A 115,343-nucleotide genomic window follows, 5' to 3' on the forward strand; every position below is an offset into this window, starting at 1 on the left:
ATTAATTAGTTCTGATAATTTAATTTCTCCTAGTTCTACGCGATTATATTGTTTTAAAAGATAATTAATAGCTTCTGGATATTCAGCAACAGAACATTGTACTTGATTAATTCCTTCTTCAATTCTTTTAGCAATATCTATTTCTCCTTCACGTGTTAATAATTCTACTGTACCCATCTCACGCATATACATTCTTACTGGATCGGTTGTTCGTCCTAATTCTGATTCTACGTGAGAGAGTACTTGTGCTGCTGCTTCTACTATATCTTCATCAGTTTCATTGTTTCTTATTTCATGTAATATAAGATCATCAGCATCTGGTGCTTTTTCTACTACTTGTATCCCCATATCACTAATCATTTGGATTATGTCTTCTATTTGATCTGAGTTTATTATATCATCTGGTAAATGATCGTTAATTTCAGAATAGGTTAAATAACCTTGTTCTTTACCATAGGTAACTAGTAGTTTGAGTTTTAACTGTGGATTTTGCTCCATAAGACGATTATCCATATTGAATAATTAGATTAAGATTTTAATTATATTAAATCTAGTTATAGCATGAGCATTTAAAAATAATTGAATATAGACTTAATTTTGTTTTCTTAAATATTTTGTAAAATTATAAAATAGTTTTATTTAATTTTATAAAATATTTATATTTTTAATGTTAGAGTGGTTTATATAGTTTATGTTTAAATTTATAGTTTAATATGAAATGAAGAAATATATTTATATTTTTGATAATTTTTTACTAATAGACCATAATTGTAATTTTTCTTCTTTATTTAATCCTATTTTTCGTTCTTGATGTATAAGTTGATTTAACTTGTTTTTTAAAGTTTCTTTATGTATTTTAGTACACAGTTCTAAAAAAAATTCTTTAATTTGTTGTTTTTTAATCATGTGATCCCATGTTGAAAATTCTTTTAAATATTTAAGTATAGTGTGTTTTCTATAATTTTCTAATATTTGAGCGGTATTACAATTTGGTATTGTAAGGCATTGTTGTACTAATTTTAAGAAAAAAGATAATCCCGGTATATGATGAGTGTTTTCTAAATATTTAAATGAAGGTAATATTGATGATAACCATGGATTTTGTATTAATAACGAAATTAATATACGTATAGTGTTTTTTTTTATTTTTTGTGGAGTGTTAATTTTTTTATTTGTATTTTGTTTGGTATGTAATATTTTTAAAATATTGTAATCATATATTCCTATTTTTTTACTAATCAATTGAAAAAGATAGAGTTTAGTGATTTTTCCTGGAATTTTATTAATTAAAGTAATAATTATTTTACTTGTATATGATGTTTCTCTAATTGAATTTATATTTATATTTTTAAATAAATTATGAATTAACATATCTGAAAAATTTATTGAGTTTTTTATTCTATTTTTAAAATTTTTATATCCTTCTTTTTTAATAATTGAATCTGGATCTTCATTATTTGGTAGAAATATGAATTTTATATTTTTTCCATCATGAATGTATGGTAGGGATTTATTTAACGCTTTCCAAGCAGCGTTTTTACCTGATTCATCACCATCAAAACAAAATATAATAGTATTTGAAAGTTGAAATAGAAGTTTTATTTGGAAGGTAGATAGTGTTAATCCTAGAGTTGATACGGAATAATTTATTTTAAATTGAAATAATGTAATAACATCAATATATCCTTCTACTACTAGTATTTCTTTTGGATTTGGATTTGTTTTATTCATTTCATATAGTCCATATAATTGACGACTTTTATGAAATATTTTTGTTTCTGGAGAATTGAGATATTTTGGAAGCATGTTATTGCATGATCTTCCTCCAAAACCTAAAATTTTTCCATGTTTATTTCTTATAGGAAAAATTATTCTGTTTTTAAAACGATCATATTGTATTCCTTCTTTATTTTTTATTAAAATGCCAATATCTATCATTTCTTTTTGATCGTAGTATTTTTTTTTAATTTGTTGTTTTAATACAGACCAATCTATGGTAGAAAATCCAATTTTAAAAAATTGAATCATACTTTTTGTAATCCCTCTATTTTGAATATACTTATATGCATAATTGCACTTTAATAAATTATTGTGATAAATATTTGCAATATTATTTAGAAGTAAGTATAGATTGTTTCTTTTTTGGAAATCAAATAGTGATACATGATTTTTTTGTGATTTATAGGGTACATTTATTCCATTTATAGTAGCTAATTCTTCGATACTTTCTATAAACGTTAGTTTTTCATAGTTCATTAAGAAATCAATTACATTTCCGTGAGAATTACATCCAAAACAAAAATAAAATTGTTTTTCGAAATTTACAGTAAACGAGGGTGTTTTTTCTTGGTGAAAAGGACAGTGTGATATATAGTTTTTTCCACTTTTTTTTAGAGATATATGTTTATTTATAATATCTATAATATTACTTTGATAAATTAATTCGTGAATAAATTTTTTAGAAACTAGTTTTGCCATATTATTTGATAAAGTGAATTTAAGTGTTTTGACCGTATTAGATACACGGTCAAGTGAATAGTCCAAATAAAATTTTATTTTATTTTTTAAATTTTAGTACAAACGAGTTCTTTTTAAATTTTCTCTGGATAATTTTTTTGCTAAACGTTTTATAGCTGAAGATTTTGCTCTTTTTCGTTCTGTAGCAGGTTTTTCATAAAATTCTCTTTTGCGTATTTCTGATAAAATTCCTGATTTTTCGCATGATCTTTTAAATCTACGTAAAGCTACATCAAAAGGTTCATTATCTCGTACTTTAATTATTGGCATAATAGTATTTATCCTTTATCTTTTTTAAAGATTATTATAATATATATATGATATTGGATTATCAATCTATATTGATTATTAATTTGATATAGATTGAAAATTATTAGTGATAATTGTATTTTTATTATAGTAATGAATTTTTATGCGCATATTAGGAATTGAAACTTCTTGTGATGACACTGCTATTGCTGTTTATGACAGTGAATTTGGAATAATATTTAACCAAGTTTATAATCAAGCTGATTTAAATGATACTTATGGTGGTATAGTTCCTGAATTAGCAGCTAGAAAACATTCAGAAACATTAGTCGTTTTACTTAAAAATTTATTTTTTATTGGGAAAATTTCTAAATACTCTATTGATGCCGTTGCATATACATCTGGTCCTGGTTTAGCAGGGTCATTATTAATAGGTGCGTCTGTTGGAACAGCATTGGCGTTTTCTTTAAATATACCAGTGGTATTAGTAAACCATATGGAAGCTCATCTTTTAACTCCTATGTTATCTAAACGTAAGCCTAAATTTCCATTTGTTACATTATTAGTTTCTGGAGGACATACTCAGTTAATTAATGCTTTGGGAATTGGGAATTATAAATTATTGGGTTCAACTCGTGATGATGCAGCAGGTGAGGCTTTTGATAAGATAGCTCAGTTGTTAGGGTTAAAATATCCTGGAGGTGCTAATTTATCTAAATTAGCTAGATTAGGTATATCAGGAAAATTTAATTTTCCTAGGCCAATGATTAGTTGTTCTGGATTGGATTTTAGTTTTTCAGGATTAAAAACATATGTAACTAATATTATAAAAAAAAATAATGATGATTTTCAAACTAAAGCTGATATTGCTAAAGAATTTGAAAGCGCAGTAGTTGATTCATTAGTATTTAAGTGTATAAGAGCTATGAAAAAATTAAATTATAATACCTTGGTAGTTTCTGGTGGTGTCAGTAAAAATAAAATTTTACGTAAAAGTTTAAATAAAATTATTAATAAATATAGTTATAAAGTTTTTTATCCTATGTCGGAATATTGTACAGATAATGCTGCTATGGTAGCGTATGTTGGTTATGTTCGTTTTGATAAGTTTAAGAGTTTTAATGTTAATATTAAAATAAATCCTTCTTGGTCTATTGAAGATTTAAAAAAAATTTAGTATTCAAATGTAAAGTATTATTTTAGTATTTAACTTGTAATTGTAAATTTTAAATTAATTTTTTGATATTTTCAATAATATCTTGAATAGTTACTATATTCATATTTTTAGATTTTGCAAATTTGATTATTTCTGGTAATTTTGACATAGTACCATCATCATTAGTTAGTTCACATATAACTCCTATAGGCTTTAATCCTGATAATTTCATTAGTTCTATAGCAGCTTCAGTATGTCCTTTTCTTGCTTTAATTCCTTTTTTGTTTGCTTGTAATGGAAATATATGTCCTGGTCTGTTTAAGTCACTAGGTTTGGCATTATCGTTTATAATTGCACGAATTGTTGTTATTCTATCTTGTGCAGATACTCCAGTAGATATACCATGAGCAGCTTCTACTGTGATTGTAAAATTTGTTCCGAATTTACTTGTATTTTTTTTTACCATTATGGGTAATTTTAGTTGTTTTCTTTTAAATTCTGTTATACATACACAAATTATGCCGCTTCCATGTCTTATTGTTAATGCCATTTGTTCAATAGTCATTTTTTCTCCTGAAAAAATTAGATCTCCTTCATTTTCTCTTTTTTCATTATCTAAAACAATAATTCCATTTCCTGATTTTAGTGAATTAATAGCATTTATTAAACGTTCTTTTGAAGATCCAAATTGAGAAAGTAAAGATTTTTTCATAATTTAAATACCTATGAAAAATAATTTATTATATTAATATTTAGTAAAATATTTAGTAATAATGATAATTGTATTTTTTAAATTTTTATTTTAATGTTATCATAATTGCTTAATAAATAGTAATTTTATTTATTTTTGTATAAATTAAATCAATACATATTCATAAATTTATGTAGTGGAGTATTGAGTATTATGAAAATATATTTAGTAGGAGGGGCTATTAGAGATAAATTATTAAATTTGTCTGTAAAAGATAGAGATTGGGTAGTAGTAGGAGGTACTCCAAAAATGTTGCTAGAATTAGATTTTAAGCAAGTAGGAAAGGATTTTCCAGTATTTTTACATCCGAATAATAAAGAAGAATATTCCTTGGCTAGAGTTGATAGAAAAATAGGTTTAGGATATACTGGATTTGAATTTGATTATTCATTAAATATTACTTTAAAAGATGATTTAATGAGAAGAGATTTAACTATAAACGCGATAGCTCAAGATGATAATGGAAATTATATTGATCCATTTCATGGTATACAAGATATTAAAAATCGTATTTTAAGGCATATTTCTCCTGCTTTTAGTGAAGATCCTTTAAGAGTTTTACGAATAGCAAGATTTTGTTCTTTATTTTATCATTTAGGATTTAAAATAGCTGAAGAAACAGTTATTTTTATATCTTCAATGGTGAAAAAAAAAGAATTATTGAATTTAACTAGAGATAGAATATGGAAAGAGACTGAAAAAGCTCTTAATACTAATAATCCTCATATTTATTTTAGAGTATTATATTACTTTAATGTACTATCAGTGTTATTTCCTGAAATAAATATAATTTTTAACAATTCTATTTATTATCGATTGAGTGATCAAAATAGTTTTTTTAGTTATAAAAAATTTGATATGTTTATAGAATTAGCTAAAATTTCTAAAGTAAGTAAAAATATAGATATTAGATTTTCTGTTTTGTTTTTTTGTATAATTAGAGTATTATTATTTGATATTAATTCTTATACATCATTAATTTATAAAAAAGAATTAATGCAATACCTAAATATGTTATGTAAAAGATTTTGTATTCCTATACATATAAAAAATTTATCTATTATTTTTGCTCGATTTTTTAAATTTTTAAATGTAATTCATTTTCAATCTTCTAAAAAAATTGTTATGTTTTTTTATTCTATTGATGCATGGAGAAAACCTTATATAATAAAAAAATTGTCTATTTTGAACAATTTTTATTTAAAAAATTTTTTAGATATTGAGAATTATAAAAATTATCCAAAAAATTTTTTATTATCATCATTTGATATTGTAAACAAAGTGTCCATTAAGTCAATTTTATGTAAAGATCTTTGTGGTTCAGATATAAAATCTGAAATAATTAATTTAAGAACGAACATTTTGGAAAAATGGAGATATAAGTAATTTATTTTAATATATGTGTTTTATTTATTGAGATAAAGTATAATTATTGATAATATTGTTCGATAAATTATAAACGGCATAAAAGAACAACTTTTAATTATATTTAAGGATTTTTTTATAGTAATATTTGAAGTAATGAATGCAGATAAAAATCCTATAATTAATTCTTGTATATTATTTATAGATATATAAGAAATGTTCTCTATAATATTAATACAACACGCACCAAAAAAAATAGGAACAGAAAGCATAAAAGAAAATTTTATTGCGGTTGATTGTTTTAGTCCAGATAATATTCCTCCAGAAATTGTTGCACAAGATCTTGAGAATCCTGGCCATAACGCTAGGCATTGAAATAAACCAATTATTAAAGTTTTTAATATGCATATTTTTTTTTTTAGATGAAGTTTAGGTTTGATTATTTCGGTAATTAGTAATAGAATTGTTCCGCATGTTAGCGCATATATTATACTAGTATGATTAAAGGTATATATGATATATTTGTGTATGATTAATCCTAGTATTATAATAGGAGTATTTCCTAAAATTATATGGTAATATGATAGATTATTGTTAATATTTTTTGTTTTGTTAGTAATTTGTAATAACATTTCAATAAATTTTTTTTTAAAATGTAATAATATTGATAAAGATGCTCCAGTTTGGATAATAGTATTCAAAATTTGAATATTATGATTGGGGATTTTAAAAAAGTTTGAGAATATAATAATATGTCCAGAAGATGAGACAGGAAAAAATTCTGAAACGCCTTCAATAACACCAAGAATGGCAGGAAAAATTATGTTTTTAATGATTATCATGCTTGTAACTCATTATTTTTAGGTGATGTGGTTGTTTAATTTTGTTAATAAGTTTTAAGTGCAAAATATAGGCAAAACGGAGATATTAATATGCCGTTTTACCTATTAAAATACTATTTTTTTATAGAAAAAATAATTGTTTTTCCTGCTTTAGCTATTCCTGAATTTTTAATTATTTTTTTAAATTTTTCTATGTTAGATATTATTACAGGAGTTAATATAGATTTTGCTGTTTTTTTTAGAAATGGTAAGTCTATAGAAATAATTGGGTCTCCTATATTTACAGAAAAATTTTCTTGAGATATTTTTTTAAAACCTGATCCTTTTAGTGTAATTGTATCTATTCCGAAATGTACAAATAGTTCTATTCCATCTTTTGATTTTATAGAAAACGCATGTAATGTTTCGAATATTTTTCCGATTTTTCCATTAATCGGTGCTAATAGTATATTACTAGTTGGCATTATTGCAACTCCATCTCCAACTATTTTTTTTGAAAAAACTTCATCAGGTACATCTTCAATATTAGTGATAGTTCCAGATATTGGAGAGAAAACGTCTATTTTATCATAAGATTTATTTTTAAAAAAATTAGAAAAAAAGTTCATTTATTCCTCTATTTTTTTGTTATTACTAATATTATTAAATTTATTAATTACATTTAATATTTCGTGTGTGGTGCCTTTTGATAATACAGATTTTGCTAATTTTTGAGTATCTATAAATTTTGATGCTCTAATTATTTTTTTTATTTTTGGTATATTAGCTGGATTCATACTAAATTCATCTAACCCCATTCCTAATAATAATAATGTAGCATATTCATTTCCTGCTAATTCTCCACACATACCTGTCCATTTTCCTGCTTTATGAGCAGAATCTATTATTTGTTTAATAAGATTTAATACCGCTGGATGCATGGGGTTATACAAATTTGCAATTAAATCATTTCCTCTATCTACTGCTAAAGTATATTGTGTTAAATCATTACTACCAATACTAAAAAAATCTACTTCTTTTGCTAAATGATTAGCGATTATAGCTGATGCAGGAGTTTCAATCATAATTCCTATTTCTATATTTGGATCAAATTGTATTTTTTTTGTATATAATATTTTTTTTAATTTTTCTAATTCAGTTTGTAATATTTTCACTTCTTCTACAGAGATGATCATTGGAAACATAATTTTTAATTTTCCAAATATTGATGCTCTTAATATTGCTTTTAATTGTGCGTATAAAATTTCTTTTTGATCTATAGATATACGAATAGCTCGCCAACCTAAAAAAGGATTTTTTTCTTTAGGGATATTCATATATGGAAGGTTTTTATCTCCTCCAATATCCATAGTTCTTATTATTATAGGTTTTCCTTTCATTTTTTGTGCTATGGTTTTATATGAATGAAATTGTTCTTCTTCGGAAGGTAAAGAATTTCTATTCATGAACAAAAATTCTGTACGATATAATCCAATACATTCAGCTCCATATTTTGTTGCGCTTTTAATATCTTGTAATGTGCTTATATTTGCGCCGATTTCTATTTTATGTTGGTCTTTTGTAATTGCTTTTAAATTTTTTAGTTGTGTTAATATTTTTTTTTCTGACTCGTATTTTTTCTTTTTTTGTTGAATATTTTGAATTTCTATTTTAGAAGGGTTTATAAGTATTTTATTTTTGATACCATCTAGTATAACAAAGTCGTTTTTTTTTATTTTTTTAGTTATATTTTTAGTTCCTACTATCGCTGGAAGTTCTAGTGTACGTGCAATTATAGAGGTATGTGATGTTTCTCCTCCTAAATCAGTTATAAATCCCAATACTTTTTTTAGATCAATTTGTGCTGTTTCCGAAGGAGTGAGATCATGTGCAATAAGAATAATTGGATCATTTATATTATTTAAATTATTGACATTAATATTTAGTATATTTTTAAGCAGTCTATTTCCGATGTCTCGGATATCTATTGCTCTGTTTTTTAGGTATTCATCATTTAATTTTTCTAGTGTATTAGCATGTTCTGTAATGATATTATGAGTAGCATGTTCGGCAGACATGTGTTTATTTTTTATAAGTAAAAATATTTTTTTTTCTAATTCTTCATCTTCTAAGAGCATTATATGTCCTTCAAAGATATCAGATTTATCATGTTTTAATGTTTTTTTTGTAGTTTCTTTTATTTTTTTGAGTTGAGTAATTGTTTTATTTTTTCCTTGAATAAATTTTTGAATTTCTTGATTAATTTTGTTAGTTGGGATTTTGTTATAGTTAATAGAAATTTTATTTTTTTGAAGTAATAAAACTTTTCCGAATGCTATACCTGGTGAAGCTAATATACCTGAAATCATAATGTGACCTTTGAATTAGTGTAGTGATAAATTTTTTATTTGATATTAATTGTATATGAGATGATATACTTCTATATTTTTAAAATATTATCCGGAAGTAATAACTTGGATTACCTCCGGTTAAATGATACTATATAAATCTTTAATGTTTTTAAAATACACTTTTTTTATTTTAGTGTTTTTAAAAATTTTATTAAATTTTTAACTGCTTTTTTTTCATCTATACCGTTAGCTGATATTGTAATTAAACTATTTTGTACTAATCCTAATGTTTGTAGTTTAAATAAACTTTTTGCATTTACAGATTTTCCATTAGAAATAATAGTTATATCTGAAGAAAATTTTTTTGCTTCTTTAACTAGTAAGGCTGCAGGGCGAGTGTGTAATCCATTTGGTGTTGTGATTTTAATATCTTCTTGAAACATATTTTTCTCTTTTTTATTTTTTAAAATATTATAATTGGCAGTATTTTTTTATTTTATTATTAGCATATTAGTCAGGTTTTTCTTATTGTTATAAATATATTATAAACGTCAAGGTAAAATAAATTTTTAATTTTTTTGATGTTTTTGAGTTTTTGTCTAATTAGATTTATATTTTTATTAAACGAGTAAATTTAGTTTAAGATTAGTATTTTAACTTATAATAATGGAATACTAACGATAATTTTTATTGTTTTGTATTTATATTATATATAACGTTATTATAGTATTCTTTTTAAAATAAATGCATGTAGGTTTGTAGATGTTTTTTAGTGTAATAATTCATATTATTTTATGACATGAATAATTTGTTGGGAATTATTTTAAATAATGGATATTTTTTGTAGAGAGATTTTTAATTTAGTTAGTGAATTTTATATAAAAAAGTAACAATTTGAATTTTTGTATATTATTTTTATATTATAATTTTTTTAGATTACTATAGATAAAATCTAATTGTTAGTATAATAAATTAAATTGTTTAATTAATTTTTTAGTGAAGTTTTTATTTTTTTTTAATAATGAGTAACAATTTTTATTTAAATTTAAAATGGTATTTTGTTAGTAATAAATATGTATTTTTTTAATAGTAAAATGTATATAATTTTTAATAGCTATATAAAATAGTATATTAGAAGTATATGAAAATTGGATATAATTTTGATTTTTTATTTTATTTTCATATTATGTAAGATATTTAAATGATATTTAGGTATTATTTAATATTATAGAAATATAAAAATATGTATTTAATTATAAATATTGGTTAAGTAATTAATTATTTTATTTATTGAATAGAATTAAAGTGTTTATAATAAAAAATTATTTTAATTAAATATATAACTAAGAGTTTTTTAATGTTTAAAATATTAATTTTCCGTAAAGTTTAAAAGTTTTTTAGAACGTTTTATTTGGAAAGATATGAAGAATATAGAGGATTACATATTAAAATTACAAAATAAAATTCGTCGTCATCAGTATTTATATCATACTTTAAATTTGCCTGATATTTCTGATGAAGAGTATGATTTATTAATGCTTGAATTAAAAAAATTGGAAAACAAATATAAAAATGTTTTTGAATTTAATAATTCTCCTAGTATGTCTATAGGTTTTCTAGGTTTACGTGAGTTTGGAAAGTTTGATCATATTACTCCAATGTTATCTTTAGAAAGTGTTTATACTGTAAAAGATTTTTTTAAGTTTTATAAAAAAATAAAATGTTTTTTGAAATTAAAAAAAATTTTTTTTTGTAGTGAATTAAAAATTGATGGTTTAGCTATTAATTTAATATATAAACATGGTTCTTTATTTAGAGCTATGACTCGTGGTGATGGTTATATTGGTGAAGATGTTACGAATAATGTTCGTATGATTTCATCTATTCCAAATTTTTTACTAGGAACTAATATACCAAGTACTTTAGAAGTTAGGGGTGAAGTTTTTATTTTAAAAAGTGATTTTTTAAGATTAAATCAACAAGCATTTAAATTAGGAAAAAATTTGTTTTCAAATACTAGAAATTTAGCTGCTGGATTTTTACGTCAAAAAAATTGTATGTTTGAAGGACTAAAAAATTTAATGTTTTGTTGTTATGGATTAGGTTATTGTAGTAAAAATAGTATTTCTGATAGTCATTTTTTAAGATTGAAACAGCTAAAAGATTGGGGATTTCCAATTAGTGCTTATAATATTTTATATTCATCTAGTTACGAGATAGTTAATTTTTATAATTGTATTCAGAAAAAACGAAAATTTTTAGATTTTGATATTGATGGTATTGTTGTAAAAGTGGATTCTATTATTTGTCAAAATTTATTAAGTACTACAAGTGTTGCTCCTAAATGGGCAATTGCATGTAAATTTTTGGATGAAATTAAAACAACCCAAGTAGTAAAAGTTTTATATCAAATAGGACGAACTGGTGTTATTACACCTGTAGCAGAATTATTACCAATCAAGATTTCTGGAGTTTGTATAAAAAGGGTATCTTTACATAATTTTAATGAAATAAAAAGGTTAGATTTGCATATTGGAGATTATGTTGCTATTAAAAGAGCTGGTGCTGTAGTTCCTAAAATCGTTAATGTAATTCTTGGTCAAAGATCTTCTATTGTTAAAAAAATTAATTTTCCTAAATATTGTCCTGAATGTAGTTCTATATTAGATTTTTGTAGTTTAAATAGTGTTCAGATACGTTGTATTTCTGGTTTAAAATGCTTAAGTCAATTTAAAAAGCTATTACATCATTTCTGTTCTAACAAAGGATTTAATATATCTGGATTAGGGCCAAAGATCATAGATAAATTAGTAGATTTAGGATATGTAAAAAATTTATTTGATTTATTTAATTTAAATTTAGTTGTACTGGCTAGAATAGATAATATAGGTGATAAAAAAGCTAAAAATATTATTTTATCTATACATAATTCTAAGAATATTTGTTTTGAAAAATTTATATGTTCTTTAGGAATACCAGAAGTAGGACGTGTTTTATCAAAAAAAATTTCTAATTTTTTCTCTACTGTATCAGACTTTATGGATGCTTCTAAAAATGATTTTTTTTCAATTAGTGGTGTAGGTTGGAACATTGCAAATAGTTTATATAATTTTACAAATAGTCAGTTTAATAAAACATTGATTTTTAATTTATTAAAAGTAGTTAACGTTTATTCTAATAAACTTTAATTTGTTTGCAGATTTTTTTATAAGTTTTAAGAATATATCAAATTAAAATAGTCATAGTTTATTACGAAGTATTATTTTTTATGTAGATAATTTATTGTTTTGTAGTAAAAATATAGGGATGATTTTTAAATTAAAAAAATCGGTGTATGTTTAATAAATATTAAACTTGTATATTTTGAAAATAAATTAAGAAAATAAAATAATTTTTTGGGTCGTGCAGGATTTGAACCTGCGACCAATTGATTAAAAGTCAACTGCTCTACCAACTGAGCTAACGACCCTAATTTTATTTGGGTGATGACGGACTCGAACCGCCGACCCTCTCCGTGTAAAGGAGAAGCTCTACCAATTGAGCTAATCACCCTTTTTCTATTGTAAATGTTAGAAATATAGAGTCAATCTTTTTTTTTAAAAATTTATATTTATTTTTTAATGCATGTGATTTTTTTGTTAATTTTATGGTTATAATTTGTTTAATATGGTGAAATATGATAGTTAAAACTAGATTTGCGCCTAGTCCAACTGGGCCTTTGCATATTGGAAGCATACGTACAGCATTATATTCTTGGTTATATGCTAAAAATAAGAATGGAAAATTTGTATTACGTATTGAAGATACAGATTTTAAACGTTCTACTAGTGATTTTGTTGTTGAAATTATTGATAATTTAAAATGGTTAGGATTAAATTGGGATGAGGGTCCATATTTTCAAAGTAAAAAATTAGAATATTATAAAGATATAATAGGTAAAATGTTAAAATGTGGTTTAGCATACAAGTGCTATTGTACTTGTGATCGATTATTAAGATTAAGAAAAAGACAAATATTATTAGGCGAAAAACCAAAATATGATCGCAAGTGTCGTGATTTATTTAAAAATAATATTTCAAATACTGATTATTCGGTGAGGTTTTGTAATCCAGATGTTGGATATGTTTCTTTTAATGATGCTATTCGAGGGAAAATATCTATTAAAAATACTGAATTAGACGATCTTATTATTCAACGAGCTAATGGTCTTCCTACTTATAATTTTTGTGTAACAGTAGATGACCGAGATATGGAGATTACTCATGTGATTAGAGGTGATGATCATATTAGTAATACTCCACGTCAAATTAATATATTAAAAGCATTAGGTGCTCATATTCCTATTTATGCTCACGTATCTATGATTTTATCTGAAAATAAAAAAAAATTATCCAAAAGAAATACAGTAGTAACTAGTATTTCTGAATATCGTTCGAAAGGTTATCTTCCAGAAGCGTTATTGAATTATATAGTTCGTTTAGGTTGGTCTCATGGAAATCAAGAAATTTTTTGTGTTGAAGATATGATAAGAAATTTTTCATTTAAAAGTATAAATAATTCTGCTTGTTGTTTAAATGAAAAAAAATTATTATGGCTTAATAGATTTTATATTAAAAATTTATCTGAAAATGTTATTAAAAAACATTTAGAATCTTTTCTTATAACAAATAAAATAAATTATTCTAATAAATTAAATTTGTTTAAGTTGGTTAAACTAATAGGTTCTAGATGCGACAATTTACAAGATATTGTAGATAATTCTAGTTATTTTTATGAAGACTATATATCTTATGATCAAAAAATTTTTAATAAGTATTTAACTGATTCTTCTAGAATTATTTTGCAGGAAATGTATGATGCGTTTTTGAAAATAAAAATTTGGAATGTAATAGAAATTCGTATTGTTATTGATAATATTATTACAGAGTTAAAAGAAAGTTTTAATAATGTAGCTATGTTTATGCGTGTGGTTATTACTGGAAAAATTGCATCTCCGAATATTATTGATGTTATATATTATATTGGAAAAAGTAAGGTGTTATTGAGATTTAAATTAGCGATAGAATATATAGATAAAAATAAAGGTTAAAGTTTTTATTGAATAACGAATTTTTCTGGGGCTATAGCTTAATCGGTAGAGCGTTTGCATGGCATGCAAAAGGTTATCGGTTCAATTCCGATTAGCTCCATATTGTTATAAGATATAGAAATATCAGTTTTTTAATTATTATATAACTTATTAATGTCTAGATTAAGTTTTAAATTAATCATTATGTATGATATTTTTTATGTTAACTTTTTTGTTTTTAAAAATGTTATATTTTTAGCATATTTCTTTTTGTTGAATGTCATTAATATTTTTTTATTTTTATAGTTTTAATTTGTTTTTATATTTTTTTGCAAAATGTCATTTATAATTATACTTATGGATTTTATTAGCTATATTTGCATATTCATGATTTCTTGATAACCCAACATAATTTTATTTCTAATTTGAATTAATAGTTGTAGAGAAATAGATGATTTTTGTAGATCAATCATAATGTCATTTAGTGAAATATTTGATTTATTAGATTGAAAATCATGAATTTTTTTTTCTGTATTTTTTTCATTTAAACTAACGTCATTTAATGCATCTATTATATAATTAAAAAAACTTTTTTTATTTTGTGTTGTTTCTAAAATAGAATTGGTTTTTATCTTATTAAGATTAGTAAAATTTACGCTATCATTGTATATATTTTTTATAATCATATTTTTTCCTATTAAAATTTATAATTTTATTTCACTAATATAACATAAAATTTTTGATATTAATATTTTTTGTTTTTGTGTATTTTTTTAAGTTTGTTATATTTTGCTAGTTATTTTTATATGGATATTTTTTAAGTATGCATGTTTAATTCAATATAGTTTTTGTTAAGGAATGTTTCATGAATGTTGAATCTAAAATTAGTTTTGATTCTAAGAATAAAAATTTTAATAGTTATTTTTTTTCAAAATTATCGTTAAATATTAAGATATTTCTTTTAGTCTCATTGATGACATTAGTGATTTTTTTTATATTTTTTTTTAAATCACCTAATTATTCTATTTTATATAAAAATTTATCTAATGATGATGAAAAAAACATAATATTACGTTTAATTTATTTAAATACTCCATATAAATTTAGTAAGGATCATTCAGAATTATTAATACCCGATAACGAATTTGAAAAAGTTCGTTATGATTTGTTAGAACAAGGTTTACCTAAGGAAAAGAAAGTAGGATTTGAGTTACTAGATTCAGAAAAATTCGGTTTAAGTCAATTTAATGAACAAGTGAATTATCAAAGAGCATTAGAAGGAGAATTAGCAAGAAGTATTCAAAAGATAAACAGTATAAAAACTGCTAGAGTACATATTGTTTTATCTAAGCCATCATTATTTATGCATGAAAATATATCTCCTTCTGCTTCGATATTGTTAGAAATTAAATCAGGTATGGTTCTTGATTTTCGTCAAATTAATGCGATCGTGCATTTAATTTCGAGAAGTGTTTCTGGTTTATCGACTAGAAATATTACAATTATTGATCAATTTGGAAAATTATTAAATAATGCTAGTGATTTATATGATAATTATATTGATAATAATCAATTGAAATATTCTAATGAAATAGAAAATCGTTATCAGCAGCGAATTAAAAATATTCTTATACCATTTTTAGGTGTGAACAATATTTATGCCCAGGTTACAGCTCAAATAAATTTTGATAAAAAAGAGAGTTCTGAAGAAAAATATGCTCCGAATTATAATAGTCAACATCAGTCTATACGTTCTCGTCAAAATAAAACAAATATAGAATTTAGTAAAAAATATATAGATAATCTTTTTTCATCGATACCTGATGATCATTCTAAAACACTTTCAAATAATGATGTTGGTAAGTTTTCATCTACTAATTCTTCTAATAATTTATCTTCTGTTAAACAGTCGTTATTTAGTAAAGTTAATAAGAACCCTGTAAAAAATTTTTCTATAATTCCAAAGTCTAGTACTGATCGGGATGATATCATTAATTATGAATTAGATCATACCATTTTTCATAATAAATTTTATACAGGAAATGTTAAGCGTTTATCAGTTGCTGTGATTGTTAATTATATTCAAGATAAGAGTGGTAAATTAGTACCGTTAAGTCGAGAACAATTAAAAGGTATTAGAAAGTTAGTTCGTGAATCTATTGGGTTTTCTAAGAAAAGAGGTGATAGTGTCTCTATAGTTAATTTTAAATTTTTAAAACCAATTCCTGTAAAGGAATTATATGATGTTAATTTGAATAGAAATTATTTTTTTGATTCAATATTTAAGTATATATTAGTGTTATTAGGAATAATATTCTTGTTTATTTTAGGTAATAAATTATGTACTAAAAAAATTTTAAACAATAGTAGTGATAAAGATAAAAGAATAGATGAAAAAACAAAAACTAATAATGATTTTGCATCTGTAGAAAACAATAATGATATAAATAAAAATTTTCAGTTACAGCAAAAACTTGATAATGTGCTAAAATTTGATGTAAAAAAAATTGCAATTATTCTTAAAAAATGGATGCATGGTGAAAAATTATGAATTTAAATGGAAAAGAAAAAAGTGCTGTATTTTTAGTTTTAGTAGGTATAGATAAAGCAACAGAAATTTTAAAAGAATTATCTATGAAAGAGATAGAAGATATAATTAAGTATATTTCTAATATAAATTTTATATCTAATGAAGTAGCTATTCAAGTATTATCTGAATTTAATATTAGTTTTAATAAATGTATGTATGATCGAGTAAATTTCATTAGCAAAAAATTTATTATATCTCTTTTAGAAAAAGTATTAGGGGAAAATGACGCTACGTTATTATTAAAAAAAATACAATACAAGAAAAATATTTCGGATAGTTTAAAAAAATTAAACATGATTCCACTTAAAAATATAGTAGACATATTAAAAAATGAACATCCACAAATCATTACAACAATATTATTTTATTTAGATAGAACTTTAGCTGCAAATATTTTATCTTGTTTTGAAGAAAAATTATGTATAGATATAATTACAAGAATAACTAAATTTTCTGGTGTTCATAAGTGTGGAGAAAGTGAATTAGTAGGTATAATAAATAATTTATTACAAAAATGTGAATTTTCTTTTTTAAAAAAAAAAGGTATTTCTGTTGTAATAGAATTATTAAAATTGATAAATAAAAGTCGTGAAAAAAATATTTTAGATAAGATGTTAGTTGTTAATGAAACTTTAGCTAAGACTATCCAAATAGAAATGTTAGAGTTTTCGGATATTTTATATTTAGATGATATATATATCCGATGTATATTAAATGAATTTTCTTTAGAGAAATTATCTATAGTATTTAGAGCTAGCGCACAACAGTTAAAAGAAAAATTTTATAAAAATATGCCTCAAGAAAATATAGATTTTATAAATAATTTGTGTTGTGAAGATTTATCTATGTCTGATGAAGTAATATTAGAACATAAGAATAAATTGTTAGATGTGGTTAAAAATATTTTGCGTAAAAATAGTTCATGTTTTAGCGAATAGGAAATTTAAATTATGTCTAAAGATCTTTTAAATAGTACTTGGAAAAAATGGCATCCTCAAAAGATAGAAAAAATCACAAATAATATTCCTAAAAAATTAGTAAAATTTAAAAATACTGATAATTATGTTAGTAGTTTTAGCAAAAAAAATTATAATAGTGATTACTTAAATAAAAAATTAGTAAAAAATGATGATGGTTATAAAAATGGTTTTAAAAAGGGAGAACAAGAAGGGTTTTTATCTGGATTAAAAAAATTTTCGTTGAAATTTGAAAAAGAACATGTTTTTATTTTAGATAAAATGAAGAAGTCATTATCAGAATTTGAAAAGTCGTTATCTTTATTTGATGAACAAGTGTCTTCTAAAATAGTGGAAATTATTTTAAAAGTTTCAAAAAAAGTGTTAGAAAGTACTTCATGTAGTAATAATTCAGATTTATTAAAAAAAATTAATAAGATTTTTAGGGAACATATGTTTTTTTTAAATAATCCTAAATTGTTTATTAATCCTGACGATAAGATATTTGTTGAAAATTATTTTAGTGATTTATTTAATCAATATAATTGGACGATTCATTGTGATAATGATGTTCCATTAGGAGGATTTGTAATATTATCAGGAGATACTATATTAAATTCTACTACTTCTATTCGTTGGAGAAAATTATGCCAACTAAAGTATTTTGAGGAGAATAAATGAATGATCGTATAAAAAAATGGTTAAATGTATTAGATAAATTTGAAACAATTCTTTTACATTTACCTAATACAGTTTATTATGGTATATTGGTTGGAATAAACGGTATAATTTTAGAAGTTAGTGGACTAAAATTACCTCTTGGTACTATTTGTATTATTGAAAAGGATCATAGTTCTTTAGATTTAAATTTTTTAGAAGCTGAGGTAGTTGGTTTTCGAGATGATTTATTGTTTTTGCTTCCTTTAGAGGATATTAGCGGTATAGTGTGTAATTCTAGAGTAACACCAAAAATTTTTAATGGAAGCAATGTGAGCACTAATAAACTACCAGTATGTGATCAATTATTAGGGAGAGTATTAAATGGTTTAGGACAACCTTTAGATCATTTATCTAAATTAGATGAAAAATATAATGTTTCATTGACTAGTACTTCTATTAATCCTTTAGATAGAATTCCAATTTTTGATGTATTAGATACTGGTGTTCGTTCTATAAACTCGTTATTAACTATTGGAAGAGGACAGAAAATAGGTTTATTTTCTAGTTCTGGTGTAGGTAAGAGTGTATTATTAGGCATGATGGCGAAGTATACTAAAGCAGACATTATTATATTAAGCTTAATAGGAGAGAGAAGTAGGGAAATAAAGGAATTTATTAATTCTGTGTTAACTAAAGATGTTCTTTCTCGTTCAGTAGTTATTTCAGCACCTGCAGAATCGTCAGTGATAATGAAAACTAGAGGTTCAATTTATGCTATGAGGATTGCTGAATATTTTAGAGATAACAATTATCATGTATTGTTAATTATGGATTCTTTAACTCGTTATGCTATGGCACATCGAGAAATTTCTTTATCAATAGGAGAATTACCTGTATTACGAGGTTATCCTGCATCAGTTTTTTCAAAAATTCTTTCTTTAATAGAACGTGTGGGAAATGGAAAAGATGATAGAGGATCTATTACTTCTTTTTTTACTGTATTAACTGACGAAGATGACAAGAATGATCCAATTTCAGAATCAGCTAAATCGATTTTAGATGGTCATTTAATTTTATCTCGAGAATATGCAGAATCAGGTCATTATCCTGCTATTAATATAGAAACGTCTATTAGTCGTGTTATGCCTATTATTGTAGATGATGTACATTATTCTAAAGCTTGTTATTTTAAGAAGGTATTCTCTTGTTATCAGCGTAATAAAGATTTAATTAATGTAGGAGCGTATGTATCTGGTGCTGATAAAGAATTAGATATTTCAATAAGTTTATTCCCAAAATTTAAAAAATTTTTACAGCAAAATATGACTGAAATCAGTAATTTTTTTGATTCTAAACAAGAATTGTATAGTTTATTTAATTGATATAGTGATAATTTATTTATGAATAAAAAAATTAGATGTTTTACGTTATTAAAAAATATTAATTTTAGAAAAAATTATCAAACAAGCATTTTGTTAAAGAAGATATTACATAATTATTCTCAAGCAAAAACACAACTTAATATTTTAATAGGATATCAGAAAGAGTATTCACAATATTTAAATAAACAGTTAACATCTTCTATTTCAGGTATGAAATTAATAAATTTTTATAATTTTATATTTTTTTTAATAAATGGAATAGAACGACAAAAAAATGTTCTTCAAGAATGTATTAAACAATATAACAAAGAAATTTTGAAATGGAAACAAAATAAAATTAATATTCAAGTATGGGACAAGATTATTTCTAATTTATTATTAAATCAATCTAATAAAATTCAGCTATTAAAAGATTATGAAGTAGAGTTATTGTTTGTTAGAAAGTTAATTTTAGAATTTTGATAAGGTGAAATAATTATGTTGAAAATTTATTGTAATACTATTAGAAAAAACATTTATTTTCGTACTAATCATTTTCTTGTAAATACGTTAAAATTTAATAAAGTAATTAATTCTCGATTATCTAATAAGAATAAATTTTTTTTTTAAAAATATAATTTTGAAAGATAGTAATTTGTTAAAACAAAGAAATTATATTAATGACATCTCTTGTTTTTGCTCTGCTAAGAATCGTATTTTTTGTAGTAAAAACTTTTATGATAAAAAGATATTTTTAAAAAATGATTTTATTTTTAGTAGATGTTTGGATATTAAGAAACAAAATATTTTTTTTCTATTAGATGTTTTTACTAAAATTTTAAAAATTTTTTTGAAAAGATGTGATTTTTTTGTGAATTTTAATAATTCATTGTCTAGTAGTTGTGATATTTTTGTTAAAAATAATATTGTAGAAAAATTAAAAAAATACTTAATGTATAATGTGAATACGAATGAGGTAAATTTAAAAAATTTTTTTGATAGAATTAAAAAGGATTTTTTAGATAATTTTTATTTTGATCCTAGTATTTTATTAAAAAATTTATGTAAGACATTTTATGATGTGATTACGGATGTGAGTAGAAACTTTTATATTGGTATGATGAATATTTTAGGTGATTATAAACATTTTAAATTCAAAAAATTTTTTTTAAAAAGTGATAGACAAAAAAATTTAGTAAAATTTTTTTCGGTAAAAAAACTTTGGAAAAATTTTATTTGTCAGAGGAAATTTTTATTTTTTGATAAAACAAGAAATTGTATGGATTTATTATTTCATTCTAAGTATTTGGGAAAAATATCAATTAATTGCAAAATAAATCGTGATCAATCTTCTATTATATTAGATGTTATGACTTATTGTGATAACATAAAAAATATATTAAAATCAAAAATTTCTTTTTTGCGTAATATGTTAGTAAAGAGAAAAATAAAATTTAGTGCTATTAATATTAAAAGTAATACAAATAGTTTATTAAATGGTAATTTTGAGCTTAAAAAAAAATATAGTTTAGATAAAAATGTTTATAATCATTATTTGACTGTATTATTTCATAGAAATAAAGCATTATTTTTGTCTCATTTATTAGATCAGACATTTTATGAAAAAAGCTGTTATAAAATTAGTATGCGTATTTAGTGTATAATTTAATAAGTGAATAATCTTATTTGAGCATTTCTTAATTAATTTATATTATTTTACTATGTAGAATTAGTTTGTATGAAATAAAATTAGTATTTATATAGATAATAAATTAAATAGTTAGTTTAAGAAATAATATTATTTTTTTTGGGGTATTTTATTTATGCAAAGTAATATTATTAAAAAAAATAATAAAGTTAGTATTTATGATAAATTAGATCATTCTATTGGAACTGTATTATATCATGAAATGATAGATTATTATGAACAGAAATGCATGAAAGAAGATATAAAACGAGTAAATAAAAATTTTTGTAAAACTTGTTCTAAATATTTTTTTAAAAATATGGGTATAGATTTTGATATTTCTTTTCATAAGATTACTTTTAAAAAACTTAATGATGATACTGAATATATCAAAAATAATTTTTTTATGAATTTTTTTAAAGTTAATTTATATAAAAATTTAGGTTTTGTATTTATTTCTTACGATATTGTTTTATTTATAATAGAACATTTGTTTGGTGGAGTAACATTATATAATACCTTAAAAACTTTTTCTAAAACATTAAGTTCTTCTGAAATAATTATTATTAGAAAGTTATTTAGTGTTTTTATAACACAATATTTTAGTGTTTGGAATAAAAATATTATTTGTGATAAATTTAAATTACGTTTCCGTAATTGTGATTTATTAGATCAAAAATTAAATATCAATTTAAAAAATAGAAATGATTTTTTTATAACTTGTGTATTTAATGTTAGAAAAAAAAATTTTTGTAGTAATTTTGGCATAAGTTTACCTGTTAGTACGTTTTATAAACTTAGAAATGAATTATATGATAAAGATATTAAAAATAACTTGTATTTTAACAATAATAAGATTTGGAAAAACTTTTTAAAAATTATTGTGTATAATTGTAATTTAACCTTAAGAATTGTATTAGTTAATAGTTATTGTATTTTATCAAAAATTCTAAAATGGCGAGTGGGTGATGTATTGTCTATTAATTTTAAAGATGATGTGATTGCTTATTCTGAAAATAAACCACTTTTAGTAGGAAAATATAAAACTTTTGAAGATAAAAATGCATTTTTTTTTATTAATTTTGTTAATTAAATAATATATAAATATATTTTGGATAATAATTAGTGAATATTAAAGATAATACTATAAATGAAAAAGGTTTAAATATTTTAAATAAAAGTAGTAATTTAGATACGAATAACAGTTCAAATCATGATATTGATGTTAATGTTAATAGTCATAAATTGAATAGTGATGCTGTTGTTTCTGATAATATTAAAATGTCTAATTTTTCTAAGTCCAAAATAGATTTTTTAATGGATATTCCGGTAAATTTAACTATTGAGTTAGGAACAATAAAAATCAAAATTAAGGATTTATTAGATTTACCTGAAAAATCTATCTTGGTTTTGGATAAGCATGTCGGTGAACCTCTTAACATATTAATTAATGGATGTTTAATTGCTATGGGGGAATTAGTTGTTAAAGAAGATAAATATGGAATTAGAATTACAAATGTATTTGAAAATTCTAATGATATACAAAATTCTAATAAATAATGATTAATATAACTTATAAATAATCAGTTTAATTTTTTTATCATTTATGGTAACTTATATGATTAATAATATTTTTTTTTTACGAATTAGTGTAGTTTTTTTTGGATTAATAATGTTAATTATTTTTATTAATGGATTTTTAAAAAAATTTATATTTAGAAGAAATATTATTAATAACTCATTAATTAGCATCGAATCAAAAATTTCATTGGGTCAAAATAGTGCAATTTATATTGTTAATATACAAGAAGAAGTAAGATTAGTTTTAGGAGTTACTGCAAATAGTATTACTCAATTATGTACTTTAAAACCAATAACACATAAAAATAATAAAAATGATGTTATTAATTAAATAATTTTTAAGTGTTGATAATATAAAAACGAGATTTCATTGAAAATATTTGGGGAAAAATATGTTTTTTCGTCGTGTGTTATCATTTTTTATTTTGTTATTATTTTCTCCTTATGTATATGCAAGTATACCTAGCATTATTAGTCATACATCATCAAACGGTGAAACAGTTTGGTCTATTCCTGTTCAAATATTAGTATTGATAACATCGTTAACATTTATTCCTTCTTTATTATTAATGATGACAAGTTTTTCTAGGATTGTTATTGTTTTTGGTTTATTGAGAAGTGCTTTAGGAACTCCATATTCTCCTCCTAATCAAGTTTTAATAGGATTGTCTTTATTATTAACATTTTTTATTATGGCTCCAGTGTTTGATAAAATTTATCAGGATGCTTATTTACCTTTTAGTAGAAATCAGATTAATGTTGATACAGCAATTAAACGAGGAATTATTCCATTACATAAATTTATGGTTAATCAAACTAGAAAGGTAGATTTAGAGTTTTTTTCAAAATTAGCAAATATTTCTAGTTTTTCTAAACGAGAAGACATTCCTATGAGGATATTGTTACCATCTTTTATTACTAGTGAGTTAAAAACAGCTTTTCAAATTGGATTTACTATTTTTATACCTTTTTTAATTATTGATTTAGTTATTTCTAGTGTTTTGATGTCTTTAGGGATGATGATGGTACCGCCTTCTACTATATCATTACCTTTTAAAATCATGTTATTTGTATTAGTTGATGGCTGGCAATTATTAGTTACTTCTTTAACCCATAGTTTTTATTATTAAATTTTTTAAGAGATTTTAAATGACTGTTGAATCTGCTATGAATTTATTATATGATGCAATGAAAGTTATGATGATAGTTTCTTCTCCTTTATTACTATCTGCACTTATTAGTGGTTTGATTATTAGTATTTTTCAGGCTGTAACTCAAATAAATGAACAAACTTTATCTTTTATTCCTAAAATTATTGCAGTATTGATATCTATGATGGTATTTGGTTCTTGGATATTATCAGTATTGGTAGATTATACAAAAATGTTATTTAATAATTTATCTTATATTACTTATTAAATTAATGATTAATTTTAATCTTAACAATTTTATGTTTTTGATTTATGGTGTCTTTTTTCCAGCTTTACGTATTCTTTCTTTATTTTATACTGCACCTTTATTAAATAGTACTTTAATTGATAGAAAAATTAAGTTGGTTATTGCTTTTTCTATAAGTTGGTTATTTTCTTTTTTTTTACCAAAAATAGATATAGTTATATTTTCTATGGATGGATTTTTAATTATTTTAGAACAAATATTCATTGGTATGTCTTTAGGTTTTACTATGCAATTAATTTTCTCATCTATCATTATGTGTGGGGAGTTAATTAGTTTGCAAATGGGATTATCTTTTTCTTCATTATTTGACATTCATAGTCGTTCTAATATGTCACCTGTATCTCGTTTTTTATATGTTTTCTTTGTGTTGTTATTTTTTCAATGGAATGGACATATTTGGATGTTTTCTGTATTATTTGATACTTTTTTGACTTTTCCTATTAAAAAATTAAGTTTTGATATTAATATTTTACTGAGTATAGTAAATTTCTATAAGTATATTTTTTTTGATAGTTTGATGTTATTATATCCTATTCTAATTATTCAATTAATGTTTAGTTTATCTATGGGAATTTTAAATCGTATATCTCCTCAGGTTTCTATTTTTTCTATAGGATTCACGGTTATTCTACTAGTTGGAATGGTTTCTTTGTTTTTATTTATTCCAATTTTCCCTTCTTTTTGTTTTTTTTCTTTTAATCGTTTACAAAGTTTTGTATTAGTATTATTTAATATTAATAGATAGATTTATGTTAAAATAAATTTTGTAAAAATATTTTAAATATTTTTTATACTTTAAATTTTTTGATTGGTTATATTTAAAATATAATTTTAAGATTAGTTTTAATAAAATTTTTAAATAAATAAAATCATTTTTTATTATATCATCTAAATTTAGATGTGATAAGAAATCTAATATTTAGATTTCTTATTAAAAATTTTTAAAAATGTCATTATTATGTTTTTAACATTAATATAAAATATTAAAAATTTTATTTTAATTATATACAATGTTTTATGAATACAAAATTATTATTTTATTTTTGCTTCTTTATATAAAATGTGTTTTCTGATAATTGGATCATATTTTTTTAATTCTAGTTTTTTAGATAATGTTTTTTTATTTTTTGTAGTAGTGTAATAGTGTTTACTTAGAGATGTTGATATTAATTTTATTTTCGTTCTAGAATTTTTAGCCATATTGTGTTGTCTCTATGTTAATTCTTTATTTTTTTTTATGTGTTTTTGTCAGTTTATTGATATTATTGAATCCTAATTTATCTATATTTCGAATTCCTTTTGCAGATATACGTAATGATATAAATTGATTTGTATAAGGATTCCAAAATTTATGAAAGTGTAGATTTGGAAAAAATTTTCTTTTATTTGCATTCATAGCATGAGAACGGCGATTTCCAAACATTGGTTTTTTACCAGTTATTTTACATATTTTTGACATATATTTCCTAAAATATTTTATTGATTATTAGTAAATAATCATTTAGATTTTTTTATATTTTGATATAAATAGATTTTTTTTATGTATACGTTTTAAAACTATGTATATTAACTATTTATGATATGTATGAATTATAATAGGATAATAATTTTAAAAATTTAGGTATTATTTTATCGATTGATGGATTTATTTTAATGATGTTTTTAAAAAGAATTTTTATATTTATAGTTTTATTTATTATTACATGTGTACTAGGAATAATATTTTTATGTAAAAGTTATTTTGGTTTGCGAATAATTTTTTATTGTTCTTGTTATTTTATGCCAGAGTTAAAAGTAAATGAGATCAGTGGTACATTAAATGATTTCGTTCTTAAAAAAATAAAATATTCTAGTAAGAATATTTTGATTTTAATTGAAGAATTACATGTAAATCTAAATTTTTTTATTTTTAAAAATATCCATATTAATGTAAATCATCTTGTATTAAAAGATGTTAGTATTTCTTTTTGTAATCAACGCATTTTTTCTAAATCTAAAGAAATTAAGTGGTTAATTAGTTTAAAAAAATGGTTCATATCTCATTTATCTATTTTTTTTAAAAATATTAATGTATGTCATTTTATAGGTAGAACAAGTCATTTAAAGTTTTTGATTGATTTTTATTCTGGTAGTGCTTTTTGGAATAATAATAATTTATCATTAAGTACTAGTAAAGTAAATGTTTTTTCTATAAAGGGTTTTCAATCTATTGTTAGTTTAAAAAATTTTGATTCTAAGTTTGATAGTAGACTATATTCAGTTTTTTTAAAAAATTTTTTTAAAAAATTTTTGCAATATTTAAAAAAAACTCATGTTTGTAATTTTATTAATTTTAATTGCAATAATTTTTTAGTAGAGAAAATTTATTTTTGTGATTATAAAAATATTTTAATTTCTAATTTTGATATAACTGTTAATATTTTAGATAAAAAAATAGTGATAAAGAAAGTTCATTGTGTATTTGGAAAATGTTTAATAAGTATTTTGGGATATATGGATATAGATAAAAATTATATTTATTTAACTTTAACGATCAATAAAAATCATTCGTTAAATTCATTTTTTAATTTTAAGGTTGTAGTGCAAGGATTATTTTTTTCTACACTTCAATTAGATATTATTAGTAATTCATATAAAATACATTTGAGTATGTTACTTCGTACTGTTGTGTATCCTAAAAAATTAATATGTAACTTCAAATTAATTGTTTTAAAAAAAAATCATAATGGTATTAATTTACAATGGTTATTTTCGAGTAGAATTCATTTAATAATATTTAGAAACATGTCATCTGAATATACGGTAAAATTAAAAGTTTCGTTTTATAATAAATATTTACAGTTAGTTAAGTTTTATTTGATAACTAAAGGCGATTATAATGATGTTTTTATAAAATCTATAAATTTTCAGATGTTTTATAATAAAAAAATTTATAATTATAAGTGGAAATATTTTAGTGATGATGATTATTTACAAAATAAATTTTTTAAAAATGTTAATAATTTTAAAGTTATTAAATATTTTATAAGTGATTTTAGGTCTAAGTTTTTAGAATTTATAAAATATAAGTTGTTTAACATAAAAAAAGAGTATTTTGTTTGGCAAATAATAAAAAGTAGAATTAAAGTTTTTGGTACTTTTTATGTAAATAAAATAACCAATAATGATTTATTTAGTATTGATATTATTTTAGGATGCAATAAAATATTTATTTATAGTAACACTGTTAATTCTTTAATAAATTTACATGTTTTTTTTAAAATTGATAATTTAAATGATATTTTTCCAATGTTAAACGGAAGATTCAGCGGCAATATAAAATTTCAAGAGTATTCAGTAAATGATGATTATATATTAACATGTAAAGTAAAAGGAACACATTTAGATTTTAATTTATTTAAATTTTTACATTTAAAATATCAAATGTATTTAGATAAAAAAAATTTTTATATTGAAATGTTATTAGAAAAAATTTTATTTTTTAAAAATTGGTATGTTTCTTCTATTAATATAGTAATTCAACAAAAATATAAAAATAATTATGTTTTGTTTTCTTATAGGAGTAAAAACATTATATTTGTTTTAGTATATGATCAAAAAAATAATATAAACAGTTTAGTAAGATTTAATTTTTATAATTCGTGGTATTCTATAAAATTTTTTGTTAAATTAAATCAAAATAGGATTTTTTCATTACTTTTTTCAAAGTTTTTTTTTAAAATATTGACAATAATTGATATAAGTAGGAAACATTTGTTTACAAGCTATATTCCTAATATTTTAAAAAAAATTTTAAGTGTATTAAAGGATTTTCAAAAAAATTGTTTTGATAAATTATATAATATGTCTAATTTTTATCATAATGTAGATATTGATTTAAAATTATTATCTAAATTTAAACTTATTTTAAGTTTAAATAATAAAAAGAATTATAATTTATATTTTTTAATTAAGATGATAAGTGGTAATTCTCTAAAAAATAGTAGTTTAGAATTGAAAAATAATAAATTTATGTTAAATCGTCATAGAAGTATATCTGGATTGTTAAATTTTAATGATTTTAATTTTTTTGGTAAATATTTTTCTTTGTATAAAAATAAAGTTTTTTTACTGTCAAAAAATGTTTTTAAATATAAAAGTGATATTCATTACATTGTAGAATTGAATAATTTATATTTTAGTAGTTTTATTATAAATAACCTTGTTTTAAAAGAAAAATTATGCTTAAAAAATGTTGTGTTTTACATTCATAAAGAATATGTTGAATTTTCATGTAATGTGCAAGTTAAACATCATTTATGTATTTTTTTAAAATTTAATTATTTTTATTTTTTTGATTTAAATTATAAAAAAATGAATAAGTTTGTTACTTTGATTTATAAATTACAATGTAAGATTTTGATGTTAGATATTAATTATTTGTTTAAAATAGTAAAAATATTTAGTTTTTTATTCAATAAAGGAGATGAATCTCATATTTCTGTATTTTTTCTGAAAAAGTTTTTTTTAGTAAATATAAAAATACTCATTGATAAAAATTCAAACATTTTTTTTAAGTTTTTAGGAATGAAGATAAATATTGCTAAATTATTTATGATTGCTAAATTTTTTATGTATAAAATTTATTTTTTAAAATCAACAAAAGATTATTATTATAATATTGTAATATTTTTTACTTAAGTTTAGATAAATATTATTACTATTGATTAGTTTTTATAAGTTTAAAGTTGCGACTTTGGAAAGTTTAATATTTTATTTTTATTTTATTTTTTTATATAGTTTTCATTTTTTCGAATTTTTTATATGCTGATGATATTATTTTTTTTGCTTGGATTTCATTTTCCCATCCTATTATTTTTACCCATTTATTATTTTCTAAGTCTTTATAATGTTCAAAAAAATGTATAATTTGTTTTTTTAATATGCATGGTAAATGATGGATGTCATTGATATGGGAATATTCTGGACAAATTTTTGAGTGAGGAATAGAAATTATTTTATAATCTTTACCGGATTCATCACTCATATTTAATGTACCTATCGGTTTACATCTTATAATTGTTCCTGGTAATATAGGATATGGTGAGTACACCAAAGAATCTAATGGATCTCCGTCATGTGATATAGTTTGATTAATGAATCCATAATTACAAGGATAAAACATTGGCGTAGGTATGAATCTATCTACAAATAAAAGACCTATATTTTTATCACATTCGTATTTTACTGGATTAGATTGAGAAGAAATTTCAATAATTACATATATATCTTCAGGAACTTTTTTCCCTACTGGAACCATTTTATAAGTCATTAATTAATCCTTTGTAATTTTATTGATAAACATTTTTATTTAATTATAGCTTGTAGTTAGAAAAGTACTTATGTTAAAAAGTATAGTTTTTTTAATTTATAGGAATTTTAATATGATTGAATTAAATGATATAGTATTAAAAGAAAATCGTTTAAAGAAAATAATTGAATATATATTAAATGTTACTCAACAGTATTCTATATGTTTTGAGGTAATTGTTAAACAAAATTCTGGTGTTGATATCTCTGTTAGAGATAATAAAGTTGAATCTATTGAATTTAATAAAAATAACATTTTAACAATTATTATTTATAAAAACAATAGAAAATGTGTAGTTTCTTCTACAGATTTAAATTTTTCATCTATACATAAAATAATTGATTCTGCTATGAATATTGTGTCTTATTCTTCTTCTGATGTTTATTCTGGACTTCCTGATGAAAAATTATTAGCTATCGGTAAGACAAAAGATTTGTGTTTATATTTTCCCTGGAAGTTAAATATTAATTATGCCATAGAGTTATTAAAATTATCTGAACAAGAAGCGTTTAAAGAAGATAAACGTATTTTTAATACTGAAGGATCAAATTTTAGTAGTTGTGTAAGTACATATGCTTTTGGAAATAGTTTGGGTATGATAGAGTGTTATAGTACTACTTTGTATTCTATGTCTTGTTGTGTAATAGCAAAGCAAGATCAAGATATGCAGAGAGATTTTTCTTTTTCTATTTCTAGAGATATTAATAATTTATATCTTCCTGGTGTAATTGGTAGAAATAGTGCTAAAAAGGCATTATCTAGATTAAATTCTAGAAAAGTATCTACTATAAAAGTACCTATAATTTTTTCTTCAGAAATTGCTTCTGATTTTTTTTTCAATTTAGCTAAAGCTATTGATGGTAGTTGTGTTTATCGAAAATCAACATTTTTATTGAATAGTTTAAATAAATCAATTTTTCCAAATTGGTTAACTATTGAAGAATATCCACATTTAAAAGGAGGGTTATTGTCTAGGTGTTTTGATGCAGAAGGTGTCGAAACAAAACCGAAAAAAATAGTAGATAAGGGTATACTAAAAACTTGGTTATTGGACACATATTCTGCAAGAAGAATGAGGTTGCAAAGTACAGGAAATGCTGGAGGAATGCATAATTGGTTAGTATTAGGTTATTCTAATTTTGAATTAGAGAAATTATTTAAAATTATAGGTACAGGAATGTTAATCACTGAATTATTAGGTCAAGGAGTTAGTATTACTACTGGAAATTATTCTCATGGAGTTTTTGGTTTTTGGATAGAAAATGGAGTTTTAAAATATCCGGTTAGTGAAGTTACTATTTCTGGAAATTTAAAAGAAATGTTTAAAGGTATTCTTTGCATAGGAAATGACATAGATAAGAGACAAGGTATACAATCTGGATCAATAGTATTATCTCCTGTTCAAATTTCTGGATTATGATTATTTTTCATGTTTAATAAGTGTTTGAGTTGGTTAAAATATATTTTTATTGTAAAAAATAATTAAGATGTAAAAATTTGTTTTTAATGTTTTATTAATTTTTTTTTTTTAATTTTGTTATTGTTAATAATGAAGTTGACCTATAAGCCGGGTTCAGTATTTGACAGTCATTTATCTAGACTAATAATCACTTATTAGTTCAAGCAGCCTACCCGAGTATTAAAAATTTGGGCTGATACTCTTATTTGGCCTTACTCCAAGGTAGAGTTTACCTTTAGCAGTACTTGTTACCAAGAACCCGGTGTGCTTTTACCACACCATTTCACCCTTACTATTTTAATTCTAGCGGTTTTTTTTCTGTTGCACTGGTCGTGAACTTACGTTCCCCAGATGTTATCTGGTACCTTTGCCCTATTGGAGCCCGGACTTTCCTCTTCTATAAATTTATCATTATTACTAAATAATAGCAGCGACTGTCTGGTCAACTTCATATGATCATTTCAATTAAAAAATATTATTTACTTGTTTATTTTTATTTTTTGGTTAATTACATTATTATATAAAAAATTTTTTGATAATTTATGTATTTTAGCAGTGTGTTTTATTGCTGTACTTAATGGTAAGCATAATTGTAATATTTGTAAAGTTTTTAATGCTGAATTTGGTATTAGTGACGTGTTTTCTTTTTTATATCCCGAGATAATAATTGTAAATTCTCCTTTTTGATGAGAATTATTTGTTTTTAGCCATGTTAATATGTTGTATGACGTGTCTCTTTTAATAGTTTCCCATTTTTTTGTTAATTCTTTTACCAGTGCAATGTTTCTATTTTTTCCTAGTATTTCTATTATGTTTTTTATACTTTTTATAATTCTATGTGTTGTTTCATAAAATATTATAGTTCTTTCTTCTGTTTTTATGTTTTTTAAAACTTTATATCTTTGTGTTTCAGTAGAAGGTAGATAACCTTCATAACAAAATCTATGTGTAGATAAATTAGAAGCGATTAATGCTGTAATAGCTGCGCAAGGACCTGGAATAGGGGTTATTATTATAGAATGATTACAACACATTTTTATCAAGTAGTTTCCAGGATCGTTTATTAATGGTGTACCAGCATTAGAGATTAACGCAATATTTTTATTTTGTTGTAGTATTAAAATTAATTGTTTGCTTTTAACTATTTCATTGTTTTTATTAAAAGTAATTATTTTAGTATTTATATTGTAATATTGTAATAATATTTTTGCGTGAAATATGTTTTCAACGGCTATTAGGTGAACATTTTTTAATGTTTTTATAGCTCGATAGGATATATCATCTAAGTTACCTATTGGAGTTGGTATAATATATAATATTCCGTAATTTTTTGTTTTACTGATATTCATTTCAGTTAAAAATTATTGTAATAGTTAAGATTAATGTTATTACTACTATAGTAATTATAGTATGTAATAATCAAAGTAAATTTAGAAGTTTTAAATTATTTTTATTTTTTGTGTTAATTAAATTTTAGTTAGTTTTTTTTTAATATTTTTAATTAGTTTGTTTTTGATTTAGTATATTATGAAATAAATATGTAATATATTTTTTAATTACAGGATCCTTTAATGAAGAGAGTAGTGATTACAGGATTAGGTATAATATCTAGTATTGGAAATAATCAAGTAGAAGTATTGAACTCTTTATTAACATTAAAATCTGGTATCTCTTTTTCTAAAGAAATGAAAGAGTGGGGAATGCGTAGTCATGTATGTGGAAATATAAAATTAGGAAAAGTTTATCAAAGCATAGATCGAAAAATTTTTAGATTTATGAATGATGCTTCTATTTATTCATATTTATCTATGAAAGAAGCTATAACCGATGCAAAACTAACTGAAAATATTTATGAAAATAATTTTAGAATTGGTGTCATTGTTGGTTCTAGTGGAGGATCACCAAAATCTCAAGTTAGTGAAATGTATTCTATAAAAAACAAAACTAATAAATTTAGAAGAACTAGTCCTTATACTGTTGTTAAATCTATGACTTCTAGTATTTCTGCATGTTTAGCTACAGCATTTAAAATTAGAGGTGTAAATTATTCTATTAGTTCAGCATGTTCTAGTTCAGCTAACTGCATAGTAAATGCTGTTGAGTTAATTCAGTTAGGAAAACAAGATATAATATTTGCAGGTGGTGGTGAGGAAATTAGTTTAGAATTAGCTTGTGCTTTTGACTCTATGGGTGCGTTATCTACCGCATATAATTCTGAACCTGTGTTGTCTTCGCGGGCTTTTGATTATGATAGAGATGGTTTTGTAATTTCAGGTGGTTCTGGAATTTTAGTTATGGAAGAGTTAAATTTTGCGTTATCTAGATCAGCAAATATTTATGCGGAAGTAATTGGATATGGTACATCATCTGATGGTTTCGATATGGTTGTGCCTTCAGGTATTGGTGCAGTGAATTGCATGAATATAGCCATGAAAAATTTAAATGAGCCAATTGATTATTTAAATGTGCATGGAACTTCTACTAGGATGGGTGATTCAATAGAATTAAAAGCTATTCGAAAAGTATTTGGTGTATTTAGAACGCCAATTATTTCGTCAACTAAATCTATTACTGGGCATGCATTAGGTGCTTCTGGAGTGCAAGAATTAATTTATAGTTTATTAATGTTAAAAAATGATTTTATTGTTCCTAGTATTAATATATTTAAATTAGACTCTGAAGCTAAAAATTTAAATATATTAACTACTATGATTAAGAAAAAATTTTTTACAGTTATGTCTAATAGTTTTGGATTTGGAGGAACAAATGTTTCATTAGTTATTAAAAAGTATATTTAATTAAATTGATATATTTTAAATTAGTTATATATATTTAGTGTATTTATAACTACTATCATTTTATATTACTAATAATAGAAGTTTTTATAAAATATGATGTAGTATTATTTTAATATTTGTAACTAAATTATTAAAATTTTTTAGGCTTGTTTATCACAATGTTAAGTAAGTATTGTTTTGTATATGTTTTTTAATTAAATGAGATTATTTATTAAAATAAAGCAATTTTTTAGAGTTTAAGTAGTTAAATAATTTTATTTTGTATTTGCAAAAGTAGTGTTGTCTAGTTTTAGAATTTAAATATTTATGTTTAAAATATTTTTTATTTAATAAACATTTTAAAAATGATTTAAATATACATTTTAAAATATGTTAGAATTTTATTGTCAAAATCCTTCTTAATACTTCTATCATTAGGAATTTTTTAATATTTTAATGGTGTTAAGATTTTAAATTTTTTTAATATTTTTTTGTGTAATTATAATGTAAATAATTTGTATATACGCTTTATCTTATTTTACAAATTGTTGTTTTTTGAGATACTTAATATATTAAATTTTTTAAATTTAGAGTGATAAGTTGATTTTTTTGATTAGAATTTATTTTGTAATAAATACTATTTTTTATGTATTAGAGGAAAATAAAGATTGAATCAATTAGAGTCTTTAAAACAGCATACTACAGTTGTAGTAGACAGCGGAGATATAAGATTTATTCAGAAACATTGTCCTGAAGATGCTACTACTAATCCTTCATTAATTAGACAAGCAATAACTCTTCCACAGTATCAATATGTTTTTCGAGATGCGATAAATTATGCAAAAATAAAAGGTGGAAATTTATTTTCACAAATTGAAAATGCGGTTGATAGAATTTCAGTAATTTTAGGATTAGGTATTTTAAAGATTATTCCAGGTAAAGTATCTACTGAGATTGACGCTCGTTTGTCGTTTAATACGAAATTATGTGTTAGCAAAGCAAGAAAGATAATTTCTATGTATGAAGAAGATGGTGTTAGTCGTTCTCGTATATTAATTAAATTGGCAGCTACATGGGAAGCTGTACTTGCTGCAAAGAAATTAAAAGAAGAAGGTATTCAGTCTAATTTAACATTATTATTTTCATTTGCACAAGCTAGAATTTGTGCTGAAGCTGGAGTATTTTTAATTTCTCCTTTTGTAGGGCGTATTTATGATTGGTATAAGTCTAAATCTTTAATAATTTCTTCTCAGGCTAATAAAGATCCTGGAGTTATTTCAGTTAAAAAAATTTATTGTTATTATAAAAAATATGGGTATGTAACTATTGTGATGGGAGCAAGTTTTAGGAATATCGATCAAATTTTAGCATTATCAGGTTGTGATAGATTAACTATTTCTCCAAAATTATTGAGTGAATTACAAGAATGTAGTAATTGTGTTTCTAGGGAATTATATCCTCCTAAAATTAGTTTAAAATCAAAACCTATTCCTCTTTCTAGAAGTGAATTTTATTGGATGCATAATGAAGATGCAATGGCTGTAGAAAAATTGTCTGAAGGTATACGTCAATTTGGAATAGATCAGAAAGAATTAGAAAATATTGTTAGAAGTAAAATTTAATATATTCATTTTATAAAAAAATTGTTAATTAATTTAAATTTTATAATAGTAGTTAGTACCATATTTATGGTGTTGTATTTAGTTTTTATTTTATTTTAGTTAAGGAATTTTTATGTGTTTACGTAGAAGATTAGCCAATGCTCTTCGTGTATTAAGTATGGATGCAGTTCAAAAAGCTAATTCTGGACATCCTGGAATGCCTATGGGTATGTCTGATATTGCAGAGGTACTGTGGCGAGAATTTTTTAAGCATAATCCTAAAAATCCATCATGGCATAATAGGGATCGTTTTGTTCTTTCTAATGGACATGGTTCAATATTATTATACAGTATATTACACCTTACTGGATATAATATATCTATTGATGATTTAAAAAATTTTCGACAATTAAATTCTAAAACTCCAGGTCATCCTGAAGTTGGAATTACTCCCGGTGTAGAAATAACTACTGGTCCGTTAGGACAGGGTTTAGGAACAGCTGTAGGTATGGCAATTGCTGAACATACATTGGGTTCTATTTTTAATACAGTCGATTACAATATAATTGATCATTATACTTGGGTTTTTGTGGGTGATGGATGTTTAATGGAAGGGATTTCTCATGAAGTGTGTTCTCTAGCTGGTACTTTAAAATTAGGGAAATTAATTGTATTTTATGATAATAATGGAATATCAATAGATGGAAAAGTAGATGAATGGTTTACTGATGATACAGCTGGCAGGTTTAGAGCATATAATTGGCATGTTGTGTCTAATGTAGATGGTCATGATCATAAATCTATTTCTAATGCAATTCGAGAAGCTTTATCAGTTATACATAAGCCATCTATTATTATTTGTAATACTATTATTGGTTTTGGATCTCCTAATAAATCAGGACTTGAGACGTCACATGGAGCACCTTTAGGCGATGAAGAAATATTATTAACAAAAAGAAGTTTGAAGTGGAATTATGATCCTTTTTTCATACCTCAAGATATTTATGATTGTTGGAATTTTGATCTTCAAGGAGAAATTTTAGAAAATGATTGGATTCAGAAGTTTAATTCTTATCGTAAGAAATATCCTGATTTAGCTAATGAATATATTAGACGTATGAACAAAGATATGCCGAATATGTGGATGAGTGATTTTAATAAATTTTTTATGAATTTATGTTTAAGTCCTAAAAGTATATCTACTCGTGTTGCATCAAATAATGTATTAGAGTTTGTAGGGAAATTATTACCCGAACTACTTGGTGGTTCAGCTGATTTATCGCCAAGTAATTTAAGTATGTGGTCAAATTCTAAATCTATTAAAGAACATTCATCTGGAAATTATATACATTATGGTGTTCGTGAATTTGGTATGACTTCTATTTCTAATGGAATAGCACATCATGGAGGATTTATACCGTATACTTCAACCTTTCTAGCATTCATGGATTATGCGCGTGGTGCTGTGCGTATGTCGTCATTAATGAATACTCGTAATATATTTATATACACTCATGATTCTATTGGTTTAGGTGAAGATGGTCCTACGCATCAACCAGTAGAACAGTTATCTTCACTAAGATTAATTCCTAATATGAATGTTTGGAGACCTTGTGATCAACTTGAAACAGCTATTTCGTGGAAATATGCTCTAGAAAGGAAAAGTTGTTCTTCAGCTATTATTTTATCTCGTCAAAACTTATCTTTTATAGAAAGACAACCTCAACAAATTAAAAATATTATTCGAGGAGGGTATATTTTAGGTAATGAAAGTAAAAAAAATCTTAAAGGTATTATAATTTCTACTGGATCAGAAGTTCAAATAGCGGTAGAAGTTTCTAGTATTTTATTAAAAAAAGGGTATTTTTTACGAGTAGTATCTATGCCATCTACGAATGTTTTTGATAGTCAAGATGAAACTTATAAAGAATTAATACTTCCTAAATGTATTACTTATCGTATTGCAATTGAATCTGGTGTATCTAATTTTTGGTATAAATATGTTGGATTAGAAGGATTAATAATTGGATTAGATTGTTTTGGAGAATCCGGATCTGAAAGTCAATTATTTAAAAAATTTGGATTTCATCCTGATAATATTTCTAAAAAAATTATATCTTATTTAACATCTAAATAATTATTAAATATATTAAAGGGGGTTTTAAATTTAAACCCCTTTTAGAAAGTAAAAATTTTATGTTTAGAATCTAGTTGGATTTTTTATAGATGGGTAGTATTATAATTATAAATTGAGCTTAAGAAAGCATTTTGTGTATTTAATTTTTAACACGGTTAGTACAAAGTTATTAAATTAAATATGCATTATTATAGGAATATTTTTTATGACTTCTTCTGTTATTAATTTTGCTAAACAGTTAATTAGCATTCCTTCTGTTAGTCCTATGGATTTAGGATGTCAGGAATTAATTTCTAATAGATTGATTGGTCTTGGTTTTTCGGTAGAACAGATTAACATAAATAATACTAGTAATATTTGGGCATGTAAGGGTAGTGGTAACACTTTAATGTTTGCTGGACATACGGATGTTGTTTCTGCAGGTAACTTAGATCATTGGAAGTTTCCTCCTTTTTCTCCTACAATTTATCGAGGTAATTTTTTTGGACGAGGAATTGTGGATATGAAGGGCGCATTATCAGCTATGATTATAGCTGTTGAAAGATATATTAAAAAATATCCTAATTTTAAAGGACGTTTGGCTTTTTTAATTACTTCAGATGAGGAATCTCAAGCATTAGATGGAACTAAAAAAGTAATTTTGAATTTAATTCATCGAAAAGAAAGTATTGATTATTGTATTATTGGTGAACCATCTAGTGTAAAACGTTTGGGTGATGTGATAAAATATGGTCGTAGGGGTTCTATAACAGCCTGTATACGTATTTATAGTATTCAAAAACATATAGCATACTCTAAGTTATTTGATAATCCTATACATCAAACAATTTTTTTTCTTAAAGAATTGTTATCTACTTGTTGGGGTAGACAAAACAAATTTTTTGCTTCAACTAGTGTTCAAATTTATGAAATCAAATCTCAATCTATTAGTAGTAACATGATTCCATGTAAATTAACGGTTAAATTTAATTTTCGTTTTAATAATGAAATTACAAGTAGTGAAATTAAAGAAAAAGTACAAGAATTGTTAAGTAATAGTAATATTGAATATTCGATAAATTGGAATTTATCTGGAGATCCATTTTTAACTAAGATTGGTTTATTATCAGATGTAGTAATTCAATCAATTAAAAGTGTTTGTAATATTGTTCCTAAATTATCTACGTCAGGAGGAACTTCTGATGGTCGTTTTATTTCTAAAATATGTTCTGAAATTATAGAATTAGGTTTAGTGAATAAAACTATTCATAAAGTTAATGAAAAAACTAAAGTTGAAGATTTAGAAGTTCTCAGTTTAATGTATGAAAATATTATTACACGATTGTTTTTTAAAATAGAGTCAGAGAGTGATAAAAATGTGTAATTTTTTATAAATTTTAGTTTTTTTATTAGTATTTTGATATTTTAAAGTAAAAATTTTAAATTGTTTTCGTAATTTTTATTTACAGAGTATCTCAATTTTTCTGATGATACTCTGCTATGGTGTTCATATTATAAGTTAATAAAATTTATATTTTATTAATAGTTATGTTTTAGTAATTTTTAGCTGTATATTTTATGTAAAATTTATATTTATTAAATATTGTTTAAAATTTTTTAGTTTATTATATTATTCAATATTAATATTTAATATTATTAATATTTTTATATATTTTATATATAAGTTATTTATATTTTAAAATTCTTATTTGAGAAAAAGTGATTAAATAGTTTTATTGTAAAAATTTTTAGAAAAATTTAGTGCTTTTTCTAAAATTAAACGAGTTTTGTCTGAAATAGAAGTCATGGGTAAACGTAATTTATCTGATTTGATTAAACCTATTTTTTTAGCTAACCATTTGATTGGGATTGGATTAGGTTCATAAAATAGTCCGTAATGCAGTGGTAGTAAATAATTATTTAATAATCTTGCTGATTGAAAATTGTTAGATAGAGCTAATTTACAAATTTTACTCATTTCTATTGCAGCTATGTTAGCTGTAACTGATATTATACCTTGTCCACCTAATTGCATAAAATCTAAAAAAGTTGTATCATCTCCACTAAGTATAAGGAATTTTTTTTTAACGAATTGTTTTATTTTTTGAACACGAGATAAATCTCCAGTAGCTTCTTTTATTCCAATAATATTTTTTAATTTAGATAATTTAATGATTGTCTTGGGTATTAAGTCGCATCCAGTACGTATTGGAACATTATAAAGAATTTGTGGTAAATGCGTATTTTCTGAAATAGCTTTGAAATGTTGATATAGTCCTTCTTGAGTAGGACGATTATAATAAGGAGTTACTGTTAAACATGCAGATATTCCTGTGTGTTCAAACTTTTTTGTTAATAAAATGGCTTCTGATGTTGCATTAGCACCGGTTCCAGCTATTATAGGAATTCTGTTATTAGCTATTTCTAATGTTAACATTACAACATTAATATGTTCTTTTTGACTAAGAGTAGATGATTCTCCAGTTGTTCCAACTGAAACAATTGCGGTTGTTCCATTATTTATATGATAATTAATTAAGTTGTTTAAGCTTTGTTCGCAAATTTTCCCATGTTTATTCATGGGTGTAATAAGAGCAACAATACTACCTTTAAACATGTTTTTATTTCTCTCATTAATAAAATAAATTTTAGTTATTTTTTGAATGGTTTTGTACAATATTGTTTTATGTAAAATAGATGAGAATGTTTATATGTATTGTGTAAACATATATATTAAAAATTAATTAAATTTATGTATCAACTTTTAGTTTATCTTGATTTGATAAAGTATTGATAGTGTTTAGTATATTACTAAAAATTGTAATGTTTAAATTTTTAAAAAATTTTTTTTGAGATATATTTCAAGTATTAATAAAAATTTTTATGTATATTTATATATTTTTGTAATTTTATAAAACTAGATATGTTTTATTAATCGTTAAAATTATTTATTAATTAAGAAGTATAAAATATTTTAAATGTTAAAATTTTTAGTTTTTTATTTTTAATATATAATTTAATAGTATTTTTGTTATGAAATATTAAAATAGTTTAGAGTAATATTTGTATTTTTTTTATATATTTGTTAGTTAAGTATGCATATGGATTTCATTTGATTATTGCTATGGATTTTTTTTAATAGAAACTAATATTTAAAAATTTTTAGTGAGTTTTTATATTTTTTAATTTAATTAAAAAAATAAATAATATTTATTATTTTACGTATTTTTTATTTATCAAATTATTCATTTATGTTTTATAGTAAGTTTTGTTATTTTATAATTTATTTAGGTTTTACACATTGTCCTCGATATCTTAATATATGGTCCATTAGTGTTATGGAAATCATAGCTTCTGCTATTGGAACAGCTCGTATACCTACACATGGATCATGTCTTCCAGAAATAGAAATTTCACTATTATCTCCATTTATATTTACTGTATTTCCTATTTTCTTTATGCTTGAGGTTGGTTTTAGTGCTATTGTAGTGACAATATTTTCTCCAGTGCTAATTCCTCCTAAAATACCTCCTGAATGATTGCTTATAAAACCGTATTTGTTCATTTCATCTCGATGTTGACTTCCTTTTTGATTAACTACTTTAAAACCATCTCCAATTTCTACACCCTTAACTGCATTAATACTCATTAATGAATGAGCTAAATCAGCATCTAATCGATCAAATACAGGTTCTCCTAAACCTATAGGCACATTTTCAGAGATTATTTTTATTTTTGCTCCTATAGAATCTCCTTCTTTTTTGAGATTTTTTATTAGTGTACTGATATTTATTATTTGTTTTTGATTAGGGCAAAAAAATGGATTAGTATTTACTTCATTCCAAGATGAAAATTTGCAAATAATATTTCCTATTTGTGTTAAATAACCTCGAATAATAATTTTATAATTGTCATATAAATATTTTTTTGCAATAGCACCTGCTGCTACCCTCATAACTGTTTCTCTAGCAGATGATCTACCTCCACCTCTTGGATCTCTAATTCCATATTTTTTTTGATAAGTAAAATCAGCGTGTCCTGGTCTATATAATGTATTTATTTTTGTGTAATCTTGTGGTCTTTGATCTGTATTTTTAACGATTAGTCCGATACTTGTTCCTGTTGTTTTTCCTTGATACACTCCAGATAGAATAGTAACTTTATCTTCTTCTCTTCTTTGTGTAGTATATTTAGATGTTCCTGGTCGTCTTCTATTTAGTTCTTTTTGCAAGTCTCCTTCTGATATTTTTAAACCTGGTGGTGTTCCATCTATTATACATCCTAGTTTTAATCCGTGAGATTCTCCAAATGTTGTAACTTGAAATAGCTTCCCTATAGAATTTCCAGCCATGTGTTCATTCCTATAATTGATATTTAATTTTAAAATTCATTGTAAAGTAAATTTAATGTATTTTGTAATAATTTATAAAATTTGATAAAAATATAGTTTTATTTATATTAATTAGAGATGGGTAAGAATTTTCATTTGTTAAGAATTAAGTAAATTAATTATTTTGTAATTTTTGTATGTATTTTGTAGATTATGATGATAAAATTTTATTTTCATGGCATATTATTAAAAACTTTATATAGTTTGAAGTTTTATTTGTCTAAAAATTGAATGTATTTTTTTATAATTTTTATTAGAATAATATTTTTAATTTTTTAATTTAATAAAAATTTTTTATATTAATCAGTTTTTTTATTTGAGTTATGTTCATTTATTTTAAATAGTTTGATTTATATAATTTTGGTAATTAATAATGAATAAAAATGTTTCATTTTTAACTGAAGATTTATTTTTATTATATCAAGAATTTAGTGGAATACGTAAAATAAAACAGGATACTATTTTTCAATCTAGACGTGGTAAAATTAAAAATAATGTGAAAATAAAAAAAGATATGTATGAACGAGATGTTCATTGTCATTATTTTTCATGTTGTAAATTTCAAACGTCATTTGATCAAAATTCTATTTTTTATATGCGTAGTAGAAATGATTATGCTAAATGTAAAAAATTGAAGATAGGGCAATATATGCCGGAGATTATTCTTGATTTACACGGGTTAAATCAATTAGAAGCTAAAAAAAAATTAGGAGAGTTATTAAATATTTGTTATAAAGAAAATTTTATATGTGCAAGTATTATTCATGGTCATGGTAAAAATGTTTTAAAAAAGCAAATACCAATATGGCTTTCTAGGCATCCTAATATAATAGCTTTTTATAAGGTTCAAAAAAAAGTTGGCAATAGTACAGAAATTTTATTTCTACTTGATTTAAGTAATTGATATGAGTAAAAATTAATTTTATTTTTTGAAAATTATCTATGTTATTTTAATTTTTTATATATAATTTAAAAAAAAAAAGTAATAAATTCTGTTTATCTTTACTATGAAAATATTAGGTATAGTTGAATTATTAGATTTATTAAAATATATTTTTTTAGTTACAATATTATAAATGTATAATTATAAAATTATCTTTAATTGATGATATTTAAATATATTGTCAGTTAAAAATTTAGTGAAACAAAAACCTTTGTTTAACCTATTTTTTAATGAATTTTATATAACAAGGAAAATTTTATAATTAATTAATTTGCAACATTAGATTTGAGTCTATAAATCATTAGTATATATAAAATATTAAATATAATTTATTCATAGGATTATAAGTTGAATATGATTAATAATAATCGATTGCGAATTGCAATGCAACGGACTGGAAGATTAAGTGATGATTCGAAAGATTTATTGATGCGTTGTGGTATTAAAATTAATTTGCATAAGCAAAAATTAATTGCATATTCAGAGAATATGCCTATAGATGTCATGTGTGTTAGAGATGATGATATTCCTGGTTTAGTTATGGACAAGGTAGTAGATATAGGTATTATTGGAGAAAATGTATTAGAAGAAGAAGTTTTGAATCGAAAAATTCAATTAGAAAACTATTCCTATGTGAAATTAGGACGTTTGGATTTTGGAGTATGTAGATTGTCTTTAGCTATTCCTATAAATAAGGTATATAAAAATATTTATTGTTTGAATAATACTAGAATTGCTACTTCATATCCTCATTTATTAAAGCAGTATTTAGATAAAAAAAAACTAATTTTTAAATCATGCATGCTTAATGGTTCAGTTGAAGTGGCTCCTCGTGCTGGTTTAGCTGATGCTATTTGTGATTTAGTATCTACAGGCGCTACTTTAGAAGCTAATGGATTACGTGAAGTTGAAGTAATTTTTTTTTCTAAAGCATGTCTTATTTGTAAAACAGGTGTTATTTCTTCGAAAAAAAAAAATATTATAGATAAGTTAATGACACGTATTCAAGGTGTAATTAAAGCTAGAGAATCAAAATATATTATGTTACATGCTCCTATTAATTGTTTAGAACACATTATGGAATTATTACATGGTGCAGAAAAACCTACAATATTAAAATTAGCTGGAGATAATACTCGTGTAGCTATGCATATGGTAAGTAGTGAAACGTTATTTTGGGAAACTATGGAAAAGTTAAAATTATTGGGAGCAAGTTCTATTTTAGTATTACCAATTGAAAAAATGATGGAGTAAGTTTAAATATATGAATCAGAATATTAAAATTTTACATTGGAAAGATTGTGGTGTTGAAATAAAAAAAAAGGTATTATCACGACCAAGTAATTTTAATAGTAATGATATATACGTTAAAAAAGTAGTAAGTAAAATTTTTAACGATGTGAAAAGTATTGGAGATGAAGCTATTAGGAAATATACTAAAAGTTTTGATAATGTAGAGTTATCTTCTTTTTCAATTAGTGAAAAGCAAATATTTGATTCAGAGTTCGTCCTTAATTTAAAAGTTAAAAAATTTATAGAAGTAGCTAAAAATAATATTTTAAAATTTCATCAGCGACAAAACGTAGATCTTATGGATTTTGAAATTCAATCAGGGATACTTTGTAAACAAATTATTAGGCCTATTCAATCTATTGGATTGTATATTCCTGGTGGAGTTTCACCATTAATTTCTACGGCTTTAATGTTAGCTATTCCAGCTAACATAGCAAAATGTAAAAATATTATTATATGTTCACCTCCTCCTATTTCCTCTGAAATTTTATATGTTAGTAAAATTTGTGGTATAAAAAAGGTATTTCAGATTGGTGGCGCACAAGCAATTTTTGCTATGGCGTTTGGCACTGAAACTATACCAAAAGTAAATAAAATTTTTGGACCAGGAAATATTTATGTAACTGAAGCGAAATCTCAAGTTAAATTTTTATTAAAAGATGTTTCTATTGATATGTTAGCAGGTCCTTCTGAAATATTGATTATTGCTGATTTACATGCAGACCCTAGTATTATTGCTTCGGATTTATTATCTCAGATGGAACATGGAAGTTATTCACAAGCTTTATTAGTGACGCCAAGTTTTTCTTTAGCAAAGCATGTTATTTTAGAAATAAATAGTCAACTAAAAACTTTATTAAAAAAAGATACGATTTGTTTTTCATTAAAACATAGTAGTATTATTGTTACAGAAAATTTATTAGAGTGTTTTGAAATATCTAATCTTTACGCTCCTGAACATTTAATGATTCAGTGTAAAAATTCAATAAAATTATTAGATTATGTTATTAATGCAGGTTCAATTTTTTTAGGAAAGTGGTCAGCAGTTTCTTGTGGAGATTATGCAACTGGCACAAATCATGTATTGCCTACATATGGAAGTGCTGTTTTTGATTCTGGATTAACTATAAGAGATTTTCAAAAAATTATTTCAGTACAAAAATTAAATAAAACAGGATTATTAAATATTTCTTCGACTGTGTTGTGTTTATCTAAGTTAGAGCGTATGGAAGCTCATAGTAATTCTATTTTAAAGAGATTATGTATAATTCAGGATCAGGATTGACATGAATATTGAAAAATTAGTTCGAAAAAATATATTGAAACTAATACCTTATCAATCAGCTAGAAGAATTGGTGGAGATGGTGATATTTGGTTAAACGCAAATGAGTCTCCTAATTTTGATTATTTTGATTTAATTGATGTATCTTTAAATCGTTATCCTGAATTTCAACCTAAAAAATTATTAGATGCATATAGTTCTTATGTAGATGTAGATGTAAATACAATATTAATTACAAGAGGTGCTGATGAAGCTATCGAATTATTGATTAAAACTTTTTGTAATCCATTGGAAGATAAGATTATTTTTTTTCCTCCTACTTATGATATGTATGAAATTAGTGCTAAAATTTTAGGAATTGAAAGTATTGGTTTGCCTTTATTAGAATCTTTTCAATTAAATATAGATTTAATTGTAGATAATATATTTAATGTTAAATTGATTTATGTTTGTAATCCAAATAATCCTACTGGTAATATTGTTAATGCTCAAGACATTATTTTTTTATTAGAATTAACTTTAGGAAAAGCTCTAATCATTATTGATGAAGCATATATTGAATTTTGTCCCATTTATAGTATGGTTAATTTATTAAAAAAATACTCTAATTTAGTTATATTAAGAACTTTATCTAAAGCTTTTTCTTTAGCTGGATTACGTTGTGGTTTTATTTTATCTAATATTAAAATAATAAAAGTATTATCTAAAGTTATAAATCCTTATCCGATATCTATACCAGTTTCTGAAATAGCCAGTAGAGCATTGAATAAAAAAAATGTAGATATAATGCGAAAGAGAGTTTTAGATTTGAATTTAAATCGTATTTGGTTAGTACAAAAGTTAAGATTAATGAAATGTGTTGATACTGTATTTAATAGTTTTTCTAATTATTGTTTAGTAAGATTTTTTGATTCTAAAATTATATTTAAAGAATTATATAGTAATAAAATTATTGTTAGAGATCAAAGTAAAAAAATTAATTTACATAATTGCATACGTATATCTATAGGAAGTTTTTTTGAGTGTCAATCAGTGATTCGAGTGATTAAAAAAATAGATCATATTTATAAAAATTTTAGGGGGTGATTTGTGCATGAAAAGATTTTGTTTATTGACAGAGATGGTACATTGATTTCAGAACCTTTAGATAATTTTCAAATAGATAGTTTAAATAAATTAGTTTTTGAAAAAAATGTTATTTCTTCTTTAGTTGTATTAAAAAATTTTGGTTATGAATTTATAATGGTTACTAATCAGGATGGTTTGGGATCTATTAAATTTCCTTATTTAGATTTTTCAGTCCCACATGAATTTATGATAAATGTATTTTTATCTCAGGGAATAAAATTTAAAGAAATTTTAATTTGTCCTCATGAATTAAAAGATAATTGTAAATGTAGAAAACCTAATACTGATCTTGTAAAACATTGGTTATTAGATGATTTATTAAATAAAAATTCTTGTTTTGTTATAGGAGATAGAGATACTGATGTTTTGTTAGCAAAAAATATGGGGATTAAAGGAATAAAATATGGAGGAAAGAAGGGTTTGACATGGGATGAAATTGTACTTAAATTAACTGATAGAAGTGATAGATATGCTAAAGTAATACGTAATACTAAAGAAACTAAAATAACAGTAGAAATATGGTTAGATAGACATGGGAATAATTTTATAGATACTGGCTTAAATATGTTTAATCATATGTTGGATCAAATTGCAACGCATGGTTGTATTAGAATGAGGATTGTTGCCAATGGTGATCTTTGTATAGATGATCATCATACTATAGAAGATGTAGGTATTGCATTAGGAGAAGCTATTTTGAAGGCAATTGGTGACAAATTCGGTTTGAATAGGTTTGGTTTTGTTGTTCCTATGGATGATAGTTCTGGATACTGTCTATTAGATATTTGCGGTCGTCCTTTTTTAAAATTTCGTGCACACTTTAAATATCAATATATAGGAGATATTAGTTCTGAAATGGTAAAACATTTTTTTCGATCACTGATTTTTTCAATGAATAGCACTTTACATATAAGAAGTACAGGTAATAACGATCATCATCGTTTAGAAAGTTTATTCAAGGTTTTTGGAAAAACGTTACAACAGGCTATTAAAATTAGTGGAAATGTTTTACCGAGTTCTAAAGGATTATTATAAATGAATATTTCCATTATAAACACTCGTTGTGCAAATTTATCTTCTCTAAAATATGCTATTATGAGATTAGGTTATCGAGTTAATATTACTGAAAATAAGCATGAGATACTTGGTTCTAATAAAATTTTTTTACCTGGAATTGGAACTTCGTATTCAGTAATGAATGTTTTAAATGAATTGAATTTGGTGGATGTAATAAAAATGTGCATACAACCTATTTTAGGGATTTGTTTAGGTATGCAAATTTTGTGTTCTTATAGTGATGAATCTAAAAATGTAAGAATGTTAGATATAATAAAGTTACCTGTAAGAATTCTACAGTCAAATAATCTCCCTCTTCCTCATAATGGTTGGAATGATGTTATTTTTTGTAAAAAACATCCATTATTTATTAATATTGATAATAATTCTAAGTTTTATTTTTTACATAGTTATGCTATATGCAAAAATATTTATACTATTTCTAAGACGTTATATAATGTTTATTTTAGTTCTGCTATACAAATGAAAAATTTTTTTGGTGTTCAATTTCATCCAGAAAAATCTGGTGATGTAGGTGCTCAATTATTAAAAAATTTTTTGGAGATGTAAATATTGATTATTCCTTCTATTGATTTAATAGGTGGTAAGGTCGTTAGATTGTATCAGGGAAAATATGATCTTAAAACATATTATAATAAAAATATTTATGATGTGGCACAAAAATATTATAGTGATGGTGCTAAAATTATTCATATAGTTGATTTAGATGGTGCTTTTAATTCAAATAATAAACAGATAGATTTAATAAAGGATTTACTTAATTATTTTAATTTTTTTATTCAAGTTGGAGGTGGAATACGTAATTATAATGATGTAGAAATATTATTAGTTAATGGTGCTAAAAGAGTAGTTATTGGTTCTTCAGTGATTAATAATTTAAAAGAAGTAAAAAAATGGTTATTAGAATTTGGAAATGACAGTATTGTTTTAGCGTTAGATGTATACGTGCATGATAATGGATATAAAGAAGTAGTAATAAATGGATGGAAAGATTTTTCTAGAATATCTTTAGAAGAATCTATTCAGGAATTGATTACATTAGGATGTAAACATATATTGTGTACTGATGTAAGAAAAGATGGGACGTTTTTCGGGCCTAATGTTAATTTATATAAATATATTTCTCAATTATTTAATAATATTTATCTTCAATCGTCTGGAGGTATTGGAAATCTTAATGATATCTATATTGTTAGGGAATCAGGTGTTAAAGATATTATAATTGGTCGTGCTCTTTTAGAAAATAGGTTTAGTTTGTCGGAGGCGATTCAATGTTGGCAAAAAGAATAATTCCATGTTTGGATATAAAATGTGGATTAGTTGTAAAGGGTATTCAATTTAAGAATCATACAGTTGTTGGAAATATTTTATCGTTAGTACAACATTATGTTAAGCAAGGAGCTGATGAATTAGTATTATATGATATTAATGCCTCTTCTAGCAATCAATTAGTGGAAAAAAAATGGATTTCTAAGATAGCTAAAATTATTAATATTCCTTTTTGCGTTGCAGGTGGAATAAAAACTATTGCTGATGTGCAAAGCATTTTATTTAGCGGTGCAGATAAAATTTCTATTAATTCTTCAGCAATATCAGATCCTAGTTTAATTAGTCGGATAGCAGATCGTTTTGGAGTTCAATGTGTGGTTGTTGGAGTGGATTCTTGGTATGATACTAATAGTGCTCAATATTATGTTTGTCAATATACTGGTAATGAACAAACAATGATAAGAACTTCTTTAATTACATTAGATTGGATAAAGAAAGTTCAATGTTTAGGTGCTGGTGAAATAGTATTAAATGTTATGAATCATGATGGTGTTGGTAATGGATATGATATTTTTCAATTAAAAAAAGTTAGAAAGATATGTCATGTTCCATTAATTGCATCAGGTGGAGCAGGTAAAAGTATTCATTTTTATGATGTTTTTAATGATGCTGGTGTTGATGGTGCTTTAGCAGCTTCAATATTTCATAAGAATATTTTAGGAATTAGGACATTAAAAGAATTTTTGTTAAATAAAGGTTTAGAAATAAGATTATGTTAGAGACAATATATGAAATTAATGTTAATTGGAAAAAAGTTAATAATATGATACCAGTTATTATACAACATAATATTTCAGGTAAAGTATTAATGCATGGATATATGAACCCAGAAGCTCTAAAAAAAACTCAGAGTGATAAAATTGTTACTTTTTTTTCACGTACTAAAAATCGTTTATGGACTAAAGGTGAAATTTCTAAAAATTATCTTTATGTTGTAAGTATGACATTGGATTGTGATCAAGATTCTTTATTAATTTTAGTGAATCCTGTTGGAAATGTATGTCATTTAAATTGTCCTAGTTGTTTTAAATCATTGTCTACTACTTTATCTTTTTTTTATGATTTAGAAAGTAATTTAAAACTTAAAAAAGAAAAGTTTTCAGATGATTCTTATACTTCTAGTTTACATAGTAGTGGTATTAATAGAATAGCACAAAAGGTTTCTGAAGAAGCGGTAGAAACATCTATTGCAGCAGTTTCTAAGAATAAAGATCAACTTATAAATGAATCTTCAGATTTAATTTATCATTTATTAGTTTTGTTACATAGTTATAATTTAGATTTTTGTGATATTATAAAAAATTTAAAAATTAGAGATAAGTAATTTCTAAACAATTATTTTTTAGTATTTTATTATAATTCGCTGTGTGCTAATTTTATATAGTTTAAATTATCCAACAATTTTATATTTATTTTACTTTAGAGTAAAAGTAAAATAATGATTTATTTGAATTAGGAGCTTGTTAAGTATAATTATGGTTAAACAGAAGATTGGTATCATAGGATTAGCAGTAATGGGACGAAACTTAGCGTTAAATATTGCGCGTAATGAATATACAGTGTCTTTATTTAATCGTTCTGTAGAAGTTACAAATAAATTTATGTTAGAGTATCCTAAAAAAAATTTTTTTTCATATTCTTCTATTAAAAATTTTGTTTTTTCTTTGGAAAAACCAAGATGTATTTTATTAATGGTAAAGTCTGGTAGTGCAACAGACGATGTAATTCAGTCTTTATTGCCTTATTTAAGTCCAGGTGATATTATTATTGATGGAGGAAATTCTTTTTATAAAGATACTATTAATCGTTATAATCAGTTATTGAGTATGGGAATAAATTTAATTGGTGCAGGTTTCTCTGGAGGGGAATTTGGAGCTTTACATGGACCTTCTATTATGCCGGGTGGGTGTAGAAAAGTATATAATTATATATCTCCTATGTTAAAAAAAATTTCTGCAAAACATCAAGGAAAACCATGCGTGACATATATTGGACCTAATGGCTCAGGTCATTATGTTAAAATGGTACATAATGGAATTGAATATGGTGATATGCAATTAATTGCTGAGTCTTATTTTATTTTAAAAGTATTATTATGTTTAGATAACAAAAAATTGTCAAAAATTTTTTGTGAATGGAATAAAGGTGAGTTGAATAGTTATTTAATTGATATTACTAAAGATATTTTACTTAGAAAAGATATTAAGAATAATTATTTAATAGATTATATTTTAGATGACGGGAGTAATAAAGGGACAGGTGCTTGGACGACTCAAAGTGCTTTAGATCTTAGTGAACCTTTAACTTTAATTACTGAATCTGTTTTTGCTAGATATTTATCTTCTTTAAAATCTCAAAGATTATTAGCTTCTAAAATATTGAAAGGTCCTAGTGATTATTTATTAATATATAATCAAGAAGATTTTATTGAGCAGGTTAGGCAATCATTATATTTAGGAAAAATTATTTCATATGCTCAAGGGTTTTCTCAGTTAAATAGTGCATCTAAAAAGTATAATTGGAATTTACAATGTTCTGAGATTGCTAGAATTTTTCAATCTGGTTGTATTATTCGAGCGAAACTGTTAAAGTATATTAATGAAGAGTATATTAATAAACAGGATTTAGTAAATTTGTTATTTACTTCTTATTTTAAAAAAATAGCTAATATTTATCATAATTCATTGCGTAAGGTAGTATCTATATCCGTTCGTTGTGGTATTCCTATACCTGCTTTGTCTTCTGCAATTTCGTATTTTGATAGTTATAGATCGTCTAATTTACCTTCTAATTTAATTCAAGCACAAAGAGATTTTTTTGGTGCTCATACATATAGAAGAATAGATAAACCTGGAATATTTCATACTAATTGGCATTTAAAATAATTTTTATTACTATTTTTATATATATTTTTAAATTATTTAAGTTGTTTAACATATATTATAATTTTATTTTCAAATAAAGTAATTATATAGTAGGTTAATAAGGTTTAATTCTAATGAGATTAAGTGATCAAGATATAGAGTTGTGGATAAGAAAAAAAAAATTAATAATTCATCCTGTTCCAGATCAAGAATTTATTCACGGAGTGACTGTAGATATTCGTTTGGGTAATGAGTTTTTTACTTTTTGTAATAATTTTCCTGAGAGTGTTGATTTGAGTAAATCAAGTAGTGAGGTTTTTAGTCTTTTAAATAAACTAACAAATAAAAAAGAAATTGTTTCTAATGATAATGTTTTTTTATTAAATCCTGGTGTTTTTGTTTTAGCAATCACTTTTGAAAAATTTATTATACCAAATAATTTAGTAGGGTGGTTAGATGGACGTTCTTCATTAGCTAGATTAGGTTTAATGATACATGCTACTTCTCATCGCATAGACCCTGGTTGGAAAGGAAATATTGTTTTAGAATGTTTTAATTTTGGTAAAACAACTTTATCTTTGCGTCCTGGAATGTTAATTGCTGCACTAAGTTTTGAATTATTGTCTAGTCCTTCGGTACGTCCTTATAATATTAGATCTAATTCTAAATATTTTAATCAAACTGGAATTTTTTTTGGTTGAATTTAGGTATTTTTTAGAACAATATTTTTTATAATTTAATTAATTTTGTTATTTTTGTTTTATTTCTATTAATTTTACTAATAAATCTAATAAATGAAAAAAAAAATTTTAGTTACTTGCGCTTTTCCATATGCTAATGGAGATTTACATATTGGACATATGTTAGAACATATACAAGCAGATATTTGGGTTCGTTATAAAAAAATGAAAAAATATGAGATTTGGTTTATTTGTTCTGATGATGCTCATGGAACTCCAATTATGCTAAAATCTGATAGCTTGAATCTTTCTCCAGAAAAATATATTTCTTATATTTATAAAAATCATGTTCGTGATTTAAAAAATTTTAATATAAATTATGATAATTATTATTCGACTCATAGTTTAGAAAATTTATTTTTTTTAAAAAAAATATATTCAAGTTTAAAGAAACAAGGATTGATTATAAAAAAAGATATATTTCAGTTATTTGATGATTTTAAAAAAATATTTCTTCCTGATCGCTATGTTAAAGGCTCTTGTCCTATTTGTTATAAACATGATCAATATGGTGATCATTGTGAAGTTTGTGGTGCTTCGTATTCTGCTGTGGATTTATTAAATCCGGTTTCTATTTTATCTGGATATACCCCTATACTTAAAAAATCATTACACTTTTTTTTTAATTTGCCTTATTTTAAAGATTTTTTAAAATCTTGGATATCTTCTGATGTTTTTCAGGGATCAGTAATGAATAAATTAAGTGAATGGTTGAAACTTGGTTTAAAAGAATGGGATATCTCTAGAGATTCACCTTATTTTGGATTTAATATTCCTGAATTTTTAGATAAATATTTTTATGTATGGTTAGATGCTCCTATTGGTTATATTAGTACTTTTAAAAATTTATGTAATAAAAATCATGATATAAATTTTTTTGATTTTTGGAATAAAGATTCTAATTGCGAATTATATCATTTTATAGGTAAGGACATTATTTATTTTCATAGTTTTTTTTGGCCTTCTATATTAGAAGCAATTAATTTTAGAAAACCTACTAAAATTTTTGTTCATGGTCATGTAACTATGAATGGATTAAAGTTATCAAAATCGAAAGGTACTCTTGTTTTAGCTAAAAAATGGTTAAAATATTTAGATTCAGATAGTTTGCGTTATTATTATGCAAGTAAATTATCTTCTAAAGTACAGGATATAGAAATTAATTTTGATCATTTCGTTGGTAAAGTTAATTCTGATATTGTTAATAAAATTGTAAATTTAGCTTCTAGAGTATCATATTTTATAAATTTTAGATTTGGAAGTATGCTTTCTTCTCGTATAGATAATTTAATGTTGTATGATAAGTTTATTAATTCTTCTATTTATATTGAAAATATGTTTGAACGATGTGAATTTAATTTAGTTGTGATTAAGGTAATTTCCTTAGCTGATTTAGCAAATAGTTATATAGATGACAAAAAACCATGGGAATTAGCAAAACATGTTAAGTATGATATAATTTTGCATGATGTGTGTACTATGGCAATAAATTTATTTAGAATTTTAGCAACATGGCTAAAACCTATTGTTCCTGATTTAGTAGAAAAAGTAGAAGAATTTTTGAATATAACATTACTATGGGAGGATATTAGTTCTCCTTTATTAAATCATAATATTTCTATGTTTAAGAATTTAAGAAATAGAATAGATTTAAATAATTGTTTAAAGATTTTAGTTTAAATATTATTATGATAAATAATTTTAAAGAATAATAGATGGTATATATTTATATTTTTTTATTTTAAATTTTATTTATCCATGATAATTTTAATTTATTTTTTGAATTAAAATTTTTATTAATTTCTTTTTGATATGTAATGCATAGTCCTAATGCACAAATAAAGTTATTATTATAAAATATTAATGGAGTTTTTTGTCTATACCATGGAGCTAAATAATTTATTTTAAATATTTTTTTTAAAGTTGTTCTTTTAGAGTTTTTATTTAAAATAAATTTTTTTTTAGTGAAAAATCGGATATTAATAATTTCGTTTTTTTGTGGATAAGGTATTTCTGTTCCGAAGTTGTTTTTAGTGATGTATCCTAATTTGTATGGTAGTAATAAATTTTTTTCTATATTTTTCCAAATTAAAATTAAATTTTCTATATTTGGTATTTTCTTGTTTAGATAAATATAATTTTTATATTTTTGAATTTGGTAATTTTTGATTTTAATTTTAGGTTGTGAATCTATTTTTGAAAATAGTGTTTGTTTGTATATTTCGTTTATTATTTTAAAAGATGGTATTATATTTTGATTTAAAGTTATCCAATTTCTTAAAATAATTTTAAATAATTCCTTTTTTTTATATTTTAGTGTAGAAATATTTAAAATAGAATTTGATATTAGATGTTGTTTTAATATTTTTTTTGTAAAATTTTTTAAGATTTTTTTTTCTTCATTTAGTATTTGGATACTTTTAGCACAATTTTTTTCAAAGTAAGGCCATCGTTGTTTTAATTTTGGAATTATTTTATGTCTTAAAAAATTTCTATCATGATATATGTCATGGTTACTAGAATCTTCAATCCAAGATATGTTACTGTTGATCATCCATTTTTTTATATTCTCTCTAGAAATTGTTAAAAGAGGTCTAATAATTTTTTTTTTATTTTGTTGTGTATCTTGAATATAAGACATTCCACTTAATCCAGTAATTCCGCTTCCTCTTTTTAATGCTAAAAAAATATTTTCGCATTGATCATTTAGATTATGTCCGGTTACAATTCGTTCATTTGGATTTAGTGCTTTATATATTGCAGCATATCTAAATTTTCTAGATTGTTCTTCAATGTTTCCACTTTTTTTTATATTTATTTTTTTTATTACAATAGGAATTTTATGTTTTTTACATACATTTTTACAATGTTCACTCCATTTTTTAGAATTTAGGTGTAATTGATGATTGATGTGTATGGTTCTAAATTCAAATTTATTATTTTTTTTTTTGAAATTTAAGAATTGATATAATAAAAATGTGGAATCAATACCACCGCTATATGCTAATAATATTTTATATGTTTGTATTTTTTTTATAAATTTTGTTAGCATATTTTTTAAAATTTTAATAGTGTTTATAAATCATGATAAAAATGGTGTGTCCGAGTGGAATTGAACCACCGACTTCCACCGTGTCATGGTGGCACTCTAACCTACTGAGCTACGGACACGTTAATAAAAGTTAAATTTAGGAATTTGAATTATATATTTAGATATATTTTTTTTCAAGTAAATAAATTATAAATTTATATTTATGTTGGGATTTGTTTAGTTTTAAGTGTGTGAATTCTGAATAATATTAATATTGATGATATAGTTAATGAAATAAAAATACCAATCCAAAATCCTATAATTTCCATTTTAGAAGTAATGTAATTAGTGTGTGCGAGTATATATCCACAGGGAAATCCTATTATCCAGTATGACAAAATAGTAATGATAAAGATTGCATTAGTATCTTTATAACTTCTTAAAATTCCGTTTCCAATAATTTGAAAAAAGTCGAATATTTGATAACTAGCTATAATAAATGTAATTTTTTTTGATAATTCAATTACATTTTTATTTTTAGTGTATAGTGTTATTATTTGATGATTAAATAATATTATTAATGTTGAAATTATTATAGCAAGTATTAGTCCTATTATTTGTGATGATAAAATAGTTGTAGAAATTTTATGAAAAGATTTTTTTCCTAAATAATATCCTAATCTAATACTAGTTGCTGTTCCTATAGAGAGTGGAAGAATAAAAATAATAGAACTGATATTTAGTGATATTTGCTGTGAAATAATTTGAATTTCTCCCATAGATGCTATGAATAATGTAATTATTGTAAATAAAATTACTTCGAAAAATAATGCAAAAGCAATAGGAATTCCTATTTTAAATAGATTAAAAATTATTTTTAGATTGGGAAGGTATAGTTTAAGATGTTTTTTTTTTAAAAGTCCATTAGATGTATTATAATTGACTAATTTATCTTGTTTTGTAACTATTTTCATTGCTAAAAACATGAACCAATATACTATAATTGAAGATATTCCGCAACTCATGCTACCATAATTAAAGTAATAACAATATCCTGACATAAATATGTAATTTAATATCACATTCAATAATAATCCAATTATACCTATAAACATAGCAGGTTTTGTTTTTAGTAAACCTTCGCATTGGTTTTGAATTACTTGAAAATATAGATAACCAGGTGTACTCCATAATAAAATTCTTATGTATTTTATGCTTTGTTTTTCTATTTCAGGATTTATATGATGTATAGATTTTATTATTATATTGGAATTCCATAAAACAATCATAATTATTATTGATATCAAGGTTGCTAACCAGTATGCATTTGTAATTTGTTGTGGGATATTTCTGATATTTTTTGATCCGTGCATGCGAGAAATGATTGGTACTAGAGATAGTAATAATCCATGTCCAAATAAAATAACAGGAAACCAAATTGATGTTCCAATTGAAATTGATGCGATATCACTTTCTTTAAAGTGTCTTATCATAAAATTATTTATAAATCCTATACTCATTTGTGATATTTGAGATAAAATTATAGGAATGGTAATTTTTAATAATATTTTTATTTCTTTTAAATATTTTTGCATATTTCATCCATTTAATATTTATATTTAATTAATTTTTGAATTCTGATAAAAGTTTTTAGTCAATATTTAGTTGAAATATTTTATTAAATATTTTTAGTGATTTTTTTAAAATATTTTAATTTATTAATAAAGTATATGTTAGTTTAAATTACTCTTAAAATTTATTATAAATTTAATATATATAGTAAATTAATGAAGGATAAAGCATAATTAAATTTACTTTAATTATTTTTCGAGGAAGATTGATATGTTTTCAGGTATTATTAGAGATATTGGACAAGTTGTAGAGATATTAAAAAAAAAAATTGTGTTCAATTGGTAATTAGATCTTCATCTTTATTAGTAAAAAATTTAGAATTAGGAGCATCTATTTCTTGTAATGGGTGTTGTTTGACTGTTAGAAAAGTTTTTAATTCAGTGGTGAGTGTTGATCTTGTTCAAGAAACTCTTAGAATTACTAATTTGGATAAAATTTCAGTAAGCGAATATGTTAATTTGGAAAGATCATTAAACTTTGGAGAAGAAGTAGGAGGACATTTAGTTTCTGGACATATATTAACTATTGGTGAAATATGTAATAAACATAAGTCACTTTTAAATTATGAATTATGGATAAAGTTAAAAAATTCTTCTGTATTAAAATATTTATTTTATAAAGGTTTTATTTGTATAGATGGAATTAGTTTAACTGTAGGTTTAATTAGAGAGAATATTTTTTGCATATACTTAATTCCAGAAACATTATCTAGAACTACAATAGGAGAAAAGAAAATAGGTGATTCTGTTAATATTGAAATAGATTTATATACTAAAATATCTGTAGATAGTATAGAACGTTTTTTATTAAAAAATATATGTAATCAAAAATTTAATAATATTTAATACTATTTTTTGAATTTATTTTATTTAAAGTAATTTTATGTTTTAAGGATAATATTTAAATTTTAATTTGGATTTTATTATTATGTATTATTTTTTATTATTCATGAGTAATATATTGATTAATAATTTTGTATTAGTGAGATTTTTAGGATTATGTCCTTTTATGGGAATATCTAAAACTATTAATTCAGCTGTAGGTATGGGTGTATCTACTACTTGTGTCATTGTTTTTGTATCATTAATATCTTGGATAATTAATTGTTATATTTTAATTCCATTTCAGTTAGAGCATCTTAGAATAATGATTTATATGTTAGTTATTTCAATTAGTGTACAAATTATTGAAATTTTAATAAAAAAATTTAGTCCTGTTTTGTATAAATTATTAGGAATATATTTACCTTTGATAACTACTAATTGTTCTGTATTAGCAATTCCTTTATTAAATACTAGGTTAAATTTTGGTTTTATTGAATCATTTGTGTATGGATTAAGTTCTGCTTTAGGTTTTTTTTTAGTTTTAGTAATATTTTCTAGTATAAGAGAACGAATTTCTGAATCTGATATACCTATTTATTTTCGTGGTTATCCCATCGTGTTAATTACTGCTAGTTTGTTATCTGTTTCTTTTATGGGTTTTAATGGATTAATAAAGTTATAGTGAATTTTATTATGGTTATATCTATAATTATATTTAGCATGTTGAGTTTTATATTAGGTATGTTAGTGAGTTTAGTTTCATGTATGTTTACAGTTAAATCTAATTTTAATTTAATTGATGAAGTTGATAAGTTATTACCTCAAATGCAATGCGCTCAATGTGGTTATCCAGGATGTTATGCATATTCTAATGCGATTATAAATCAAAACGAGAGTATTCATAAATGTTTACCTGGTGGAAAAGATACAATTATAAAGTTAAAAAATTTGTTAAATAATGAACAGGATAACATTGATGTTATTCAGAATTTTGAAGAAAATATTAAGTATAATATAGTTGATATTGATGATAATAATTGTGTAGGTTGTTCTAAATGTAGGTTAGTTTGTCCTGTAGATGCTATAGTAGGTACATATAATTTTAAACATACAGTATTAAAAGAATTTTGTACTGGTTGTAATCTCTGTGTATCGGTATGTCCTACTAATTGTATTACAGAAAAAACAATATTTTATGAAGAATAAATAAGATTTTTAATGATAATGAATTGGTATATATATATGTTAAATTTTTTAATATGTTATTTAAAAAAAATATTTTTTTTGAATAAAATTTTTATTAAAAAGTTTATAAAAATTTTTTATAATTCAAATATGGTTAATAATTCAATACAAGATAACAGATTATTAGAAATTATAGATTTAACTTTGCCAGAAAAATTTTTTGTATTGGTTAGTTTTAAAGCAATTTCTAATAATTTATTACGTGTTAAAATTGGAGATAAAGTATTACGTGGTCAAATATTAGCATTAGGAAATTATTATTTATCTCCAATTCATTCTCCCAGTTCAGGCATTGTGGTTGATATTGTGCATAATTATTTATTTTTCTCAGATACGTTTTTTTCTGCAGTGATAATTTTATCTGATGGAAAAGATCAATGGGTTAGTCGTATACCAATAATGCATGATTATAAAAAATTTAGTTCTAGTCAGTTAATTGAATTGATTTATAATTTTGGTATAGTGGGATTAAGTGGTTCAGGTTTTATGTCTTCTAAAAAGTTAAAATATGCTATTGGAAAAGTTCATACTTTGGTAGTTAATGCAGTAGAAAGTGAACCTTGGGTAACTTCTGATGATTGTTTAATACAAAATTTTTCTGAAGAAATAATACAAGGTTGTAAAATTTTAACTTGGATTTTGAAGATAAAAAAAGTATTGATAGTTTTGTCTAAAGGAAAATTAATTTCATTTAATATTTTAAAAAAAAAAGTTTTTTATTATTCACATTTTAAATTATTAACTGTAAAAAATAAATATCCTGCTGGAAGTAGTAAACAATTAATAAAGACATTATTTGGAAAAGAAATACCAGAGGGTAAACATTCTATTGATTTAGGAATAATAATGTATAATGTTTCAACTGTTCGTGCAATAAAAAGAGCAGTATTAAATGGGGAACCATTAACAGAAAGAATAATTACGTTATCAGGAAATGGATTATCTATTTCCAAGAATATTTTAGTGAGAATTGGAACTCCTATTAAGCATATATTGGCTTATTTTTGCATGAATAGTAATCAGCTTGAAATAAGAATAGGTGGTCCTATGACAGGAATCATTTTAAAAAATTTAAATTTTTCAATATTAAAAGTAAATAATTGTATTTTATTTTCTTCAGTGTTAAAAAATAAATTTAATTATTTAAAAGAACAAAATTGTATTCGGTGTAAGGCATGTTCTAATGTATGTCCAATGGGCTTATTACCTGAAGAATTATATTGGTATAGTAGGTATTTAAATCATGATAAATCTAAAAAGTATAAAATTTTAGATTGTATTGAGTGTGGTTTGTGTGAACAAGTATGTCCGAGTCATATTCCTTTAATGAGTTATTATCGAAGAGAAAAAAAACAGATTTTTATCACAAATTTAAATAAAACCAAGGCTAAAATTTTTAAAGATTTGTTCTTAATACGTCAGGATAGATTAAATCGAGAAAAAATAAATAATGATAATGTTATTTTTTCTCAGTACATTTCTTGCAAGAAGTTTAAGTTAAAGATCAAAAATATAAAAAATTAAATACTTTTTATACATAAAACATTTTTAATATTATTTAAAATGAAGACATTTTTTATAATATAAGTTATGTAAATATTTTTTTATATTATAGTAATTAGTTTTAAATAAATTAATTTTTATTCGAGTTTTATATATGAGAAGATGTTATGGAAGATTACAAGAAAAAAATTTTGAATTATACTTATAGAAGTACTAATAAAATAATGCTATTAGTAATATTTGCTAGTATTCCAGGAATGTGCACACAATTGTATTTTTTTGGTTATGGAGTGTGTATTCAGATATTTCTTTCTATTTTTTTTTCTATTTTATTTGAAATTTTTATTAAAATTCTTCGAAAACAAAATGTTAAACAAGTTTTTTTTGATAATTCTGCTACTTTAACTGGTGTGTTAATTGGTGTGAGTTTACCTTCATTGTCTCCATGGTGGTTATCGTGTTTAGGTTCTTTTTTTTCTATAATAATTGCTAAACAGATATATGGAGGATTAGGAAATAATATTTTTAATCCTGCTATGTGTGGATATGCGATATTATTAATATCTTTTCCTATATTGATGACTAATTGGTCTTTTCAAAATTCTTGTTATTTTAATTTATTTAACTTATATGATGTATTATCTGTTATTTTTTTTACTGATATGAAAACTTATTTATCTATTATTGATAAATTACAGATCTCGCATGAATTTGTAACTCAAGCTACCCCTTTAGAAATGGTAAGAACTAATTTTTTATATTTTAAAAATATTTATTTATTGTTTAATTTAGATTATAGTTTTCAATGTTGGAAGTGGATATTAATTAATATTAGTTTTTTATTAGGTGGGATTATATTATTGTTTTTAAATGTAATTTGTTGGCGTATTCCAGTGAGTATTTTGTTGACTTTATTTATATTTTCCATGTTAGATTGTTATTTGTGCGAAAGTAATATGTATTTTTCTTTTTTTCAGTTATTTTTTGGAAGTACTATGTTATCTGCTTTTTTTATTGCAACAGATCCTGTTACAACTTCGATTACTAATGTTGGTAGAGTAATATTTGGAATTATGATAGGATTTTTAGTTTGGTTAATTAGAACTTTTGGGGGTTATCCAGATGCAATAGCGTTTTCTATACTATTATCAAATTCTATTGTGCCTTTATTAGATTATTATATTCAACCACGTGTATATGGATATGTTAAAAAAAAATAAAAAACGTGAAATTTTTAGAACTGCAATTGTTTTAGGTGTTTTTGGTTTTTTAGCATCAAGTTATGTATCTATAATACATATTATTACTAAAAGTAAAATACAGCATCAAGAAGCAATATATAAAAATAAAATTTTTAATCAAATAGTTCCTTCAAATTTTTATGATAATGATATTAATAAATCGTGTTTTATTTTTAATAATAAATTATTAGGTGATGATAAAAATCATTATTTATGGATAGCTAAAAAAAATAATAAAATGACTGTGATTATTTTTGATATTATTGCTCCTGATGGTTATTCAGGTAGCATTAAGATGATGATATCTTTAGATATTATTCGTGGAAAAATTTTAGGTGTTCGAGTATTGAATCATAATGAAACTCCAGGATTAGGTGACAAAATTGATATTAATATTTCAGATTGGATTACCAAGTTTTCTGGTGTATCTATTTCTTATAAAAATGATTTGTATTTATCTCTAAAAAAGTTTGGAGGTAATATTGATCAATTTACGGGAGCAACAATTACTCCATTATCCATTGTTAATTCGATTAAACGTATAGTAAAATTAATGCGTACATTTCCATTATCTGAAATTTTAAATTTATCTCCGTGTAATGTTTATGAATAAATTTTTTAAAATTATATTAAATGGTTTTTGGAAAAAAAATTCCTCTTTAGTCCAATTATTAGGTCTTTGTCCTGTTTTATCGGTTACTACTAGTGTCGTTAATGCTATTGGATTAGGAATAGCAACTACAATTGTTCTTATTATAACGAATGTAATAATTTCATCATTGAAAAAATATATTCCAAGAAATATTCGCATTCCAATTTATATTATAGTAATTAGTTCTATAGTTAGTTCTCTTGATTTATTAATTAAAGCATATTTTTATTATTTATATCATTCTTTAGGAATTTTTATTCCATTAATTATTACTAATTGTATTGTTTGTAGTCGTGCTGATTCTGTAGCAATTAAAAGTTCTATTTTTTCTTCGTTTATAGATGGATTAAGTATAGGTTTAGGTGCTACATGGTCTATGTTTTTATTAGGTATGTTTAGAGAAATTTTTGGTCATGGAACATTATTTTTTGGAATAGAAGATATATTGGGATATTGTAGTCATTATTTTAATATTAAGATATTTCATGTAAATTCAATTTTTTTATTTTTTTTATTTCCTTCTGGTGCGTTTTTGATTCTAGCTTTTATTATAGCTGGTAAAAATTATATAGAAACAAGATTGTCTTGTATAAATTATAAACGTATTTGTTTGTGTATGAATAATCTTGTTTTAAATAAAAATAAGATTAATAAACGTGAATTATAATAATCGTATTAATATTTTAACTATATTTTTAAATACATATGGAAGTTTAACTACTGAATTAAATTTTTCTTCTGAATTTGAGTTATTAGTTGCTGTATTATTATCAGCAAAAACGACTGATCGTATGGTTAATATAGTTACAAAAAAATTATTTAGTATTGCTAATACTCCAAAAGGTTTAATATTAGCAGGATTACCTATGATTAAAAAAAGTATAAAAAGAATTGGTTTATTTAATCGAAAATCTATTAATATATTTAAAATATGTAACATCTTGTTAAAAAAATATAATGGTAAAATACCTAGAAATAGAAAGGATTTGGAGTCTTTGCCTGGAATTGGAAGAAAAACAGCAAATGTTATTTTAAATGTTGTTTTTAAGAAAAAAACTATTGCTGTAGATACTCATGTATTTCGAGTTTGTAATCGTACTGGTTTTGCAACGGGAAAAACTGTTTTTGAAGTAGAAAAAAAATTATTAGATTTTGTTCCTAGTAATTTTAAATTAAAATGCCATTTTTTGTTTTTAATGCATGGTCGTCATATATGTACTTTTTATAAACCTAAATGTTTAAAATGTTGTATAAGTCACGATTGTGAATTTAAAAATAAAGTTTAAATTTTAAGATATTTAGTGTGTAAATATTATTTTTTGAATAATTAAAAAATATCATATAAATACGTTAGAGGTTTTTAATTTTAGGATAAAAACATTATGTTAGATCAGACTTTAATTCAAGAATTAAAAAACAGAGGATTAATTTCACAAATTACAGATGAATTGAATTTGGTTAAGTTGTTATTTAACAAAAAAATTTCTATATATTGTGGTTTTGATATAACAGCAGATAGTTTGCATATTGGTCATATTTTGCCATTATTATGTTTAAAAAGATTTTATTGTGCAGGTCATAAACCGGTTGTTTTAATAGGAGGAGCTACAAGTTTAATTGGTGATCCTAGTTTTAAGAGTACAGAGCGAAAATTAAATACAAGTGAATTAATTTGTTCATGGAAAAATAAAATTATTAATCAGTTATCATTGTTTTTAGAATTTGATGCAAATAATCGTAATTGTGTTATTGTAGATAATTTTGATTGGTTTAAAAATATAAATATAATTATGTTTTTACGTGATATTGGTAAATATTTTTCTATTAATAAAATGATAGTAAGAGATGCTGTTCAAAATAGAATTAATCGTTTAGATTGTGGAATTTCATTTACTGAGTTTTCATATAATTTGTTACAAGCATATGATTTTGCAATTTTAAATAAAAATTTAGGAGTTGTATTGCAAATTGGTGGTTCTGATCAGTGGGGGAATATTACATCTGGAATTGAATTAACTAGAAAGTTATATAAGAGAAAAGTATTTGGTATGACTCTTCCTTTATTAACAAAGAAAGATGGAATCAAATTTGGAAAAACTGAATCAGATACTATTTGGTTGGATGGAAAAAAAACCACTCCTTATAAGTTTTATCAATATTGGTTAAATATTCCTGATTCTGATTTATACACTTTTTTAAAGATGTTTACTTTTTTAAGTTTATCTGAAATAGAAGAAATGAAATATGACTCTGTCTTGGTTGGTATCAATAAACATAAAAAAATCCTTGCTGATTTTTTAACTGGTTTAATTCATGGTCAAAAAGAACTTGAAGCTGTTAAACGTATTACTATAAATCTTTTTTCTGGAAAATTGTGTGATATGAAAGAATCTGATTTTATTCAATTAGAGAAAGATGGTATTCCTTCTGTTAAAGTAGATTTTTCAAAAAATCTTCAGCAAATATTAGTTGATTCTCAGTTAGCATTATCTAGAATTAATGCTAAAAATATGATTGTGTCTAATTCTATTCGTATTAATCATGTTGTGCAAAATAATCCGTTTTATTGTTTTTGTATTAATGATAGAATATTTAATAAATATACATTATTGTCTAGAGGCAAGAAACATTTCTGTTTATTACATTGGGTGTAATTTTAGTTATATGTATTTATAATTTAATATTTTGTTGCATATTATATATAATTATGTTTTTTATAGTTCAAAACTATTTCCACAACCACAAAAATTTTTTATTTTTTTATGTGTAAATTTAAAACTTTTATTTATTCCATCTTTTACAAAATCTATTTTTATACCATCTAAAATATTTAGATTTTTATTTTCAATTACTAAAGAAATCTCTTTAGAAAAAAACATTGTAGTTGTGAGATCGTTTAGTGGATGCTTTATTTCTTCCATAAAATATTGAAATCCTGCGCAACCTGTTTTTCTTATACCTATTTTAATTTTTTTTTTGTTTTTTTTTGTTAACAATATAAGTTGTTTTTTAGCTGAAATAGTTAATTTGATTCCTTGAGTATACTTTATTTTATTATTATGAGATGGAAGTAATAAAACAAAATGGTTTTTTTCGTTCATATTTATTCCTAATATTTTAAATTATTTTTAGAGAAATTTTGATATATAAGATAGAGTAAAAAATTTAAAATTTACTACGATATGGATTTTAGCATATTTATGTTGAAATATATTTTTTTGATAAAATTATTAAGTATTATATTTTTATGTTGAAATATTTATATAAATTTATTTTTAAATATTAATTTATGTTAGTAGTATTAAAATGTTTTTATAGTACTGTTTGGTGTATGGTATTTTACTGCAATAAATTAAAATTATGAATAGTGTCATATAATTTTTTATATATTTTGTTATTATAGAATTAACTAGTTTAGTAGATTTATAGTTATATATAAGTATTTAATATATATTTTTTTGTATTTTGTATATTTGTAATAGATGTTTTATTATTTATGTTATTTTAAATTATATGTAATAAAATTTATAATGTAATATTTATTTTTATATTTACTGTTTGTTTAGTAAATAAAAATAGTGTGTAAAAATAATTAAAAACTATAAAAGGTATAATGTTTGTATGCAAAATTCAAAAAAAAGTATGAATTTTCCACAAGTAGTTTTTTCTTTGATATTTGTTACTATTATGATTTTTTCTAGTTTGTGGATTATGCGCCCATTTTTTTTGGGTTTTTCATGGGCGGGAATGGTTGTAATAGCAACGTGGCCAATTTTTTTAAAATTGCAAATATTGTTATGGGGAAGTCGTTTTTTCGCTGTAATTTTAATGATTTTGTCTTTATTGTTAGTTTTTATTGTGCCAATTGTATGTATAGTGAATAGTTTAATTGAAAATAGTACAGCTGTAATTAGTTGGTTAAATTCTGATGAATTTAGTTTTCCAGCGTTAGAATGGTTGCAAAACATTCCTATTATCGGGATAAAATTATTTTCTAGCTATCAAAAATTATTGAATGAAGGTGGAAGTGAATTAATTGCAAAATTTCAACCATATATGGGAAGAACTACTGAGTTTTTTGTGATGCAAGTTGGTCATTGTGGAAGATTTGTTTTACATCTTATTTTTATGCTAATTTTTAGTTCTTTGTTGTATTGGAATGGAGAAAAAGTACAAAATTTAATTCGGTATTTTGCTATAAAATTAGGTTCAGAGTCTGGAGATGCATTAGTATTATTAGCAGGACAAGCTATTAGAGCAGTTGCTTTGGGTGTTGTCGTCACGGCTTTAGTGCAAGGAATATTAAGTGGAATAGGATTAGCTATTTCTGGTATACCATATTCTTCTTTTTTAATGGTGTTAATAATTATATTTTGTTTAGTTCAATTAGGTCCGTTACCAGTATTAGTTCCAGCTATAATTTGGTTGTATTTAAATGGTAATACAACTTGGGGAACTGTTTTATTGATTTGGAGTTGTGTAGTTTGTATTTTGGATCATATATTACGTCCTATTTTAATACGTATTGGTGCTAATTTACCTACTGTAATTATTTTATCAGGAGTTATTGGCGGGTTAATTGCATTTGGTATGATCGGATTATTTATTGGTCCTGTAATATTAGTTATTTCATATCGCTTAATTTTTTCTTGGATGTATAACATTTCAGATTCTAATTCTTTGTCCAAGAGGTCAATTCAAAGTTTTATTTTAAAAAAAAAAATTGATAAAAGGAATTAATAATATTCTTATAAAATTTATTTGATAATAAAAAAATAAAAAAATAAAAAATTTATAGTTTTTTTAGAGATATTAATTAGTATTACATAATTTTTTTTTAAAAAAGTTTTAATTTTAAAACATAAGTATAATGCATATTTATTTTTAGATTTTTAATATTTCTTATATTATAGAATAAATATATTTTATAGTTAATATTAATTATTAAATAATTTTTTTAAAAATTTTGTATTTTAATTAATAGATATTAATATTTTAATATTTTTTTTAAAAGTTTTATAACACTTAGAATTTTAATATAAAAACATAATTTTATATAAAACATTGAAAAAATTTTTTATTTTTAATTATATTTTTTAAAATATTAATATAATTAATAATTAAATATAAAATTTTATTTATTTTTATGTAGAATTGATAGTGTTATATTTATTTTTTTAAGTTGTAGATATTTATTTTAGAGAATAACATGAAAAAAACAGATGAATTGAGAACAATACGAATTGATCCATTGATTACTCCAGCTGAATTAGCACAACGTTATGTTATTACTCCTTCTATTATGGATACTGTCATTCAAACAAGAAAAAATATTGCTAATATTATGACAGGTCAAGATCCTCGTTTGCTTGTTGTTATTGGTCCATGTTCAGTACATGATCCTATTGCTGCAGTAGAATATGCAGGTAGATTAAAAACATTACGTGAGAAATATCATTCTAGACTTGAAATCGTAATGCGTACTTATTTTGAGAAACCTAGAACTGTGATAGGATGGAAAGGATTGATTTCTGATCCTGATTTAGATAGTAGTTTTCGAGTAAATGTTGGTTTATCAGTAGCTAGAAAATTGTTGTTAGATATTAATACATTGGGTGTTCCAGCTGCTACTGAATTTTTAGATATGGTAATAGGACAGTTTATTGCAGATCTTATTAGCTGGGGTGCTATTGGGGCTCGTACTACTGAAAGTCAAATTCATCGTGAAATGGCATCTGCATTATCATGTCCTGTTGGTTTTAAAAATGGAACTGATGGAAATATAAAAATTGCTGTAGATGCCATTCGTGCAGCTAGTGTTAAACATTTGTTTTTAGCTCCTAATAAACATGGTCAAATGACAATTAATTATACTAGTGGAAATCCTTTTGGTCATGTCATTATGCGTGGTGGAAAATCTCCAAATTATCATGCTAAAGATATTTCTGTTGCGGTCAGGTATTTAAATGAATTTAATCTTTTAGAATATTTAATGATAGATTTTAGTCATGGGAATTGTTTAAAACAACATCGTCGTCAAATTGATGTTGGAGAATCTATTGCTAAACAAATCAGAGATGGTTCAACAGCAATTTTTGGTGTAATGATCGAAAGTTTTTTAGAAGAAGGAGCTCAAAAAGTAATGAGCAATAAATCTTTAATTTATGGAAAATCTATTACTGACCCGTGTTTAGGATGGAAAGACAGTGCATTACTTCTTGAAAAATTAGCAGATTCTGTTGACAGTAGATTTTAATTATTGATAGATACCAGTACTCTAGATCTGGTATCTATTTTTTAGATATAAATTTTAGGAATAATATATATTTTTATTTTAGTATATATTCATAGATAAGTTTAATATGTATAGATAGCTATTTTTTTTATTCAACATTTGTTTTATAAGATAAATTTAATGTAGTGTAAATTTTAAATAAGGATTAATAAATGCCGCTTATTACATTTTATGATGGCACTTCTCGTTTATATAGAAATTCTATTTCAATATTAGATCTGTCAAAGGATATTTCTTTTAATTCAGAAAAATATTGTATATTTGGATATGTTAATCATGTTAGTGTAGATAAACATTTTATTATAAAACGTGATTCTTTAGTTAAAATTATATATCAGACAGATAAATTAGCTTTGGATAGCATAAGAAATACTTGTTCTTACTTATTAGGTAAAGCAGTAAAAGAATTATGGCCCGACTCAAAAATTAGTGAAAATTGTATTTTAGAAAATGGATTTTATTGTGATATTGATGTCAATTTTTCATTTAAAGAAAAAGATTTAGATATATTAGAATTTCATATGCGCAAAATTGTTTATAGAGAATATATTATAGATGTAAAGAAAGTATCTAAACAGGAAGCATGTAATATTTTTGAAATCAGTAATGAAATTTACAAAGTTTTTGTATTAAAAAAATTAGATTCTTTATCTAATAATTTAGTTTCGTTGTGTTTTCATGAAGGGTATGTCGATATCCAGAATGGAATTTCAGTTCCTAATATATCTTTTTGTCAAAATTTTAAATTACAAAAATTTTCTGGAGTATATTGGAATAACGATGAAAAAAATAGAGTGTTACAAAGGATATATGGTACTGCTTGGATTACAGAGAAAGAGTTAAAAGATTTTTTAAAAAATTATGATATATTAGAAAAAAGAGATCATAGAAAAATCTCTAAAGAATTGGATTTGTATCATATCCAAGAAGATTTACCAGGAATGATATTTTGGCATAATCATGGTTTAGTAATTTTTCGTAAATTAAAAGATTTTATGAGAATTAAGTTAGAAGAGTATAATTATCAAGAAGTTAAAACTCCTTTAATGATGAATAAAAAACTTTGGAAAGATAGTGGTCATTTAGATAATTATAAAAAGTCTATGTTTATGGTAACATCAGGTAATTTTCAATATGGATTAAAGCCTATGAATTGTCCAGGACATGTAAAAATTTTTAGTAATTCGTTACGTTCCTATCGAGATCTTCCTATTAGAATTTCAGAATTTGGAAGTTGTCATAGGAATGAGCCTTCTGGCTCATTACATGGTTTAATGCGAATTAGAAATTTTACTCAAGATGATGCCCATATTTTTTGTAGAGAAGATCAAATTTGTAGTGAAGTTAGTAATTGCATTAAGATGGTGTATGATGTATATAAAGTATTTGGTTTTAGTAAAATTTTAGTAAAATTGTCTACACGACCAAAATTTCGTATAGGTAATGATATACTTTGGAGTAAAGCAGAACATGATTTAGAAAAATCTTTACGAGATAATAGTATAGTATTTGAATATCAGCATGGTGAAGGTGCATTTTATGGTCCTAAAATTGAATTATCTTTATCTGATTCGTTAGGAAGAATATGGCAGTGTGCAACTATACAATTGGATTTTTATTTGCCAAAAAATTTAAATGCTTTTTATATAGATAGTGATAATATTAAAAAATTTCCAATAGTTGTTCATAGAGCAATATTAGGTTCTATTGAAAGGTTTATAGGGATTTTAATAGAAGAATATTCTGGAAATTTTCCAACTTGGTTAGCTCCTATACAAGTGATTTTAACTAGCATTCGTGATAGTAATTTTGAATATTTGAGAATGTTATATAAAGAATTTTATGTAGAAGGTATTCGTGCAGAATTAGATTTGAGAAATGAAAAAATTAGTTTTAAGATTAGAGAATATTCTATACGAAAAATTCCTTATATAATTATTTGTGGTGACAAGGAAGTAAATAGTAATACCATCACTCTTAGGACTAGATCTGGAAAAAACTTTTCTTGTATTAAATTACAATATTTTATTAGAAAAATAAAACAAGAAATTCATAATTATAGTTATAAGCAAATGGAGGAATAAAGTATAAAAGGTGGAAAAAAAACACAAATAACAAGACCTAATAAGCTTAATCATGAAATTCGTGCAGAACAAGTACGTCTTACTGATTCAAAGGGAAATCAAATTGGTATTGTTACTTTGGAGTATGCGTTAAATAAAGCTGAAGAGGAAGGCTTGGATTTAGTAGAAATTAGTCCAAATTCTATTCCTAAAGTATGTCGCATTATGAATTATGGAAAATTTTTGTATAAAAAAAGTAAATCTTTAAAAGAACAACGAAAAAAACAAAAAGTAAGGCATATAAAAGAAATTAAATTTAGACCTAGTACTGATGAAGGAGATTATCGTGTAAAACTTCGTAATTTAATTCGATTTTTAGAAGATGGAGATAAAGTAAAAGTTACTTTACGTTTTCGTGGACGTGAAATGGCGCATCAAAAAATAGGTTTTGATGTTTTAAATAGAATACAAAAGGATTTACATGAATTAGCTTCTGTAGAATATTTTCCTTCTAGGATTGAAGGTCGTCAAATGATTATGACTTTGGTATCTAAAAAAAAGTAAATTTTATATTTTAGTAAATTTTGATTTATTTTGGAATATTAATATGCCTAAAATCAAAACTTTAAGAAGTGCAGCCAAACGTTTTAAGAAAACTGCATTGAATAAATTCAAAAGAAAACAAGCTAATTTACGACATATTTTGACAAAAAAAAGTACTCATTATAAGCGACATTTGCGTTCTAAATTAATAGTTTCACACTCAGATGTTGAAAAGGTACGTTTGTTTTTACCTTATTTATAAACTTAATTATTTTTAGTTTATAGAACATAGAGAAATATTATGACTCATATTAAGAGAGGTGTAACTGCTAGAGCTCGTCATAAAAAAACTTTAAATCAGTCTAAAGGTTATTATGGTGCTAGATCTCGAACATATAGATCAGCATATCAAGCAGTAATAAAAGCAGGACAATATTCTTATAGAGATCGTCGTCAGCGTAAACGCTTTTTTAGAAAACTATGGATAGCTAGAATAAATGCTGCTGTTCGCGAAAATCAAATTTCTTATAGTAAATTTATGTATGGATTAAAAAAATCGTTCATAAACATTGATAGAAAGATGTTATCACACTTGGCAATTTCTGATAGTTTAACTTTTTCTTTATTAGTACGTAGTGCTAAAAATTCTTTAAAAATATAATTTTATTAATTTTGAGTTTAAAATTGATTATTTAACGAATAATTATCGAAATATATAAATTGCAATGTTGATTATAAAATGTATTTTTTTAAGATCTGAAATAAATGAATTTTAAGCCTCCTACTTGGAGGCTTTTTAGCATTTAAGATATTAGGTATAAATTTAATTATTAAAAAAAGTTTATAGGAGAATATACATGATGTGTGAGATAGACGAGTATATTAAATTTATTAAGACTAAAATACGTAATGTCACTACTATACAAGAGTTAAATTTATTACGTAATAAATATTTAAAAAAACCAAGTTATTTTTTTTCTAAAATATTGAAAATATCTTATGCTATTTATAATGGTGATAAGAGATATTGTAAAATGTTTAATAAATTTAAGTCAGAGTTAAATATTGAATTTGATTTATATAAAAAAAAAATAGAATCTATGATGTCTTGTAATTTTAAAAATTCTAATAATATAGATGTATCTTTAATATGTCGTAGAAATGATATTGGAACATTACATCCTTTAACATTAGTTATGAATAAAATAGAAAAATTTTTTATAAAATTAGGATTTTCAATTATAGAAGGACCTGAAATAGATGATGAATATCATAATTTTGATGCTTTAAATATTCCTAAACATCATCCGGCTAGAACAACTCATGATACTTTTTGGTTTGATTCAATTCGTTTACTTAGAACTCAAACTTCTAATATGCAAGTGAGAATCATGAAAAATGAGAAAATTCCTATTAGAATTATTACCCCTGGAAAAGTATATCGTAATGACCATGATATTACTCACACACCGATGTTTCATCAAATTGAAGGATTAGTAGTTGACTCTAGTATAAATTTTCTTAATTTAAAGTGGATTATTGAAGAATTTTTAAAATATTTTTTTGGAAATAAAATCAGAATTAGATTTAGAGCTTCATATTTTCCTTTTACTGTATTATCTACTGAAGTTGATATATTAGGAAATAATAAAAAATGGTTAGAAATTTTAGGTTGTGGTATGATTCATCCAAAAGTTTTATTTAATTCTAACATAAGTGTTAAAAAGTATTCTGGTTTTGCTTTTGGAATGGGTGTGGAAAGAATTGCAATGTTATATTATGGAATACCCGATATTCGGGTTTTTTTTGATAATAATTTAAAATTTCTTAAACAATTTAAATAAACGAGTATTTACAATGGAATTTAGTGAAAATTGGTTATCAGAATGGCTTGGGATGGCTATTGATGATAAATTCTATGATCAAATTACTGAATCTGGTATAGAAATAGAAAGGACTAAAAAAGTATCAAAAATTTTTGAAAAAATTGTTGTAGGAGAAGTAATAGAATGTGAATATATTAGTATTCCTCATAAAATAATTTTTTTAAGAATAAAGATTTCAAAGGATAAAGTTATTTTTGTTATATCTTCTAATAATATTAGTTTTTCATGTGGAATGAAATTAGCTATAGCAACAAAAGATTCTAAATTATTTGATAATAAATCTATTGATTTTTTAAAATTTTTAGATAAAACTTCAGAAGGTATGGTCTGTTCTTTTGAAGATTTAGGGATGTTAAATATAAAAAATAGTATTATTGAAATATCTTCTGAGATTTCTGTGGGTATTGATTTATGTGAGTTTTTATCATTTGAGAATGATAATATTATTAAAGTTAGCAGTACACCAAATCGCGCTGATGGAATAAGTATTTTAGGAATTGCTAGGGATATTTTAGCTTTAAATAATTTTAATTTACCTATATTGAAAAAATATCATATTAATGTAACTATTCCGGATAAATTTAGGATATTAATTAATATACCTGATATTTGCATTTATTTTTGTGGTCGAATTATAAAAAATGTAAATTTAAATAAACAAACTCCTATTTGGATATTAGAACGATTAAGACGTTCTTCTATTAATTCTAAAAATGTTGTTTTAGATATTGTAAATTATGTATTAATAGAGTTAGGTCAACCGATTTTTGCATTTAGTATTAATGATGTTTTAAATCCTTTATTAATTAGACAGGCTAAATTAGGTGAGAGTTTTTATGATGAAGATAGAAAAGAATTTTTTTTAGATGAACGTGCGATAGTAATATCTGATTACGAAAAAATATTAGTATTAGGTAATCATGTTCAGTCTTATCATTCGAAAATATCTTGTAAAGATAAAAATATATTTTTGGGATATTCTGTATTTAATTCTTCTTTATTATGTACTGATAAAAATTTATCTTTTGATTTTGGATATAGAAATCAGTTTACAGAATATTATGAAAGAGGAGTTGATCCGAGTATTCAATTAAAGACTTTGAACTATATAACACATTTGATTTTAAAAATATGTGGTGGTGATGCTGGAGATATTACTTCTACTGGATTATTGGAGAATAATTTTTATCGAATAAAGATTATTTTGTTTAAGAATACTTTGTTTAAATATCTTAAAGGAGCTATTTCTTCTAGCTTAGTAAAAAAATATTTATTACAATTAGGTTATATGGTAGAAAGTAAAAAAGAATGCTGGATAGTTTTTCCCCCTAGTTGGAAGTTTGATATAAAAGTTGAGGAAGATATAATTGGTGAATTGATTCGTATTTTTGGTTATTATCATCTTCCTGCTTTAGAATTATTAACCAGTCATAACAATGTAATTGATTTTAATAATACCATTTCATATGAATGTTTAAATAGAGTTAAATTATTTTTAACAGGTTTAGGGTATAATGAAGTTATTACTTATGGATTTGTAGATCCAAATATTCAAAGATTATTATTTTCTGAAAAGAAAATGTTGTTATTGTCTAATCCTATTTCAAAAAATATGTCATCTATGCGTTTATCGTTGTGGAATGGATTATTATCTAGTGTTTTGTATAATCAAAATCGTCAAGAAAAAATTATGCGTTTTTTTGAGAGTGGTTTATGTTTTGAAGAAAAGAGTGATGAATATTTAGGTGTAAGGCAAAGTTTATGTTTGTCTGGTGTAGTTAGTGGTTATAAAAATGATAAACATTGGAGGTATGATAATCAAGTTTTTGAATTTTATGATTTAAAAGAAGATTTAGAGTTAATAATTCAATTATTAGGTAGAGTAGAAGCTATAACATTTAAAAAAGAAGTTTGTTCAGGATTGTGTTCAGAACAAAGTGCTGCTATTTATTTAGAACAACAAAAAATTGGTGCGATTGGAGTCCTTGATCCTATTGTTTCAAAAAAATTAGATTTGAAATATACTACTATTTTATTTGAATTAAATTGGAATAGGATAAAAAATGTTCCAGAACATAGAATAGAGAATATTTCTGAATATCCAGTTAGTTCGAGAGATATTTCCATTATTGTAGATGAATCAATATCAGCGAGTGACATTTTAAAGATAAGTAGAAATGTTTCATTAAATGAAATTTTAGAAGTAAAAATATTTGATATATTTCGTGGAGAAAAAATAGGTTTAGGTAAAAAAAGTATAACTTTAAATTTTGTATTTGGAAATACTGAAAAAACTTTATCAGAAAATTTAATTTCTAATTTATTAAATGAATGTATTTCAGTTCTTAAATTGAATTTTAATGCAATATTGAGAGACAAAAAATATTATTTAACCAAAAAATAATATTTTAAGGGAAACTATTTTTATTTATATATTAGTTAAAAAATATTTTATTTTTAATAATTATTACATTTATTTACAAAATACATGTTTGATTTTTTTATAGAAAAAATTTATATTTGACATTATTAAATTTTTATTAAATTTTATATATTTTGATATATTTAATGTTTTAACATAAATAATTTTAATATTTTTAAATTCTAGGAGCAATAATGAATAATTTTATTTCTAAGGTATATGCTGGAAATAGCAGTGTTATTTCTAATAGTAATACACATTCTCTTATATTTATGTTAATAGTCTTTTTATTAATTTTTTATTTTATGATTTTTCGCCCTCAAAGAAAAAAAATGCAGGAACATCAAAAATTAATTAGTTCTCTTACTTATGGTGATGAAGTTCTTACTTCTAGTGGATTTATAGGAAAAGTAGTTAAAATTACTAAAACAGATTATATTATGTTGGAATTGAATAATAATGTTAGAGTATTTGTTAAATCTAATTTTATTACTTCTGTTTTTCCTAAGGGCACATTAAAGAGTATGGAATAAATTAAATTTTAATTTCTAGTGTTTATAAATAAATTTTTTACATGCATATGTTTAAGATATTTCATTTATTTATTCATTAATAAAATTTAACTATGTTGAATTTTTGGTTAATTTTATTTTTAGATTTTGAATTTCAATATAATTTAAATTTAGTATGAATTATAGTTAATTCTATGGATATTTGTGTGACGTTTAGTATTTTTAATTTATAGTTTAGTATTAGTGTTTATGTTATAAATTTTTAGATAATATGGTTAATATATAGAGATTGTTAGTATATTAAGATTAACTTTTCTATTTGTTTTTTATGAATAGTTTTTAAGGAATTCATTTAGATAGTTTTAAATTTAAGTCAGAAAAATTTGAGATGATAAGGAATAAATTTTTTATTTTTTTTAATAATGTTAGTCGATTAATTTTAATGTCAATATTTTCATGATTAATTTTAACGTTATTAAAAAAGTTGTTAATATGGACACATAATTTTTGTAGCTGAAATAGCATGAATATATATTTTTCTTTTGAATCTAAAAGATTATTTTTTTGAGTAAGAAATTTTAGTTTTTCTATTAATTGATTTTCTTCATATTGTTGTAATAACTCGGGTTTTATATCTTGAAATAATGTTGTATGAGTGTTTTTTAGTATATTATTAATACGTTTGTTAGTATGTATGATACTTATGATAGTATCTGGATGGTTTTTTAAGATATAAGACATTGCTTTTATTTTATAATTTATATAAATTAATTTTTCGGGATTATTCATCAGTATTGATTTAATAATAGAATGGTCATATGTTCTTTTTTCGTATATAGTAAATATTTTATTAAGTATGAATGGTATTATTTTTTGTATTAAGTTTTTTTTAATTAAGTCATTAGATAATATATTATATATTTCAAAAGATTGGTTTAATAATTTATATAAATTTATATTTAAATTTTTTTTTGTAATAATACGTAATATTCCAATAGCTAAACGTCTTAATGCAAATGGATCTTTCTCGCTGATTTTGTCATAGTCGTTATGATAAATATGAAATATTCCAACTAATGTGTCTATTTTGTCTGCCAATGCTAATGAGTATGAGACTGGGTGAGATGGTAAAATATCTTTTGAAAATCTAGGATTATATTGTTCTTTGATGGCTATTGAAATTTCTTTAGGTATAGAATGATATAATGCATAGTACATTCCTATTATTCCTGAATATTCTGGAAATTCAAATGCCATATTAGTTACTAAGTCACATTTAGATAACTTTGCTGCTTGAATGCAATATTCTAAATTAGCGTTTGTATATTTTGAAATCCAAGTAACTAGTTTTTTTATTCTATTGGTTTTTTCAAACATGTTTCCTAAATCATCGTAAAATATAACTTGTTTTAATAGTGGAATATAATCTATTAATTTTATTTGTGTATCTTTTTTAAAAAAATATTTTACATCGGAAAATTGAGTATTGATTATTTGTTCGTATCCTAAAATAATATTTTTAGGGGTATGAGTTTCGATATTAGAAACAATAATAAAGAAATTTAAGAGATTTTTTTTATTTTTATTATATATAGGAAAGCATTTTTGTTTTTTCTCTAAAATAGATGCTAATATTTCATTAGGAAGATTTAAGAATTTTATATTAAATGTTCCTACAAGTATTGTAGGCCATTCTACTAAGGATGTTATTTCTTCTAATAGTGTTTCGTTTATTTTTAAAATCCCATTGATTGATTTAGCAATTATAGTAGTTTCTTCTTTTATTTTATTTTTTCGAATATTATAGTCTGCAATAATTTTTCCTGATGTTAATAGTGTTAAAGAATATTCATTAGCATGACTTAATATAATTTTTTTTTCAGTCATAAAAGTATGTCCAGATAATAGCCTATTTGTTTTTAGACCTAATATTTTACTTTTTATGACTTTATCATTTAATAACATAATTATATTTCTAATCGGTCTAGAAAATTGAATATTTTTAGAATTCCATTTCATAGGATTAGAAATAGGAATATTTTTGATAGACAGTAAACATATTTCGTTAAGTATTTTTTCAATGTTTGCATGTTTTATTTCTTGAATATATGTAATCCATTCATGATTTTTTGATTTTATATTTTGAGTTTGATCTATAGTTATGTTAAGTTTTTTCATCCAATGATTTGTAATAGATGTTGATTGTCCAAATTTATCAAATGCATGTGTAATTAATGGTCCTTTATGTGTTATGTATATTTTTTTTTTAATATCTATATGTATATTTTTAAGAAGTATTGCAATTCTTCTAGGTGTAGCAAACCAATTTATTTTTTTATACAAAAGATTGTATATTTTTGTGTATTTAATTATTTGTTTTTTAAAAGATATAGCAGTGTTTTTTAAATCTTTTGGTGGTAATTCTTCTGTTTCAATTTCAATTAAAAAATTTTGTTTCATGTATTTTCCTGTTTTGTATATTAAGATGTCGGAGTAATAAATTTTATTTTATTTTTAATATAATAACTTGTTGCTATTTTTTTAGATAGATTTCTTATTTTTAAGATGTGTTTTTGTCTTTGTGTAGTGAAAAAATGTTTTTTTGCGTCTAGTAAATTAAAATAATGTATGGCATATAATAGATTTTCATATGCAGGTATTATTAAGTTATCGGTTAAATTTATAATTCTATTCGCTTCTTCTAAATATTTTTGAAATAATTCAAAATGTAAATTAGAATTAGAATATTCAAAGTTATATAGGGAATTTTCAATTTCATTATTTAGAAATAAATCACCGTACGTAATAATCATTGAATTTTCATTTTTAGTATTACTATTCCAAACAATGTCATAGATGTTTGTTTTATTTTGTATATACATAGTAAGTCTTTCTAGTCCATATGTAATTTCAGCAGTAATTGGATCACAATCTATTCCTCCAACTTGTTGAAAATAGGTGAATTGTGTAATTTCCATACCATTTAACCAAATTTCCCATCCTTTTCCCCATGCTCCTAATGTTGGATTTTCCCAATTATCTTCTATAAATCTTATATCGTTGTTTTTAAAATCTATATTAAGCATTTTTAACGAATTTAGATATAGTTCTTTAATATTTTTTGGAGCTGGTTTTATAATAACTTGGAATTGATAATAGTGTTGTAATCGATATGGATTTTTTCCGTATCGACCATCTGAAGGTCTTCTAGAGGATTGTACGTATGCTAATGAAATAGGTGTGGATCCAATTGTTCCAAAAAAAGTTTTTGGATGAAAGGTTCCAGCTCCTACAGATATATCTAATGCTTGAAGAATAACACAATTTTGTTGTTTCCAGTATTTTTTTAATACGCAGATGATTTCATAAAACGTTTTAAAACTTTTCATTTTTACCTATTTTAATTTTTGTAAGATAATGTATGATTGATTTTTAGCTATAAATTTTATATAGTAAACTAGTATATAATTTTAGTGATTACTTGCAATTTTAAGTTATTCATAAGTATTAATATGTTGTATTTTTTAGATATAGGTTACTTATATTTGTATAAATATAAATTATTTTAATATAATATATTATAAATATAATACATTTTTTTAGTTTTTTTTTAGGATTTGTAAATGTAAACTTTTATATTTCTATATAAAAATTTTTATATATAGGAAATACAATGAAATATATAGGTCCTCATCTTAGTATTGTAGGAGGATTAGATCAAGTTGTTTATAGAGCTAATAAATTAGGTGCAACAGCTTTTTCATTTTTTTTAGGAAGTCCTTTAAGATGGAAGTTAGTTAACTTTGATAATTTAGAAATTAAAAAGTTTGTATTTTTATGCACATATTTTCAATATTTTTCTAATCAGATTTTACCTCATAGTAGTTATTTAGTTAATTTAGGTCATCCATCTAATGATTATTTAAATAAATCTAGATTATTTTTTATAAATGAAATAGTTAATTGTAGAAAGCTAGGTTTATCTCTTTTGAATTTCCATCCAGGTAGTCATTTGAAACGAATAGATGAACAGTCTTGTTTAAAGAGAATTTCAGATTCAATTAATTTTGCTTTAGAAAATACAACTGGAATAAAACTAGTCATTGAAAATACAGCTGGACAGGGTTCAAATGTAGGATATTGCTTTGAGCATTTAGCAGATATCATTTATCGAATTGAAGATAAGACTCGAATAGGAGTTTGTTTAGATACTTGTCATTTATATTCAGCTGGATATGATCTCAATACTGAATCAGAATGTAGTAAAACATTTAAAAAATTTGATCAAATTGTTGGATTGAATTATTTATCTGGTATGCATATTAATGATTCTAAAACAAAAAAAAATAGTCGAGTTGATCGACATCATAATTTAGGATACGGATATATTGGAAAATTAGTATTTAGTTGGATTATTAAAAATATTAATTATAAAATTTTTCCAATGATTTTAGAAACAACAAATCATTCTTTATGGCAGGAAGAAATAGATTGGATAAAATCTTTATAACGTTTTTAATAATTTTAGAAAACATTAGTTTTTTAGTATTTTTTGTTAGAGTGATTTTATAAAGTTTTATATTTTTTAAATATTTAAAAGTGTTTTAATTTTATTTTATTTGTAGTAAATTGTTTAATAAAATTCTATTTTTGGTAATATTGAGTAAATTATGTTAACTATTTATGGAACTAAGCGTATAAAATTTGGTACTAATGCTAGTAGAAATTTGCGTTTAAGAGATAAGTTTCCTGCTATAGTATACTGTTCTTCTAAACCTAATTTAGCCATTGAATTAGAACAGTATGTTTTTTTAAATATGGAAATAAAGAAAATTGATCTTTATAAAACAAAAATTTTATTGGTTATTAATGATATTGAATGTATAGTTCAAATCAAAACTATTCAAAGGCATGTGTTTAAATCTAAGATTTTACATATTGATTTTTTAAGGATATCTTCTTGATAAATATAGCAGTTTATGTATAAAAATAATGTTAGTATATTTCTAATGTTTTAGAAAGATACAATAGATATATTTCGGCACGTAGCGCAGTATAGTAGCATACTGATATGGGGTGTCAGTAGCCAAGAAGTTCGAATTCTTTCGTGCCGAGAATAATTTATTTAACAGAATTACATAGTTTAGATAAAAATTATTTTTATTATTTATAAAATAAAAATTTATTTTTGTAATATAGATAATACAAATGTAATATATGGTGATTAATTTATGGCTATTTAATAAATATATCCCACAGTAGTTGTCTAATAAGAATGATTTTTGGATTATATTGAATATAAATCATAACTATGATTCCAATAGATAAAAACATTATTGGAAAAAATAAAAAATGTATATAAAATATACTTTTTTTCTTTAAATCAGATTTTTTTTCTATATATTTCCATAATAAAAATATTCCTAACCATATAAATAATATGGAAGAAAAAAATTGTAATTTTAAATATGTTTCTATATTGTAGTTAATAGTGGTGTTTATGGCTATTCCAGCAAATATTCCAGGTAAAAAATATATTGGTGGCCATAGTATGCATCCTATTATATTAGGAAGAATAAATTTTTTTAATGATATATTTAGCATTCCACAAACCATAGGGATTAATGGTCTTATTGGTCCTATAAATCTTCCTATAAATATTGTAGACATAGGGTATTTTTTTAATGTATTTTTAGTTCTATTTAAAACAATGTTATTTTTTTTTAATAAAGAAACTTTTTTTAAATATTTTTTAAATTTCCATCCTAAATAATAAGATATCCAATCTCCAAACATACAACCTATTATTCCTGATATCCATGCTGGATATAATTTCAGTGTTCCATTTCCTATAAATGTGCCTAAAATAGACATAAAAACTATTCCAGGTAAAATTAATCCTATTAATGCCAGTGATTCTAAAAAGCTTATTATTGTTATTATCAATAAAGCATGTGTCATAGATTTTTTTATTAAATAAACCAACCACGCTTCCATATTTTCTCATTTTATTTATAAAACATATTTTGTTTAAATTATTGTTTTGGAGTGTTTACATTTATTATGTATAATATATAAAATATTTAGTTTTATATCATGCTTTTTTATTTAGTAATTTTTAAAAAATTATTGATAATGAAGTATTATTGATTTTTTGTTAAGAATTATTTTTAAAAAACATTTGATATAATTATATTATGGATATGTAAATACATTTTTTTATTTTGATTTGAATAATATAAAATTTAATATAAAGAAAGTATTATGTGCAAATTTTATAAAAATTTGGTATAATAGATTTTTAGTATTATAATTTAGATGATAACTGTGTTTGCAATAAGAATTATATATTAATAAAAATAGGTTTAATTAGAATATTTTGAATTTTTTATTTTATATTTATGAATATAACTAGAATGCATAATTTTTTTTATAATAGTAAATTAGGTCAAAATTTTTTAATAGATTCTAAAATTATTGATAAAATAATTAGTAGTATTTGTCCTAAAAAATATGATTTTATGGTAGAAATTGGACCTGGATTGGGTGCATTAACTTATCCTATTTGTAACATATTAAAACAATTGGTTGTCATAGAATATGATAAAAAATTAGGTTCTAAGTTATTTAATAATCTTGATAACGTAAAAGTATTTATAAATGACGCATTAAAATTTGATTTTTTTAATTTGACTCGTTATTCTGACAAAAAAATTCGTATGATTGGAAATTTACCATATAATATTTCTGTTTCATTATTAATTTATTTATTTCAGTTTAGTGATAAGATTATAGATATTCATTTTATGTTTCAAAAAGAAGTAGCTGATAGATTATTAGCTATACCTGGCACTAAAAGTTATGGTTGTTTAAGTATTATTACTCAATATTATTTTACTGTACAATGGTTATTTAACATTTCTCCAGATTCTTTTTATCCAAAACCTAATGTTTTTTCTACACTAGTAAGGTTAATACCCTGTAGAATAAAAAAATTTTATGTTAAAGATATTAATATTTTAAGTTATATAACTAAATTAGCATTTAGTCAAAGAAGAAAAAAGATAAAAAATAGTTTATCTTCTTTGTTTGACATTGATGCATTACAAAAGTTTAGTATAAATCCTAATCTTAGAGCTGAAGATTTGTCATTAGAACAATATTGTTTATTGTCAAATATTATTAGAACTAAATAGTATAATATTTTATAATTTTATATTGTATAAATTATTTTAAAATATCATTTTTTAAAAATTATTAAAATTACAGGTTTATAGAATTATGAGTACATATTTAGTGGGTGATGTTCATGGTTGTTTTAATGAATTAATTAGTTTATTGGAAAAAGTATCTTTTAATGTTGGTAGCGATGTTTTATGGTTAACTGGAGATTTAATCAATAGAGGACCTTACTCTTTAGAGGTATTACGTTTAGTTATTTCTTTAGGTGATAGTGCAAAAGTTGTATTAGGTAATCATGATTTGAATTTAATTTTGTTATATAAAAATATTAAAAAAAATAAAAAACTTAATACTATAATGAAAAATTTATTAAAATCTGAAGATATTCATGATTTAATTTATTGGTTAAGACGACAACCATTGTTAATAGTTGATCAAGAAAAAAAAATAATTATGGTTCACGCAGGAATATATCCATTTTGGAGTATTAAAAAATCTATATATTATTCAAAAAAAATAGAGATGATTTTATTTAATAAAAATTATGACATATTTTTAAATACATTGTATAGTATTAATGACATTAAGAGAGATGATTTTTATAAATATAGTAATTTATCAAGAATTAAAGAATTAAAAGATTTAAGTTTTGCATTGAAGGTATTTACGCGAATGCGTTATTGTCGTCCTGATAAAAATTTAGATATGTTATGTAAAAAATCTCCATCTAAGGATACTTTGCCTTTATTACCTTGGTTTTCTATTAACAACGAATCTTTGAATGATTATTCAGTTTTTTTTGGGCATTGGGCTTCTTTAGAAGAAGATTTTTTGTCTAGCAATATTATTTCATTAGACACTGGATGTTGTTGGGGTGGTACATTGAGTATGTTTAGATTAGAAGATAAGACATGGTTTCGTGAAAAATATCAAGTTAATAGTTAAATATTTTTGATTTTTTTTAAAATTTCATATTTTACGATATACAGATTATTTTTTTGATCATATTCTTTAGTATTTTTTTTAAAAATTTTTTTCCATTCTTTTATATTATACTTAGGAAAGTGTTTATCACCTGAAAAATCTTTTTTTATTTTTGTAAGATATAGTTTATTTGAAAATGGAAGCATTTGTTTATATAGGTTACTTCCACCAATAATCATAATTTCTTTTTTATATTCAGCAGATTTAACAGCTGAGTCTATAGAATTTGTGAATAAAACATTTTTTTTAACAAAATTTTTTTTTCTGGTTAAAACTATGTTTTGGCGCATAGGCAAAGCAAAACCAATAGATTCCCAAGTTTTTCTTCCCATAATAATAGTTTTTCCTATTGTGTTTTTTTTAAACCAAAGTAAGTCTTGTTTTATGTACCATGGTATTTTGTTTTTTTTTCCGATAATAGAATTTTGTGACATAGCTACAATAATACTGATATTCATATTTTTAAGTAGATAAGCATCTAAGTCTTTTTTTTTCATATTGATTTGAAAAAATTTTTATAAATTAAGTTTATAAATTATTTTTTATTTTTTTTTGTGTTTTATGCATGTCTTGTAGAGATGTAATGTATTTTTTTGGATTGGTAGTTATAGCCATGATTGTTGCATGTGCTCCGTTTATGGTAGTGTCATAGTGAATGTGGTTTTGAATAGCGATATAATAGATAACTTTTGAATCATGAAGTGTCTGTTTAGAATTTGTAGTGTGAATAATATACACATATTCGTTATTTTTTAATCTATCTAGTACGTTTAATCTTCCTTCATGTACTTTATTTACTTTTCGAACAGATATTCCAGAGTTAATTAATTTTATAGCGGTTCCATTAGTTGCATCTAATTTGAATCCATTTTGTTTTAGTTTAATTGCTAATGGAATAATTTTATTTTTATCATTGTCTTTAACAGATATTAATACTCTTCCAGATCTTTTCATATCAATTTGTGCACCTAACATTGCTTTTGAAAATGCATCTTGAAAATTTTTTCCGATTCCCATTACTTCCCCGGTTGATTTCATTTCTGGACCTAAGGTAGGTACTACTCCATAAAATTTATTAAATGGTAATACAACTTCTTTAACTGAATAGAAAGATGGTGTGATTTCGTGTACATAATTTTGTTCGATTAAAGTTTTTCCTATCATTACTCTAGCAGCAATTTTTGCAAGAGGTAATCCAGTAGCTTTGGATACAAAAGGAATGGTTCTAGAAGCTCTAGGATTAACTTCAATAATATAGATTTCTTTATTTTTTATAGCAAATTGTACATTCATTAGCCCTTTTACAGATAGTGATATAGCTAGTTTTTTTACTTGAGATTTTATTTCTTTTTGTATAGATGGGCTTAAAGTATACACTGGAAGTGAACATGCAGAATCACCTGAGTGTATTCCTGCTGGTTCAATATGTTCCATTATACCTCCTATAAGTACGTTTTTCCCGTCGCAAATTGCATCAACATCGACTTCTGTAGCTTCTTCTAAATAATGATCGAGCAGAATAGAAGCTTGTTTAAATTTATTAAACGTATTTTGAAAGTAATTGGTTAAATCTCTATCATTATTTACTATTTCCATTGATTGTCCTCCTAAAACGTAAGAAGGTCTAATCATAATTGGATATTTTATATTTTTTGCTTGATTAAGTGCTTCGTATAAAGTATTGACTGTAGAATTTAAGGGTTGTTTGAGTTTAAGTTTAGATACAATTTTTTGAAAATATTTTCTATTTTCTGCTTGATCAATAGAATTTGGACTAGTTCCTATAATAGGTGCATTTTCTTTTTCTAGATCTTTAGCTAATTTTAGTGGTGTTTGTCCTCCATATTGTATAATTACTCCATATGGTTTTTCTATTTTAACAATTTCTAAAATTTTTTCTAAAGTCACTGGTTCGAAATATAATCTATCTGAAATATCGTAATCAGTAGATACAGTTTCTGGATTGCAGTTTATCATAATTGTTTCGAAACCGTCTTTTTTTAATATTTGGGTAGCATGTACGCAACAGTAGTCAAATTCAATCCCTTGCCCAATTCTATTTGGCCCGCCTCCTACAATAATAATTTTTTTATTGTTAGTAGGATTAGATTCACATTCATCTTCCCATGTTGAATACATATATGCTGTATTATTAGAAAATTCAGCTGCACAGGTGTCAATTCTTTTATATACAGGATATAGTTTTAGATTATGTCTTTTATTTCTAATTTGTTGTTCTGAAGAGTTTGTAAGTTTAGCAATTCTTAAATCTGAAAATCCTTTTTGTTTTAAAAATTTAAAGTAATTATAGTTCAATGAATTGATATTTATTTTTTTTATTTGTTCTTCTATATCGATTAGTTCTTTGATATGAAATAAAAACCATTTGTCTATTAATGTTAAATGAAATATTTCAGATATTGTCATTTTCATGCGGAATGCATCTGCAATATACCATAATCTTTCTGATCCCGCTTCTTTTAATTCACGTTTAATTTTAGCAATTTGTGTTTTTTTATTATAATTTTTTATTTTTGAATCAAACCCGTTCACTCCTATTTCTAAGCTTTGCATCGCTTTTTGTATGGATTCTTGAAATGTTCTTCCGATGGCCATTACTTCTCCTACAGATTTCATTTGTGTAGTTAATCTATCGTTACAACCTGGGAATTTTTCAAAATTAAATCTTGGTATTTTAGTAACAACATAATCTATTGATGGCTCAAAAGATGCAGTAGTATTTTCTCCAATCATATCATTTTTTATTTCATCTAATGTTAACCCGATAGCAAGTTGTGCAGAAATTTTAGCAATAGGAACACCAGTAGCTTTTGAAGCTAATGCTGACGATCTTGAAACTCTAGGATTCATTTCAATGACTATCATTTTGCCAGTTTTTGGATTTATTGCAAATTGTACATTAGCTCCACCTGTTTCTACTCCAATTTCTCTTAATATTGAAATAGATGCATTTCTCATAATTTGGTATTCTTTATCGGTTAAAGTTTGCGCAGGTGTAATAGTGATGGAATCACCAGTATGTATTCCCATAGGATCTATATTTTCGATAGAACATATAACAAGACAATTATCATGTTTATCTCTAACTACTTCCATTTCGTATTCTTTCCATCCGATTAGAGATTCATCAATTAATAACTCTTTTGTTGGAGATATTTTTAGTCCTGTTTTACATATTGTTGTGAATTCTTCATAATTATATGCTATTCCTCCTCCGCTGCCACCCATGGTAAACGAAGGGCGAATAATTGCAGGAAAGCCTATTTTATTAATTACTTTATACGCTGTTTTGATATTATTAACAATTTCACATTTAGCAGTCTTTAGTCCTATTTTTTTCATGCATTTTTCAAAAAGTTTTCTATCTTCTGCTTTTTTAATAGAGTTAATAGTAGCTCCTATGATTTCTACGTTGTAATTATATAGAATATTATGATGGTATAAATCTAGTGTACAGTTTAAAGCTGTTTGCCCACCCATGGTTGGTAATATAGCATTAGGTCTTTCTTTTTTAATTATTTTTGTTATTATTTCCCAATGAATAGGTTCAATGTATGTTACATCAGCTAGTTCTGGATCTGTCATAATTGTTGCTGGATTTGAATTTACTAGAATAATTTTATATCCTATTTTTTTTAAAGCATGGCATGCTTGCACTCCAGAATAGTCAAATTCGCATGCTTGTCCGATTATAATAGGACCAGATCCTAGAATTAAAATAGATTTAATATCAGTTCGTTTTGGCATTATTTTTCCTAAATAATTAATTTTTTATGACACATGTGTATTTTTCATAAGTGTTATGAATTGATCAAATAGTTTCATGGCATCGTGAGGTCCAGGACTAGCTTCTGGATGTCCTTGAAAACTAAAAGCATTTTTATCTGTTCTGCATAAACCTTGTATAGTTCCGTCGAATAAAGAAATATGAGTAATTTTCATATTTTTAGAGAGGCTTTTAGGATTTACTGTAAAATTATGATTTTGAGAAGTAATTATCACATTTTTTGATTGTATTTCTTGTACTGGATGATTTCCGCCGTGATGTCCAAATTTCATCTTAGTTATTTCGGCTCCACTTGCTAATGCTAATAGTTGATGTCCGAGACAAATTCCAAATATAGGAATATTTATTTTTAAAAACATATTAATAGTTTGTATAGCATATTTGCATGGTCTCGGATCTCCTGGTCCATTAGAGAGAAAAATTCCATCTGGAAGTAATTCTAATGCTTTCTCAGCAGGTGTATTTGCAGGTATGACTGTTAGATAACAATGTCTATCGGTTAACATTCTTAGTATATTTTGTTTTATTCCAAAATCATATACAATTACGTGCCATATTTTTTGTTTTGTTTTTGTGTGTTGAGTTCGATTAGAATAAATATTTATTGATTTTTTATTCCACGTATATATTTTTTTTGTGCTAATGTTTTTTACTAAATCTTGATTTTTAGTAGTAAATTTTAATTTTTCTATTTTATTCAATATATTTTTAATATCGCAAATTTTTTTTGTGATAATACATCCGTATTGTGAACCTGTAATTCTTAGTATTCGAGTTAGTTTCCGTGTATCTATATTAGATATTGCTATTATTTTTTGATCAAATAAGTATTTTGATAAACTAGTTTGGCTTCTATAATTGCTATAAATTTTGGAAAGTTCTTTGATAATTAATCCTTTTGCATGAATCATTGAAGATTCTTGATCGTATTTATTGATTCCTACATTTCCTATATGTGGACTTGTAAATGTAATGATTTGATTAGAATAAGATGGATCTGTTAGAATTTCTTGGTATCCTGTCATGGAGGTATTAAAAACAACTTCACCATATGTTTCTCCTTGAACTCCGATAGATTTTCCATAGAATACATTTCCATCTTTTAAAATAAGTGTTGCAGATTTTTCCAAAATATTTTCTCTCTTATTAGATTAGTATATTTAGATGGATAAATTGTTTTTATTGTTTTGGACAAATTTTTATTTTATTAATGTAATTATAAATTAAATAAATATTTGTTTATTTTAGTTAATTTTAAAAATAATTTTTGAATGATATTAAATTTTAAGCACGTCATTCATATTATATAATCCAGTAAGATTATTTTGTTTAAATAACCATAATGCAGCATGAATTGCTCCTTTAGCAAAAATAGATCTAGTTATTGCTTTATGTTTTATTTCAATATGTTCATCAGAATTAGCAAAAATAATTTTATGTTCCCCAATAATATTACCTGCGCGTATAGTAGAAAATCCGATTTCGTTTTTGGTTCTTGGGATATTTCTTGTTTTTCTTGCATAGACAGCTTTTTCTTCAAAATTCCAATTCATTGTTTTACATATTTTTTTTCCTATTGCTATAGCTGTTCCAGAGGGAGAATCTATTTTTTGATTATGGTGTGCTTCAATAATTTCAATATCAAAGTTTTCGCCTAGTATTTTGGTTGTTTTTTCTAATAAATTCATTATTAAATTAATACCAATGCTATAATTTGATGATTGAACGATTCCTATGCTTTTAGAAAAATTTTCAATTTTTTTTTGTTCTGATTTAGTAAAGCCTGTTGTTCCTATGATTATATTTTTGTTGCTTTTAGCGCAAATTTCTAAATTTTCTAATGTTGTTTTTGGATTTGTGAAGTCTATAAGTATATTAAATTGTTTTAAATGACGTTTTATAGAATCTGTAATTGGTATTCCTATTTTACCAATATTAGTAACTAGTCCTATATCTTGTTGAAGATAAGGTGATTTTTTTTTTACTATGGCTGTAGTTAAAGAAATGTTTTTTTTATTTTTTATTGTTTTAATTAGAATTTTACCCATTCTTCCTAAGGCTCCTGAAATAGCTATCTTTAATATTTGTTTTGTCATAATAATGTATTTCCTTTAGTGTTATTTGAATATAAGGGTTAGATATAAATTTTAATTTTAATTTATTATTTAGTTCATTTTATTAATTTAACTTAATGAATAATTTTATTAATTGTTGTGTTTTTTGTTTTTTAATGAATATTTATATTTTAATAAAAGTTGACGTTACGTAATATATATTGTTTTATGTAAGATTATTTATTAAATATTTTTAGTATTCATAAATTAAAAAATTTTTTAAAAAAACATTTGTTTTAATAGTAATGGTTTTATTTTTTAATATTGTCAGTAATGAGTGGTTATATTTTTTAAGTATATTGATTTTAAACTTTTATTGTTATACATGTTTACAGTAATATATTTTAAATTGTTACAAATATTAAATAATATAAAAATTTTATACCTTCTATTTTTAATATCAAAAAATATATGTATATTATTGACGATGAAGTTTTTAAATATTTTAGTAAAATTAATTTTTTATTAGTAAAAATAGAAAAGCACCTAAAAAAATGCTAATATCAGCTATATTAAATGTAGCAAAATGTTGATTTTGAATATGTAAATCTATAAAATCTATTACGTATCCAAAATAAAATCGATCTATAAGATTTCCTATTGCTCCGCTTACAATTAATGTATAGGGAATATTATAAGAAATATTTTTTTTTACTAGTGAATGCATTATTTTAAATAAAATTAGTATTGAAATAATACATATTGAACATAATAAATATTTTTGTCCTATGTTATTATTCGACAGTATATTAAATGCTATTCCGTAATTTCGAACATAAAATATATTTATAATTTTAGTTATGGGTATAGAATCATAGAGTGAAAGTGTTTTAGTAATCCAATTTTTGCTAATCCTGTCTAATGAAACTATGCTAAAAATTATAAAAAATAATAGTATTAAACGATAATGTATAAATGATATTTTCATTATAAAAATTTACGTATTTCACCTGGTCCAATTGTATTTAAAATGCAACGTGTACAAAGTTCAGAGTTTTGTGCTGTTTTTAGTGTAGATATTATATGCCAACATCTTGGACATTTGTTTCCGTGCATTTTTTTTATGTGTATGTTAAAATTTTTTAAAATATTATTTGATAAGGTATGATGTACAGATTTTTTAAATTTTTTTATTTTTACTTCAGAAACTATAAATAAAAATTTTAATTCGTTCTCAAGTAATTTTAAATTATATTCTGTTTGATTATCTACGTATAGTACAATAGATGCATCTAGAGAATTTCCTAGTATTTTGTTTTTTCTAGCTTCTTCTAGTGCTTTATTTACTTCATTTTTAATAGTTAATAGTTGATTCCAATAGTCATCATTCATTGTTTCTAAATTACTTATGTGAAATAGATCATTAGACCATTTTTCTAGAAATACAGAGTCGTTTTTATTTTTTGGTAGATGACTCCATATTTCATCAGCAGTGAATGATAAGATGGGAGCAATCCATTTTATAAAAGCATTTAAAATTAAATACATAGCGGTTTGACAACTTCTTCTAGATATACTATTAGATTTTGTAGTATATTGTCTATCTTTTATTATTTCTAAATAGAAAGATCCCATATTTATAGAGCAAAAGTTCATTATATATTTTACAATTTCGTGAAATTCGTATTTTTTATAGCAGCTAATTATTTTTTTTTGAATATATAATGTTTGACTTATGGCCCATTTATCTATTTTGATCATTTTATGTGATGGAATACAGTTTTTTTTTGGATTGAATTCGTGTAAATTAGCTAAAAGAAATCTAGCAGTATTTCTAATTCTTCGATAGTAATCAGAGATGTGTGCTAATGTATTTTTAGAAATTGACATTTCTTTAGAGTAATTTGTTGAAGCTGTCCATAACCTTAATATGTCAGCGCCTAATGTATTTACGATATCTGTAGGATTGATTGTGTTTCCAATAGATTTTGACATTTTTTTTCTGTACTCATCTACTACAAATCCGTGGGTAATTACGGTTTTATAAGGTGTTTGATTGTTTGTTGCCGTAGAAATAATTAGAGATGACATAAACCAACCTCTATGCTGATCCAATCCTTCTATACAAATATCAGATATATCGTTTTTTTGTTTTATTTTATTGTATATATTTGATATTTTTATAGACCCAGATTCAAACCAAACATCAATTACATCTTCTATTTTTTTGTATTCAGAATGATTTTTTCCTAATAATGATTTTTTATCAATGTCAAACCATGATTGAATTCCATGGTTTTCTATATTTTGAATAATTTTTTTAGAAAATTTTGAAGTATTTGGATGAAATTTTCCTGTTTTTTTATGAATAAAAAGTGGAATAGGTACTCCCCATATTCTTTGTCTTGAAATGCACCAATCAGGTCTACATGTGATCATATCTATCATTTTTTTTTTGCTCCATTTAGGGATCCATGCTACTGTTTGGATATATTCTATACAACGTTGTCTTAAATTTTTATGATTAATGTTAATAAATAATTGTTGAGTTGCACGGGAAATTATAGGAGTTTTATGTCTCCAACAGTAAGGATAATTATGGATAAATTTTTCATTATTTAGTAGTGAATTATTATTTTTTAACAATTCTAAAATTATTGGAATGGAATTGAATATATTTATTCCATTTAATTTAGGGTGAATGTGTTTTTTAAAATTACCTTTTCCATCAATTGTTTTTTCGAAGTTAATATTGTTTTTTTTACAAATATAATAATCATCATGACCAAATTCAGGAGCGGTATGAACTGCTCCTGTTCCTAAATTTTGAGTTACATGTTCACCTAGTATAGTTGGAATATGGATATTTAAAAATGGATGTAAAAATTTTGTATTAAGAAGTTTTTCTCCTGAAATTGTATATAATATTTTCCATTGTTTAATTCCTATTTTTTTAATGGTATTATGTACAAGATTTTGTGATATTATTAATATACAATTTTCTATATCAATTAATTGATACTGTAAATTAGGATGAATTGCAATAGCTTTACATGCAGGTATAGTCCATGGTGTGGTAGTCCAGATAGTTAAATATATTTCTTTATTTAAAGAATTTATGTTAAATGATTTTAGTATAATGTTTTTATTGATGAGTTTTAGTTTTATTATTATTGAAATAGATGATTTTTTTTGATATTCCACTTCGGCTTCTGCTAGTGATGATTGACAGTTAATGCACCAATGAACAGGTTTAAAATCTTTGTATATATATCCTAGTTCTACCATTTTTATTAACGATTTAACAATGTTAGCTTCATTTTTTTGGTTCATGGTTAAATATGAATTTTCCCAATCTCCGAATATTCCTAGTCGTATAAAGTCTGATTTTTGAAGATTGACTTGTTTTAGGGCATATTTTCTGCATTCATCTCTAAAATTTTTTTTTGTAAATTCTTGATTAACATATTTATTTTTTTTTTCTATTTGATGTTCAATAGGTAGTCCATGGCAATCCCAAGACGGTGTATAATATATATTATATCCTGATAGAGATTTATATTTAATAATAATATCTTTTAGAATTTTATTAACTGCATGTCCAATATGAATATTTCCATTTGCGTATGGAGGTCCATCATTTAAAAAAAAATTTTTTTTATGCGCTTTATTTTGATTTATTAAAAAATAAATTTTATTTTCATTCCATTTTTTTAAAATAGATAGTTCTTTTTTTGGTAAATTGGCTTTCATAGAAAATTTTGTTTTTGGTAGATTTAATGTTTCTTTATAGTTTGTCATTTTATTTATCGCTTAAATGTAGATTTTAATATTTAATGAATTTTAGTATATCTAATGTTTTAAGTACTTTGAAGTGAATATTAAAAGGTTTTTTATTTTTTTAAATTTAAAAATATTTTTCAATTTTAGTGAGTTAATATTTAAATTTAATAAAAATAGCAAAAATTATTCTATTATTATTTTTATTTTTAAAAGAAATTTTTTATTTTTAGGATTAATTTTTTAGAATTGTGTATTGTATTTTTAACAATTTTTAATAGATTTATAATTTAGCATTCATTTGATTAAGATAATAAAACTTATGTAATTAGTATTTTTTAATTGAACATAATAATGTATATTTTTAAAATTAATTTAATATGGCTAGTTTTTTTGAAATTAGTGTGTATTTTTTAATTTTTAAATTATAAAAATATTTTTTAAAATGAATATTTTTTTTATTTTGAACGGAAATTTATTATGGCAAATATAAAATCATCTAAAAAAGATGCATTGAGATCAAAAAGTAAGAGATGTTTTAACGCAAGTAGAAAATCTATGATTAGAACGTTTATAAAACGAGTTAAAATAGCAATATCATCTGGTGATAAATCTAAATCTGAATTAGAATTTAGCAAAATGCAACCTATTTTGGATAGATATGCTACCAAGGGTTTAATTCATAAAAATAAAGCAGCTAGACATAAATCTATTTTAAAACGTAAAATTAATAATTTAAATTGATATAAGAGCATATTTATTATATTTTATTTATTTATTTGCTTCCATATTTTTTTATGGAAGCAATGTTAAACATTCATGTTGTTAGATCATCAAAAAATTTTTTTACACCGTCAAAAAATCTTTTTGATTTAGGCCTATTTTCTTCATCTTTACATTTATTGAAGTTTTCTTCAAGTTTGTGTAAGAGATTTTTTTGTTGTGTATTTAAATTTACAGGAGTTTCTACTATAATTCGGCAAAGTAAGTCTCCTTGTCTACTATTTCTAATTGATTTTACTCCTTTTCCTCGTATTCTTAGTAATTTTCCTGATTGTGTTTCAGGTGGAATTTTTAATTTAACTTTTTTATCTAGTGTTGGAACTTCGATTTCTCCTCCAAGTGTTGCCATGAAAAAGCTTATTGGTATTTCACAATGTAAATTATTTTCATTGCGTTCAAAAATAGAATGTGGTTTTACGTTAATTTTAATATATAAATCTCCTGATGGAGCTCCGTATGTTCCGACTTCTCCTTCTTGATTTAAGCGAATTTTATCGTTTGTATCTATACCAGGAGGAATATTAATAGATAATTTTTTTGGTTGTTCTGTTCTTCCATGACCTTTACAATTTCGACATGGTGAGGTAATAAAATTACCCTTTCCTCGGCATTGAGGACAGGTTTGTTGTACAGTAAAAAAACCTTTTCTCATTTGTACTTGTCCATGACCTCTACATGTTGGACAAGTTTGAGGTTGTTCTCTTGATTGTGTACCATAACCATGACATATAGGACATTTTTGGAGGACGGGGATGTTTATTTTTTTTATTGTGCCTTTAACAGCTTCTTCTAGAGTTATAGTCATATTATAACTTAAATCTGATCCTTTTTGTTTAGAGTTTTTTTTTCTATTACCTCCAAAAATATCTCCAAAGACATCTCCAAAAATATCACTGAAATCAGATGTACTACTAAAGCTGTGTGTAAACGTATTACTATCACTATAATTTCCTGTATTTCCTTGTTCAAATGCTGCATGTCCGTATTGATCGTAAGCAGATCTTTTATCTTTATCTGTTAAAATTTCATATGCTGATTTTATTTTTTTAAATTTTTCTTCTGAATTTTTATTGCCTTGATTTCTATCTGGATGATATTTCATAGCGAGTTTTTTATATGCTCGTTTTATTTCTCGTTCGCTTGCTGATTGTTCAACTCCTAAAATTTGGTAATAGTCTTGTTTGGACATTATTGTTTCCTGATCTTATATGTACATCACGAGCATGAATTTTATTTATGCTCGTGTGATCTTACTTGATATACTTTTATTTCTTTATTATTTCGCATGAATTTATTTATTGTATACTATTTATTTTTTTTTATCTTTTACTTCTTCGAATTCAGCATCGACTACGTTATCTTCAGATTTTTGTGATGAGTTTTTATTTTTAATGTCATCAGTGTCTGATTTAGGTTGATTTTTATTATTTTCAACAAGTTTAGTTGAGATGGTTATTACTTCTTGTATATTTTTTTCTATTTCAGCTTTGTTTTCTCCTTTTAAGGAATTATCTAGCTTGCTAAGTGCTGAAATAATTTGTTCTTTGTCTGTTTGATTAATTTTTGATTCTAAATCTTTTAGTTGTTTTTTAGTACTATGAGATATTTGATCTCCTTGGTTTCTTATTTTCACTAATTCTTCAAATTTTAGATCAGATTCAGAATTTTCTTCGGCATCTGAAATCATTTTTTTTATTTCAGTTTCACTTAATCCAGAAGAGGCTTTAATTGTTATTTTTTGTTCTTTTCCTGTGTTTTTATCTTTTGCTGAAACATGTAAAATACCATCAGTATCAATATCAAATGTTACTTCTATTTGTGATGTACCTCTTGGAGCTGGTTGAATTCCATCTAAATTGAATTGTCCTAGTGATTTGTTATTGTTAGCTCTTTTTCTTTCTCCTTGTAATACATGTATAGTCACTGCAGTTTGATTATCTTCGGCAGTAGAGAATATTTGACTATGTTTTGTTGGTACTGTTGTATTTTTGCTAATTAAAGTAGTCATTACTCCACCCATAGTTTCGATTCCTAATGATAATGGAGTGACATCTAATAATAGTACGTCTTTTACTTCTCCGGATAATACTCCTCCTTGTACAGCAGCTCCTACAGCAACTGCTTCATCTGGATTTATATCTTTTCTAGGTTCTTTGTTAAAAAATTCAGCTACTTTTTTTTGTACCATAGGCATTCTAGTTTGTCCGCCGACTAATATTACATCGTTAATATCAGAAGTGGATAATTTTGCATCTTTTAAAGCGGTTTTTAGTGGTTCTATGGAACGTACGATTAAATCTTCTACTAATGATTCTAATTTAGATCTAGTTACTTTTATATTCAAGTGTTTTGGGCCACTAGCATCAGCGGTTATATATGGAAGATTGACATCTGTTTGTTGAGTAGATGAAAGCTCTATTTTTGCTTTTTCTGCTGCTTCTTTTAATCTTTGCATGGCTAATGGATCATTTCTTAAATCTGTTCCTTGATCTTTTTTAAAATCTTTTACAAGATAGTTAATTAATCTATTATCGAAATCTTCACCTCCCAAATGTGTATCTCCATTTGTAGCCAATACTTCAAAAGTTTTTTCTTTGTCTACGTCGTCTATTTCAATGATTGAAATATCAAAAGTACCTCCACCTAAGTCATAAACAGCTATAGTTTTATTTCCTTGACCTTTGTCTAATCCATAAGCTAATGCGGCTGCAGTTGGTTCGTTAATAATTCTTTTTACTTCTAAGCCAGCAATTCTTCCTGCATCTTTAGTAGCTTGTCTTTGAGCATCATTGAAATATGCAGGTACTGTTATTACTGCTTCTTTTACTGGTTCTCCAAGATAATCTTCTGCAGTTTTTTTCATTTTTTTTAGAACTTCTGCAGAAATTTGTGGTGGTGCTAATTTTTTGTTTTTAATATCGATCCATGCATCCCCATTTTCGGATTGAACTATTTTGTATGGCATAATTTTTATGTCACGTTGAACTTCATTATCAGTAAATTTTCTTCCAATGAGTCGTTTAATAGCGAATAAAGTATTTTTAGGGTTTGTTATAGATTGTCGTTTTGCAGATTTCCCCACTAATATTTCATTTTCGTTAGTGTATGCGATAATTGATGGAGTTGTTCTATCTCCTTCAGAATTTTCTAATACACGAGCTTCGTTTTTATCCATTATAGCAATACATGAATTAGTTGTTCCTAAATCGATTCCAATAATTTTGCTCATTTATTTCTCCGTTTTTTATATTTTTAGTTAGTTAATTTTATTCATATCAGTTTTTATTTTTAATGAAATATATTTCTGAATAATAAATAGATGGGGTCTTTTTTTTAATCATCAAGGTTGAAACAAAAAAAATTCATATATATTACTTAATAATCGGATATTTAAGTATTATAGATATTATGTGCTTTTATGATTACAGTAGGAAAATATTATAAATTAGTTTATTATGTTTGAATATAGTAAATTATTTAAAAAGATTTGATTAATTATGTCAAAATATAGTTTTGAGGCTCAATTTTGGGCTTTTTTTATGTTTTTAATTGTGTCTATTGGGGTTTGTTGTTGCATGTTATTTTTTAGTTGGATATTAGGCGGTAAGTCAAGATCCAGAAATAAACATACGCCATTTGAATCTGGAATAGTACCAACTAATAATATTGATATATATTGTTCAGTTAAATTTTATTTAGTAGCTATTTATTTTGTATTATTCGACATTGAAGCTTTATATTTATATTTATGGTCAGTAAGTGTTGTAGAATGTGGATGGATAGGCTTTTTTGAAATAATTGTTTTTATCTTATTTTTATTATCGGGATTAATATATTTAGTTTCTTCTGATTCTTTGAATTGGAAGTCTAAAAACAAAACTCGTATTACATGAATTTTATTTATTATTGGATGATTTAAACATATGAAATATACTTTAACACGTATAAATGTTATTGATAATGATCAAAATTATCCTTGTGAAGAAAAAGTTGAAGTGCAAGATCCTATTCAAGAGTATATTAGGAAGAATGTTTTTATGGGAAAATTGAGCAAATTTATGCATAATTTAGTAAATTGGGGAAGAAAGAACTCTCTTTGGCCATATAATTTTGGTTTATCTTGTTGTTATGTAGAAATGGCTACTTCTTTTACTGCTATTCATGATGTATCTAGATTTGGATCTGAAGTTTTACGTGCTTCTCCTCGACAAGCTGATTTTATGGTTATAGCCGGAACTCCATTTATTAAAATGGTTCCCATAATTCAACGTTTATATGATCAAATGTTAGAACCTAAATGGGTTATTTCTATGGGTTCATGCGCTAATTCTGGAGGTATGTATGATATTTATTCAGTAGTTCAAGGTGTAGATAAATTTCTTCCAGTAGATGTTTATATTCCTGGTTGTCCTCCTAGACCAGAAGCTTATATACATGGTTTGATGTTATTACAAAAATCTATTTCAAAAGAAAGGCGCCCTTTGTCATGGATTATAGGTGAACAAGGTGTGTATCGAGCAAACGTTTCTTCTCAAAAAAGAGTTTTGAGAAAAAAACGTGATTTAGTTAGCAATAGTAATATTATTGATAAATCTTAAAATAGTATTTCAGTTAAAATTTTTTTATAAGATATTTTTAATTGAAATTTAAAATATGTTTTATATGAGATAATAAGTCATTTATGGAAAAAATTATTGAAAACAAGCGTAATAGTTTATCTAAGAAAGTTATTTTAAAAGATGAATGTATTTTAAGAGAATTGTTTAATACTTTTGGCAAAACTAGTTTTTTAAAACAATCTACTCTAACAGATATAATTGTTTTATGGATTGATAGTTCTATTTTACTGAATTGTGCGAGTTTTTTATTAACAGTAGATAAGCCATATAATATGTTATTTGATTTATATGGTACTGATGAGCGTTTGCGAATAAATAATAAGAATTTACCTATTTCTCATTTTTCAGTATCTTATCATTTTGTTTCTATAAGTAGAAATAGTGATATTATTCTAAAAGTTTCATTATTAGAAAAAAAATTATTTTTACCTACATTAACTAAATTATATCCAAATTCTAATTGGTATGAAAGAGAAGTATGGGATATGTTTGGTATTTCTTTTGTAGGTCATCCTAATTTAACTCGAATTCTTATGCCAAAAACATGGATAGGTTATCCTTTAAGAAAAGATTATCATGCTAGAGCTACTGAATTTACTCCTTTTTTTTTAAATAAATATAAAGAAGATGTAGAAATGGAATCATTAAGATTTAAGCCAGAAGAATGGGGAATGACTTACGATGAAATGAAAAAATATATGTTTTTAAATTTAGGTCCTAATCATCCTTCGGCTCATGGTGCTTTTCGCATTATTTTACAGTTAGATGGAGAAGAAATTATCGATTGTATTCCTGATATTGGATTTCATCATCGTGGTGTAGAAAAAATGGGAGAACGTCAAACGTGGCATAATTATATTCCGTATACAGATCGTGTTGAATATTTAGGGGGATGTGTTAATGAAATGCCGTATATATTGTCAGTAGAAAAATTAGCTGGTATTAGGGTATCAAATAAAATAGAAGTTATTCGTGTTATGTTATCGGAATTATTTCGAATTAATAGTCATTTATTGTTTATTTCTACTTTTATTCAAGATGTAGGGGCCATGACTCCTGTTTTTTTAGCTTTTACTGATCGTCAAAAAATTTATGATTTAATTGAATTGATTACTGGTGCGAGAATGCATCCAGCTTGGTTCAGAATAGGTGGTTTGGCTAATGATTTACCTAAAGGTTGGAATATTTTATTAAAGAAATTTTTAGACTGGATGCCTAAACGTTTATTAAAATATATTAATGTAGCATTAAAAAATAGTATTTTAATTAGTCGTTCTAAAGGAATAGCACAATATGATAAAAGAGAAGCATTATCTTGGGGTGTAACAGGAGCTGGATTGCGTGCTACTGGAGTGGATTTTGATATTAGAAAACAAAGGCCATATTCTGGATATCATAATTTTGATTTTGAAGTTCCGATAGGTGAAGGAATTAGTGATTGTTATTCTAGGGTAATGTTAAAGGTAGAAGAAATTTGGCAAAGTTTATTTATTTTAAAACAGTGTTTAGAAAATATGCCAGAAGGTGCTTGTAAAGTAGATCATCCTCTTACTACTCCACCACCTAAAGATCGAACATTGCAACACATTGAAACTATGATTTCTCATTTTTTACAAGTGTCTTGGGGTCCTATTTTACCAGCAAATGAAAGTTTTACTATGATTGAAGCAACAAAAGGTATAAATAGTTATTATTTAATCAGTGATGGAAGTACTATGAGTTATAGAACTAGGATTAGAACGCCTAGTTTTCCTCATTTACAACAAATACCGTCAGTTATTCGTGGAAGTTTAATTTCAGACTTAATTGCATATTTAGGTAGCATTGATTTTGTAATGTCTGATGTTGATCGTTAAAATGTATATGAAGAATATGTTTAATAAATTTAGTATTAATAAAATTGAATTAACTTTGCAAGAAAAAACAGAGATACTTGATGTAATTTCAAATTACAAAGATCAAGATGTTAAATCTTGCGTAATAGAAGTATTAAAAATTTTTCAAAAACATAGAGGTTGGATTTCTAGAGATTCGATTTTTAAAATAGCAAATATTCTTAATATTTCTGAATGCGATGTAGAAGAAGTAGCAACGTTTTATAGTCAAATATTTAGACAGCCAGTTGGGCGTAATATAATAAAGTATTGTGATAGCATGGTTTGTTATGTTAATGGTTATGAAAAAATTAAGAATTGTTTAGAAAAAGAATTGAATATTATTGTTGGTCAAACTACTACAGATTTTAGATTTACTTTATTGCCTATATGTTGTTTAGGCAATTGTGATAAATCACCTACTATGATGATAAACGATGATCTTTATTCTAATTTAACTGAATTTTCAGTAATTAAGTTGTTGGAATTATATCGATGATAAATATTATACGTACTCCAGAAACTCATCCTTTAACGTGGCGTTTAAATGTTAAACAAGATAATGTAGTTTGGATTAAAGAGTATAAATCTAAAAATGGATATTTAGCTTTTGAAAAATCTATTAAAAATATGACACCAAAAGAAGTTATTAATTTGGTCAAAGAATCTGGATTAAAGGGTCGAGGAGGTGCGGGTTTTTTTACAGGTGTTAAGTGGAGTTTGATGCCGCCTTTAAGTGATGAATATGGTTTTGTTCGGTATTTATTATGTAATGCAGACGAAATGGAACCGGGTACTTATAAAGATAGATTTTTGATGGAACATCTTCCTCATTTGTTATTAGAAGGAATATTAATTAGTTCATATGCTTTAAATGTGACTAATAGTTATATTTTTTTAAGAGGAGAGTATGTAGATGTTGAAAAAATTTTAAAAAAATCAATTATAGAAGCAAAAACTCATGGTTATTTAGGAAAAAATGTTTTAGGTTCTGGTTTAGACTTTGGAATTTTTTTGCATACAGGCGCTGGTCGTTATATTTGTGGTGAAGAAACTGCATTGATTAATTCTTTAGAAGGAAAACGAGCAAATCCTAGAGCTAAGCCTCCATTTCCAGCTTATGTTGGTTTATGGGGCAAACCAACTTGTGTTAATAACGTCGAAACACTGTCTAATGTACCAGCCATTGTTTTAAATGGGATAGAGTGGTATAAAAGTTTATCTAGTAGTGTTGATTCTGGTACAAAGATGATGGGTTTTTCAGGACAGGTGAAATTTCCAGGAGTATGGGAAGTACCTTTTGGAATTACTGCTCGAGAGATATTAGAAGATTATGCAGGAGGTATGAAAGACAATAAACGATTAAAAGCATGGCAGCCTGGAGGAGCTAGTACTGATTTTTTAACTGATAAACATTTAGATGTTTCTATGGATTTTGAAAGTATAAGAAAAGTTGGTAGTAGATTAGGAACAGCTCTTGCTATGGCTGTAGATGATTCTATTAGTATGGTGTCTTTAGTTAGGAATATAGAAGAATTTTTTTCTCGTGAATCTTGTGGATTGTGTACTCCTTGTAGAGAGGGTTTACCTTGGATTGTTCAAATTTTAAGATCTTTTGAATTAAAATTGGGAACTAGAGAAGATATGATAGTTTTAGAACAATTGTGTAGTCAGTTAGGCCCAGGACGTACATTTTGTGCACATGCTCCTGGAGCGATAGAACCATTACAAAGCGCGTTGAAATATTTTCGTTCTGAATTTGAATTATGTATTAATGTTAATTCAGAAATAAAAATTAAATATATCAACAATATTGATTCTAATTAAATAAAGTAAATGATTATTTTATAAATAAATATAAAACAATTTTTTTGTTTTAATTAAGATAAAAAATTAATAATATCAAATAATATATTAATTAGTACGGAAATAGAATTTATTTATGGCTATAATTTTTGTAGACAATAAAAAATATAATGTAAATCAATCGGATAATTTGTTAAAAGCGTGTTTATCTTCTGGAATTAATATACCTTATTTTTGTTGGCATCCTATTCTAGGTAGTATAGGTGCATGTCGTCAATGCGCTGTTACAAAATATAATAATAAAGAGGATACAATAGGTCAACTAGTTATGTCTTGTATGACTCCAGTAGTTGATGGAGCAATTATTTCTACTCATGATGACATGTCTAACAATTTTCGCAAAGGTATTATTGAACTTTTAATGATTAATCATCCTCACGATTGTCCAGTGTGTGAAGAAGGTGGTAGTTGTCATCTTCAAGATATGACTGTAATGACTAGTCATATTATTCGTCGTTATCGTTTTTCTAAAAGAACTCATAAAAATCAGTATTTAGGCCCGTTTATTAATCATGAAATGAATCGATGTATTTCATGTTATAGGTGTATTAGATATTATAAAGATTATTCCGATGGAAAGGATTTAGGTGTTTTTGGTATTGGAAAAAATGTGTATTTTGGTCGTTTAGAAGATGGTTTTTTAAAAAGTGAATTTTCTGGAAATTTAGTAGAAGTATGTCCTACTGGAGTATTTACAGATAAAACGTATTCTAAAAGATATAATAGAAAATGGGATATGCAATATTCTCCAAGTGTGTGCCAACATTGTTCTTTAGGATGTAATGTTAGTATAGGAGAAAAATTTGGAAAAATATGTCGTGTAGAAAATAGATATCACAATAGTCTTAATCATTATTTTTTGTGCGATATGGGTAGATTTAGTTATGATTATTCTAATGTTAGTACTCGTTTAAAAAATCCGATTTATCGTTATCAAAATCATGAACAAACTTTTTTAAATGTAGATGAAACTATAAAAAAAGTTTCACAAAAACTTAAAATTTCTTCAAAAATTATTGGGATAGGTTCTTGTCGAGCTTCAGTAGAAAATAATTTTGCTTTACAAAAATTAGTTGGTATAGAAAATTTTTCTATAGGTGTATTAAAAAAAGAACACGAATGTTTGATGTTAATTAAAAGTATTTTAAAATGTGGTCAAATTCATATTCCAACATTAAGAGAAATAGAAAATTATGATACAATTTTTATTTTAGGTGAAGATATTACACAAACTTCTCCATTGATTGCTTTATCTATTAGACAATGCATGAAAAAAGATAGTAAAGCAAGAGTATCATTTAAAGATATTCCTATATGGCATTCTGAAGCTATAAAAAATAGTTCTATAAATAGAAACAATAAATTATTTATTATGAACATTGATAAATCAGCTTTAGATGATATTTCTGATGAAAGTTATTTTTCTTCTATATCTGACCAAATATCTATAGGTATAGAAGTGTATAGATATCTTAAGAATGATTTTAAAGATAATACTATATTAACTCAACAAGCGATTAATTTTTCAAAAAAAGTAGCACAAGCATTGATATCGTCTAAACGCCCATTATTGATTTCTGGTTCTCATTCTCATAATGCAGATTTTATTAAAATATCTTTTAATATAGCAAAAATATTAAAAGATCAAGGAAAAGATTCTGGATTAATTTTATTATCGTCTAGTGCTAATTCTTTAGGTGTAAGTTTATTAGGAGGATTATCTATAGAAGAAATAATTGACAAAGTAATGTTAAAAAAAGTTAATCAAATAATAATTTTAGAAAATGATTTGTATAGATATTTACCAGAATCTATTGTAGATACTGTATTTAAATTATCACGTTTTACTATTGTAATAGATCATATTAGTACTCGTACTTTAAAAAAAGCTGATATGGCTATTCCAGCATGTAATAGTTTTGAGCAATCTGGTACGGTAGTTAATTATGAAGGACGTGCACAACGATTTTTTCAAGTTTATGAAGCTAAATTTTATGGTAAAAATAGATGTGTGTTAGCTAGTTGGAGATGGTTACATGTTTTATATTGTCAATTATATAAGAAAAATGTTCATTGGTTATCATTAGATAATGTTATTAGTGATATTTCATCTCAGTTTTTTGATTTTAAAGAATTAAAAAATGTTTCTCCAACTTCTGATTTTAAAATTTTAAAGCAAAAATTAGCTAGGTCTCCTCATCGAATTAGTGGTAGAACAGCTATGTATTCGAACATTAACATTCACGAGCCTAAACAACCTCAAGATGTGGATACTATGTTTTCTTTTTCTATGGAAGGATGTCAAAATATTTCAGATTATTCTACTTATATTCCTTTTTCTTGGAAACCAGGATGGAATTCTTCTCAAGCATGGAATAAATTTAAAAAAATTGACCATGGACATTATGGAAGAATTTTATTTAAAAAATCAGAAGGAAGTTTATTACCATATTATAAATTAGAATCACAAGTCGTGCAAAAATTTGAAAAAAGTGAATATTTAATTGTACCTTATTATATTTTGTTTTGTAATAATGAGCTATCTCAAGAGTCTCCAGTAGTAAAAGAAAATATATTGATTTCAATTGGTATAATGAATGTAACAGATGCAAACAAATTATCTATAACATCAGGTTCTACAATAGAATTTTTGTGTTTAAATCAGATTTTTGTAATAAAAATAAGATTATCTGATAAATTTCAACAAGGTCAATTAGGTTTACCTTTAGGTATTCCTAATTTTCCATTTTTTTTAGCTGATCAAAAAATAAAAGTATTGCGGAAGATAATTACATGATTTCTTTATCTAAAAATTCGGTAGAAATTGCTGTTTGTATTTTTCAATCAATAATGATTTTATTAAGTGTATTGATTTTTGCATCTATGATGAGTGTAATTGAACGCAAAGTGTTAGGTTTGTTACAAAATCGTTATGGTCCTAATAGAGTAGGTTGGAAAGGAATATTACAAGTTGTAGCAGATATGATAAAATTATTTTTTAAAGAAGATTGGATACCCTCTTTTAGTAAGAAATATATATTTTTATTATCTCCAGTATTAGCTTTTATTTCATTATTATGGGTGATTACTATTATCCCTTTTAGTGCTAATATTTTAATTATTAATTTAGATATTGGTGTTTTGTTTTTTTTAATGTTAGCGTCTTTATCTGTTTATTCTATTTTGTTAGCAGGTTGGTCTAGTAATAATAAATATGCGTTGTTGGGATCTATTCGTGCTACAGCTCAAACACTTTCTTATGAAATTTTTTTAGGATTGTCTTGTATGGGTGTTGTTGTTAGAGCGCGTTCTTATAATATGATTGATATTGTAAATAGTCAAATAACTACTTGGAATGTGATTCCACAATTTTTTGGTTTTATAACCTTTTTTATAGCTGGACTAGCATTATGTCATCGTCATCCATTCGATCAACCGGAATCAGAACAAGAATTAGCTGATGGTTATCATATAGAATATTCTGGTATAAAGTTTGGTTTGTTTTTTATTGGTGAATATATTTCTATAATTGTAGTTTCTAGCTTGATATCTGCTATGTTTTTTGGAGGTTGGTTTGGTCCTATAATTTCTTCGGGTTTATGTTTTTTATTTAAAATATTATTTTTTTCAATGATATTTATCTTGATTCGTGCGTCTATTCCTAGACCAAGATATGATAAAATGATTTTGTTTGGATGGAAGTTTTGTTTTCCATTAACATTAATAAATTTAATTATCACTTCTTTGACTATGTTGTATTAATTTTTTGGATGATATTTATGATTTTAAGTCAAGTATTGTTATTTATATCAAGTCAAATAAGAAGTATTTGGTTGACTTTTGTAAATGTTTTTTCGAGACGTGAAACACAATTATATCCTGAGCATGCTATACCTTTATCATCTAGATATAGAGGAAGAATTATATTATCTAGTAATAAAAATGGTGAAGAACGTTGTGTCGCTTGTGGTTTGTGTGCTGCTGTTTGCCCAGTTAGTTGTATTTCTTTGCAAAAATCTGTGTCAAAAACTAAGAAATGGTACCCAAAAATTTTTAGAATTAACTTATCTAGATGTATTTTTTGTGGATTATGTGAAGAAGCTTGTCCTACTGCAGCAATTCAATTAATTCCAGATGTAGAATTGTCTGAATATAAGAGAAAAGATTTGGTGTATGAAAAATGTGATTTATTAATTTCTGGACAGGGAAAGTATTTGGATTACGATTTTTATAAATTTTCTGGTGTAGAAACTGATATGAAAAAAAAAGGAGAATTAAACTTTGAGTCTAACCCCATTGATGTAAAAACATTATTACCGTAAAGGATATTTTTATGGAATTTTTTTTTTATATTTTTAGTTTAGTTACAATAATATCTACTATTTTTGCTATTTTTAGTAAAAACTTCATGTATACATTGTTGTATTTAATAATTTCTTTTTTATCTACGTCATGTGTGTTTTTTTCTTTAGGTGCTATTTTTGCAGCTGTTATAGAGGTAATAATTTATGCAGGTGCTATTATGGTATTATTTATTTTCGTTATAATGATATTTGATTTTAAGAAACCTAGTTTTCAAAACATACAATCATTATTTAAAAGAATAGTTTTTTATTTAAAAAATATTTTTGTAATTTCAATTTCAATATTGTTTATATCTTATGTTTTATCATTTTTTTATGAAAAAAAAATAATTTTGATGAATATTAGTGCTAAATTAGTAGGAATTAAATTATTTAGCGATTATTTGTGGGTTGTTGAATTATCTTCTTTAGTATTATTATGTGCGTTGGTTATTGTTTTTCATCTTGGAAAAGTTAAACATTTATAGTATATATTTATTTTAAAATTTGAACATGTTAAATAAATTTGGAAAATTTTATGATATTTTTGTCTCACGGATTAATTTTAGCGTCAATTCTATTTGTATTAGGTTTTTTATCTTTAGTAATACATAAAAATATACTGTTTATGTTAATTGGTTTAGAAATCATGATTAATGCAGTTGGAATGGCATTAGTCATTGTTGGAAGTTATTGGAACCAGGTTGATGGTCAAATTATGTATATTTTAATTTTGACTGTAGGTGCTGCTGAATCGTCTATTGGTTTAATGTTATTAATTCAATGTTACAAGCGTTTTAAAACATTAAATATTGATAAATTAAGTGAGATGAATGGATGAATATTATTTATTTTGTAATTTTATGTCCATTAATTAGTTGTATAATTTTGTTATTTTTTGATAACTCTTTATCAAAGAAATTAGTGAAACAAATAAGTATTGGATCAATTTTTTTGTCTATGATGATATCGTTTTATAGTATTTTTTATTTTTTTAAACAAGGTCTAAAAGATGTATTTGTTTTTCCGTTGTGGACGTGGATGTCTATGGATAATTTAAAGATAGATTTTAGCTTTTTATTGGATGGATTATCTATAACAATGTTGGTTATGATAACTACTATAGGATTTTTAATACATTTGTTTTCTAGTTGGTATATGAATTTTCAAATTGGATATACACGATTTTTTGCATATATGAATTTATTTATAGCAAGCATGATTTTATTAATTTTAGCTAATAATTTAATTATTATGTATATTGGATGGGAAGGTGTAGGTTTATGTTCGTATTTATTAGTAGGTTTTTATCATAATAAAATTAATGTTAGTTATGCAGCTATGAAAGGTTTTATAATGACTAGGATAGGAGATATATTTTTAATATTATCAATTTTTTTTGTGTATAAAACTTTCGGAACAGTTGATTTTTTAAAATTGAAATATATTTTTCAAACTACTAAAACATTTGAAATGATTCAACTAATAGATTATATTTCTATATTTATGTTAATTGGAGTATTAGCTAAATCCGCTCAAATTCCTTTGTATACTTGGTTAATAGATGCTATGGTCGGGCCTACACCTGCATCTGCATTAATCCATTCTTCTACAATGGTTACTTCTGGTATATATTTAGTTGCAAGGATGAATTTTTTATTTTCTCATTCAGAAATATTGTATTATTTAGGAATCATAGGTAGTGTTACGTTACTTGTTGCTTGCGTTTTAGCATTAGTTCAAAAAAATATTAAACGTATTTTAGCTTATTCTACTATAAGTCAAATAGGGTATATGTTTATTGCTTTATCTATGCAGGAATGGTCATTAGCTATTAATCATTTAGTTACTCATGCTATTTTTAAAACTTTATTGTTTCTTTCAGCTGGTGCTGTGATTATTTTATTAAATCATGAACAAAATATTTTTAAAATGGGTGATTTACAAAAAAAATATCCTATTTTATGTTATTCTTTTTTGTGTGGTGGTGCTTCTTTAGCTTCTTTTCCAATATTGACATCTGGGTTTTATAGTAAAGGTAATATTTTATTTTCTGCTTTAGAAAATAATTATATGTTATTTTTAATATCTGGCTTGTTTGGTTCTTTATTAACTTCTATTTATACATTTAGAATGATTTTTTTAGTTTTTTTTGGAAATAGCAATACATCAAATTTGAATAATCTTGTTTCTTTAAAATCGTATTCTTGTTATTTTCCTCTTGGATTGTTAATTTTTTTTTCTACCTTTATTTTTGCACTAATAAATTTACCTTTGTTGTCAGTGTTTCCTAAAAAAGAGTATTTATTAGTTCATTCTTCTAAGTTTTTATTTGAAATATGTTGTGGTTGTTTATCTGTTTTAGGAGTTTTTATTTCTTATTGTTGTTGGATATTGAATAAAAAATTAGTTGATATATTATTAAGTATTAAATTAGGAAAGTATGTATATGATTTTTTATTGAATTTTAGTTTTTTCGATGGTTTGTATAGATATTTATTTATTGTTCCATATTTATTTATTTCTAAATCATTAAAATCTGATCCTATGAAAAATTTTTTATTGATGTTTGTTAACAAATATTTATCATTAGGTAAAAAATTGAAGTATTTTCATGATGGATATTTGCATTCATATATTTTATTTATAATATTTGGATTTTTCTTAATTTTATTTATAACTATAAATTTAAATAATTAATTTGGTTATAGAAAATATATGTTTTTATATTTTTTATGTGAAATTAATTGTTTTATTTTTTTAAAAGTATTGGTATTTTTAAAATCTATTTAATAAACAGGAATTTAGTTAGCATGTTACTTCCTATTTTGCTTATTATCCCTTTTTTTAGTGGGATACTATGTTTGTTTATGAATAATAAGTATGTAAATTTTTCTTATTATTTATCATTAATTTCTATGACAATTGTATTTATTTTATCTTTAATTTTGTTTTATCAATGTTTTTATATAGATTATTCGAATTCATTGACTCACCACTGGAATGTAGAATATATTATTCCATGGATTTCTAGATTAGGAATTTCTTTTTATTTAGCTGTTGATAGATTATCTATATTAATGCTAAATTTAACTAGCGTTTTAGGATTGATATCTATATTTTGTTCTTTTGATCAAATTAGAAGAAATATAGGGATGTTTTATTTTAGTTTATTGTGGACGATTGGTTCCATGATAGGAATATTTATTTCAATAGATTTATTTTTGTTTTTTTGTTTTTGGGAATTAAGCATTTTACCTATTTATTTCTTAGTTGTTATGTGGGGTTATGGGAATAATAATGAAAAAGTGTGTTTAAAAAGAATTCATTCAGCTAATAAATTTTTTATTTATTCACAAATTTCGGGTTTAATATTGTTATTTTCGATATTAGCATTAGTATATACAAATTATACTTATAATAATTTTTTTACTTTTAATTATGAGATATTATGTAAAGCAAAAATTCCTATTTTATTAGAAAGTTGTATTATGTTTTGTTTTTTTTTAGCGTTTGCAATAAAAATTCCTATTGTTCCTTTTCATGGATGGTTGCCAGATTTTCATGTTTATTCTCCTATAATGGGTTCTGTTGATTTATCTGGAATTTTATTAAAAACTGGAATATATGCTTTAATGCGATTTAATTTACCATTATTTCCTCATGCTACTGTTAGATTTTCTTTTGTAATAATTTGTTTGGGTATTATAACTATTTTTTATGGTATTTTTGTTTCTTATTTTCAAGATAATATTAAGCGGTTTATTGCATACATTTCTATATCACATATGGGGTTTGTGATTATATCTATTTATAGTATTAATCAATTGTCTTATCAAGGTGGTATTTTATTAGTTATTACGTGCAGTTTATCTACTTCTGCATTATTTTTGTTATCTGGTCAGTTATTCAAAAATTTAGGAACTTTTAAGATAAGTAAAATGGGTGGTTTATGGTCTAAATTAAAGTGGATACCAGGATTTTTCTTTTTTTTTATAGTGTCTAATTTTGGAATTCCTGGTACTGGTAATTTTTCTGGTGAATTGATGACTTTAATGGGTTGTTTTAAGTTTTTTCCTGTTATTGTTGGAATACTTTCGATTTCGTTAATATTTTCTGCTTTATGTTCTTTAACGGTAGTACAAAGAATTTATTTTGGTGTTATGAATAAAAATAATCTTGTTTTTATTTCTAATCGGGTAATTGTAAAGAATTTTTTTGTATTTTTGTTCTTATCAATTTTAATACTTATAATTGGATTTTATCCAAAGATAATTTTTGATGTTTCATATTCTTCTTTGTGTAATATTCATGAAATTTTTCATATTTAATTTAATTAAAAGGTATTGATTTACAATGATAAGTTTTATGCAGCAATTAATAGTATTGTATCCATTATTGGTATTAATATTAATTACAATTTTGATGATTTTATTTATTTCGTATAATCGTAATCATTTTTGTGTTTTTTTATTAACTAGTGTGGGTTTGTTAGTTTCTTTTGTTTTTTTATGTATGATTAATAATATTGTTCCAGTTAGTTTTACTTCATTATTTTATATAGATAGGTATTCGTTATTATATATTGGGATTGTGCTTATTTGTAGTTTTGTGACTTGTTTTTTTTTGTATTGTAGTTTATCAAAACATTTATATGATTATGAAGAATTTTATTTATTACTTTTATTTTCTACAATAGGTTGTATATCATTAATTATTTCTAATCACTTTTTTTCTTTTTTTATAGGATTAGAATTAATTTCTTTGTCTTCTATTGGTTTAATTTCATATGCTTATTGGAATAAAAAAGCATTAGAAGCTGCTTTTAAGTATATGTTATTATCTGGTGTGATATCAGCGTGTTTGTTGTTTGGTATGTCTTTAATATATTCTGTTACAGGAAGTTTTGAATTATCTAGTATTATTTATGAATTAGTTATGATGGTAAAGAAATATAATTTTAATATTATTTTATTTTTTGGTTTTAGTTTATTTATTATTTCTGTAGCATCAAAATTATCTATTTTTCCTTTTCATATATGGACTCCAGATGTATATGAAGGGACTTCGTCTAAAACATTAATTTTTTTTTCTACTGCTACTAAAATTGCAATTTTTAGTTTTTTATATAAGATATTTATTATATTAGCATCTTGTCATATAGGAGTTTTTAGTGATTTATTAAATATGATGTCATGTATTTCAATTATTATTGGTAATTTAATGGCTATTCGTCAAACTAGTTTTAGTAGATTGATAGGATATGCATCTATTTCTCAATTTGGATATTTGTTTATTACATTATTCGCATCTAATTATAATATTCAATTATCTTTAGAAGTAGTAGGAATATACTTAATTGGTTATGCTATAGCAAATATTGGAATATTTGGATTAATAAGTGTTTTATCTAGTATATATAGAAAGTGCAATTTAGATTTGATAAATTCTTATACTAGTTTTTTTTGGTATAATCCGATTTTATCTACTATTATGATAATAATGATTATGTCTTTGTCTGGAATTCCTATTACGTTAGGATTTATTGGAAAATTTTATTTAATGTCTTTGGTAGTAAAAGAAAAAATGTGGTTTTTTGGTTTTTTGATTTTAGTAAGTACTGCTATAGGATTATATGCTTACTTAAAAATAATATCAAAATTATTTATTGTTCCTGACAATAAAAACTTTATGAATCGTATAGAAATTTTTTCTCAAAAAAGTGGTATTATATTTTTAATTTTATTTTTAATTTTAATATCAATATTGGCATTAATTTTAGGTATTTTTCCGTATATAATTATAAATTTAGTTTATTTTTTTCAATTTTAATGGTAATAAGAATAGAATTTTTAACTATATTTTTGTTGCATATAAATTTTAATTAAATTCATTTTTTTTTGTCAATATTAATATTAGAATCAGAAAGGTTTTGTAATGGTTGATACTATAGGTACACCTATTTTATGGTGTAGTGTTGGAGTAATAATAATAATTTTATTAGTTATTGATTTTAGTGTACAAAATTTTTTTAAAAGTGAAGATACTTCGACAAAATTAGCTTTAATATTATCTTTATTATGGTTCTTAATAACAATTTTATTCAGTTGTTTTATATGGTTATATACAAAATTTACTTTTAATGAAAATTTAGCAAGTAAGAATTTTTTTGTTTTTTTATCTGGATATTTTTTAGAAAAAAGTTTTTCCATGGATAATATGGCAATTTGGTATATTTTATTTCAATCTTTTTCTATTCCAGTGATTTTTCAAAGAAAAATTTTATTGTATGGAATATTTTTTGCATTAATATTAAGAAGTATTTTAATTTTTTGTGGTATATGGTTATTGTCTAATTGGTCATTTATTTTTTATATACTTGGTATATTTTTGTTTTTTACTGGAGTAAAAATTATTTTTTTAGATAGCAATGGTGATAAACAGAATACTCAAGATATTTTTTTCGTAAAATGGATATATAGAAATTTTCGACTAACTAAAAATTTTTCAGGTAATAAATTTTTTTCTAGAGAAAAAGGGGTATTAGTTGCTACTCCTTTATTTTTAGTGTTGATATTAGTAGAACTGAATGATATAATTTTGTCTCTTGATAGTATTCCAGCTATTTTTTCAATTACTAAAGATCCATTCATTGTAATGACGTCTAGTTTTTTTTCTATGGCGGGTTTACGTTCTGTTTATATTATATTAGTTAATGAGTTACAAAACATTAGTTTTATAAAATATGGAATTGCAGTAATATTAATTTTTATTAGTATAAAAATTTTATTAAAAGAATTATTTGAAATACCAATATCAGTTTCTTTAGCATTTATAATGATTACTTTAATATCTTGTTTTATAGCTGGAAAAATTTTCGTTAAAGTGAAAATATAAATTAATTGATATATTAATTTTTTATATGTACAGTAGTAATGTAATTTTTTTTAAAATAATTTTATTCAATAAGAAATTATATTTATGATTAATAATGGTATTTTTAAATTTCATTCTTTTGGATCTTGGTTGAACTTTTTGAATAATAATTTAGTAAATTATAGCATTGATAATTCTTTAGAACGAATATTATATGTTGCTAAACGATTAGGAATTCTCAAATCTAATGTTTTTTCTATTATAGTTGGTGGCACGAATGGAAAGAGTACAGTATGTTTTATTTTAGAATCGTTATTTTTAGAATTAGGATATCAAGTTGGATTATACACTTCACCACATCTAATTCAATATTGTGAACGTCTTCGTATCAATGGATTAGAATT

101 protein-coding genes, 4 tRNA genes and 1 other RNA gene (2 of these 106 cut by a window edge) are annotated in these 115,343 nt (G+C 23.9%); 73 read left to right on the forward strand and 33 right to left on the reverse strand.

What is annotated here, in order from left to right; genetic code table 11:
• From rpoD to rpsU, 3 genes are all read right to left on the reverse strand, one after another.
• On the reverse strand, positions 1-498 hold the start of the coding sequence (rpoD, locus tag UAR70_00260) for an RNA polymerase sigma factor RpoD (protein ID XBC39788.1). It extends 1,329 nt beyond the left edge of the window; only the first 498 of its 1,827 coding nucleotides appear in the window; it begins with the start codon at positions 496-498; the stop codon falls past the left edge of the window.
• A gap of 234 nt (positions 499-732) precedes the next feature.
• Positions 733-2,478 (reverse strand): DNA primase, encoded by a 1,746-nt coding sequence (gene dnaG, locus UAR70_00265; protein ID XBC39789.1) that lies wholly within the window; start codon positions 2,476-2,478, stop codon positions 733-735.
• Between the two features lie 93 nt (positions 2,479-2,571).
• Positions 2,572-2,787: a 30S ribosomal protein S21 gene (gene rpsU, locus UAR70_00270; protein ID XBC39790.1), complete on the reverse strand. Its 216-nt coding sequence runs from the start codon at positions 2,785-2,787 to the stop codon at positions 2,572-2,574.
• A gap of 142 nt (positions 2,788-2,929) precedes the next feature.
• On the opposite strand from rpsU, the gene tsaD reads away from it, so the two are divergent.
• Positions 2,930-3,943, forward strand: a complete 1,014-nt coding sequence (gene tsaD / locus UAR70_00275) for a tRNA (adenosine(37)-N6)-threonylcarbamoyltransferase complex transferase subunit TsaD (protein ID XBC39791.1) — start codon at positions 2,930-2,932, stop codon at positions 3,941-3,943.
• Between the two features lie 49 nt (positions 3,944-3,992).
• Here the strand turns inward: tsaD and ribB are convergent, their stop codons facing one another.
• Complete coding sequence (ribB, locus tag UAR70_00280; protein ID XBC39792.1) at positions 3,993-4,634, reverse strand: 3,4-dihydroxy-2-butanone-4-phosphate synthase; 642 nt, start codon at positions 4,632-4,634, stop codon at positions 3,993-3,995.
• A 192-nt stretch (positions 4,635-4,826) separates the two neighbouring features.
• Here ribB and UAR70_00285 point away from each other — a divergent pair, with 192 nt between their 5' ends.
• A complete protein-coding gene (locus UAR70_00285) occupies positions 4,827-6,059 on the forward strand; it encodes a tRNA CCA-pyrophosphorylase (protein XBC39793.1) in 1,233 nt (410 codons plus the stop codon).
• 20 nt (positions 6,060-6,079) lie between these two features.
• Here the strand turns inward: UAR70_00285 and UAR70_00290 are convergent, their stop codons facing one another.
• From UAR70_00290 to UAR70_00305, 4 genes are all read right to left on the reverse strand, one after another.
• On the reverse strand, positions 6,080-6,880 hold the full coding sequence (locus UAR70_00290; protein XBC39794.1) for an undecaprenyl-diphosphate phosphatase: 801 nt from the start codon (positions 6,878-6,880) through the stop codon (positions 6,080-6,082).
• A gap of 113 nt (positions 6,881-6,993) precedes the next feature.
• A complete protein-coding gene (gene crr / locus UAR70_00295) occupies positions 6,994-7,488 on the reverse strand; it encodes a PTS glucose transporter subunit IIA (protein ID XBC39795.1) in 495 nt (164 codons plus the stop codon).
• Positions 7,489-9,228, reverse strand: a complete 1,740-nt coding sequence (gene ptsI / locus UAR70_00300; GenBank protein ID XBC39796.1) for a phosphoenolpyruvate-protein phosphotransferase PtsI — start codon at positions 9,226-9,228, stop codon at positions 7,489-7,491.
• Positions 9,229-9,395: 167 nt separating this feature from the next.
• Positions 9,396-9,653: an HPr family phosphocarrier protein gene (locus UAR70_00305; protein ID XBC39797.1), complete on the reverse strand. Its 258-nt coding sequence runs from the start codon at positions 9,651-9,653 to the stop codon at positions 9,396-9,398.
• A 978-nt stretch (positions 9,654-10,631) separates the two neighbouring features.
• Between UAR70_00305 and ligA the strand changes: the two genes are divergently transcribed.
• Positions 10,632-12,398 carry an NAD-dependent DNA ligase LigA gene (ligA, locus tag UAR70_00310; GenBank protein XBC39798.1) on the forward strand — a complete coding sequence of 589 codons (1,767 nt, stop codon included), beginning with the start codon at positions 10,632-10,634 and terminating at the stop codon, positions 12,396-12,398.
• A 208-nt stretch (positions 12,399-12,606) separates the two neighbouring features.
• On the opposite strand, the gene UAR70_00315 is transcribed toward ligA, so the two are convergent.
• Together UAR70_00315 and UAR70_00320 are read right to left on the reverse strand one after the other, a co-directional pair.
• Positions 12,607-12,679: transfer RNA gene (locus tag UAR70_00315), tRNA-Lys, on the reverse strand.
• A 10-nt stretch (positions 12,680-12,689) separates the two neighbouring features.
• A tRNA-Val gene (locus UAR70_00320) sits at positions 12,690-12,762 on the reverse strand.
• 124 nt (positions 12,763-12,886) lie between these two features.
• On the opposite strand from UAR70_00320, the gene gltX reads away from it, so the two are divergent.
• Both gltX and UAR70_00330 read left to right on the forward strand, forming a co-directional pair.
• Complete coding sequence (gene gltX, locus UAR70_00325; protein ID XBC39799.1) at positions 12,887-14,299, forward strand: glutamate--tRNA ligase; 1,413 nt, start codon at positions 12,887-12,889, stop codon at positions 14,297-14,299.
• Positions 14,300-14,326: 27 nt separating this feature from the next.
• Positions 14,327-14,399 (forward strand) — tRNA-Ala (locus UAR70_00330).
• A 250-nt stretch (positions 14,400-14,649) separates the two neighbouring features.
• On the opposite strand, the gene fliE is transcribed toward UAR70_00330, so the two are convergent.
• Positions 14,650-14,964 carry a flagellar hook-basal body complex protein FliE gene (gene fliE / locus UAR70_00335; GenBank protein XBC39800.1) on the reverse strand — a complete coding sequence of 105 codons (315 nt, stop codon included), beginning with the start codon at positions 14,962-14,964 and terminating at the stop codon, positions 14,650-14,652.
• Positions 14,965-15,143: 179 nt separating this feature from the next.
• Between fliE and fliF the strand changes: the two genes are divergently transcribed.
• The 12 genes from fliF (at position 15,144) to fliR (ending at position 25,316) form a co-directional block, all read left to right on the forward strand.
• Entirely contained in the window at positions 15,144-16,829 is a 1,686-nt protein-coding gene (gene fliF / locus UAR70_00340) for a flagellar basal-body MS-ring/collar protein FliF (protein XBC39801.1), read from the forward strand.
• Positions 16,826-17,806 carry a FliG C-terminal domain-containing protein gene (locus UAR70_00345; protein ID XBC39802.1) on the forward strand — a complete coding sequence of 327 codons (981 nt, stop codon included), beginning with the start codon at positions 16,826-16,828 and terminating at the stop codon, positions 17,804-17,806. The genes fliF and UAR70_00345 overlap by 4 nt, the downstream gene beginning before the upstream one ends.
• A gap of 12 nt (positions 17,807-17,818) precedes the next feature.
• The gene (locus UAR70_00350; protein XBC39803.1) at positions 17,819-18,505 is read left to right on the forward strand and encodes a flagellar assembly protein FliH; all 687 of its coding nucleotides are present in this window, start codon (positions 17,819-17,821) and stop codon (positions 18,503-18,505) included.
• The gene (locus UAR70_00355) at positions 18,502-19,866 is read left to right on the forward strand and encodes a FliI/YscN family ATPase (protein ID XBC39804.1); all 1,365 of its coding nucleotides are present in this window, start codon (positions 18,502-18,504) and stop codon (positions 19,864-19,866) included. Before UAR70_00350 ends, UAR70_00355 begins: the two co-directional genes overlap by 4 nt.
• Before the next feature lie 18 nt (positions 19,867-19,884).
• Positions 19,885-20,328, forward strand: a complete 444-nt coding sequence (locus UAR70_00360; GenBank protein XBC39805.1) for a flagellar FliJ family protein — start codon at positions 19,885-19,887, stop codon at positions 20,326-20,328.
• Between the two features lie 157 nt (positions 20,329-20,485).
• Positions 20,486-21,502 (forward strand): hypothetical protein, encoded by a 1,017-nt coding sequence (locus tag UAR70_00365; protein ID XBC39806.1) that lies wholly within the window; start codon positions 20,486-20,488, stop codon positions 21,500-21,502.
• A gap of 166 nt (positions 21,503-21,668) precedes the next feature.
• Positions 21,669-22,625 carry a hypothetical protein gene (locus tag UAR70_00370; GenBank protein XBC39807.1) on the forward strand — a complete coding sequence of 319 codons (957 nt, stop codon included), beginning with the start codon at positions 21,669-21,671 and terminating at the stop codon, positions 22,623-22,625.
• Between the two features lie 32 nt (positions 22,626-22,657).
• Complete coding sequence (gene fliN, locus UAR70_00375; GenBank protein ID XBC39808.1) at positions 22,658-23,092, forward strand: flagellar motor switch protein FliN; 435 nt, start codon at positions 22,658-22,660, stop codon at positions 23,090-23,092.
• Positions 23,093-23,150: 58 nt separating this feature from the next.
• The gene (locus UAR70_00380; protein ID XBC39809.1) at positions 23,151-23,444 is read left to right on the forward strand and encodes a flagellar biosynthetic protein FliO; all 294 of its coding nucleotides are present in this window, start codon (positions 23,151-23,153) and stop codon (positions 23,442-23,444) included.
• Between the two features lie 61 nt (positions 23,445-23,505).
• The gene (gene fliP, locus UAR70_00385) at positions 23,506-24,243 is read left to right on the forward strand and encodes a flagellar type III secretion system pore protein FliP (protein XBC39810.1); all 738 of its coding nucleotides are present in this window, start codon (positions 23,506-23,508) and stop codon (positions 24,241-24,243) included.
• Positions 24,244-24,262: 19 nt separating this feature from the next.
• Entirely contained in the window at positions 24,263-24,532 is a 270-nt protein-coding gene (gene fliQ / locus UAR70_00390; GenBank protein ID XBC39811.1) for a flagellar biosynthesis protein FliQ, read from the forward strand.
• A 31-nt stretch (positions 24,533-24,563) separates the two neighbouring features.
• Complete coding sequence (fliR, locus tag UAR70_00395; GenBank protein XBC39812.1) at positions 24,564-25,316, forward strand: flagellar biosynthetic protein FliR; 753 nt, start codon at positions 24,564-24,566, stop codon at positions 25,314-25,316.
• A gap of 287 nt (positions 25,317-25,603) precedes the next feature.
• Here the strand turns inward: fliR and rpmG are convergent, their stop codons facing one another.
• On the reverse strand, positions 25,604-25,771 hold the full coding sequence (gene rpmG, locus UAR70_00400) for a 50S ribosomal protein L33 (protein ID XBC39813.1): 168 nt from the start codon (positions 25,769-25,771) through the stop codon (positions 25,604-25,606).
• Positions 25,772-25,796: 25 nt separating this feature from the next.
• Positions 25,797-26,030 (reverse strand): 50S ribosomal protein L28, encoded by a 234-nt coding sequence (gene rpmB / locus UAR70_00405; protein XBC39814.1) that lies wholly within the window; start codon positions 26,028-26,030, stop codon positions 25,797-25,799.
• A 320-nt stretch (positions 26,031-26,350) separates the two neighbouring features.
• Here rpmB and UAR70_00410 point away from each other — a divergent pair, with 320 nt between their 5' ends.
• Entirely contained in the window at positions 26,351-29,251 is a 2,901-nt protein-coding gene (locus UAR70_00410; protein XBC39815.1) for a hypothetical protein, read from the forward strand.
• A gap of 91 nt (positions 29,252-29,342) precedes the next feature.
• Here the strand turns inward: UAR70_00410 and ppa are convergent, their stop codons facing one another.
• Entirely contained in the window at positions 29,343-29,882 is a 540-nt protein-coding gene (gene ppa / locus UAR70_00415) for an inorganic diphosphatase (GenBank protein XBC39816.1), read from the reverse strand.
• Between the two features lie 112 nt (positions 29,883-29,994).
• Between ppa and pmbA the strand changes: the two genes are divergently transcribed.
• Positions 29,995-31,341: a metalloprotease PmbA gene (gene pmbA / locus UAR70_00420; protein XBC39817.1), complete on the forward strand. Its 1,347-nt coding sequence runs from the start codon at positions 29,995-29,997 to the stop codon at positions 31,339-31,341.
• A 127-nt stretch (positions 31,342-31,468) separates the two neighbouring features.
• Here the strand turns inward: pmbA and rnpB are convergent.
• Positions 31,469-31,830, reverse strand: an RNA gene (rnpB, locus tag UAR70_00425) — RNase P RNA component class A.
• A 29-nt stretch (positions 31,831-31,859) separates the two neighbouring features.
• Entirely contained in the window at positions 31,860-32,729 is an 870-nt protein-coding gene (gene rsmI, locus UAR70_00430; GenBank protein ID XBC39818.1) for a 16S rRNA (cytidine(1402)-2'-O)-methyltransferase, read from the reverse strand.
• A 222-nt stretch (positions 32,730-32,951) separates the two neighbouring features.
• Between rsmI and UAR70_00435 the strand changes: the two genes are divergently transcribed.
• The 4 genes from UAR70_00435 to dapE all read left to right on the forward strand — a co-directional run bounded on the left by UAR70_00435 (position 32,952) and on the right by dapE (position 39,258).
• On the forward strand, positions 32,952-34,178 hold the full coding sequence (locus UAR70_00435) for a beta-ketoacyl synthase N-terminal-like domain-containing protein (protein XBC39819.1): 1,227 nt from the start codon (positions 32,952-32,954) through the stop codon (positions 34,176-34,178).
• Between the two features lie 647 nt (positions 34,179-34,825).
• On the forward strand, positions 34,826-35,779 hold the full coding sequence (tal, locus tag UAR70_00440; protein XBC39820.1) for a transaldolase: 954 nt from the start codon (positions 34,826-34,828) through the stop codon (positions 35,777-35,779).
• A gap of 112 nt (positions 35,780-35,891) precedes the next feature.
• Positions 35,892-37,895 (forward strand): transketolase, encoded by a 2,004-nt coding sequence (gene tkt / locus UAR70_00445; protein XBC39821.1) that lies wholly within the window; start codon positions 35,892-35,894, stop codon positions 37,893-37,895.
• Positions 37,896-38,100: 205 nt separating this feature from the next.
• Complete coding sequence (gene dapE, locus UAR70_00450; protein XBC39822.1) at positions 38,101-39,258, forward strand: succinyl-diaminopimelate desuccinylase; 1,158 nt, start codon at positions 38,101-38,103, stop codon at positions 39,256-39,258.
• A gap of 339 nt (positions 39,259-39,597) precedes the next feature.
• On the opposite strand, the gene dapA is transcribed toward dapE, so the two are convergent.
• Both dapA and aroC read right to left on the reverse strand, forming a co-directional pair.
• Complete coding sequence (dapA, locus tag UAR70_00455; GenBank protein XBC39823.1) at positions 39,598-40,491, reverse strand: 4-hydroxy-tetrahydrodipicolinate synthase; 894 nt, start codon at positions 40,489-40,491, stop codon at positions 39,598-39,600.
• Between the two features lie 666 nt (positions 40,492-41,157).
• Complete coding sequence (gene aroC, locus UAR70_00460; GenBank protein ID XBC39824.1) at positions 41,158-42,225, reverse strand: chorismate synthase; 1,068 nt, start codon at positions 42,223-42,225, stop codon at positions 41,158-41,160.
• Between the two features lie 412 nt (positions 42,226-42,637).
• Between aroC and smrB the strand changes: the two genes are divergently transcribed.
• The 12 genes from smrB to metG all read left to right on the forward strand — a co-directional run bounded on the left by smrB (position 42,638) and on the right by metG (position 54,601).
• Positions 42,638-43,168: an endonuclease SmrB gene (gene smrB / locus UAR70_00465; protein XBC39825.1), complete on the forward strand. Its 531-nt coding sequence runs from the start codon at positions 42,638-42,640 to the stop codon at positions 43,166-43,168.
• A gap of 393 nt (positions 43,169-43,561) precedes the next feature.
• A complete protein-coding gene (gene hisG, locus UAR70_00470; protein XBC39826.1) occupies positions 43,562-44,461 on the forward strand; it encodes an ATP phosphoribosyltransferase in 900 nt (299 codons plus the stop codon).
• A gap of 10 nt (positions 44,462-44,471) precedes the next feature.
• Positions 44,472-45,785: a histidinol dehydrogenase gene (hisD, locus tag UAR70_00475; GenBank protein ID XBC39827.1), complete on the forward strand. Its 1,314-nt coding sequence runs from the start codon at positions 44,472-44,474 to the stop codon at positions 45,783-45,785.
• Complete coding sequence (gene hisC, locus UAR70_00480) at positions 45,781-46,869, forward strand: histidinol-phosphate transaminase (protein XBC39975.1); 1,089 nt, start codon at positions 45,781-45,783, stop codon at positions 46,867-46,869. Before hisD ends, hisC begins: the two co-directional genes overlap by 5 nt.
• Positions 46,870-46,872: 3 nt before the next feature.
• Positions 46,873-47,946 (forward strand): bifunctional histidinol-phosphatase/imidazoleglycerol-phosphate dehydratase HisB, encoded by a 1,074-nt coding sequence (gene hisB / locus UAR70_00485; GenBank protein ID XBC39828.1) that lies wholly within the window; start codon positions 46,873-46,875, stop codon positions 47,944-47,946.
• A complete protein-coding gene (gene hisH, locus UAR70_00490; GenBank protein ID XBC39829.1) occupies positions 47,947-48,537 on the forward strand; it encodes an imidazole glycerol phosphate synthase subunit HisH in 591 nt (196 codons plus the stop codon). It begins immediately after the preceding gene.
• A gap of 3 nt (positions 48,538-48,540) precedes the next feature.
• Entirely contained in the window at positions 48,541-49,278 is a 738-nt protein-coding gene (gene hisA, locus UAR70_00495) for a 1-(5-phosphoribosyl)-5-[(5-phosphoribosylamino)methylideneamino]imidazole-4-carboxamide isomerase (protein XBC39830.1), read from the forward strand.
• Positions 49,260-50,036, forward strand: a complete 777-nt coding sequence (hisF, locus tag UAR70_00500) for an imidazole glycerol phosphate synthase subunit HisF (GenBank protein ID XBC39831.1) — start codon at positions 49,260-49,262, stop codon at positions 50,034-50,036. The genes hisA and hisF overlap by 19 nt, the downstream gene beginning before the upstream one ends.
• Positions 50,030-50,641, forward strand: a complete 612-nt coding sequence (hisIE, locus tag UAR70_00505) for a bifunctional phosphoribosyl-AMP cyclohydrolase/phosphoribosyl-ATP diphosphatase HisIE (GenBank protein ID XBC39832.1) — start codon at positions 50,030-50,032, stop codon at positions 50,639-50,641. The genes hisF and hisIE overlap by 7 nt, the downstream gene beginning before the upstream one ends.
• A 151-nt stretch (positions 50,642-50,792) precedes the next feature.
• Entirely contained in the window at positions 50,793-52,202 is a 1,410-nt protein-coding gene (gene gndA, locus UAR70_00510; GenBank protein ID XBC39833.1) for an NADP-dependent phosphogluconate dehydrogenase, read from the forward strand.
• Between the two features lie 113 nt (positions 52,203-52,315).
• Complete coding sequence (dcd, locus tag UAR70_00515) at positions 52,316-52,882, forward strand: dCTP deaminase (GenBank protein ID XBC39834.1); 567 nt, start codon at positions 52,316-52,318, stop codon at positions 52,880-52,882.
• Between the two features lie 93 nt (positions 52,883-52,975).
• Positions 52,976-54,601: a methionine--tRNA ligase gene (gene metG / locus UAR70_00520; GenBank protein XBC39835.1), complete on the forward strand. Its 1,626-nt coding sequence runs from the start codon at positions 52,976-52,978 to the stop codon at positions 54,599-54,601.
• Positions 54,602-54,662: 61 nt separating this feature from the next.
• Here metG and tilS read toward each other — a convergent pair whose 3' ends face one another.
• From tilS to UAR70_00535, 3 genes are all read right to left on the reverse strand, one after another.
• The gene (tilS, locus tag UAR70_00525; GenBank protein XBC39836.1) at positions 54,663-55,973 is read right to left on the reverse strand and encodes a tRNA lysidine(34) synthetase TilS; all 1,311 of its coding nucleotides are present in this window, start codon (positions 55,971-55,973) and stop codon (positions 54,663-54,665) included.
• Between the two features lie 42 nt (positions 55,974-56,015).
• Positions 56,016-56,092 (reverse strand) — tRNA-Val (locus tag UAR70_00530).
• 81 nt (positions 56,093-56,173) lie between these two features.
• Positions 56,174-57,547 (reverse strand): MATE family efflux transporter, encoded by a 1,374-nt coding sequence (locus UAR70_00535; protein XBC39837.1) that lies wholly within the window; start codon positions 57,545-57,547, stop codon positions 56,174-56,176.
• 315 nt (positions 57,548-57,862) lie between these two features.
• Here UAR70_00535 and UAR70_00540 point away from each other — a divergent pair, with 315 nt between their 5' ends.
• The 9 genes from UAR70_00540 to tyrS all read left to right on the forward strand — a co-directional run bounded on the left by UAR70_00540 (position 57,863) and on the right by tyrS (position 65,703).
• Positions 57,863-58,429 (forward strand): riboflavin synthase subunit alpha, encoded by a 567-nt coding sequence (locus UAR70_00540; protein XBC39838.1) that lies wholly within the window; start codon positions 57,863-57,865, stop codon positions 58,427-58,429.
• Positions 58,430-58,508: 79 nt separating this feature from the next.
• Positions 58,509-59,090 carry an electron transport complex subunit RsxA gene (gene rsxA / locus UAR70_00545; protein ID XBC39976.1) on the forward strand — a complete coding sequence of 194 codons (582 nt, stop codon included), beginning with the start codon at positions 58,509-58,511 and terminating at the stop codon, positions 59,088-59,090.
• A gap of 11 nt (positions 59,091-59,101) precedes the next feature.
• Entirely contained in the window at positions 59,102-59,614 is a 513-nt protein-coding gene (locus UAR70_00550; GenBank protein ID XBC39839.1) for an RnfABCDGE type electron transport complex subunit B, read from the forward strand.
• Positions 59,615-59,743: 129 nt separating this feature from the next.
• The gene (rsxC, locus tag UAR70_00555) at positions 59,744-61,177 is read left to right on the forward strand and encodes an electron transport complex subunit RsxC (GenBank protein XBC39840.1); all 1,434 of its coding nucleotides are present in this window, start codon (positions 59,744-59,746) and stop codon (positions 61,175-61,177) included.
• A gap of 146 nt (positions 61,178-61,323) precedes the next feature.
• Positions 61,324-62,376, forward strand: coding sequence for an RnfABCDGE type electron transport complex subunit D (locus UAR70_00560; protein ID XBC39841.1), 1,053 nt, complete (start codon positions 61,324-61,326; stop codon positions 62,374-62,376).
• Positions 62,360-63,010, forward strand: a complete 651-nt coding sequence (rsxG, locus tag UAR70_00565; GenBank protein XBC39842.1) for an electron transport complex subunit RsxG — start codon at positions 62,360-62,362, stop codon at positions 63,008-63,010. Before UAR70_00560 ends, rsxG begins: the two co-directional genes overlap by 17 nt.
• Positions 63,003-63,716 (forward strand): electron transport complex subunit E, encoded by a 714-nt coding sequence (locus UAR70_00570; GenBank protein ID XBC39843.1) that lies wholly within the window; start codon positions 63,003-63,005, stop codon positions 63,714-63,716. The genes rsxG and UAR70_00570 overlap by 8 nt, the downstream gene beginning before the upstream one ends.
• Positions 63,717-63,723: 7 nt before the next feature.
• On the forward strand, positions 63,724-64,335 hold the full coding sequence (nth, locus tag UAR70_00575; protein XBC39977.1) for an endonuclease III: 612 nt from the start codon (positions 63,724-63,726) through the stop codon (positions 64,333-64,335).
• A gap of 96 nt (positions 64,336-64,431) precedes the next feature.
• Entirely contained in the window at positions 64,432-65,703 is a 1,272-nt protein-coding gene (gene tyrS, locus UAR70_00580; GenBank protein ID XBC39844.1) for a tyrosine--tRNA ligase, read from the forward strand.
• Positions 65,704-65,763: 60 nt separating this feature from the next.
• On the opposite strand, the gene UAR70_00585 is transcribed toward tyrS, so the two are convergent.
• The gene (locus tag UAR70_00585) at positions 65,764-66,150 is read right to left on the reverse strand and encodes an iron-sulfur cluster assembly accessory protein (protein ID XBC39845.1); all 387 of its coding nucleotides are present in this window, start codon (positions 66,148-66,150) and stop codon (positions 65,764-65,766) included.
• Between the two features lie 520 nt (positions 66,151-66,670).
• On the opposite strand from UAR70_00585, the gene ydiK reads away from it, so the two are divergent.
• The 9 genes from ydiK to yajC all read left to right on the forward strand — a co-directional run bounded on the left by ydiK (position 66,671) and on the right by yajC (position 76,791).
• Positions 66,671-67,789 carry an AI-2E family transporter YdiK gene (gene ydiK, locus UAR70_00590; protein ID XBC39846.1) on the forward strand — a complete coding sequence of 373 codons (1,119 nt, stop codon included), beginning with the start codon at positions 66,671-66,673 and terminating at the stop codon, positions 67,787-67,789.
• 469 nt (positions 67,790-68,258) lie between these two features.
• The gene (locus UAR70_00595) at positions 68,259-69,305 is read left to right on the forward strand and encodes a 3-deoxy-7-phosphoheptulonate synthase (GenBank protein ID XBC39847.1); all 1,047 of its coding nucleotides are present in this window, start codon (positions 68,259-68,261) and stop codon (positions 69,303-69,305) included.
• 191 nt (positions 69,306-69,496) lie between these two features.
• Positions 69,497-71,428: a threonine--tRNA ligase gene (gene thrS, locus UAR70_00600; protein ID XBC39848.1), complete on the forward strand. Its 1,932-nt coding sequence runs from the start codon at positions 69,497-69,499 to the stop codon at positions 71,426-71,428.
• A gap of 3 nt (positions 71,429-71,431) precedes the next feature.
• Positions 71,432-71,971, forward strand: a complete 540-nt coding sequence (gene infC, locus UAR70_00605) for a translation initiation factor IF-3 (protein XBC39978.1) — start codon at positions 71,432-71,434, stop codon at positions 71,969-71,971.
• A gap of 43 nt (positions 71,972-72,014) precedes the next feature.
• On the forward strand, positions 72,015-72,212 hold the full coding sequence (gene rpmI / locus UAR70_00610) for a 50S ribosomal protein L35 (GenBank protein XBC39849.1): 198 nt from the start codon (positions 72,015-72,017) through the stop codon (positions 72,210-72,212).
• Between the two features lie 39 nt (positions 72,213-72,251).
• Positions 72,252-72,611, forward strand: coding sequence for a 50S ribosomal protein L20 (gene rplT / locus UAR70_00615; GenBank protein XBC39850.1), 360 nt, complete (start codon positions 72,252-72,254; stop codon positions 72,609-72,611).
• Positions 72,612-72,810: 199 nt separating this feature from the next.
• Positions 72,811-73,794, forward strand: a complete 984-nt coding sequence (gene pheS / locus UAR70_00620) for a phenylalanine--tRNA ligase subunit alpha (protein XBC39979.1) — start codon at positions 72,811-72,813, stop codon at positions 73,792-73,794.
• Between the two features lie 13 nt (positions 73,795-73,807).
• On the forward strand, positions 73,808-76,240 hold the full coding sequence (gene pheT, locus UAR70_00625) for a phenylalanine--tRNA ligase subunit beta (protein XBC39851.1): 2,433 nt from the start codon (positions 73,808-73,810) through the stop codon (positions 76,238-76,240).
• A gap of 212 nt (positions 76,241-76,452) precedes the next feature.
• The gene (gene yajC, locus UAR70_00630) at positions 76,453-76,791 is read left to right on the forward strand and encodes a preprotein translocase subunit YajC (protein ID XBC39852.1); all 339 of its coding nucleotides are present in this window, start codon (positions 76,453-76,455) and stop codon (positions 76,789-76,791) included.
• 327 nt (positions 76,792-77,118) lie between these two features.
• On the opposite strand, the gene glyS is transcribed toward yajC, so the two are convergent.
• Both glyS and glyQ read right to left on the reverse strand, forming a co-directional pair.
• Positions 77,119-79,230, reverse strand: a complete 2,112-nt coding sequence (gene glyS / locus UAR70_00635) for a glycine--tRNA ligase subunit beta (GenBank protein XBC39853.1) — start codon at positions 79,228-79,230, stop codon at positions 77,119-77,121.
• Positions 79,231-79,250: 20 nt separating this feature from the next.
• Complete coding sequence (gene glyQ, locus UAR70_00640) at positions 79,251-80,159, reverse strand: glycine--tRNA ligase subunit alpha (protein XBC39854.1); 909 nt, start codon at positions 80,157-80,159, stop codon at positions 79,251-79,253.
• Positions 80,160-80,443: 284 nt separating this feature from the next.
• Between glyQ and nfo the strand changes: the two genes are divergently transcribed.
• Both nfo and rplY read left to right on the forward strand, forming a co-directional pair.
• On the forward strand, positions 80,444-81,280 hold the full coding sequence (nfo, locus tag UAR70_00645; GenBank protein XBC39855.1) for a deoxyribonuclease IV: 837 nt from the start codon (positions 80,444-80,446) through the stop codon (positions 81,278-81,280).
• Between the two features lie 160 nt (positions 81,281-81,440).
• Positions 81,441-81,734 carry a 50S ribosomal protein L25 gene (gene rplY, locus UAR70_00650; GenBank protein ID XBC39856.1) on the forward strand — a complete coding sequence of 98 codons (294 nt, stop codon included), beginning with the start codon at positions 81,441-81,443 and terminating at the stop codon, positions 81,732-81,734.
• A 271-nt stretch (positions 81,735-82,005) separates the two neighbouring features.
• Here the strand turns inward: rplY and UAR70_00655 are convergent, their stop codons facing one another.
• Positions 82,006-82,767 carry a DedA family protein gene (locus UAR70_00655; protein XBC39857.1) on the reverse strand — a complete coding sequence of 254 codons (762 nt, stop codon included), beginning with the start codon at positions 82,765-82,767 and terminating at the stop codon, positions 82,006-82,008.
• Positions 82,768-83,186: 419 nt separating this feature from the next.
• On the opposite strand from UAR70_00655, the gene rsmA reads away from it, so the two are divergent.
• Both rsmA and UAR70_00665 read left to right on the forward strand, forming a co-directional pair.
• The gene (gene rsmA / locus UAR70_00660; GenBank protein XBC39858.1) at positions 83,187-83,966 is read left to right on the forward strand and encodes a 16S rRNA (adenine(1518)-N(6)/adenine(1519)-N(6))-dimethyltransferase RsmA; all 780 of its coding nucleotides are present in this window, start codon (positions 83,187-83,189) and stop codon (positions 83,964-83,966) included.
• Positions 83,967-84,051: 85 nt separating this feature from the next.
• Positions 84,052-84,897 carry a symmetrical bis(5'-nucleosyl)-tetraphosphatase gene (locus tag UAR70_00665; protein ID XBC39859.1) on the forward strand — a complete coding sequence of 282 codons (846 nt, stop codon included), beginning with the start codon at positions 84,052-84,054 and terminating at the stop codon, positions 84,895-84,897.
• On the opposite strand, the gene UAR70_00670 is transcribed toward UAR70_00665, so the two are convergent.
• From UAR70_00670 to ileS, 6 genes are all read right to left on the reverse strand, one after another.
• Positions 84,894-85,433, reverse strand: a complete 540-nt coding sequence (locus UAR70_00670; GenBank protein ID XBC39860.1) for a dihydrofolate reductase — start codon at positions 85,431-85,433, stop codon at positions 84,894-84,896. The two genes, UAR70_00665 and UAR70_00670, sit on opposite strands and share 4 nt — an antisense overlap.
• Positions 85,434-85,464: 31 nt before the next feature.
• Complete coding sequence (gene carB, locus UAR70_00675; protein ID XBC39861.1) at positions 85,465-88,704, reverse strand: carbamoyl-phosphate synthase large subunit; 3,240 nt, start codon at positions 88,702-88,704, stop codon at positions 85,465-85,467.
• Positions 88,705-88,728: 24 nt separating this feature from the next.
• On the reverse strand, positions 88,729-89,874 hold the full coding sequence (carA, locus tag UAR70_00680) for a glutamine-hydrolyzing carbamoyl-phosphate synthase small subunit (protein ID XBC39862.1): 1,146 nt from the start codon (positions 89,872-89,874) through the stop codon (positions 88,729-88,731).
• Between the two features lie 147 nt (positions 89,875-90,021).
• Positions 90,022-90,840, reverse strand: a complete 819-nt coding sequence (gene dapB / locus UAR70_00685; GenBank protein ID XBC39863.1) for a 4-hydroxy-tetrahydrodipicolinate reductase — start codon at positions 90,838-90,840, stop codon at positions 90,022-90,024.
• 472 nt (positions 90,841-91,312) lie between these two features.
• Positions 91,313-91,786 (reverse strand): signal peptidase II, encoded by a 474-nt coding sequence (gene lspA / locus UAR70_00690; protein ID XBC39864.1) that lies wholly within the window; start codon positions 91,784-91,786, stop codon positions 91,313-91,315.
• Positions 91,786-94,599: an isoleucine--tRNA ligase gene (ileS, locus tag UAR70_00695; protein XBC39865.1), complete on the reverse strand. Its 2,814-nt coding sequence runs from the start codon at positions 94,597-94,599 to the stop codon at positions 91,786-91,788. Before ileS ends, lspA begins: the two co-directional genes overlap by 1 nt.
• A gap of 459 nt (positions 94,600-95,058) precedes the next feature.
• Between ileS and rpsT the strand changes: the two genes are divergently transcribed.
• Positions 95,059-95,322: a 30S ribosomal protein S20 gene (gene rpsT, locus UAR70_00700; protein XBC39866.1), complete on the forward strand. Its 264-nt coding sequence runs from the start codon at positions 95,059-95,061 to the stop codon at positions 95,320-95,322.
• Positions 95,323-95,395: 73 nt separating this feature from the next.
• On the opposite strand, the gene dnaJ is transcribed toward rpsT, so the two are convergent.
• Positions 95,396-96,550 (reverse strand): molecular chaperone DnaJ, encoded by a 1,155-nt coding sequence (gene dnaJ / locus UAR70_00705; GenBank protein ID XBC39867.1) that lies wholly within the window; start codon positions 96,548-96,550, stop codon positions 95,396-95,398.
• Positions 96,551-96,670: 120 nt separating this feature from the next.
• A complete protein-coding gene (gene dnaK, locus UAR70_00710) occupies positions 96,671-98,590 on the reverse strand; it encodes a molecular chaperone DnaK (GenBank protein ID XBC39868.1) in 1,920 nt (639 codons plus the stop codon).
• A 268-nt stretch (positions 98,591-98,858) separates the two neighbouring features.
• Between dnaK and ndhC the strand changes: the two genes are divergently transcribed.
• The 15 genes from ndhC to folC all read left to right on the forward strand — a co-directional run.
• Positions 98,859-99,254 carry an NADH-quinone oxidoreductase subunit A gene (ndhC, locus tag UAR70_00715; protein ID XBC39869.1) on the forward strand — a complete coding sequence of 132 codons (396 nt, stop codon included), beginning with the start codon at positions 98,859-98,861 and terminating at the stop codon, positions 99,252-99,254.
• Positions 99,255-99,284: 30 nt separating this feature from the next.
• Positions 99,285-99,959 carry an NADH-quinone oxidoreductase subunit B family protein gene (locus UAR70_00720; GenBank protein XBC39870.1) on the forward strand — a complete coding sequence of 225 codons (675 nt, stop codon included), beginning with the start codon at positions 99,285-99,287 and terminating at the stop codon, positions 99,957-99,959.
• An 83-nt stretch (positions 99,960-100,042) separates the two neighbouring features.
• Positions 100,043-101,836 (forward strand): NADH-quinone oxidoreductase subunit C/D, encoded by a 1,794-nt coding sequence (gene nuoC, locus UAR70_00725; GenBank protein XBC39871.1) that lies wholly within the window; start codon positions 100,043-100,045, stop codon positions 101,834-101,836.
• 7 nt (positions 101,837-101,843) lie between these two features.
• Complete coding sequence (gene nuoE / locus UAR70_00730) at positions 101,844-102,353, forward strand: NADH-quinone oxidoreductase subunit NuoE (protein XBC39872.1); 510 nt, start codon at positions 101,844-101,846, stop codon at positions 102,351-102,353.
• Positions 102,350-103,681 (forward strand): NADH-quinone oxidoreductase subunit NuoF, encoded by a 1,332-nt coding sequence (gene nuoF, locus UAR70_00735; GenBank protein ID XBC39873.1) that lies wholly within the window; start codon positions 102,350-102,352, stop codon positions 103,679-103,681. Before nuoE ends, nuoF begins: the two co-directional genes overlap by 4 nt.
• A gap of 115 nt (positions 103,682-103,796) precedes the next feature.
• A complete protein-coding gene (gene nuoG / locus UAR70_00740) occupies positions 103,797-106,517 on the forward strand; it encodes an NADH-quinone oxidoreductase subunit NuoG (protein XBC39874.1) in 2,721 nt (906 codons plus the stop codon).
• Positions 106,514-107,482 carry an NADH-quinone oxidoreductase subunit NuoH gene (nuoH, locus tag UAR70_00745; protein ID XBC39875.1) on the forward strand — a complete coding sequence of 323 codons (969 nt, stop codon included), beginning with the start codon at positions 106,514-106,516 and terminating at the stop codon, positions 107,480-107,482. The genes nuoG and nuoH overlap by 4 nt, the downstream gene beginning before the upstream one ends.
• A 17-nt stretch (positions 107,483-107,499) precedes the next feature.
• Positions 107,500-108,042 (forward strand): NADH-quinone oxidoreductase subunit NuoI, encoded by a 543-nt coding sequence (gene nuoI / locus UAR70_00750; GenBank protein ID XBC39876.1) that lies wholly within the window; start codon positions 107,500-107,502, stop codon positions 108,040-108,042.
• A gap of 11 nt (positions 108,043-108,053) precedes the next feature.
• The gene (locus UAR70_00755; GenBank protein XBC39877.1) at positions 108,054-108,551 is read left to right on the forward strand and encodes an NADH-quinone oxidoreductase subunit J; all 498 of its coding nucleotides are present in this window, start codon (positions 108,054-108,056) and stop codon (positions 108,549-108,551) included.
• 50 nt (positions 108,552-108,601) lie between these two features.
• A complete protein-coding gene (nuoK, locus tag UAR70_00760) occupies positions 108,602-108,904 on the forward strand; it encodes an NADH-quinone oxidoreductase subunit NuoK (GenBank protein XBC39878.1) in 303 nt (100 codons plus the stop codon).
• The gene (gene nuoL / locus UAR70_00765) at positions 108,901-110,763 is read left to right on the forward strand and encodes an NADH-quinone oxidoreductase subunit L (protein ID XBC39879.1); all 1,863 of its coding nucleotides are present in this window, start codon (positions 108,901-108,903) and stop codon (positions 110,761-110,763) included. The genes nuoK and nuoL overlap by 4 nt, the downstream gene beginning before the upstream one ends.
• A 113-nt stretch (positions 110,764-110,876) precedes the next feature.
• Positions 110,877-112,394: an NADH-quinone oxidoreductase subunit M gene (locus tag UAR70_00770; protein XBC39880.1), complete on the forward strand. Its 1,518-nt coding sequence runs from the start codon at positions 110,877-110,879 to the stop codon at positions 112,392-112,394.
• 25 nt (positions 112,395-112,419) lie between these two features.
• Positions 112,420-113,895: an NADH-quinone oxidoreductase subunit N gene (locus UAR70_00775; GenBank protein ID XBC39881.1), complete on the forward strand. Its 1,476-nt coding sequence runs from the start codon at positions 112,420-112,422 to the stop codon at positions 113,893-113,895.
• 105 nt (positions 113,896-114,000) lie between these two features.
• Positions 114,001-114,960: a TerC/Alx family metal homeostasis membrane protein gene (locus UAR70_00780; GenBank protein ID XBC39882.1), complete on the forward strand. Its 960-nt coding sequence runs from the start codon at positions 114,001-114,003 to the stop codon at positions 114,958-114,960.
• Positions 114,961-115,044: 84 nt separating this feature from the next.
• Positions 115,045-115,343: the beginning of a bifunctional tetrahydrofolate synthase/dihydrofolate synthase gene (gene folC / locus UAR70_00785; GenBank protein XBC39883.1), read on the forward strand. 979 nt of this gene lie beyond the right edge of the window; 299 of the gene's 1,278 nt are visible here — the first part of the coding sequence; its start codon is at positions 115,045-115,047; its stop codon lies off the right edge, out of view.

It is taken from the genome of Buchnera aphidicola (Chaetogeoica yunlongensis) (assembly GCA_039829965.1).
GTDB classification, from domain to species: domain Bacteria; phylum Pseudomonadota; class Gammaproteobacteria; order Enterobacterales; family Enterobacteriaceae; genus Buchnera_B; species Buchnera_B aphidicola_BA.

Coding starts and splice junctions, on each gene's coding strand:
- dnaG (XBC39789.1), bottom strand. CDS start 2,478: ATGGCAAAACTAGTTTCTAAAAAATTTATTCACGAATTAATTTATCAA.
- rpsU (XBC39790.1), bottom strand. CDS start 2,787: ATGCCAATAATTAAAGTACGAGATAATGAACCTTTTGATGTAGCTTTA.
- tsaD (XBC39791.1), top strand. CDS start 2,930: ATGCGCATATTAGGAATTGAAACTTCTTGTGATGACACTGCTATTGCT.
- ribB (XBC39792.1), bottom strand. CDS start 4,634: ATGAAAAAATCTTTACTTTCTCAATTTGGATCTTCAAAAGAACGTTTA.
- UAR70_00285 (XBC39793.1), top strand. CDS start 4,827: ATGAAAATATATTTAGTAGGAGGGGCTATTAGAGATAAATTATTAAAT.
- UAR70_00290 (XBC39794.1), bottom strand. CDS start 6,880: ATGATAATCATTAAAAACATAATTTTTCCTGCCATTCTTGGTGTTATT.
- crr (XBC39795.1), bottom strand. CDS start 7,488: ATGAACTTTTTTTCTAATTTTTTTAAAAATAAATCTTATGATAAAATA.
- ptsI (XBC39796.1), bottom strand. CDS start 9,228: ATGATTTCAGGTATATTAGCTTCACCAGGTATAGCATTCGGAAAAGTT.
- UAR70_00305 (XBC39797.1), bottom strand. CDS start 9,653: ATGTTTCAAGAAGATATTAAAATCACAACACCAAATGGATTACACACT.
- ligA (XBC39798.1), top strand. CDS start 10,632: ATGAAGAATATAGAGGATTACATATTAAAATTACAAAATAAAATTCGT.
- gltX (XBC39799.1), top strand. CDS start 12,887: ATGATAGTTAAAACTAGATTTGCGCCTAGTCCAACTGGGCCTTTGCAT.
- fliE (XBC39800.1), bottom strand. CDS start 14,964: ATGATTATAAAAAATATATACAATGATAGCGTAAATTTTACTAATCTT.
- fliF (XBC39801.1), top strand. CDS start 15,144: ATGAATGTTGAATCTAAAATTAGTTTTGATTCTAAGAATAAAAATTTT.
- UAR70_00345 (XBC39802.1), top strand. CDS start 16,826: ATGAATTTAAATGGAAAAGAAAAAAGTGCTGTATTTTTAGTTTTAGTA.
- UAR70_00350 (XBC39803.1), top strand. CDS start 17,819: ATGTCTAAAGATCTTTTAAATAGTACTTGGAAAAAATGGCATCCTCAA.
- UAR70_00355 (XBC39804.1), top strand. CDS start 18,502: ATGAATGATCGTATAAAAAAATGGTTAAATGTATTAGATAAATTTGAA.
- UAR70_00360 (XBC39805.1), top strand. CDS start 19,885: ATGAATAAAAAAATTAGATGTTTTACGTTATTAAAAAATATTAATTTT.
- UAR70_00370 (XBC39807.1), top strand. CDS start 21,669: ATGCAAAGTAATATTATTAAAAAAAATAATAAAGTTAGTATTTATGAT.
- UAR70_00380 (XBC39809.1), top strand. CDS start 23,151: ATGATTAATAATATTTTTTTTTTACGAATTAGTGTAGTTTTTTTTGGA.
- fliP (XBC39810.1), top strand. CDS start 23,506: ATGTTTTTTCGTCGTGTGTTATCATTTTTTATTTTGTTATTATTTTCT.
- fliQ (XBC39811.1), top strand. CDS start 24,263: ATGACTGTTGAATCTGCTATGAATTTATTATATGATGCAATGAAAGTT.
- fliR (XBC39812.1), top strand. CDS start 24,564: ATGTTTTTGATTTATGGTGTCTTTTTTCCAGCTTTACGTATTCTTTCT.
- rpmG (XBC39813.1), bottom strand. CDS start 25,771: ATGGCTAAAAATTCTAGAACGAAAATAAAATTAATATCAACATCTCTA.
- rpmB (XBC39814.1), bottom strand. CDS start 26,030: ATGTCAAAAATATGTAAAATAACTGGTAAAAAACCAATGTTTGGAAAT.
- UAR70_00410 (XBC39815.1), top strand. CDS start 26,351: ATGCCAGAGTTAAAAGTAAATGAGATCAGTGGTACATTAAATGATTTC.
- ppa (XBC39816.1), bottom strand. CDS start 29,882: ATGACTTATAAAATGGTTCCAGTAGGGAAAAAAGTTCCTGAAGATATA.
- pmbA (XBC39817.1), top strand. CDS start 29,995: ATGATTGAATTAAATGATATAGTATTAAAAGAAAATCGTTTAAAGAAA.
- rsmI (XBC39818.1), bottom strand. CDS start 32,729: ATGAATATCAGTAAAACAAAAAATTACGGAATATTATATATTATACCA.
- UAR70_00435 (XBC39819.1), top strand. CDS start 32,952: ATGAAGAGAGTAGTGATTACAGGATTAGGTATAATATCTAGTATTGGA.
- tkt (XBC39821.1), top strand. CDS start 35,892: ATGTGTTTACGTAGAAGATTAGCCAATGCTCTTCGTGTATTAAGTATG.
- dapE (XBC39822.1), top strand. CDS start 38,101: ATGACTTCTTCTGTTATTAATTTTGCTAAACAGTTAATTAGCATTCCT.
- dapA (XBC39823.1), bottom strand. CDS start 40,491: ATGTTTAAAGGTAGTATTGTTGCTCTTATTACACCCATGAATAAACAT.
- aroC (XBC39824.1), bottom strand. CDS start 42,225: ATGGCTGGAAATTCTATAGGGAAGCTATTTCAAGTTACAACATTTGGA.
- smrB (XBC39825.1), top strand. CDS start 42,638: ATGAATAAAAATGTTTCATTTTTAACTGAAGATTTATTTTTATTATAT.
- hisG (XBC39826.1), top strand. CDS start 43,562: ATGATTAATAATAATCGATTGCGAATTGCAATGCAACGGACTGGAAGA.
- hisD (XBC39827.1), top strand. CDS start 44,472: ATGAATCAGAATATTAAAATTTTACATTGGAAAGATTGTGGTGTTGAA.
- hisH (XBC39829.1), top strand. CDS start 47,947: ATGAATATTTCCATTATAAACACTCGTTGTGCAAATTTATCTTCTCTA.
- hisF (XBC39831.1), top strand. CDS start 49,260: ATGTTGGCAAAAAGAATAATTCCATGTTTGGATATAAAATGTGGATTA.
- hisIE (XBC39832.1), top strand. CDS start 50,030: ATGTTAGAGACAATATATGAAATTAATGTTAATTGGAAAAAAGTTAAT.
- gndA (XBC39833.1), top strand. CDS start 50,793: ATGGTTAAACAGAAGATTGGTATCATAGGATTAGCAGTAATGGGACGA.
- dcd (XBC39834.1), top strand. CDS start 52,316: ATGAGATTAAGTGATCAAGATATAGAGTTGTGGATAAGAAAAAAAAAA.
- metG (XBC39835.1), top strand. CDS start 52,976: ATGAAAAAAAAAATTTTAGTTACTTGCGCTTTTCCATATGCTAATGGA.
- tilS (XBC39836.1), bottom strand. CDS start 55,973: ATGCTAACAAAATTTATAAAAAAAATACAAACATATAAAATATTATTA.
- UAR70_00535 (XBC39837.1), bottom strand. CDS start 57,547: ATGCAAAAATATTTAAAAGAAATAAAAATATTATTAAAAATTACCATT.
- UAR70_00550 (XBC39839.1), top strand. CDS start 59,102: ATGGTTATATCTATAATTATATTTAGCATGTTGAGTTTTATATTAGGT.
- rsxC (XBC39840.1), top strand. CDS start 59,744: ATGGTTAATAATTCAATACAAGATAACAGATTATTAGAAATTATAGAT.
- UAR70_00560 (XBC39841.1), top strand. CDS start 61,324: ATGGAAGATTACAAGAAAAAAATTTTGAATTATACTTATAGAAGTACT.
- rsxG (XBC39842.1), top strand. CDS start 62,360: ATGTTAAAAAAAAATAAAAAACGTGAAATTTTTAGAACTGCAATTGTT.
- UAR70_00570 (XBC39843.1), top strand. CDS start 63,003: ATGAATAAATTTTTTAAAATTATATTAAATGGTTTTTGGAAAAAAAAT.
- tyrS (XBC39844.1), top strand. CDS start 64,432: ATGTTAGATCAGACTTTAATTCAAGAATTAAAAAACAGAGGATTAATT.
- UAR70_00585 (XBC39845.1), bottom strand. CDS start 66,150: ATGAACGAAAAAAACCATTTTGTTTTATTACTTCCATCTCATAATAAT.
- ydiK (XBC39846.1), top strand. CDS start 66,671: ATGCAAAATTCAAAAAAAAGTATGAATTTTCCACAAGTAGTTTTTTCT.
- UAR70_00595 (XBC39847.1), top strand. CDS start 68,259: ATGAAAAAAACAGATGAATTGAGAACAATACGAATTGATCCATTGATT.
- thrS (XBC39848.1), top strand. CDS start 69,497: ATGCCGCTTATTACATTTTATGATGGCACTTCTCGTTTATATAGAAAT.
- rpmI (XBC39849.1), top strand. CDS start 72,015: ATGCCTAAAATCAAAACTTTAAGAAGTGCAGCCAAACGTTTTAAGAAA.
- rplT (XBC39850.1), top strand. CDS start 72,252: ATGACTCATATTAAGAGAGGTGTAACTGCTAGAGCTCGTCATAAAAAA.
- pheS (XBC39979.1), top strand. CDS start 72,811: ATGTGTGAGATAGACGAGTATATTAAATTTATTAAGACTAAAATACGT.
- pheT (XBC39851.1), top strand. CDS start 73,808: ATGGAATTTAGTGAAAATTGGTTATCAGAATGGCTTGGGATGGCTATT.
- yajC (XBC39852.1), top strand. CDS start 76,453: ATGAATAATTTTATTTCTAAGGTATATGCTGGAAATAGCAGTGTTATT.
- glyS (XBC39853.1), bottom strand. CDS start 79,230: ATGAAACAAAATTTTTTAATTGAAATTGAAACAGAAGAATTACCACCA.
- glyQ (XBC39854.1), bottom strand. CDS start 80,159: ATGAAAAGTTTTAAAACGTTTTATGAAATCATCTGCGTATTAAAAAAA.
- nfo (XBC39855.1), top strand. CDS start 80,444: ATGAAATATATAGGTCCTCATCTTAGTATTGTAGGAGGATTAGATCAA.
- rplY (XBC39856.1), top strand. CDS start 81,441: ATGTTAACTATTTATGGAACTAAGCGTATAAAATTTGGTACTAATGCT.
- UAR70_00655 (XBC39857.1), bottom strand. CDS start 82,767: ATGGAAGCGTGGTTGGTTTATTTAATAAAAAAATCTATGACACATGCT.
- rsmA (XBC39858.1), top strand. CDS start 83,187: ATGCATAATTTTTTTTATAATAGTAAATTAGGTCAAAATTTTTTAATA.
- UAR70_00665 (XBC39859.1), top strand. CDS start 84,052: ATGAGTACATATTTAGTGGGTGATGTTCATGGTTGTTTTAATGAATTA.
- UAR70_00670 (XBC39860.1), bottom strand. CDS start 85,433: ATGAAAAAAAAAGACTTAGATGCTTATCTACTTAAAAATATGAATATC.
- carB (XBC39861.1), bottom strand. CDS start 88,704: ATGCCAAAACGAACTGATATTAAATCTATTTTAATTCTAGGATCTGGT.
- dapB (XBC39863.1), bottom strand. CDS start 90,840: ATGACAAAACAAATATTAAAGATAGCTATTTCAGGAGCCTTAGGAAGA.
- lspA (XBC39864.1), bottom strand. CDS start 91,786: ATGAAAATATCATTTATACATTATCGTTTAATACTATTATTTTTTATA.
- ileS (XBC39865.1), bottom strand. CDS start 94,599: ATGACAAACTATAAAGAAACATTAAATCTACCAAAAACAAAATTTTCT.
- rpsT (XBC39866.1), top strand. CDS start 95,059: ATGGCAAATATAAAATCATCTAAAAAAGATGCATTGAGATCAAAAAGT.
- dnaJ (XBC39867.1), bottom strand. CDS start 96,550: ATGTCCAAACAAGACTATTACCAAATTTTAGGAGTTGAACAATCAGCA.
- dnaK (XBC39868.1), bottom strand. CDS start 98,590: ATGAGCAAAATTATTGGAATCGATTTAGGAACAACTAATTCATGTATT.
- ndhC (XBC39869.1), top strand. CDS start 98,859: ATGTCAAAATATAGTTTTGAGGCTCAATTTTGGGCTTTTTTTATGTTT.
- UAR70_00720 (XBC39870.1), top strand. CDS start 99,285: ATGAAATATACTTTAACACGTATAAATGTTATTGATAATGATCAAAAT.
- nuoC (XBC39871.1), top strand. CDS start 100,043: ATGGAAAAAATTATTGAAAACAAGCGTAATAGTTTATCTAAGAAAGTT.
- nuoE (XBC39872.1), top strand. CDS start 101,844: ATGAAGAATATGTTTAATAAATTTAGTATTAATAAAATTGAATTAACT.
- nuoF (XBC39873.1), top strand. CDS start 102,350: ATGATAAATATTATACGTACTCCAGAAACTCATCCTTTAACGTGGCGT.
- nuoG (XBC39874.1), top strand. CDS start 103,797: ATGGCTATAATTTTTGTAGACAATAAAAAATATAATGTAAATCAATCG.
- nuoH (XBC39875.1), top strand. CDS start 106,514: ATGATTTCTTTATCTAAAAATTCGGTAGAAATTGCTGTTTGTATTTTT.
- nuoI (XBC39876.1), top strand. CDS start 107,500: ATGATTTTAAGTCAAGTATTGTTATTTATATCAAGTCAAATAAGAAGT.
- UAR70_00755 (XBC39877.1), top strand. CDS start 108,054: ATGGAATTTTTTTTTTATATTTTTAGTTTAGTTACAATAATATCTACT.
- nuoK (XBC39878.1), top strand. CDS start 108,602: ATGATATTTTTGTCTCACGGATTAATTTTAGCGTCAATTCTATTTGTA.
- nuoL (XBC39879.1), top strand. CDS start 108,901: ATGAATATTATTTATTTTGTAATTTTATGTCCATTAATTAGTTGTATA.
- UAR70_00770 (XBC39880.1), top strand. CDS start 110,877: ATGTTACTTCCTATTTTGCTTATTATCCCTTTTTTTAGTGGGATACTA.
- UAR70_00775 (XBC39881.1), top strand. CDS start 112,420: ATGATAAGTTTTATGCAGCAATTAATAGTATTGTATCCATTATTGGTA.
- UAR70_00780 (XBC39882.1), top strand. CDS start 114,001: ATGGTTGATACTATAGGTACACCTATTTTATGGTGTAGTGTTGGAGTA.